We start from the raw sequence: 108,709 nt of genomic DNA, 5'->3' as shown, positions 1-108,709 counted from the left end.
CACGGCTGGACCAGGCCTGCGAACGGGTACGCGAGGGGCAATCGCTGTCGACGGCACTGGAGCTCAATCAACTGGTGACCCCGGTGTCCCTGCGCCTGCTGCGTGCCGGTGAACAGTCCGGCAACCTCGGGCAGATGATGGAGCGCAGCGCCGACTTCTACGACGAAGAAATCAGCCGCTGGATCGAATGGTTCGTGCGCTTGTTCGAACCCTTGCTGATGACCTTCATCGGCCTGTTGATCGGGGTGATCGTGATCCTGATGTACATCCCCATTTTCGAGCTGGCCTCCAGCATTCATTGAGCCCTGGCAGCGGGACTGGCAGCGCGATGAGCCCTGTATCGACGCTGCAAATGAATAAAGCCGGACGTTGAGGTGTTTATCGACGGTTCCTGCTGAATAAAGCAATGCGTTGCATTGTTTATCAACGTTCCACCTGAAGAAGACGGAGATCGATATGCACATGAACAAGCTCATGCTGGCGGTTGCTATTGGCGCAGTTCTGTCGGCGTCTACCGTACTGATTCCGGACAACCTGTCCGGGGTTTCGAGTGCTCACGCAAAAGAAGGGGGCAGTGGTGGAGGGGGTGGCGGCCATGGTGGTGGTGGCGGCGGTAGTGGCGGCGGCGGTGGCGGTGGCGGTGGCGGCCATGGTGGTGGCGGCGGTAGTGGCGGTGGCGGCGGTGGTGGAAATGGCGGAGGTGGCGGAGGTGGCCACGGTGGAAGTGGCAGCAACAGCGGCAGCGACCATGGCTCGGGCCACAGCGGCAGCACAGCCTCCTCCAACTCGGGACGCGACAGCACTCATGCAGAACCGGGTGATGACCACGGGGTTCATCGTAGCGGCGAGATAGGCGACGACCACGGGGTTCATCGTAGCGGCGAGATAGGCGACGACCACGGGGTCCATCGCGCTGGCGAAATCGGGGATGATCACGGCGTTCACGCCAATGGTGAAGTGGGTGACGATCGCGGCGTGCATGTGGGTGGCGAAGCAGGCGATGACAAACGGACCTGACATTTACTCATCAACACACGATCTGTATGAGCTGGCTTGCCGGGGCGCCGCATCGCAGCGAAAGCGGTGGGTCAGGCACCATCGATGCTGGATGTGCCGGCCCCATCGCGGGCAAGCCACGCTCCCACAGTTTTAGGGGCGGTCACACATTTGGTGTATGCCCCAAATCCCCTGCGGGAGCTGGCTTGTCGGCGAACGCGGCGTGTCAGGCGCCCTCCCTGTTGAAGGGGCTGTCCCCATTACTCTGATCCAGCCGCTCGCGCAAAAACTCGATCAACGCCTGCACCGGTCGCGATGACTGGCGGTGTTGCGGGTAGACCGCCGACAGCGTCAGCGGCTCGGGTCGAAACTCATCCAGCACCGGCACCAGCCGCCCGTCCTTCAATGCCGAACCGACAATGAACGTCGGCAGGTACGTAATGCCCATTCCCGCAATCGCTGCGTCCTTGAGCAACTCGCCGTTGTTGACCCGCATGCGCCCGGTGACGTTGACGGCCAGCGGCTTGCCCTGCCCTGCGAAACGCCATTGCACCTGGCGGCCGTGGCCGTAAGGCAGGCAGTCATGGTTGTGCAGGTCTTCGGGTTTGAGTGGCGTGCCGCGCTCGCTCAGGTAGGCCGGGCTGGCGCAATACACGCGCTGGATGGAAGCGATGCGCCGCGCGATCAGCGTCGAGTCTTCAAGAATGCCGATGCGCAGCGCCAGGTCGTAGCCTTCGCCCAGCAAGTCCACCGGCCGGTCGCTCAAATCCACTTCCACCGTGACCTCGCGGTAGCGCTGCAAAAAAACCGGCAACAAGCACCCCAGATGGGCCAACGCAAACGACAGCGGCGCGCTGACGCGAAGGGTGCCGCGCGGTTCGGTGGTCTGGCCGGCGATGCCCTGCTCCACTTGCTCGACCTCGCCCAGCAAGCGCAGGGCCGACTCGTAATAACTCTGCCCCAGGGGCGTGACGTCCAGTCGCCGGGTCGAACGATTGAGCAATCGCACGCCGAGGCGCTCTTCAAGTTGCATCAAGCGCCGACTGACAAATTGCTTGGACAGCCCCAGTTGATCGGCAGCGGCCGTAAAGCTGCCGGAGTCCATCACCTGGCAAAAAATACGCATATCTTCGAAGGGGTTCATTGTCACATCCCGGTTGACAGTTAAACGCTTTATAACGGCTTTTTCCCGTTTCGGCACCCTATTAATCTGTGCTCACGGTGTTGCCGAGGCCTGAATCACCCGGCCATCCGCAACCTGAAACCAGGTACATAACGTCCAAGCACTTAAAAGGATTTGCCATGAACATCGTCAAGAAAACCCTGACCGCCTCCCTCCTCGCCCTGTCCATCGGCAATGCATTCGCCGCGGGTAGCCCCGGTGTCGAACACAACACCCAGGCCTTCCTCGAAGCCCTTGCTGCCGGTGGTGGCAAACCGCTGGAGCAACTGAGTCCGAAAGACGCCCGTGCGGTGCTGACCGGCGCCCAGGCCTCGGTGAAAGTGGACCTGTCCGGTGTCGAGGTGAGCGACCGGGCGATCAAGGTCGATGGCCAGACCCTCAACCTCAAAGTCGTGCGTCCGGCCAATATAAAAGGCGAGTTGCCCGTGTTCATGTTCTTCCACGGTGGCGGTTGGGTATTGGGCGACTTCCCGACACACCAGCGGCTGATTCGCGATCTGGTGGTGGGTTCCGGTGCCGTTGCGGTGTATGTCGACTACACACCCTCGCCTGAAGCGCATTACCCGACCGCGATCAACCAGGCCTACGCCGCGACCCGTTGGGTGGCCGAGCACGGCAAGGAGATCGGCGTCGATGGCCAGCGCCTGGGCGTGGCCGGCAACAGCGTCGGCGGCAACATGGCCGCGGTCGTTGCCTTGATGGCCAAGGAGCAGAAAACCCCGGCACTGCGCTTCCAGTTGTTGATGTGGCCGGTGACCAATGCGCAGTTCGACACGGGCTCCTACCAGCAATTTGCCGAGGGCCACTTCCTGACCAAGGGCATGATGCAGTGGTTCTGGGACAACTACACCACCGACAAGGCCGAGCGTGCGCAGATCCACGCCTCGCCGCTCAAGGCCAGCGCCGAACAGCTTAAAGGCCTGCCCGCTGCCCTGGTGCAGACGGCCGAGTTCGACGTCTTGCGCGATGAAGGCGAAGCCTATGCCCGTCACCTCGACGCGGCGGGCGTGCCGGTCACGGCGGTGCGCTACAACGGCATGATCCATGACTTCGGCCTGTTGAATCCGCTGAGCCGGATTCCGGAAGTCCAGGCAGCGGTGCGCCAGGCAGCACTGGAGCTCAAGACACACTTGAACTGAGTCCTGTAGAAAGCCTGCCTTCGGGCAGGCTTTTTTCGGTCCGCCCTTTTTAAATGGAGTTTGCCCATGTCCTTTCTCCTGGCTCACCTGCTGTCCTGGAGCGCCCTGTTGCTGGTGATCGACGCGCTGCTCTGGCAGCTCGCACCGTTCAAGCACCGCGTCACCCGGATCGGCTGGCGCACCGGCCTGTTCCTGGCCTTCAGCACGCTCATCATCAATGCGGGGATCAGCCCGTTGCAGGCACCGGTGTTCGCCGATGATCGCGTGGCGCAACTGGGGGCCACGGCCCTGGGGATTCTCTGGTGGCTGTACGCGGCGCGGGTGCTCACCGAAGTCATTGGCCTGGTGCTGATGCGGCGCATCGGCCACAGCGGCCGGCTGTTACAGGACGTGATCGGCGCACTGGTGTTTCTGGCCGCGATCGTTGCGGCGGCAGGCTACGTGCTGGAGCTGCCGGTCAAGGGGCTGCTGGCGACTTCCGGGGTCGTCGCTATCGTGGTCGGCCTGGCGTTGCAGAGCACCTTGAGCGATGTGTTTTCCGGCATCGTGCTCAACACTACCAAGCCGTATCAGGTGGACGACTGGATCTCGATCGACGGCGTCGAGGGCAAGGTGCTGGACATCGACTGGCGCGCCACCCACCTGCTCACCAGCGCCGGCAGTACCGCCGTGGTGCCGAACTCGGTGGCGGCCAAGGCGAAGATCGTCAACCTCAGTCGCCCGAGCAACATGCACGGGGTGTCGATCAGCATTCAGGTACCCAACCACATTCGTCCGCGCCGAGTCCTCGATGCCCTGGACCGCACGCTTCAGGGCAGCAGCAGCCTGCTCTTGAACCCGGCGCCCAAAGCGGTGTTGAAAGAAGCTGGCGAAACCCTGTCCGAGTACGTGGCCAGCGGTTTCATCGCCGAGCTGGGCAAAAAAAGCGAAGTGCGTAATCAATTGTTCGACCTGGCCCATCGTCACCTGGAAGCGGCCGGCATTTCCCGGCAACTCGATGGGGTGATCGAGCCTTCGACGCGGGCGCGAGCCTTGCTCGACGAGGTGAAGATTTTCCGCTCGCTGAGTGAAGACGAACGCGATCAATTGGCGCAGTCCATGACCGCGCAACAGTACTCTGCGGGCCAGGTGGTATTGGGGCTGGGCGAAGTGCCCGACAGCCTGTTCGTGATTGCCACCGGCGTCGTCAGTGCTTCGGTGCCCGACGGCGCCGGTCAAACCGAAGCCGGCCGGATGGGGCCGAGTGAAGTCATGGGCGAACAAAGCATCCTCGCCGACACCCCCTCGCAAGCGACGTTCACCACCCTGACCTCGTGCATCATTTATCGCCTCGACAAATCCCTCACCCGCCACTGCATGGAGCAGCGCAGCGAAGTCGGCCAGGCCCTGAACAAGCTGCAAGCCGTGCGGGAGCAGAACAGCCGGCTGGCATTGATGAGCAAACCGGTACCGATCAAGAAAGGAGGGTTTCTCGCCTGGTTGCAAAAGCGCTGAGGCGAAAATGCCCGCCGTTGCGGGCAATGTTTTCCTGTAGGAGCGAGCCTGCTCGCGATGGACTTGAGAGCGCCGCGTTTAGTCAGTAAACACGCGTTATCGTTGACGACCATCGCAAGCAGGCTCGCTCCTACAGAACAACATCACGCCAACAAGCGAGCATTTCGCGGTGTCAGTGAGCCAGCTTATTTGGCAGTGAACTTGGTATAGCTGTTGATCAGGTTGCGGTAGTTCGGCAGGCGGTTCGACAGCAGATTCGCCAGGCCTTCCATGTCGTTACGCCAGTCGCCCTGCAGTTCGCAGGCCACGGCGAACCAGTTCAGCAGGTGCGCACCGGCAGCCGACATGCGCGCCCACGCCGCTTGTTGCACGGTGGTGTTGAAGGTACCGGACGAGTCGGTGACGACGAACACTTCATAGCCTTCGGCGATGGCCGACAGGGTCGGGAACGCCACGCAAACATCCGTCACTACACCGGCAATGATCAATTGCTTGCGACCGGTGGCCTTCACGGCTTTGACAAAATCCTCGTTGTCCCAGGCGTTGATCTGGCCAGGACGGGCAATGAAGGGCGCATCCGGGAATTGCTCTTTCAGTTCAGGCACGATCGGGCCATTGGGGCCGCTGTCGAAACTGGTGGTGAGGATGGTCGGCAGGTTGAAGAACTTGGCGATGTCACCCAGGGCCAGCACGTTGTTCTTGAACTCGTTGGGCGAGAAATCCTGCACCAGCGAGATCAGGCCGGTCTGGTGGTCGACCAGCAGTACGACAGCGTCATCTTTGTTCAGACGTTTGTACGGAACATTGCTCATAAGAAACTCCTTGGTGGATGGATATTGCAGATCGCGCCGGGTCGTCGGGCCGGCGCTTTTTTATATTCGTCAGAAGGCAAAGCACGAGCAGCCGAAGGCGCCCCAGAAACCGGCGAAATCACTGACCGGCGCGTTCGACAGTCGCGCACGCTCGTGGCTGTGGGAATGCACCGCGCACGGTCCGCTGCACTGGTGAACCTGCGCCTGCAGTGGCGAGTTCGGCCGCCAGTGCCCGGGCACTTTCACCACCGGCGACCAGTCCGGCAGCACCGGCACACTGGCCGGCCCGAGTTTTTCGAAATCGCCGGCGGCGTACACCACCTTGCCGCCGACCACGGTCAGCACCGACTCGATCCACTTGATCGCTTCTTCATCGACACTGAAAAAGTCCGCGCTCAATGCCGCCACGTCGGCCAATTGCCCGACCTTGATCTGGCCCTTCTTGCCCTGTTCGGACGAGAACCAGGCGCTGCCGTGGGTGAACAGTTCCAGGGCGGTCTGGCGCGACAGGCCTTCGGCATGCAGTTCCATGCCGCCGACGGTGCGGCCGCTGACCATCCAGTACAGCGAAGTCCAGGGGTTGTAGCTCGATACCCGCGTCGCATCGGTGCCGGCGCCCACCGGCACACCTTCGGCCAGCATGCGTTTGATCGGCGGCGTGGCTTCGGCGGCTTTGGCGCCGTAACGCTCGATAAAATATTCGCCCTGGAACGCCATGCGATCCTGAATCGCGATGCCGCCACCCAGCGCCCTCACCCGCTCGATGTTCTGCGGGGTGATGGTTTCGGCGTGATCGAAAAACCAGGGCAAACCATTGAACGGGATGTCGCGGTTGACCTTCTCGAACACGTCGAGCATGCGGCTGATGGATTCGTTGTAGGTGGCGTGCAGGCGGAACGGCCAGCGCTGCTCGACCAGATGGCGCACCACCGGCTCCAGTTCGTCTTCCATGGTTTGCGGCAGGTCCGGGCGCGGCTCAAGGAAGTCCTCGAAATCCGCCGCCGAGAACACCAGCATTTCCCCGGCGCCGTTGTGCCGCAGGTAATCGTCGCCCTGGTGCAGGGTCACGCTGCTGGTCCAGTTCTTGAAGTCGGTCAATTCTTCCTTGGGCTTCTGGGTGAACAGGTTGTAGGCGATGCGCACGGTCAGTTGCTCATCCTTGGCCAACTGCTCGATGACCTGGTAATCGTCCGGATAGTTCTGGAAACCACCCCCGGCATCGATGGCACTGGTCAGGCCCAGGCGATTGAGTTCACGCATGAACTGGCGGGTGGAGTTGACCTGATACTCCAGCGGCAGCTTCGGCCCCTTGGCCAGCGTCGAGTACAGAATCATCGCGTTGGGTCGCGCCACCAGCATGCCGGTCGGCTCGCCATTGGCATCCCGGACAATCTCGCCGCCTGGCGGGTTCGGTGTGTTGCGGGTATAACCGGCCACCCGCAGCGCCGCGCGGTTGAGCAAGGCGCGGTCATACAAATGCAGGACAAATACCGGGGTGTCGGGCGCGGCCTGGTTCAGTTCCTCGAGGGTCGGCATGCGCTTTTCGGCGAACTGGAATTCGTTCCAGCCCCCCACCACCCGCACCCACTGCGGCGTCGGCGTACGATCGGCCTGGTCCTTGAGCATGCGCAAGGCATCGGCCAGGGATGGCACGCCTTCCCAGCGCAGTTCGAGGTTGTAGTTCAGGCCGCCACGGATCAGGTGCAAGTGCGAGTCGTTGAGGCCCGGAATCACGCAGCGCCCCTTGAGGTCGATCACTTGCGTGGCCGAACCGCGCAGGGCCATGGCCTGGGCATCGCTGCCAACGGCGACGAAGCGGCCATCGCTGATGGCCACCGCGCTGGCAAGCGGCTTCTCACGGTCAACGGTATGAAATTGGCCATTGAACAGAATCAGATCGGCGTTCATCGCGTTTCCTTGGTCTGGGTGGATGAGGATAGCCAAGGCGCGAACAAACGCGTTGCCATTGGCATGAACAGGTACACCACCGACAGCACGATGGTCAGGGTGATCAGAAAGGTCGCGACCACGTAGTTGGAGAGCCAGGCATTGAGCTTCAACAGCGGCCCCCAGAGCAGCGGCACCAGCAAGGTGTGCGGCAGAATCACCAACAGCGTGACCACCGCCTGCTTCCAGCGCGGCGGTGGCGAGCCCGCCTCGGCCGGTGGGGCGAACCAGAATTCGTTCACCGGGTTGACTTCGGTCTGGTCGCCGTCGGCCAGCATCGGCGTGGCTTCGGCGATCAGTTCCTGACGCTGCGGCGAATCCAGCCAGCGCTGCATCGCCTCGGTGGAGCAGAACCGCAAGACGCAGGTGTAGGTGTCGAGGCCGGCGTTCTTGCCACGCACCACGTCCACCCCCAAGTGCCCGTCCCACTGCCCGGCCACTCGGACAATGTTGCGCAGCCAGGCTTCGTAAGGCACTTCAAACCCGGCCTTGACCCGGTGCTTGATGATCAGCGTCACGACCTCCTCGAAGCCGCGCACAGGTGTATCGAGCAAAGTGGATTCAGGCATAACGAAAGGCTCCGGAAAATCGATGGTTGAACGCCAGCGGCCCAGGCCCGGCGATGAGGATGCTGGTGAACAGAATCAACAGCAGCCAGCCGAACTGGCCTTCGGCCAAGCTCCATTGCGGATGCACGATCAGCAACGCCACCAGCAGCACAAATAGAACAGGCAGACAGGCCAGACGCACCAGCACCCCGGCGATGATCAGCAACGGACACAGCACTTCGGCAAAAATCGCCAGCATCAGCGTGAGATTCGCCCCCAGGTGAAACGGGTCTTCGATGCGCTGCAACTCGACAGCGTAGTCGAGCAACTTCGGCAAACCATGCACCCACAACAGGAACAACCCGGCGCTGACCCGCAAGAAAAGCAGCCCGACGTCCCGAGCCCGTTCATCCCAACGCGAAACAATCATGGCCGCCCCGCACAATTGAAAAACGACCGGCGTCGAAGCGCCGGAACTTGATGCGATAGTGACGGGGCCTGGGTGGGAAAAATTGGATGTACGTGCTCTTTTTGCGCGGGGCTCGTGGCCAGGGCGACATAGGCGCGTGTTGGAGTGGGGTTGATCGCGACAGGCCTGCGAGGCTTGCAACGATTTCGAGTCCGCCTTTGATGGCGAGCCAGCGCCATCAGGGGTTGGGGCAACCGTGGAAATTTTGGTCGGCTGTGAGGCCGCCATCGTCAACGATGACGCGGGTTGTCTGAATGCCCGCGTTGCCCGGACGTTCATCGCGAGCAGGCTCGCTCCTACGGTGGATTGAGTACAGCGCAAATGAATGGTCGGCTGTCAGGCCGCCTTCGCGCTATATCGAAGTGCGGCAGGCTTGGGGCATCGGCAACGACGATACCGGCAGTTAGCGCCCTGTAGGAGCGAGCCAGCTCCGGGCGGCGTTCCGACGATGGTCGTCAACGATGACGCGGGCTGTCTAAATGCCCGCGTTGCCCGGACGTTCATCGCGAGCAGGCTCGCTCCTACGGTGGATTGAGTACAGCGCAAATGAATGGTCGGCTGTCAGGCCGCCTTCGCGCTATATCGAAGTGCGGCAGGCTTGGGGCATCGGCAACGACGATACCGGCAGTTAGCGCCCTGTAGGAGCGAGCCAGCTCCGGGCGGCGTTCCGACGATGGTCGTCAACGATGACGCGGGCTGTCTGAATGCCCGCGTTGCCCGGACGTTCATCGCGAGCAGGCTCGCTCCTACAGAAAAGCAAGTCGGCGTACACCCATCCGCTCCTCACCACTCATCAGGCCGAGCGTTAGCTCGCCTGCAGCTTTTGATCTACCCGCCCCTTCGGGAGGCTGAGTGGAGGTGTTCATCCGGGGAGTGGCGCGCAGCGCCGTTCGACGCAGTCGAACACGCTGCATGTAGGTCGTCGCGAAGCAGACCGGAGGGCAGTGTCCCCGGATGGATACCGCAGCGAAGGAACGCCGAGCCTCAGCGAGGGGCCGGACGCCGGGGCGAGCCTTTTTTTGCTTATCTTTTTTTTGGCGTTTGAAAAAAAAGTAAGTCGCCGTAAGGGCGAAACCCTAAGCCGCCGTTACCGCAGCAACGGATATGTACGCGGTCAACAGCACACAGGTCGGCTGTCAGGCCGCCATCGCTGCGATGCGGCGCCCCGACAAGCCAGCGCCTACAGTGGATCAGACGCAACCACGATCAAGCCGGAACCGGCAACGGCACCGACATGAACTGACTGATCCGCGAACGCAACCAGCGCTCCGCCGGATCATTGTCATGCACCCCGCTCCAGGCCATCGACAGTTGCGCCGCGTCGATGGGAAACGGCGGATCTTCGGCCCGCAAGCCACACCCTTCCACCAATGCACAAGCCGCATAGTCCGGCACGGTGGCGATCATTTCGGTGCCGGCGAGCAACGCGCGCAAACCACTGAACTGCGGCACTCCCAACACTACCCGACGGGTACGTCCGAGCTTGGCCAGGTCCAGATCGATGTTGCCGCTCAGGTCCCCGGAAAACGACACCATGGCATGGGGCCGCTCGCAATATTCATCCAGGGTCAGGGTCCCCGGCCGCTTGTCGCCACGCAGCACTTTGCAGGGAATGTCGCGCAGTTTCTTGCGCTTGGCATTGGCCGGCAGGTCCGTGGTGTAGCTCACGCCCACGGAGATTTCCCCCGATGCCAGCAACGCCGGCATCAACAGGTAATTGGCCCGACGCACGACCACGACAATGCCGGGCGCCTCTTCCTGCAACTGGCGCAACAGCGGCGGGAACAAGCCGAACTCGGCATCGTCCGACAGGCCGATACGAAACACATCGCAACTGGTCGTGGGGTCAAATTCCTTGGCCCGGCTGACCGCCCCGGAGATGGTGTCCATCGCCGGTTGCAGCTCCTTGAGAATTGCCAGCGCCCGCGCGGTCGGCTCCATGCCACGGCCATTGCGCAACAACAGCGGATCATCGAACAGGTCGCGCAACCGTCCCAGGGCAGCACTCACCGCTGGCTGCCCCATGAACAGTTTTTCCGCCACGCGGGTGAGGTTTTTTTCGAACATCAAGGCTTCGAAAATCACCAGCAGATTCATGTCTACACGGCGCAGATCGTTGCGGTTCATGGGCACGGTTCCCTTGTGTGTGTGTTGAGCCAGGCGCGAAGGCAATGATTGTCTCTGACTTTACTCAAAACCGCCCGCTTCGCGCAGGAGGAATTAACAACGTTTAACTCGTCAGCCACAGGGCCGCGCCCAAGAATGAAAACCTCTGCGCAGAGCTGTTTTTCTTCCAGAGGGAAGGCACTGGCAAACAAACCGTTTGCCAGTGCCTTCCCACCGACACGGACATTGGACATGGCTCACTCACAGCAAACCCTCGCCCGCGCCCCGCTCAGCGAACCGTGCAACACCAGCAGTGGCGGCCTCAGCCCACAACGCGAACGGCTGGTGAAACAATTGATCCTCGATCGCCTCGGCGACAGCCTGGAAGTCAGCGAACTGGCCCGGGCCTGCGCCCTCTCGCGCAGTCATTTCTCCCGTGCGTTCAAATGCAGCACTGGACATTCGCCCCAGGAATGGATTCGCCAACAGCGCATCGCCCGGGCCAAGCTGTTGATTCAGCATACGGACCTGAGCCTCACGCAAATCAGCCTCGAATGCGGCTTTTGCGATCAGGCGCACTTCTGCCACATGTTCACCCGCAGCGAAGGCATCAATCCATTTGCCTGGCGTTGTCGGGTGGTACGCGCCGTTCACCACCTGTCCCTGTAGGAACCCGACTTGCCGGCGATGGCGATTTCATGATCGCCATCGCCGGCAAGCCGGGTTGCTGCAGGGTTGCTGTATTGCGTTGCAACCCTGCAGTGGTTGACCGGGACTCAGCCCTTCAGAAAGGCCAGCAAATCGGCGTTCAGTTGATCCTTGTGGGTGTCCGTCAAGCCATGGGGCGCGCCGGGGTAGATCTTCAGCGTGGAACCTTTCACCAGACCGGCCGATGCGATGCCCGCCGCTTCGATCGGCACCACCTGATCGGCGTCGCCATGCACCACCAGGGTCGGCACGTCGAACTTCTTCAAATCCTCGGTGAAGTCGGTTTCCGAAAACGCCTTGATGCAGTCGTAGGCGTTCTTGTGGCCGGCGGTCATGCCCTGCATCCAGAACCAGTCGATCATGCCTTGGGATGGCTTGGCATCCGGTTTGTTGAAGCCGAAGAACGGGCCGCTGGCGAGGTCCTTGTAGAGTTGCGAGCGGTCTGCCAGTGAGGCCTGACGAATACCGTCGAACACTTCAATCGGCAGCCCACCGGGGTTGGCCGCCGTCTTGAGCATCAGCGGCGGCACCGAGGAGATCAGACCGGCCTTGGCCACCCGGCCGGTGCCATGACGACCGATGTAGCGCGCCACTTCGCCGCCTCCGGTGGAGAAGCCGAACAGCACGGCGTCGCTCAAATCCAGGTGTTCGATCAGTTGCGCCAGGTCGTCAGCGTAGGTGTCCATGTCGTTGCCGAACCACGGCTGGCTGGAACGGCCATGCCCTCGGCGATCGTGGGCGATGACGCGGTAGCCCCTGGACGCCAGGAAGATCATTTGCGATTCCCAGCTGTCGGCATTCAGCGGCCAACCGTGGCTGAAGACTATCGGCTGACCGGAGCCCCAGTCCTTGTAGTAAATCTCGGTGCCGTCGCGGGTGGTGAACGTGCTCATAAGGCGTGCTCCTTTACGTGGGGGTTGAGGTGAATCAATGGGATGGACGTGCCATGCGCTCGGCCAACCGCGCCACTCGCTCACCCAGGTGGGCGGCGGTGCAGCGGTCTTCAGGGGGCGGCGCCAGGTCGGGGGACTGTTCGACATTCGACTGGGCCATGGCGCCCAGCGAGCTGCCCAGCCGGTTCAGTTGCCCGTCGAACACGCCCGTGCCGGAGCGAGCGGGCAACAGGTCGAGGCCGACCCAGATCATCGAATGCTGGGCGGCGAACACGGCCATCTGCAGCAAGGTGTTGAGTTTGTCGCCGCACAGGCAGCCGGAATTGGTGAAGCCGGCGGCCAGCTTGTCGCGCCACGGCTGCGCCAGGTAGAACGCGGCCGTGGCTTCCATGAAGCCCTTGAAGGCCGCGGAGGCGCTGCCCATGTAGGTCGGGGCGCCGAAAATGATCGCGTCGGCCTGGTGCAAGTGCTCCCAGTACTCGTCGACTTCTTCGACCGCAATCAGCCGGCAGGTGCTGCCCAGGTGCCGCTCCACCCCTTGAGCCACGGCTTCGGCCATGACCCGGGTGTGCCCGTAGCCGCTGTGATAGACCACGACCACCTTGCTCATTGCGGTGTCCTCCAGACAGGCAAAATCCATGTAGGCCTTACCGCAGGCTGCGCTAGATTTTTGCAGCTAAAATCTACGGTTCGCAGTCGACGACAACGCTCACAGGGTGAGAGTTTTGGGTGTAGAGCGGACCCAGGACGAGTTAAACGTTGTTAATTTTTCCTGGCGCGCCAAAAGCCTCGACCGCACCGTTGTCTGCCTCGCGCCCAATCAGCACGGGACCGGACGATGGGCTGGTGAAAACAGCGGTCGATACTGGCACCGTGCAATCACCCAAATCGTGCATTGCGTTCGGGAAATAACCTGATAAACATGTTCGAAAGCCGCGTACTAGACGGATGCAATCAGGAGTGAACGTTGACCCTTTCCCCCGAACAGGCGGTCCAATTCGGACCCTACAGGATCTACCCCGGACAACGCCTGGTGATGGAGGCCGACCGCCCCCTGCGCCTGGGCCGGCGGGCCATGGACATCCTGTTGATCCTGCTGGAGCACGCCGGGAATGTGGTCAGCAAGCAACACCTGATGACTGAGATCTGGCCCGACAGCGTGGTGGAAGAAATCAACCTGCGGGTGCACATGGCCGCCCTGCGCAAGGCGCTGGGCGACGGTCAGGCCGGTCAGCGCTATATCGTCACCGTGGCCCAGCGCGGCTACAGCTTTGTCGCGCCGTTTTCGCTGGAGCATATCGAGCCCGACCGGCCGGGCGAGCCGGTGGATTCGAGCAGCCATAACCTGCCGCTTCGCCGCACCCGCATGATCGGCCGGCAAGCCCTGGTCGACAGTCTGATGACACACCTGCCGCGCCAGCGTTTCATTACCCTGGTCGGCCCCGGCGGGATCGGCAAGACCACCGTGGCCCTGCGGGTCGCCGAACAGTTGATCGGTCGCTACCGGGACGGGATTCGCCTGCTGGACCTGGCGCCGATCAACGATCCGTCAATGATCACAGGTCACCTGGCAACGCTGCTTGAGCTGTCCCTGCATGATGCAGAACCCTTGAACAACCTCGCCACCTTCCTGCGCGAACGCCAGATGCTGCTGGTCATCGACAATTGCGAACACCTGATCGACAGCGTGGCACTGCTGTGTGAAAGCCTGCTGCGTGGCGCGCCGCAACTGCACATCCTGGCCACCAGCCGCGAGTGCCTGCGGGCCGAAGGCGAATTCGTTCAGCGCCTGGACTCCTTGGACTGCCCTCCTCCCATCGCCGTGCTGGACCGCACCCAGGCCCTGACCTTCTCGGCGCTGCAACTGTTCGTCGAACGGGCCATGGCCAGCCATGACAGCTTCGAACTGACCGATGCCGAACTGCCCGTGGTCATCGATATCTGCCGTCGCCTTGATGGCATCCCGCTGGCGCTGGAACTGGCGGCCGCGCAAGTCGCCAGCCTCGGTCTCGACGGGTTGCTCAGGCAACTGCAAGGCAGCTTTCGCTTGCTCACCTCGCACAACCAGAGTCCCCTGGGCCGGCATCAGACCCTGCGTGCCACCCTGGACTGGAGCTTCGACCTGCTCAGTGCCTGCGAACAGACCTGCCTGCGCCGTCTCGGGGTGTTCCGTGGCGGCTTTACCCTGGCGTCGGCCGCGGCGGTGATCGTCGGCGAACAGGTGGATTCGCGCGAGGTATTTGGCTCGATCACGCAACTGGTGGCCAAATCCCTGCTGAATGTGGACGTCGGTGACGAAGAGGTGTTCTACCGCCTGCTCGACACCACGCGCCGCTATGCCCTGGAGAAACTCGAACAAGCCGCCGAATTGACCGCCACCCGCGAACGCCATGCCGAACGCTGCCTGGCCTTGATGCATCAGGCGCAAAACGACTGGGAGCTGATCCCCACCGGCCTGTGGATCGAGCGCTATGCCCGAGGCCTGGAAGACATTCGCTCGGCGCTCGATTGGGGATTGTCGGCCCAGGGACCGCACGCCTTGGCAATCCGCCTGACCGCGACCTCGACGCCTCTGTGGCAGGAGCTGTCGCTGCTCAAGGAGCACGGCGGGTACGTGCGCCGGGCGCTGGCCTTGCTCGATGCCGCGCCCGAGCCCTGCCCGCGCTTGAAGATGTCCCTGAAACTGGCCTTGGGCAGCGCCTGTTATCACGCTCAGGGCGGCACGCCGGAAACCATCGAGGCCTTCGTCAGCGCCCGGGCCCTGGCCAGGCAGTGCAACGATGTGGCCGGGCAACTGCGTGCGGTATCCGGGTACCTGGCAGTCAATCTCAGTTGCGGCAACTATCAAATGGCCCTGGAACAGAGCCAGCAATTCGACCGCCTGGGGCTGAATGGCGATGCGCTGCTGGACCTCAGCACCCATCGCCTGCGAGTGCTGGCCCTGCACTTTGCCGGGGATCAGCAACGGGCACGGGTGAATGCCGAAGAAGTGATCCAGCGCATGGCCCACAGCGGCCATCTCAACCGCTTCACCCATGGTTTTGGCGTGCAATACGACCAGAGCGTTGCCGCCCTGACCATCCTCGCGCGCATCCTCTGGATCCAGGGCCAACCGGAGCAGGCCTGGCGCACCGCCCGACAGGCGCTGGACATTGCGCTGCAAATCAATCACGGCACGTCCATCTGCTACACCCTGGCGCTGTCGGGTTGCCTGATCGCCCACTACAACGGCGACAGCCGCACTGCCTGCGAGCTCCTGCACCTGTTGCTGGAACAGGCGCAAAAACACTCGGTGCATCTGTTCCATTCCTGGGCTCAGCACTATGCACGGGTCATCCATCGTGCCGATGCGCCGGCGTTGTCAGGCCCGGGTGCAGGGTTGATCAAGGAAATCATGGTCACGCTGGACAGCACGTTCATCGACGACGATTTGCTGCAACGCGCCGACACCGGCGCGGCGGGCTGGAGCACGGCGGAGATTCTGCGGGCCCGGGCCGACGCGCTGCTGGCAGCCGATGGTCCGGTGAGCAACGACGCGGCCGAGAGCGTGCTGATCAGGGCACTCAATGTCGCGAAGCACCAGGGGGCCCTGGCCTGGGAATTGCGCAGCGCCACTTCGCTGGCGCGGCTTTGGCAGCGCCAGGGACGCTACCGGCAAGCCCATGAGCTGCTGGCGCCGATCTACCAGCGCTTTACCGAAGGCCATGCCACGCCGGACCTGATCGCTGTTGAGCGTCTACTCGGCGAGTTGCAGGAACACTTGTCGGCCTGATGGCGGGTGTACCTGGGCGATGTAAGTGGCGTAACGCCTTTCGAAGGTGCGCAAGGCGCCACTGAGTTCGAGTTTCTCCAGTGCATAGCGGCGGGTGGTGTTGAGAAAGCGGTAGCGCGTCAGTCCGTTGACCTGTTCGCGCGACAGCAGCGATTTGAGCGCCAGGCCTTCCATCACGTGGCGCAGGTGGGCGGGCAACAAGGTTGCGCAACTGACCACGCCCATCGCCGCTTCCAGGGTGAACGCCGACTTGAACACCGCCAGACGCTGCAGCAAGAGTTGCTCCACGGGGCTGAGCCGCTCATAACTCCAGTCCAGGGCAGCCTTCAATGTCTGGTGACGCGGCACCGCAGTGCGCCGCCCTTGGGTCAGCAGTTGAAAACAGTTGTCCAGCTGGGCTTGCAGCCCCACCAACGCCAGCGCATCAATCTGCGCCGCCGCCAGCTCTATCGCCAGGGGCAAGCCGTCGAGGCGCCGACAGATTTCGCGTACCGCCTTGAGGTCCTGTTCGCGCAGGGCAAAGCCTTGTTGGCGGGCTCGGGCACAGCTGACGAACAGTTGGACCGCCGAATAGCCCATGACCTCGTCGACACTGCCCAGCGCCGATGCTTTCGGAACCAAGAGCGGTGGCAACAGCAAGATTGATTCGCCCGTGGCCAGCAGCGGCTCGCGGCTGGTGGCAAGAATCGACAATCGGGGTGCCGCGATCAGCATTGCTTCGACCAGTGTCCGGCAGCGCTCAAGCAGGTGCTCGCAGTTATCGAGGACCAGCAGTGCATGCCATTGCCCCAGTGCATCAAGGTCGGTGCCGGTCTCCAGCTCCAGGGTGCGCATCAGATGATCGACCACTTGCGCCGGGTCATCGATCAACGCCAGATCCACCCGCCACACCCCGTCACGGTAATGCTCCAGGAGCAATTCGGCGACCCGCACGGCGACGGTGGTCTTGCCGATGCCGCAGGGCCCGACCAGGGTCATAAAGCGTCGTACCGGCAACTGCCGTACCAGACTGCCGACCACTGCATCGCGACCGGTGACCGGTGTCAGGCGCGCAGGCAGATTGTGCTGGGGTTTATGCAGGTTTTCGAAGGCGACGGACACGGCCGCCGCGACCTGTTGCACCGGGGCGACAAAGCTGTAACCGCGCTGGGGAATGTTGACGATGTAGGAGTGACCGTTCTGCCCGTCACGAAAAGCCCGTCGCAGCGCGGCGATGTGCACGCGCAGGTTGATTTCCTCGACCACCGACCTTGGCCAGACCTGAGCGATCAGCTCGTCTTTGCTGACCACCGAGCCGGCGTGTTCGACCAGCACCTGCAATATATCCAGGGCCCGTCCGCCCAGGCGCAACGGCCGATCGCCTTCCACGACCAGGCGCTGATTCAGATGGAACGCGAAGGGGCCGAAGTGCAGCACCGAGTCGCCATTGATATCTCTGAGGCTATTCATACATCTTCACCTACTGGAAACCTGCTCGGCACGCGAGTCCATCCAGGCTCCGTACCTTCCTTGCAATGAGTTCAGAGGTATCTTGGCAGGCCTCGGTGACGGTACAACTGCCACGGGGGGAGCGTCGCGGCCATTACGGTGCGCGCGACGGACACGGGCTAGCTGAACTGCTCACGGTACTGGGTCGGGGTCAGGCCAAGCTTCTCGCTGAACAGAAAACGCATGTGCCGCACGCTGCCAAAGCCACTCTTGAACGCCACGGTCTTGAGCGGCAACTCGCTGGTTTCCAGGAGGTTGCGGGCACAGTCGATGCGGGCGCTTTGCAGAAACTCCATGGGCGTCATGTTGACTTCCCGGGCAAACACCCTGGCGAAATGCCGTGGACTCATGGTGGCCAGGCTGGCCATGCGCTCGATGCTGAAGGCTTCGTCGAGGTGTTCAAGGACATGGTTCTGCACCCGGGTGATGGCTGTTTCATGGGGGGCTACCGCCGCCATCAACGGGCTGAACTGCGCCTGACCGCCCTGGCGTTTCATCACCACCAGCAGCACTTTGGCCACGTCCTGGGCGACTTTCTTGCCATGGTCCTGGGCGACCACCGCCAGCGCCAGGTCGATGCCGGCGGTCACCCCGCCGGAGGTGATGAGGTTACGGTCCTGAACGTAGATCTGGTCAGTCTCGACAGTGGCCCTGGGGAAGCCCTTGATCAGGCGCTCGGTGTAGTGCCAGTGGGTGGTCACGCGATAGCCGTCGAGCAAACCGGCATGGCCCAGCACGAACGCCCCGGTGCAGATCGAGCCATAGGTTCGGGATCGACTGACGTTGCACTTGAGCCACTCGAGCAAGGGTGGATGTTTTTCGTTGTAGGCACCGGGGCCACCCGGCACCAGCAGCAAATCAAAGCCGTCGCAGGCCTGGTCGACAGGCATGTCGGCCTGCACCTTCACGCCGTTGGACGCCCGTAGCGCGCCGGGCTCGGTGCCAAGGGTCGTCAGCACGTAGTGGTCGGCGGGTTTGAGATAGCGATTGGCAATGGAAAACACCTCCATCGGCCCGGCCATGTCGAGCAGGAGAAAGTTGGGGAACAGCACCATTGCCACTGTTTTCATGGGTTCAATATCACTGAGATCAAAACGAAGATGGACCTGCACAACCCTTTGTGGGAGTGAGCTTGCTCGCGAAACGATTTCACATTCAATCGTGAAGGTGACGGTTATACCGCCATCGTCGCAACGCCGCCCGGAGCAAGCCCGCTCCATCCGGGTTCGCGCCCGACATTAAAAAGGTGTGCTGAACATTATGGCCAAATTCACGGCTGACGTCGGTGATAAACTTCGCAAAACTGTCAACCTGAGAGAGACAGTATTTCAATTTCCATCTACTTATTGCATCGATCAATAAACATTAACCTTCTCCTCACTCGGACGAATCAACGTCCCCACAGGAGATTTCATCATGCTGACCCTTCGCAAAGCCTCGGAACGCGGCGCCGCCAATCACGGTTGGTTGAAGTCGTTCCATACCTTCTCCTTCGCCAACTACCGCAACCCGCGGGAACAGGGTTTCTCCGACCTGTTGGTGATCAACGATGACCGCGTGGCGGCCGGCAAGGGCTTCGGCCAGCACCCGCACCGCGACATGGAGATTTTCTCCTATGTGCTCGAAGGCGCGCTGGAACACAAGGACACCCTGGGCACCGGCTCGGTGATCCGCCCCGGCGACGTGCAGTTGATGAGCGCCGGCAGCGGCGTGGCGCACAGTGAATACAATCACTCGGACAGCCGGCCCGTGCACTTTCTGCAAATCTGGATCGTGCCGGAAGTCAGCGGCGCCAAGCCACGCTACCAACAGGAGCACTTCAGCACGCAGAAAAAGCGTGGTCGCTTGCAGCTGATCATCTCCCCCGACGGCGCCAAGGGTTCGTTGAAAGTGCGTCAGGATGCGCGGGTGTACGCAGGACTGATCGATGGCAAGGAAAGTGCGACCCTGGAACTGGCCGCCAACCGCTATGCCTACGTGCACGTGGCTCGGGGCAGTGTCGAACTCAACGGCTTGTCGTTGCAGGAAGGCGATGGCGTGCGGGTTCGCGAGGAACAGCTGTTGACCCTGAGCAACGGCGTGGATGCCGAAGTCCTGGTGTTCGATCTGCGTCCGCAGGAATTGCCGGAAATGCCTTGAACATCACCGGTATGGCCAGGGAGCTTGCTCCCTGGCCACCGTTTATTCCCCCGTCCCTGCAAACCCCGCGACAATCTCATCAATCACCGCCCGTACCCGGGCGGTATGCCGCAAGTCCGCGTGGGTTACCAGCCAGACGTCATAGGGCAGCGGCCGCGTCCGCTCCGGCCAAAGCCGGACCAGCCCGTCCCGCTCCCCCACGTACACCGGAATTTCCCCCACCCCGATTCCCGCAGCGATGGAGCGGCGGACCAACAGACTGGAGCTCAGGCTGGCGACAATCCGCCCACGCCCCAGGGGTTCGCTGACCAGGCTCATGTCTTTGCCGCCCTGCAAGTACGGCTGATACACCACCAGATCATGCCCCTCGAAGGCCGTTCCCGGTTCCGGCACGCCGTGGGCGTCCACATATTCCCGTGAGGCGAACAGGCCCACTGGCCAGCGGGCGATTCGCCGGGCAATCAGGTCGGGGTTATCCGGCCGGATGTTGCGCACGGCGATGTCGGCTTCGCGTTTGGCCAGGCTGAGGAATTGAGTCGAAGCGTCCAGTTGCACCCGTACGTCAGGATGCTGTTGATGCAGACGGGCCACGGCCGGAATCAGAAAGTCGATGGCCAGGGAGTCGGTGGTGGTGACGCGTACCGTACCGGTGAGCCGATCATCGAGGCCCTGGATCCGACGCTCCAGTTCCAGTGCCGAAAGCTCCATTTTCTCCACCGCACGCATGGCCGCCTCACCCACCGCTGTCAGGGCATAGCCTTCTGAGGTGCGCAGGAACAGCGTCGCGCTCAAGGACTTCTCCAGCGCCGTGATCCGCCGCCCTACGGTGGCTTGATCCACCCCCAGCACCCGCGCGGCACCGCGCAGCGTCGATTCGCGGCAGACCGCAAGAAACACCCGTGCGTCATCCCAATTCATGAGGCCTCCAGAGCAATGCATTTATGCATCGTAGTAACGTGAAATCGCAGCATTATTGCATCAAAGAATCCCGTTATGCTGGCTCCAGAGTAAACCTGAAGGACAACCCCCATGACCCGCCTTTCACCTTCCGCCGATGCACCTCGCAGCGCGATCTGGCTGCCGATCTTCGCCGGACTCTGCGCCAGCCTGGTCAGCATCGGTCTGGCGCGTTTTGCCTACACGCCGTTGATCCCCTCGCTGATTCAGGCGCACTGGTTCAGCGCCACCGACGTGGTGTTCCTCGGCGCCGCCAACCTGGTGGGCTACCTGATCGGCGCGCTGATCGGCCACCCACTGGCTCGGCGTACCTCCAACAACACCGCGCTGCGGTTGATGATGCTGGCAGTGACCCTGGCGTTTTTCGCCTGTGCCTTTCCATTGTCGGTGAGCTGGTTTTTCGCCTGGCGCTTGCTGTCCGGCATTGCCGGCGGCGCGATCATGGTGCTGGTGGCGTCCACGGTGCTGCCACATGTACCGGCCTCGCGCAAAGGCCTGGCCAGCGGCGCGATCTTTCTCGGTATCGGCCTGGGTATCGCCGGCTCGGGGACGATCGTTCCGCCACTGCTGAGCCTTGGACTGCAACAAACCTGGCTCGGTCTCGGCTTGCTGGCGCTGATTCTGACCGCTGCCAGCTGGTTTGCCTGGCCGGCCGCCACCCCCCATGACGCAGCAACCGCGCCGCTCAAGACTGCGGCAACGGCGACAAACCCGAGCGTCTACCTGCTATTCGCCCAGTACGCCTTCATGGCCGCCGGGTTGGTGCCGGCCATGGTGTTCCTGGTCGATTACGTGGCCCGCGGGCTCGGTGCCGGGCAACACGTGGGCGCACTGATTTGGGTGATGTACGGCCTGGGGGCGATTGTCGGGCCGGTGAGCTACGGCTTTCTGGCCGACCAACTGGGGGCGAAGTCGGGCATTCGACTGGTGCTGGCGGTGCAAGCGATTGCCGTCGGTCTGCTGTCGATCTCCAGCGCCTTTTGGGCACTGGCCTTGCTGGCGGTGATACTCGGTTCGTTCCCGCCAGGCATCGTGCCACTGGCCCTGGCGCGGGTTCACGAACTGATTCCCGGGCATCACCAGCAGCAGGTCGCCTGGAGTCGCGCCACCGTGTCCTTCGCCACCTTCCAGGCCATCGCCGGTTTTGCCTACTCGGCACTGTTCAACGCCAGTGGCGGTCATCATGCACTGATGTTCGTGATCGCGGCCGGGGCTATTGTTGTTGCATTGCTGTTGGAGCTGGCGGTGCGTTTACTGGGTCAACCGAATGATGGCGGCTGCATCAAACCGAGCGCTGCATGAACAACGCAAAACCCATGTGGGAGCTGGCGAGCTTCACACTGACTCAACACGTCGAACCGAAATTTTTTTGTCATCACAACAGGTATTCATCATGACCCTCCCCCAAACCATGACCCAGATTGAAATCACCCAGCCTGGTGCTCCCGAAGTCCTGCAACCGCGACAGGTGCCCTTGCCTGCCGTGGGCGCTGGTGAAGTGCTGATCCGCGTGCACGCGGCCGGGGTCAATCGCCCCGATGTGATTCAGCGCGCCGGCAAGTACCCGATGAAACCCGGCATGAGCCCGATTCCGGGGTTGGAGGTGGCCGGTGAAGTGGTCGCCATCGGTTCAGGGGTCAATGACTTCATCGTCGGCGACAATGTCTGCGCGCTGACCAACGGTGGCGGGTATGCCCAATATTGCGCGGTCCCGGCCAGCCAGACGCTACCGATTCCCGAGGGCATGGACTGGGTGCAAGCGGCAGCGGTCCCGGAAACCTTCTTCACGGTGTGGGCCAATCTGTTCGACATGGGTGGCGCAAGCAAAGGCCAGCGAGCCCTGATTCACGGTGGCACCAGCGGCATCGGCACCACCGCGCTGATGCTGTGCCGCGAGTTCGGGGTCAAGGCATTCGCCACCGCGGGCAGTGAGGACAAGTGTGCGGCGATCCGTCAATTGGGGGCCGAAGCCATCAACTATCGTGATCAGGACTTCGTCCAGGTCATTCAGGAAAAAACCGCCGGCAAGGGGGTTAATGTCATTCTCGACATCATGGGCGGTTCGTACCTGAACCAGAACATCGCGGCATTGGGCATGGAGGGCCGACTGGTGATGCTCGGCTTTCTCGGTGGTGCTCACGCCAAGGACGTTGACCTGCTGGCGATCATGGGCAAGCGCGCGGTGATCACCGGCTCGCTGTTGCGCGCACGCACCCGGGAAGAAAAAGCCTCGATCGCCGAACAGCTGCGCGAGTACGTCTGGCCCGTGCTGGAAGCTGGTCGTTGCCTGCCGATGATCGACAAGGTTTATGCCCTCACCGAGGCGGCACAGGCCCACACCCGGATGGAAGCTGGCGATCACATCGGCAAGATTGTGTTGCGCGTGGATTGAAAGCAACGCAAATCCCTGTGGGCGCGTGCCTGCTCGCGAAAACGGCCGGCCGTTGACATGGATGTTGAATGTCACGGCCTCATCGCGAGCAAGCTCCCACAAGTCGAATTTCTCCCTGCTGCCGGCACACATCTGTTAAAACGCGGGCTCCATGTCTGTGCGGTAGATCACCCGATGCCCTCTGCCTTTCTCTCCCGCTTGCGCCCACGGTGGCTGTCGCTGCTGTGCATGGCCGCGTTGATCGTCGGCCTGCCGGTCAGTTGCGGGGCGCTCAGGTACAAAGAGCGCGAGCTGCTGTTTCGCATCGAACCGGGCATTGCCGGCTGGTATCGCGGCCTGCCAAAGGACGTCGAGGAATTTGATATCAAGCCCGCCAGCTTCAAGGCCGGGCAGAACCTGCATGCCTGGTGGTGGCCGGCGGCGCGCCGCGATGCGCCGGCGATCCTCTACCTGCACGGCGTGCGCTGGAACCTCACCGGCCAGGCGTTTCGCATCGAGCAATTGCGCGCCATGGGTTACTCGGTGTTGGCTATCGATTACCGGGGGTTCGGCCAGAGCCACGGTGACCTGCCGTCGGAGGCCAGCGTTTACGAAGACGCCCGAGCCGCCTGGGAGCGTTTCACCGCGATGCAACCGGACCCGGGCAAGCGTTTGATCTACGGTCATTCCCTGGGCGGCGCGGTGGCCATCGACCTCGCGGCAGATTTGACTGCGCAAGCGAAACAGCAGCACATTCCGGTACCGGTGCGCGGCCTGGTGATCGAGTCGACCTTCACCTCGCTGGGCGATGCCGTGGCAGAAGTCGCCGACAATAATTTGCCAGTCCACTGGCTGCCCGTGCGCTGGCTGCTGTCGCAAAAGTTCGACTCCATCGACAAGATCGTCGACATCGACATGCCGTTGCTGGTGGTCCATGGCCTGGCCGACCCGTTCATGCCGTCGCGATTCAGCCAGCAGCTGTTCAATGCCGCCAATCAACCCAAGCGTTTGTTGCTGATTCCTGGCGGTACGCACAACAACAGCATGAGCCTGGGGGGTAGCCAGTATCGCCAGGCACTCGACGGCTTGATGAAGGCCAGCTAGGCCGGTCACGCAGCCGGCAAAGCTTTATTCGAACTCGCTTTGCCGGGCTTGATCAACGAATCAGACCTGAATGTGCAGCCCCTGCTTCTTCTCGATCGGTTCCTCTTTGGCTTTTTTATATAGCTGATCCAGCCAGGAGTCCGTTGATCTCAGGTCCAGCGCGCCTTTGTTCAATAACAATCCATAGTCAATCAACCTGTGGAAGTTGGTCAGGTCCAGCGTCACCTTGCCCTCGAACTGTTTTTTATCCAGCTGGACCAGCTCGATCACCGCTTTGGCGTGATTGAAACTCAAGGACTGGAGGTCCTTTCTCTGGTTTAACAGGGTATTCAACGTGTCCTGTTCCCAGGCCGTCAGCATGTTTGGCGGCGCAGTGACTTGCAACTGCCCGTCTTCGGCCACCGTGTAGCCGAATGCTTTGTCCGCCAACTTGGGCCATAGGCTGTGCAGATTTGCTTTGAAGTCGGTGTATATACCGTCAATTGTTTTGAGCGCATCCGCTGCGCGGCATTCTTTTGCCCAAAGGATTGTAAATCTAAAGCTATCAATCCGAGTGTATAGGCCAACGTACCCGGCACCTAAAGGGGACTTTTCAATAAAGTCCTCTACCGCTTCCAAGTCATCCATGGTGAGGCCTGTAACAGCAGGAGCCTGGAGTTTTTCGATGGCCAACCTCACCCTCTCTTCAATCACCGGCTTTTCTACTGAGTCTGGTTGATTTTGCTCAGTGCTTGCCTTCACCCTTTTCGGGCAGGGCATTTGAAAAGATGCAGCGGTATTTATATTCATATCAACTACTCCTCATGGGGATTCCATGTTGCATAACGGCCAGAACGGGAAATGGGTGACCTGATAAACGCGTAGGAAAAATCCGAAAAAGGAGTAGGTATTTTCTATCAGCTCGTTGCTGATCAAGATAAAAGCCTGCTGTAACGCCAGCGATAAATATGTACCGCCTTTTACAAAGAGGAGAACGTTCAAATACAGATGCCTGCTTGGGCACAACTGCTTCAGAACTTTTACTTCTGGCATCTGATTAAATTACGAGAACGCCTTCATGTGGATTACTTGCTTTAAAAATATCGGGGTACGCTCGGTGTTGTTGTTTTGGGGAATGTCCCTGGCGGCCGGCATGGCACCGGCGATGTCTTTTTTGAGCGCCTCGGCTATTCCGGACATCGCCTCTAAAATTCCGGCGGCGACAACGGCACTGCCCGATAAATTGAACACCTTGGAAGACAGTCTGGCTGACGAAACAGATGTGAAGCATTACAGCTTCACGGCGGTTCGGGGGCAAAACGTGTGGATTCATGCAAAAGAGCGCAAAGGTTCACTACTCACTCTGGAATACAATCTCAATGGCACTTGGCTCACTTTTCCTTGGGGAGAACACTTGACGGTATCCGACTTACAACCGAATCAGGAGATTCAGGTTCGCATTTCGAAGACACCCTCCGCCCCTTTCGTGCTGGGCAGCACCTACAAAATTGAATTTGGTTCAGCACCCTATTACGCCGACAGTCGCGTCCGCGGCGACGCCGGTGAGCTGCCGCTCTACTGGGCAACCACCCAGGCCTATAAAATCTTGAACTGGTCGGTCCGATTGGCGGATTCGACAGGGCATTCGCTCGAAGGCGCTACGGCGACTTTGAAATTGAACAAGGGAGCGGGCGAGATCGACTTCCCTCTTATGACGGACAGCACAGGCAGTGCCACGCAAGACATTGAGTTGGGTAGCTGTCATGGCCGTCTTAAATCTGCCCCGTTCTGGACCCGCAGTGGCAAGTATTACTATCAGTGGGACGCTGAATACAACCTGGGGTATTGGCTGATCCAGATTCAAGGAAAAGAAGCTTCAGGGGTGGGAGGCCCTAACGTGCCGAACGTTTCATTCGCGCAGATCTGTTATCAAAGGATGTTGCGTAACCAGGCATGAGAACTCCGAACAATGAAGCAGGTATTTTTAGTTAGCTGTTACTGCAAAACAATGATGACTCAGCGATAACCCCGCGCCTGCAGGTCAAACAACTGCGCATAGCGCCCGCCACCGGCCAGCAGTTGCTCATGATCGCCACGCTCGAGAATCTTCCCCTGATCGAGGACGATGATGTGATCGGCGTTACGCACACTGGAAAAACGGTGGGAAATCAACAAGGTCATGCGGCCCTGGGTGTGCTGGCTGAAATGCTCGAACACCGCGGCTTCCGCCGCCGGATCGAGCGCCGAGGTCGGCTCGTCCAGAATCAGGATGTCGGCATCGCGGCGCATGTACGCGCGGGACAAGGCGATCTTCTGCCACTGCCCGCCGGACAACTCCTGGCCACCGGCAAACCAGCGCCCCAGTTGCGTGGCATAGCCGCGATCCAGGCGCTCGATAAAGGGCGCGGCCATGCCTTCGGCAGCGGCCTCCTGCCAGCGCTGTAGATCGTTGAACGCCAGGGTGTCGCCCACGCCGATGTTCTCGCCGACGGAGAACTGGTAGCGAATGTAATCCTGGAAAATCACGCCAATGCGCCGACGCAATGCGTCTTCCTCCCAGGTCTGCAAATCGCTGCCGTCGAGCAGAATGCGTCCCTGGTCGGGCCGGTATAAACGGGTCAGCAGTTTGATCAGCGTGGTCTTGCCCGAGCCGTTCTCCCCCACCAGCGCCAGGCTGTGGCCGGGGACAAGGTGCAGGTCAATGCCTTCCAGCGCAGCGCGACTGGCGCCCGGGTAACGAAATCCGACATTCTCGAAACGCAAGCCATCGCCGGGCACCGCGCCAACGGTGAGATGCCCTGTATCCGCCACCACCGGTTCGGCCAGGTACTCGTAGAGGCTGGAGAGATAGAGGCCATCTTCGTACAGCCCGCTGATGGCGCTCAGGCTGCTGCTCACCGCCGTCTGCCCCTGCTTGAACAACACCAGGTACATGGTCATCTGCCCGAGGCTGATACTGCCGTGCACCGTGTCGACCACCACCCAGGCATACGCCAGATAAAACGCCCCGGTGCCCAGTAAACCGAGGACGAATCCCCAACCGTCACGGCGCAGGGTCAGGCGCCGGTCTTCGGCGTAGAGACGGGCGAAGGTATCGCGGTAGCGCTGCAACAACAGCGGCGCGAAACCAAACAGTTTGACCTCCTTGATGTAGCCCTCGTGGGAGAGCAGCGTCTCGATGTAGTTCTGTTGCCGGCTCTCTGGCGCACGGCGGGTAAACAGGCGGAAGGCGTCTCCGGAAAAATGCGCCTCGGCAAAAAACACCGGCAATGCCCCCACCACCAACAGCACCAGCGCCCACGGCGAAAAATGCACCAGCAGCACGCCGAAGCTGATCAGCAGGATCAGGTTCTGGATCAACCCCAACGACTTCATCACCAGCGCCAGCGGCCGGGTCGAGGCTTCGCGGCGCACCCGCACCAACTTGTCGTAGAACTCGGAATTCTCGAACTGCACCAGCGACAATGTCTGGGCCTTTTCCAGAATCATCGTGTTGACCTTCTGCCCCAACTGCACACGCAACAGCGACTGCTGGACCGACAGCGCGCGCTGGGTCGCGGACAGCAATGCCAACACACCCGCCTCCATCAACACATAACGCACCACCGGCCACAGCGGCGCACTGCCCTGTTGCGCATGCAACTGCATGGCGAACACCACGGCGTCGACGATGCGCTGCCCCAGCCAGGCCGCCAGTGCCGGAAGAACGCCGGCAATCAGCGTCGCCAGCACCAGGCCGAGAAACAACCCGCGTGAGGTGCCCCAGACCAGCAGCAGGGCACGTTGGGCCTGGTCGAGCAGCGAGGTGAAGCGTTCAAGAACAGGACTCACGCCCCCAGCTCCGCCACCACGTCAGCTCGTTCTCCCTGATACCGCGCCCGATAGCGTCCCGGACTTTCTCCCGTCCATTTCTTGAACGCGCGGTGGAACGCACTGGGTTCCTGAAAGCCCAACTGCTCGGCGATGTCACTGATGCTCGCCCGGCTTTCACGCAATTGCTCGAATGCCACGGCACGCCGTACTTCGTCCTTGATCTCTTGATAGGAACAGCCTTCACGCTCGAGTTTCCGGCGGAAGGTGCTGGGGCTCAAATGCTGCTCGAGGGCGAAGGCCTGCAGGGTCGGCCAATCACTGTAGTGACTGGAGCGCAAGCGCTGATGCACCTGGGACGCCAGGCCATGTTGGTTGCGGAAGCGGATCACCAGCCACTGCGGCGCGGTACGCAGGAACACTTTGAGCGACGCCAGGTCCTGAACCACCGGCAGACGCAGGTAGTGACTGGCGAACTCGATCTCGGTGCGCTCGGCGCCAAAGGTCAGATTGGGTCCCCAGAGCAGGCGGTCGTCGCTCAGTGACAGGCGCGCGTGGCGAAAGTCGGCGCGGTCGATCGGAATGCGCCGGCCACCGAGCCAGCACAGCAGGCTGATCATCAGCACCAGAAAGGTCTCTTCGCCGAAGCGGCTGGCCTCTTCGTTGGCCGAATGGCTGTCGAGGCTGATGACGGCACGCTTGCCGCGCACCGTCAGGGTGCCGCGAAAGTCGCAGAGGAACAGCGCGAAATTGGCCAGGCACTGGCGCATGGCCTTGTGCAGATCGGGCTCCTGAATCAACGCCCGGCAAATCAGAGCGAATGCCCCTGGTGGCATGCCGTGGGCGTCGAGCCCGAAGAACTCATCGTTCAGTTCGCGGATCTGGATCAGCCACAACGCCGCAAATGCATTGGCCGGCACCCGCGCCGTGGGTTGCCCGATCACCGCCGGATCGATGCCCGCCTGTTCGAGCACGGCCTGCACTCGCTGCGCATCGTCGCCCATCCCGTGGAGCATTGCCTGCACGAAGTAGGCGGCCACCGAGTCCTTTTCCCGCATGTGAACGCTTCTCTCCCCATCACCCGAAATGGCAAAAAACACCAGCGCCGTTGAACAGTTTCGGCATAGGACAACCGCCCTGCCAGCTCTAGACTCGCTGCCAATAGTACGCCTTCGGCCGTGACCGCGGCCAAGGTATTGCAAGGTTTGACCGGAAGGACGGCAAGATGAATCTGCAAAACATTGGCGTGATCGGCGCAGGCACCATGGGCAACGGCATTGCGCAAGTCTGCGCCCTGGCCGGTTTCAGCGTGACCTTGATCGATATCTCCGAGAACGCGCTGCAAAAAGCCCTGACGACCGTTGGCAAAAATCTCGACCGGCAGATCGCCAAAGAGACCCTGACGCCCGAGCAAAAACTCGCCGCCCTCGACAAGATCCGCACCAGCACCGATTACGCCAGCCTGCAAGGCGCGCAACTGGTGATCGAAGCGGCTACCGAGAACCTCGACCTGAAACTGCGCGTGCTGCAACAAATCGCGGCCCAGGTCAGCACCGATTGTGTGATCGCTTCCAACACGTCGTCGCTGTCGATCACCCAGCTCGCCGCCAGCGTCAGCCAGCCTGAGCGTTTCATCGGCCTGCACTTCTTCAATCCGGTGCCGGTAATGGGGCTGATCGAAGTGATTCGCGGCCTGCAGACCAGCGACACCACCCACGCCCTGGCACTGGAGATGGCGACCAGGCTTGGCAAAACCGCGATCACCGCCGGCAACCGTCCGGGGTTTGTGGTTAACCGGATTTTGGTGCCGATGATCAACGAAGCCATCCTGGTGCTTCAGGAAGGCCTGGCCAGCGCCGAAGACATCGACGCCGGCATGCGCCTGGGTTGCAACCAGCCCATCGGCCCGTTGGCCCTGGCGGACCTGATCGGCCTGGACACCCTGCTGGCGATCATGGAGGCCTTCTATGATGGCTTCAACGACAGCAAGTACCGCCCGGCGCCACTGCTCAAGGAAATGGTCGCCGCCGGTTACCTGGGACGCAAGACGGGGCGTGGCTTCCATGCCTATGCCTGAGCGTTGCTCGCGTTTCGCCGAATACCGGGACAAGGTGCTGGAGCTGTTTGCCAGTAAAGGTTTCGGTCAGGTCGGCATGCGTGAGCTCGCCACGTGCCTGGGGTTGTCCCCGGGCTCGTTGTATCACCATTACCCGAGCAAACAGCACTTGCTGCTCGATCTGATCGAGGAGTTCTACGAAGAGCTGTTGGCCACCCTCGGGCGCATCGAGAAAAAGGCCCCGAACAAACGCGATCGACTGAACAACCTGATCCGCGCGCACCTGAATCTGCATCGCGACATGCCATGGCATTTCCGTCTGGTCGAGCGCGACAGCGGTTGCCTGAACGAGGAGCAACAGGTTCGGGTTCAGCAACTGCGCGAGCAGTACGAGCGCAGGTTACTGCTGATGCTCGGTGCCCGCTCGCGGTTCAGTGAGTCGGGCCAGTTGGCGGCCGGTCACGCCATTGCTGCGCTGCTCAACAGTGCTCCGACCTGGTTGACCGCTCACACCCTCGATGAGCATGAGCACCACGAGTTGCTCGAAAGCATGGTCAGCGGTGCCATTGAACGTCTGCTGGCGCCACGCCGCGCAAACGAGGCAATAAGCCTGGCCTCCTCTATCGAGAAAACATCTAAAAAAACCCAGGCTCCCACGCCGATTTAGCGCTTTGCTTGCCGGGACAATGCCATCGGAATTTTGCCGTCGAACCCAACGTCCAATCCGATGTGCACCTTCAATGACCGGGAGCCGAACCATGAAAATCAATCCCTACCTCATCTTCAATGGCGACTGCAAAGCCGCATTCACCTTCTACGCCCAAAGCCTGCAGGGCCGAATCGAAGCCATGACGACTTTCGGTGAAACCCCTGTCGGCGAGCAGATGCCCAAAGACCTGCACAACCTGATCATTCACACCCGCCTGCTGGTGGGCGATCAAGTGCTGATGGGCTCGGACACCACGCCCGACCGCCCGGTGGACGACATCAGCGGTTGCTCGATTTCCCTCAACGTCGACAGCATCGCCGAGGCCGAGCGGGTCTTCACTGCACTGTCGGAAGGCGGCAGCGTGCAAATGCCCTTGGACACCACGTTTTGGGCGGCACGTTTTGGCATGCTGGTAGACCGTTTTGGCGTGTCGTGGATGGTCAACTGCGAAAAGGATCAGTGAAAAAGTCCTGCTGATCGGCGATGTTCAAGGCATGAAAAAGCCCAACCTTGAGAGGTTGGGCTTGCTGGCAACTCTCGGGCCGTCTGCTACCGTCAAATAGTCACCCGCATAGCAGCGACCTTTCGGAGGATCCCCTATGCCAGCCCATGACCTGTCATGGTCCACCCGATTGAAACTGTCGCTTCTGGCTGGCGGGCTGACCGCCACCCTGCTGGTTCTCAGCGGGTGCGCAACCGTCGACGCCCAGACGACTGCTTATGTCGGAGTCGAGCATCCTGCGCCAACGCTGCCCAGTGAAGTGGTCGTACTGCGCACCGAGCCGCTGCGTCCGCATGTTCGATTGGGTGAAATATTGATCGACGCCAGCGTCGATCCCGCACCGCCCATCACCCAGGTAGAAGAAAAACTGCGGGATGAGGCAGCCAAGCTCGGTGGCGATGCGGTGGTGGTGGTCTATGACCATATTCAAGCGGTGGGGGCTTATGTCAACGGGCCGCTATGGGCCCGGGATGTAAAGACCATTGAGGGGCGCAAGCTTAAAGGGATCGTCATCAAGTACCGATAGCGTGGTCCTGCGTCGAATGCCCGGGACACAACCTTTCGTCGTAAATGAAAACGCAGCGACCCCCCAAGCCCCATGTCTGGCTTAGGGTTTGCACAGGCCCGACGTAGCGCCCCAGAACGACATAATTCTGACGCGGCTGCGCCTCAACTCAACGCTTAAGGACTCCAGCGATACGCTTGGTCAGTCACCGGAGATGTAACGTGTCTACTCTCAATGAAATCGCAGCGAACCACGCGAGAATGGCCAAGGCAAAGGAGGAAGAGACGACCGCGCTGAGTGAGCGAACGCTTCATGTGGTGGGCAGTATCGAAATCCCGTGCAAAGATGCGCAACAGCATGTCTCGCTGCACCTTATCGCAGGCGTACAGGAGAGCAACCTCGGTCAGGTGGTGGGTTACTCACTCTAACCGCACTTGACAGTGCGCCCCCTGTGGACCTGTCGCCCGCCTGACCGTGAACGTACTTCAACCTGCGCCATACTCAGGCGCTGGCCAAAGGCAGAACAGAGCTGATCGCCTCACCAACTCCCAAAAGCCCGGTCGACGCCGGGCTTTTCTTTTCCTTCACTTTCTCCGCCTGCGCCACCCTCGCCTGCTGCTACGCTCACATAGCGCCCCTGAAGCAGCTAACGTCACTGCCGGGCCGCCAGGAGCCCAAAATGAAAGGCGCATTTGTAACACTCATAGCCCTGCTCACTTGCTCATCGGCAATAGCCTCGACACCCGATGGAGAAATGCTTTTCCAGGAAAACTGCAGTGTCTGTCACGGCGCTCGAGGGATTGGAGGCTCAGCCCCCAGGCTGGCCGGAGATGCCAGTGAATGGAAATCAAAGGTCTTCGAGCGAGCGGTACTGAGCGGGATCGACGACCATGGAAAACCCTTGAAAGCGCCAATGCCGCATTGGGCTGGAACGAGTTTCAAATCTGACAACGGGGCAATGCCCAGCAAGCTTGAAGTTGATGCAATACAAAAGTACCTGCATAAGCAAAAGTAGTGCATCGGGTCAGGCGGGGTGCCATGGGTGCCAGTGCCCTCTCATGAGCAGAAAGTTGAGGAGAAGCCCGGCGCAGCGCCTGGCTTTTCGTTCCCTTGCGTCACACCGCACCAGAAGGATGCATCCAGCCCAATATCGGGCTTTTCCGTATCTGCGACATCCTTTTCACCAATCACTCACACTTCAAGGCGCAGATTATCCCTGCTCCTTAGAAGATTCCCATTTGGTCCGCCCGCATGCGGGCCATTTTTTTGTTCGTTATTTGGCGATGTAGCCTTTCGATAGACATCAAGAGGAGTTCGCCCCGGGCATCAAGGCAGGGACATACCGTTGCACCGCGCGTGTTTTTAAGTGTTATCGCCGAGATGCATCCCGGTCATTCCACAGATTCGTCGGAACACATACGGCTCCATCCAACAACAACCTTGCCGTTCGCATCAGCCCGCAACTGACCAACTGACCATTGTGCAGGCGCAGTTCCACGGTGAACTCGCCCATCGAGTGTTCAACCGAAACCTGCTTTACGTCCCCGTCTTTCACAATGGCCAGACGCATAGCCACACTGCCCTCGATCAAGCAGGCAGCGGCAACACTGACCGCACCGAATACCCCGATGCTGGTATGGCAACGATGAGGGATGAATGTACGGGTGCTGAGCGCCCCACCGGCTTGTGCCGGTGCAATCAGGCACATTTTTGGCACGTTGCGCTGTCTCACATCGCCGAGGTTCATGCGTGGGCCGGCCTGCAGGCGGATCGATTCAAGGCGGCCTTTCAACTCAGTATTGGCATCCAGTTGTGCCGGACTCTCATAGCCGCTCAGAGCGAGGTCTTCGGCCCGGATCAGCACCACTGGCATGCCATTGTCCACGCAAGTGACTTCAACGCCGTCGAACAGATCCACTGCGTTGCCAGTCGGCAACAAAGCACCGCAACTGGAGCCGGCGACATCCTCGAACTCCACGATCAATGACGCACCACCGCCGGGAACTCCGTCGATTCGCGCATCACCGGTATAGCAAACCGCATCATTGGGGGTAGGCACATGCGCAATCGCAATCTGCCCAGTGTTCTCCATGAAGATACGTACCGGGGTCACATCCCCCGTCACATCCACCAGTCCGCGTTCGATGGCGAACGGGCCGACACCGGCGAGGATGTTGCCGCAGTTCTGGCCGTAATCGACTCGCGGCTCCTCCACCAACACCTGGGCGAAGAGGTAATCAACATCAGCTTCGGCACGCGTGGACGGCTTGATGATTGCCACCTTACTGGTCAGCGAGTCGCCGCCACCGATGCCATCGATTTGACGCGCATCTGGCGAGCCCATGACCGCGAGCAAGACGCGATCTCGCAGTGCCGGCTCCTCTGGCAAGTCCTGAGCAAGGAAATAAGCCCCTTTCGACGTCCCACCGCGCATCAACAGGCAGGGAATGCGTGTCTGACTCATGCTCACTCTCCGAGATCGTCAAGGCTGTCGACGTAGCGCAAGCCTTTTTCGGCGAGGCGTGCGCGCATGTTGTAGATGTCCAGCCCCAATTCGCCCTTCGCCAGACGCAAGGCCTTTTGCTCTTCCAGATCGGCACGCGCTCGACTGGCTTCAACAACCTGGGGCACTTCGCCGCGACGCACGATAACCACACCATCGTCATCGGCGACCACCACGTCACCCGGGTTGACCAACTGACCGCCGCATACCAGTGGCAGGTTGACCGAACCAAGGGTCTCCTTGATCGTGCCCTGAGCGCTGATGGCGCGAGACCAAACCGGGAACCCCATCTCGCGCAGTGTGTGGGTATCACGCACGCCGGCATCGATCACCAGGGCGCGCACGCCGTGAGCCTTGAGCGAAGTGGCGAGCAGGTCGCCGAAGTAGCCGTCGGTGCATGGCGAACTGGGGGCGACCACCAGGATATCGCCGGGGCGGCACTGCTCCACCGCCACATGGAACATCCAGTTATCGCCCGGTGCCACCAGCACCGTGACCGCCGAGCCACTGATCACTGTGCCTCTTTGTATGGGTGCGATCGATGACGTCAGCAGGCCTTTTCGCCCCTGAGACTCGTGGACGGTCGCGACACCGAAGCGCCGCAATTCATCGACCAACACCTGCTCGGCCCTGGCGATGTTGCGCACGACAACACCGGTTTTCCCGATCAACTCGCTCATGCCAGATTCTCCGTCACGCGCGGGAAGATGCTCTGGTAGCCCTCGCCATAAATGATGTCGCGGCTGGAGGTGATCCCGACGTTGCGCTTGGCTTGCACACCACGCTGCAGGGCAACGCGCGTGTAGTACTCCCAGAGGTGTTCCTGACCGGCCATGCACTGGATGGCGGCGTACTTTTTGTCCCAGACCGAGGTGATGTCCAGCAACACGTCAGGGCGCCATTCGCATTGCTCGGGCTGGTGAGGTTCAAAGCTGTAGACCGGTGGTGCGCCGACGATTTTCTCGCCCGGTTTGTAGCCTTCGGCCTGGGCGATGATGCGTGCCTCTTGCGTCAGGTTCATGGCCAACGGGTGATCGTAGTTATAGGGATCTTTCAGCGAGTGGCTCAACACGAATTCGGGCTGAACCCGTCGGAACACATCGGCCAGGCGAAACAGGGTTTCCTTGTCGGCACGCATCGGGTAGTCGCCAATATCGAAAAATTCGACACTGGCACCCAGGATATCGGCGGCGGCCTGAGCCTCTTCGCGGCGAGCGCTTTTGACTTTGTCTTCGCTCATCTCGCCCTTACGCCACAGCTTGGCGGACTCACCGCGTTCGCCGAAGGACAGGCAGACGATGTGCACGTTGTAACCCTGTTGTGCATGCAGCGCGATGGCACCACCGGCACGCCAGACGAAATCGGCAGAGTGTGCGCTGACGACCAGCGCGTTTTTTGGTGATTCGATCATTGCGAATGCTCCTTGTGCGTTTCGAAAGAGCATCGCATCGGCCACTACCGACGGAGTAATGCGTTGCAGTGTTGGAGGTATGCGTTTTTTTTATTGCCGAACCTTCAAGGCGGCGGCATAGTCCGGTTCAAACAGAGCGTTGCCGAGCCAGAACCCTATGGAATCCAGTGAACTGCCCAGCCTGATGCACGTGCGCGCCTTCGTCCAGGTAGCTGATCACGGCAGCGTTTCGAAGGCTTCTGTAGCCCTGTTCCGGGCACAGTCTGTGGTCACCCGGTCTATTTCAGAACTGGAAACTCGACTGGGCGTACCGTTGTTCGAACGGCACGCCAACGGCATGCGACTGACAGATTTTGGTGCACGCCTGTTGCCTCGGGCACGTCGCACATTGGCCGAGCTGGAGACTGTGCCGGGTCTATTGGGTGGAGCGGACAAGCAAGCTGTCGAACCGCTTTATTTGTTCCAGGTAAGACGCCTGCAAGTGTTCGTCAAACTGTGCGAGACGCACCACATGCAGACTGTGGCCAGTCTGTTCGGCCTGAGCCAACCCGCCGTCAGCTCGACTCTGAAGGTATTGGAAAGTGGCTGTGGTCGGCCGCTGTTCGAGCGCACGCCTTGCGGATTGCAGCCGACACGTGTCAGCCATGAAATCCTCTTTCCGATCCGTCGGGCACTGAACGAGTTGCGTCACATCGAAACAGACATAACGGCCTTGCGCGGGGCATTGCAGGGCGTGGTGCATGTCGGTGCTCTGCCCTTGGGTCGCACCCGCATATTGCCCGAGGCCATTGTGCGCATGATGGCCGAACACCCGGCGATCCAGGTCATCACCAATGAAAGCCCGTTTGATCTGCTGGCGACTGAACTTCGCGCCGGCGATGTCGATTTCATTTTTGGCGCCCTGCGCCCGGAGGCCTACGCCAGTGATCTGGCCGGCGAGGCGTTGCTCAATGAAGATATGGTGGTTGTGGCGCGGCGCGATCACCCGCTCTATTCGAAACATGCGCTGCACGATGAGCTAAGCACTGCCCGCTGGGTACTGCCTCGCGCCGGATCACCCGCCCGGCAGATGCTCGACGAGTGTTTCACCCGGTTCGGTATTGCGCCGCCCCGGCCGGTGGTGGAAAGCGCCGACATGGCGATCATTCGCGGCCTGTTGTTACGCTCGGACATGCTCGCCGCAGTGTCTGCCCACCAATTGGAACAGGAGATTGCCTCCGGTGAGCTGTGCATTCTGCCACTGGAGCTGAAACAGACCACCCGTGCCATCGGTCTGACTTATCGCAACGGCTGCCTGCACTCCCCGGTGGCTCAAGCCCTGATGGACATGATTCGCCGGGTCATCCGCGAGCAGGCAGCCGAAACGTCGATATCTAGAACAAGCCAAGCGGATAGCTGACGATCAGCCTGTTCTCATCAAACTCATTGCTGCTGTAGTCCCGACGGATGCTGGAGTTGCGCAGGCGCAGGTTGAGGCTCTTGAAAGTGCCGCTCTGCACCGTATACGCCAACTCCGACTCACGCCCCCACTCCTTGCCATCGGTAATGCTGCCGGTGTGCACGTTGTCCCCGCTGATGTAGCGGTTCATCAAGGTCAGGCCCGGGATGCCGAGGGCAACGAAATTGTAGTCGTGGCGCAGTTGCCAGGATTTCTCCCGGGCGTTGTCATAACTGTTGTTGTAGCTGTCGTTGGCCAGGGTACCGCCGCTGGTGCCGTTGACCCGCATCCATGCATTGTCACCGGTAAGCTTTTGCAGGCCGACGTAGAAGGTGTTCCCGCCATACTTGGCCGAGAGCAGCGCTGAGGCGGTGCGGTTATTCAGGTCGCCGGCGCGGGCACTGCCGTCCTCTCGCCCCCAGAAGTAACCCAGGTTTGCACCCAGCGTCCAGGCGCCTAGCGGCTGACTGTGTACCAGTTGTAGACACTGTTGCTGATAGATGTCCTTGAGCTCGGCATTCCACAGGCCGATCACGGTGCGCTTGTCGTTGAAGCTGTATTCACCGCCGACGAAGTTGAAGCGATCGGACGTGAACGCGGTTTTGCCCTGCATGAACATGTCGTCCATGCTCGAATCGTTGCGCGGGCTGTTCTGCCGGAACTGACCGCCGTACAGGGTCAGGCCATCGATCTCCTGCGAGGTGACCTGGCCGCCGCGCAAGGTTTGCGGCAGCGAACGGCCATCGTCGGAACGCAGGATCGGCAATACCGGCATCCACTCACCGATCTTCAGTTCGGTTTTGCCCACTTTCATTTTCCCGGCGACCGCCAGGCGGCCGAAATCATCGGCAGGACGCCCATCGCTATCGAGTGGCAATAGCTGCGTACCACCAGTGCCCTGCCCGCCATCAAGCTTGACCGAATAGAGTCCCAACACATCCACGCCAAATCCCACCGTGCCCTGGGTGAAACCGGAACGAGCATCGAGGATAAAGCTCTGCGTCCACTCTTCGGCCTTGCCTTGCGGGTAAGCCGGATTGGTAAAGTTGCGGTTGATGTAGAAATTACGCAGGTTCAGGTTGACGCTGGCATCCTCGTCGAAACCGGCCGCCGATGCGAACTGAGGGAGTACGCACATGACAGCCAACGTGCTGACGATTCGATGACTTACGGTGTTTTTCATTGTTATTGTTTTCCGATTTTTGGGTAAAGAAATGCCCTGCGCCCGTCAGTGCCGGGCACAGTGAGGTCAATGAGAAATGGCTGAAGGCGACTGCGGGGAGTCGCCGCTAAATGAAGGAACGCCAGGCCTTGATCATCAGCGAGGCGCTTTACCCGCCACCGAGTACAGCACCTGCTGGTTTCGGGTTTTCATGAATTCGTCCAGGCTCTGCCCACGCATGGCCGCGTAGACCTGCAGATTTGGAATGCCGAGCACAGCAGCGAGCTTTTCCAGCACGAAGAAAATCGCCCCGTACTGGATCAGACCGCGCCAGTCACGACGTCGCAGCAGATCGCATTCCTCTTCGCTCAAGCCACCCTCCTCGTACAGCGCCTCCGGCGCCTCAAGAAATCGTTGGCGCCATTGCGGCTCGATCATCCGGTGCAGGAACTTGTTCAGGCGATAGCCCTTGGCGCTGCGCTCCAGGGTGAACGGATAGGTGCCTTGCAGTTTTTCGATACCAGCCAACTGATGCTGCATGTGCTGCAAGTGGCGCGCGTTAACGTCGGCGGGTACCGCACGGTCCTGATTTTCCAGCAACAGGGTAGCGATACCGGTCATGGACGGCAGGTAGTAGTCCTGATGCAGGTTCTTCACCGTGGCCGACAGTGCACCGCGCATGATCAACCAGGTGATGACTTCAGAACCTTCCATTCCGCCAAGGGTGGCGTATTCGGCGTGGGTCATCTCCGTCAGGCGCACCGGGTCGTTAACCAGCAGATCAATGAATTGCTCATCCCACTGCGGGTTGTTGAAACCACAGCGCTCGCCATGTACCTGATGGGACACGCCTCCGGTGGCGACGATGGCCACCTTTAAATCTTCGGGATAGCTTTCAATCGCACGGCGCAAGGCCTGGCCTAGCTTGTAGCAGCGCAGGGCACTGGGGATCGGGAACTGCAAAACGCCAACCTGCAGCGGCACGATTTCTACCGGCCAGTCAGGTTCGCACGGCAACAGTGCAGACATCGGTGAAAAGAAGCCATGATCCAGTGGCTTGTCACGGAAGAAACTCATGTCGAACTCATCGGCCATCAGACTTTGGCCGATGTGCCGCGACAGCGCCGCATGTCCGCCAACCGCGGGCAGCAAGCGCGGATTACCGCCCTCGTCCGCCACCTCGTAACGCTCATCGACCCCCAGAGAGAATGCACCGTAGTGATCGAAGAAAAACGACGTCACGTGGTCGTTGAAGATGTAGAACAACACATCCGGTTGTTGCTCCTTCAACCAGACCTTGATCGGTTCGAAGCCGTCGAAGATCGGCGCCCAGGCGGCCTCATTCTGTTTATCGTGATCGACGGCGAAGCCGATGGTGGGTGTGTGGGATACCGCGAGGCCACCGATGATGCGTGCCATGATGAGTTCCTTTGTCCGAAAAAGATTATTGCGCCAGCAGGGTCCGGTTGACCCGGCTCCGTGCATGACCGTTGGCCAGGATCGCCAACGCGGCGATGAAGGCAGGCACGCTCAACAGGGCGAACAGCAATGGCAGGCCCAAGCCGAGGCTGAGCACCGCACCACCGATGAGAGAACCAAAGATAGCGCCGAAACGTCCGATACCGAGCATCCAGCTCACGCCCGTGGCACGGAAATCAGTCGGGTAATAGCCAGGCGCAAAAGCATTTAGGCCAGTTTGCGCACCGCTCATGCAGAACCCTGCGGCAATGACACCAACCGCCAGCAGACTCGACTCGAGACTGAACGCCCCCAGCAGCAAGATAAAGACGCCGCCCAGCGCATAGGAAGTTGCAATGACGCCATTGGGATTACGTCGGTCCATGATCCAACCCACCACGATCGCCCCTACCGTACCGCCGATCTGGAACAAGCCTGTGATGGTGGCTGCACGCTCGATGGACAGGCCGCCTTCACGCAACAGCGTCGGCATCCAGCCCATGGTCAGGTAGATCACCAGCAGGCCCATGAAATAGGTCAACCAGAGTGCAAGCGTGCCGATGCGATAACGCTCGCTGAATAGCATGCGCACCGGCGCCTTATGCTGGGCCTGGGGTTCGGCGAGGGTGAAATTTGTGGTGGCCGAGAATTTGCCACCCAGCTTGTTCAGCACTTTGGCGATCTGGGCGGCAGGTGCATTGCGGGCCGCCAGGAAACGTGCGGATTCTGGCAGCAACAACCAGAGCAAAGGCAGCAACACCAGTGGCAGGATGCCGCCGACCAGCAACACCGATTGCCAACCGTGCAGAGGAATCAAGCAGGCGGCGAACAATCCGCCCAGCCCCGAGCCCATGTTGAAACCGGTGAACATGATGGTAATGAACAGCGAACGATTGCGTTCTGGCAGGTATTCGGCAAGCAACGTCGTGGTGTTGGGCATCGCGGCGCCCAGGGCCACACCGGTCAACAGCCGCAAGGTAGCCAGTTCGTATGGGTTGCGGGCAAACGCACACGCCAGGCTCAGCACGCTGAATCCGGACACGGCCAACAGCAGCACTTTCTTGCGCCCCAGGCGGTCAGCGTAAGGACCAGCCGTCAGGGCGCCGATGGCGAGCCCGACCATACCCGCACTCATCACGGGGCCGAAAGCGGCTTTGGAGAGCCCCCACGCCTGAATCAGTGAAGGTGCGATAAAGCCCATGACCGCCACATCGAGGCCATCGAATAGAACAATGAAGAAACACAGGCCCATGATGAGCCACTGATACCTGGTAACCGGACGGCTATCGATCCACGCTTTGATGTCGACCGTTTCATGACTCATGTTTTCACCTTTTTGTTTTTATAGAAGTTCCGACAGACCTGGTAATGACTGCGAGCCTGAAGGCTGAACGTTGGGCGTGACTGTAAAGCCGCAAGTGCCTGCCCCGCCTCTGGGAAATCCTTAAGCGGGTATCGGTTTTTCTTATGAGGTGATAAAGACAGGAAGGGTCAAGACCCAGCCAGGATGCGGGTCTTGATAGAGGTTTTATGTGATCGAGTGGGTGGCAGAAGTCATGAAGAACATGAGGGAGATTGGAGCACACCATGTGTCTATTCGCCCCGAATTGTGCAGTCGAATTATCAGCGAAGGGCAGATACGAAAAAGCCCGGCGCTGGGGCCGGGCCTTGGATGAGCGGAGATTTTGGCTATCACAGCGGATGAGATTTGTGCCGCTTGAAATATTCTTGCTTGCCCACGGTAGACTCAATGTTCCGATAGGTGCATCCATCAGTCACACACAGCATTGACCTGCCATCTCTGAGTGCCACAGAAAATGTTACCTCGTCCTCTTCGCCCGCCAACATAAAGCCTGCAACCGCACCCACCGGACCGAGTACCATCGCACCGGCCAAGCCCAGGCTGACGGAGCTTGATACATCTGAATATGAGCTTTCGCTGACTAATGTAACGTCACGGATCTCCTGAGTGGATATCTTTAGTCCAGGCCACGGGTACACAACTGTCTCTATTGTGATGAACCCGGGTTCATACACTGCATGCCCATCAAGAAAATCTCCTGCCAGGATTTTTATTTTTGCCATACCAAACCCTCCCTGCATTTTCCTGCAAGAAAATTCAACGCTCAGAGGTTTGTGTCGTCAACGAGGTATGGACGAGGGGCGTCAATTTCCGACTGTTGGAAGCACAAGAATGAGCAGATTGTTTGCGCGAAATTTGCTCATCCTCGCGCTGCACAATCCCCCTGCGCTCTTCAATGAAGAGTCTTGCGACTTTCACCAATCCTGATTCGGTCCAGCGCCCGGTTTAACGAATCCAAGGCATTGAGGAGGGCTTTCGCCTCGGCCTCTCGACCATCTCCCCACAGACGTTCAGCCATTTTATTCAGGGCCTGGATAGAGCGCTCGATATCAGCAGCCGTCACTGAGGCGGTGTCTTGAGGGTGTCTCTTTGGCATTTGTTAGAGTTCCCACAAAACGTTGTGTTGGTGTGCACATGCCAAACAGAAAATAAGGAGTGCAGGGGTCGCCGTTACCATTTGGTAACGATGCGAAATTTATCACCATTAAAACTCCACTACGAGCAGCAACCAATGGCTAAAGCACTCTCGCCGGTGCATCAAGGTGGCGGACGCTTGAAAAATGAACTGTCGGGACTGAATCGTGTCTACGATTCCAGGGATGACGCAGTATCCACATGGCTGGTGCTGGGCAGGACAACCGGCCAGCCTTAAAGCCCTCTCCTGGAATCAAATATGTCTAAAAAGCTTGCTGCTATTTTGTTGTCCGCATTGGTTGGCGCGGCTGCCAGCAACGTAATGGCTGCTCAAGGCCAATGGCAAAAAGATCACCCCCGTAGAGCCGAAGTCAATGGTCGACTGGCCAACCAGAACAAGCGAATCAGCAACGAAGTCAAAGAGGGTGAAATAACCAAGGGGCAGGCAGCCAATCTACATAAGGAAGACCATCAGATTCGTCAGGAAGAACGGAACATGGCTAGCCAAAATGGCGGACATATCACCAAGCAGGAGCAAAGGGCCCTTAACCAACAAGAGAATGCTGTAAGCCACCAGATTGGTGGCTAAGCCTTACCTCTGATTTTCGGTTCGTGTTCACCTTGGTGTGCTTTTTTTGTAAATGTTTTACCCATTAGCCTGCGAGGTCCCTCAAGGGCTAATGGTATTGATGGACCGATGACCGTGACGACTGTAAGCCTCGCTAACCACCTGACCCGCCCTCACCTGCCTCGCTGAAGGCTCTGCAGTCGGACAAGCGCCTTTCAGCAGGTAGCCTGCTTAATGAGTTGCCTCAAGCATTTGAAGCCTTCCTTGCTTGCCGCAAGTGATTGATATCACTTTACAATCTCATTTCGGTCTCCCATCAGGCTGAATTCGACATAGATGCGTAGACCAGTAGTTCACCTCACGCCAGACAGTGAGCGTCCCGAAGGCACGCGCGAAAAGGCGATCGGCAACAGCAAGGCCGTATGCCCTGCGTGAAGTGGGAGCGGCGTGGATGCATCTGTACAAGAAAGCCGGAAGGGGCAGGCAGGCCATGTGATCAAGGGCATGACAAAAACCTACCCACGTGACCACGAGGAATTCATATGGTCCGAGGCAATTCCGGGCCTGAATATCAGCGAAATCACCGGGTAATTTTGCGCGCTTTTTGCGCAGACACAAAAAAGCCGATCTAGTAGATATGGTCTGGACGGAGTGATTCGAACACTCGCCCCCCTAGCACCCCGTCGCGAGCATTCCAGTCGGACTGCCATTTTTCATTCGCGACCGTCACGCCGTGTTGGTAGGCGCCGAACAGCACCGCAGCCACCAGCAGGACCGCAGCTATATAAGGAAGGATTCGCAACAGAATCTTCATCCCAGCACCTCACCCGCATTTTTCCACAGCGCCAGTCGATCATCCTGACCATTAAGTCCTCCGTTGATGCGCCGGGTGATGCGTTCAAAATCGCCGGCATCGGCCAGTGTGTGTTCAGGCCCTTTGTCCCCCAGAACCAGGCGGCAGACAGGCAGGCGTATTGGGGCTGCTCCAGCAGCTCTGGCCGGTTTACTTGGTCTAGGCCCAGCGTCTCGCCGCATGCAGCATAGTTCGCCCGGTCAGTGATCCGGATCAGGCCACGGCTGCGGTACTTGGAGCAGTCACCCGCTACGGTGTTGCCCAGGTCTGCCCTGCCCTCGTATTTGACTTGGGCCAGTGTTGGTCCCCAAATCTCACGGACATAGCGCAACTGGCCGGACTAATGACCGATCTGGGCGACGAACGCGCGACCCGCTGGGCCCCGACAATCTGGTATCGCTGCATCACCGTATTCAGGACAGGTGCAAAAACGCCGGCTTTCGCGCCGGCGTTCGGGAGGATCTGCAGCTACTGCTGGGCGGGGATGGACATGCTTTTCTCCAGGCAAAAAATACCCACTCAAGGGCGAGCTCTGTCTCTGTGGTAGATCAGGTACAGCGGATGTAGAATCGATTTCTTTTTGACACCGACTACCAATGCTCAACTCAATCCAAACACTTAGAGCCTTAGCAGCATGGCTGGTTGTTGGCCACCATTACATGCAGCTGGCACACAACTTCCAACTTAGCGACCCAATATCCATTTCACTGCAAAGGTACGGCGCTATCGGTGTTGATTTATTTTTTATCATTAGTGGTTTCGTCATCTATATTTCAGCAACCGGCAAGATAATTACGCCATTCGAGTTTGCGACCCATAGATTGGCACGGATAGCGCCTGCCTATTGGCTCTTTACTCTCATAACAGTCGCCACTCTTATACTTCTACCAAACGCCATTCCTCTTACAGAATTTGAACCTGCATTCGCCCTCAAAAGTCTGCTGTTCGCTCCCGCGCAAAACCCGTCCGGCATTGGGCTCTATCCACTAATAACAGTAGGATGGACTCTAAACTATGAGATGGCATTCTATGGCGTTTTCTTGATCAGTTTATTCTTGCCTAGAAATTTCAGAATCTTGGCAATCACCCTCGGTGTCACACTGCTTTACAAGGCGATACCCTCCGCCGGCGGGGTTTTTGCCTTTTATAACAACCCCATAATTTTCGAATTTATATTTGGTATATTTATCGCGTTCGCCCACCAAAAAGGACTTGTTCAGCGCATAAATTTAACTGCGGCAATCCTAATGATCGCTGCATCCATAGGTGTTATTGTATATTTCGGCCAAGTCACCCACAGCCCAATAAAATCAGGGCTCCCATGCGCCATCGTCTTACTTTCCGCTTTATCACAAGAGCGCTTTTTTTCGGGAGCAACAGCAATCTACCGACTGGGCAATTGGTCATATTCGACCTATCTCTGTCACGTTCTGGTTATTAGCCTCATGATACAACTGCAGCAATTGATGAACCTGAATACATTCGTAACACTCGCCATGATTTTAGCCATTATTCTTTTTGTATCGTGGTTCAGCTTCCACTTTATCGAAACACCTATTTCCAGACTCGCCAAGAACGGTTTAAAAAAGACAGCAAACTCTGCGACCAAACCTATTTGACATCTTGCTTCTTCAGCAAACTTACGCATGACGAGTTTGTAAGTACCACCGCTCAACTTTTTGGCTCAGTAACGGCATTCTGGGCCCAGCGCCACGCCCTACGGCGTTAGGACGAGGAGGTCGCTGACTCTTTCAGTAATGGGCATGCTTTTCTCCAGGCAAAAAAAATACCACTCAAGGCGGCTTCTTCAGTTCGGGCGACTTAGGGTTGTGGTGGCCATATCGGATAAGGTTGCGTCAGGTCAATCCGATTGACCGCGACGCGGTACTGCTTCCATTTCTTCAACAAGGCCGTTTCCTCGGCAGTCGCATCGTCCAGGTCCACAGCATCCTGCAGCGGCGCGATTGCTAGCGTTGCCTGTGCAACCAGGTAGTTGTGGGTTGAGGTATTGACCAAGCTGATTTCATCAGGGGTCGGCAGATAGGGAACGGGATCAGCGAAGACCTCACCAACGTAGGTCTAGCGCTCTTGCGACATCTACTTAAGGTCCGTGACTTCGACCAGAGTAGAGACGAACTCAGGGGCGAACCGTTGATCAATTGGCACCTCTTCACCAGTTTCATCCGATCAGGGCAAATCTCTACCACAACGCCGCTATCGATCCGTGCGTAGGTTCTCATCATGCGTACTCCCAAATGATTACGATATCAGCTTTACCGGTGCCGCCAGACAAGTTAGCGCTGCCGGACCCGGCCGATACGCCCGATCCCCCTGCACCATAATTTGGGGATGCTGTGCTGTTTGAGTTGATGAGTGACGGAACGCCGCCACCACCGAATTTTCACGCGCCGCCAGCGCCGAACTTGCCGATACTGAAGTATAAATAGATGGGCATATGCCAATATTTTGCTCGATATTCGCCCCGGTGGGGGTGTCCGCGAATGACCCATTCCCAAGTCGGTGATCGAGAAGCAGCGCGGCAGTCATCCGCTTTACGTGTTCCCGTTTGGCAACCCACATGGCGAGAGGAATGAAACGACGGTTCACCGCATGAATGACTCGGCCTGGAGAAGGCGCGGATCAGGGCGGCGAAAAAGTGGCAGGAGAAATTCTTGCGGCCGGCACATGAAGTCTTTACCAGGATCCGCATTCACGACTTGAAGTACACCTTTGGGCGAAGGCTACGTGCTGCAAGTGTGACGGAGGAATATCGAAAAGCGCTGCTCGGCCACAAGAACGGAAGCATCACCAGTCACTACTCGGCAGCGGAACTGGATCAGCTCATTGCGGCGCCAAATAAAGTATCAGCAACCGACTCGCGCGCACCAGCGCTGACGATTCTGAAAAGGAGAGAAGCATGAAGGAAAAGGCCAGGGTCACTCGAAAAGTCACTATGGCAGAAACAACAAAGCCGCTCGAAAGCGGCTAAGTCATTGAATAATATGGTCGGGACGGAGTGATTCGAACACTCGACCCCTAGCACCCCATGCTAGTGCGCTACCGGACTGCGCTACGCCCCGACTAGGCGTGAAACCTGTTCTTCATCTCGAAGAATGCTCAAGAATATATCGCAAGCGTTTGAAAACTGGAAGTATTTAAACGCAGAAATTTATTTCTTGAGAACCACCAGTACATCTTCCAGCTCAGCGATCATTTGGCGAATCATTTGTTTGTACTGGGTTGTGTCATCTTTGGCCTCATCACCGGACAAACGCAGACGCGCACCGCCGATAGTGAAACCTTGATCGTAAAGAAGTGCGCGGATCTGCCGGATCATCAGCACGTCCTGGCGCTGATAATACCGGCGGTTTCCGCGGCGTTTGACGGGGTTGAGTTGAGGAAACTCCTGCTCCCAATAGCGCAGTACGTGCGGTTTTACCGCACACAACTCGCTAACTTCACCAATGGTGAAGTAGCGTTTGCCTGGGATGACGGGTAGCTCGTCGTTATGACTTGGTTCCAGCATAAGCCTCAACTCGGGCCTTCAATTTCTGCCCTGGACGAAAGGTGACCACACGGCGAGCCGTGATCGGGATTTCTTCTCCCGTTTTCGGATTGCGGCCAGGCCGCTGACGTTTGTCCCGAAGGTCGAAATTGCCGAAACCGGACAATTTGACTTGCTCGTTGTCTTCAAGAGCGTGCCTGATTTCCTCGAAAAACAGTTCAACCAATTCCTTGGCTTCCCGCTTGTTCAGGCCCAGCTCTTCATACAGACGTTCCGCCATCTCAGCTTTCGTCAAAGCCCCCATACGTCACTTCCTTAACGTGGCGTTCAACCTTTGTTCGAGCGAGGTGAGGATGTTTTGAGTCGCAGAATTCACCTCATCGTCATTAAGAGTGCGCGATGGATGCTGCCAGGTCAAGCCAACTGCGAGGCTTTTTCTATCAGGATCAATGCCTTTACCCTGATACACGTCAAATAGCCTGAGGTCTGTCAGCCATTCGCCTGCATTTTCACGGATTACGTCCAGCACAGCCGTGGCTGCAACCCCTTTGTCCGCAATCAATGCCAGGTCACGACGCACTTCAGGAAAGCGCGATAACTCCTGGAATTTAGGCATTTTGCCCGCCGCGACTTCTGCCAGAACCAGTTCGAAAACGAATACGGGACGGTCCAGCCCCAGCGTTTTCGACAATTCAGGGTGGATCGCGCCGACAAAACCGACCAGACGCCCCTCTCGCTCGACACGCGCGGTTTGACCCGGGTGCAATGCTGGATGCTTGCCCGGCACGAACGTGAAAGCATCCAGTGCACCGGCAAAGCCCAACACCGCCTCCACGTCAGCCTTGACGTCGAAGAAGTCCACGGTGTCGCGACCTTGCGCCCAGCCTTCAGGGAGACGGCTACCGCAAACCACGCCCGCCAGCATTGGTTCTTGCTTCAGCCCTTCCAGCTGACCGACGAAGCGCAGACCGCTTTCGAACAGACGCACACGGTCTTGCTGACGGTTCAGGTTGTGCTGCAGCGCCTTGACCAGACCAGGCCACAAGGACGAACGCATGGCGGCCATGTCGTTCGAAATCGGGTTAGCCAGCAACAGCGGTTCAACACCCGGATTAAACAACTCGAACTGTTTCGGATCGATGAAGCTGTAGGTGATCGCTTCCTGATAACCACGGGCTACCAGCAGGCGGCGCAGTTCAGGCAGATCGCTACGCGCTTCAGCCTTGGCTTGCGGCGCCAGACGCGCTTGCGGGTAACGAACCGGCAAGCGGTTGTAGCCGTACAAACGAGCCAGCTCTTCGATCAGGTCGACTTCCAGACTGATGTCGAAGCGGTGGCTCGGCACTTCCACGCGCCACTGCCCTGCTCCGTCGGCGGTAATGCCCAGGCCCAAAGCGCTGAGCAGACGCTCGACTTCGGCCGAATCCATTTCCATGCCCAGCATCTGGGTGATGCGCTGGGTACGCAGGGTCACCGGCGCGATCGATGGCAGGTGCTGCTCACTGACGGTTTCGATGATTGGACCCGCTTCGCCGCCGGTGATTTCCAGCAGCAGGCCAGTGGCGCGCTCCATGGCTTCACGGGCAAGTTGCCAGTCCACGCCACGCTCGTAGCGGTGCGATGCGTCGGTGTGCAGGCCATAGGAACGGGCCTTGCCAGCGACAGCGATTTGATCGAAGAAGGCGCTTTCCAGGAATATGTCGCGAGTGGTCGCGGTGTTGACGCCGCTGTGCTCACCGCCCATGACACCGGCAATTGCCAGTGCGCGAGTGTGGTCGGCAATCACCAGCGTATCGCTACGCAGGCTAACTTCCTGACCGTCAAGTAGAACCAGCTTTTCACCTTCTTCAGCCATCCGCACGCGGATGCCACCGTTGATCTCGGCAAGATCGAAGGCGTGCAGCGGTTGGCCCAGCTCCAGCATCACATAGTTGGTGATATCGACAGCGGCGTCGATGCTGCGCACTTCGGAACGACGCAGGCGCTCAACCATCCACAGCGGCGTCGGCTTGGACAGGTCGACGTTACGGATTACACGACCCAGGTAACGCGGGCAAGCAGCGGGAGCCAACACTTCAACCGAGCGCACTTCATCGTGCACGGCGGGAACGATGGCTACCACGGGACGAGTGACCGTAGTGGCGTACAGCGCGCCGACTTCACGAGCAAGGCCCGCCAGGGACAGGCAGTCGCCACGGTTCGGGGTCAGGTCAACCTCGATGCTGGCATCGTCCAGGTTCAGATACTCACGAATGTCCTGGCCTACAGGCGCATCGGCAGGCAATTCCATCAAGCCGTCGTTGCCTTCACCGACTTGCAGTTCGGCCTGGGAGCACAGCATGCCGTTGGATTCAACGCCACGCAGCTTGGCCTTCTTGATTTTGAAATCACCCGGGAGCTCGGCACCGATGGTGGCGAACGGGATCTTCAGGCCGGGGCGAACGTTTGGCGCACCGCAAACAACCTGGAAGGTCTCCGAACCATTGCTGACCTGGCAAACACGCAACTTGTCGGCGTCCGGGTGCTGTTCGGTGCTCAGCACCTCGCCCACGATGACACCGCTGAATACACCGGCGGCCGGCGTAACGCTATCGACCTCAAGACCGGCCATCGACAGACGAGCAACCAGCTCATCGCGACTTACCTGCGGGCTTACCCAGCCACGCAGCCATTGTTCACTGAATTTCATCCTGCTCTCCTAAGAATTCGTTACGACTAGCGAAATTGCGCGAGGAACCGCAAGTCGTTGTCGAAGAACAGACGCAAGTCGTTCACGCCGTAACGCAGCATGGCCAGACGCTCAACGCCCATGCCGAAGGCAAAGCCCGAGAACTCTTCCGGGTCGATCCCGGACATGCGCAGCACGTTCGGATGAACCATGCCGCAGCCCATCACTTCCAGCCAGCCAGTCTGCTTGCACACACGGCAGCCTTTACCGCTGCACATCACGCATTCCATGTCGACTTCTGCGGATGGCTCGGTGAAGGGGAAGTACGAAGGGCGGAAACGCACAGCCAGTTCTTTTTCGAAGAACACCCGCAGGAACTCTTCGATGGTGCCTTTGAGGTCGGCGAAATTGATGTCGCGATCGACCAGCAGGCCTTCGACCTGATGGAACATCGGCGAATGGGTGATATCCGAGTCGCTACGATACACACGGCCTGGGCAGACGATGCGGATTGGCGGCTGTTTCGACTCCATGGTACGGACCTGTACCGGCGAGGTATGGGTGCGCAGCAACATGTTGGCATTGAAATAGAAGGTGTCATGCATCGACCGGGCCGGGTGATGGCCCGGGATGTTGAGCGCTTCGAAGTTGTGGTAGTCGTCTTCGACCTCAGGACCTTCGGCAATGCCATAACCGATGTGAGTGAAGAACTGCTCGATGCGTTCAAGAGTACGGGTGACCGGATGCAGACCACCTGAGGTCTGACCACGGCCAGGCAGTGTGACGTCAATGGACTCGGCAGCGAGTTTGGCGGCCAGATCGGCCTCTTCAAACAATGCCTTGCGCGCATTGAGAACGTCTGTGACACGCTCCTTGGCAACGTTGATCAGCGCACCGACTTGCGGACGCTCTTCTGCCGGCAAATTCCCCAGGGTCTTCATCACCTGAGTCAATTCACCCTTTTTGCCAAGGTAGTGAACCCGGATTTGCTCCAGGGCATTGATATCTTCAGCGCTTTGCACAGCCTCTAGAGCTTGCGAGACGAGCGCATCCAGGTTTTCCATGTACAGACTCCAGATACAAAATAGGGGAAGAGCTTGAAGGCTCTTCCCCTATTTATGACGTTTAACACCTGGCCTCACAGAGGTGAGACCGGGTGACTGTCGGGGGTACTTAAGCCAAGGTGGCTTTAGCTTTCTCGACAATCGCAGCAAACGCCGCTTTTTCGTTCACTGCCAGATCAGCCAGAACCTTACGGTCGATCTCAATGGACGCTTTTTTCAGGCCAGCGATGAAACGGCTGTAGGACAGACCGTTGATACGTGCACCAGCGTTGATACGAGCGATCCACAGAGCGCGGAACTGACGTTTTTTCTGACGACGGTCACGGTAGGCGTATTGGCCTGCCTTGATTACCGCTTGCTTGGCAACACGGAATACGCGCGAGCGAGCACCGTAGTAGCCTTTAGCAAGTTTCAGAATTTTTTTGTGACGTTTACGGGCAATGACGCCACGCTTTACACGAGCCATGAGTTACTTCCTCTATTCTTGACTAAAATTAACGAAGGCGCAGCATGCGCTCGACTTTTGCCACGTCAGACGGATGCAGCAAGCTGCTACCGCGCAGTTGACGCTTACGCTTGGTCGACATTTTGGTCAGGATGTGGCTCTTGAAAGCGTGCTTGTGCTTGATACCGTTAGCAGTTTTCAGAAACCGCTTAGCAGCACCACTTTTGGTCTTCATTTTTGGCATGTTCGGATACTCCGCATTCAGTTGATAAACATAATCAGAAGGCCTGCCGTGCCCTGTTGATTACTTCTTCTTTTTCGGGGCGATGACCATGATCAGCTGGCGTCCTTCCATCTTAGGATGCTGTTCGACCGAACCGTACTCAAGCAAGTCACCTTCAACTCGCTTGAGGAGTTCCATCCCCAGCTCCTGGTGGGCCATCTCACGGCCGCGGAATCGCAAGGATACCTTGGCCCTGTCCCCGTCACTCAGGAAACGTACCAGGTTGCGCAGTTTTACCTGGTAATCCCCTTCCTCCGTCCCTGGACGAAACTTGATTTCTTTAACCTGAATCTGCTTCTGGTTTTTCTTGGCAGCAGCAATCTGCTTCTTCTTTTCGAAGATCGATTTGCCGTAGTCCATCAGTTTGCAAACAGGGGGTACTGCATCGGCGGAAATTTCCACCAGATCCAGTTTAGCCTCTTCAGCCTTAAGAAGCGCGTCTTCAATTGACACAATCCCAAGCTGCTCGCCTTCAGCCCCAATTAACCGAACCTCGCGTGCCGAGATATTCTCGTTGATCGGGGCCTTCGGTGCAGCTCGTTTATCTTGTCTCATTTCACGCTTAATAATAATTACTCCGAATCTTGGCGACCACGCCGGGAAACCGCTTGCGCGAGGAACTCAGCAAACTGGGCGACGGGCATTGAGCCCAGGTCAGCACCTTCGCGAGTACGCACAGCGACAGTCTGCATCTCGACTTCCCGATCTCCGATAACCAAGAGATAGGGAACCTTGAGCAAGGTATGCTCGCGGATTTTAAAGCCGATCTTTTCATTTCTCAAGTCAGACTTGGCACGAAACCCGCTTTCGTTGAGAGTTTTTTCGACCTGAGCAGCAAAATCTGCCTGTTTATCAGTGATATTCATGATCACTGCCTGGGTCGGGGCCAGCCACGCAGGGAATGCACCCTCGTAGTGCTCGATCAAAATCCCGACAAAACGCTCGAAGGAACCCAGGATCGCCCGATGCAACATCACCGGATGCTTGCGACTGTTGTCTTCGGAGACGAATTCGGCGCCCAAACGGACAGGCAGGTTAAAATCGAGCTGCAGAGTACCACACTGCCAGACACGGCCCAGGCAATCTTTCAGCGAGAACTCGATCTTCGGACCGTAGAACGCCCCTTCGCCTGGCTGCAGATCGTACGGCAGGCCCGCGCTATCAAGGGCTGCGGCCAATGCGGCTTCTGCGCGATCCCACAGTTCATCGGAGCCAACTCGTTTTTCCGGACGAGTGGACAGCTTCATCTCGACATCTTTGAAGCCGAAGTCAGCGTACACGTCCATGGTCAGCTTGATAAACGCTGCGGATTCGGCCTGCATCTGCTCTTCGGTGCAGAAGATGTGGGCATCGTCCTGAGTGAACGCACGAACGCGCATGATACCGTGCAAGGCACCCGATGGCTCATTACGGTGGCAGGCACCGAATTCGGCCAGGCGCATTGGCAATTCGCGGTAGCTCTTCAGGCCCTGGTTGAACACCTGCACGTGGCAAGGGCAATTCATCGGCTTGATGGCGTAGTCGCGGTTTTCCGACTGCGTGGTGAACATGTTGTCGGCGTAGTTGGCCCAGTGCCCGGACTTTTCCCACAGGCTACGGTCAACGACCTGGGGAGTCTTGATCTCCAGGTAACCGTTGTCACGCTGAACCTTGCGCATGTACTGCTCGAGCACCTGGTACAACGTCCAGCCATTCGGGTGCCAGAACACCATGCCCGGCGACTCTTCCTGGGTGTGGAACAGGCCCAGGCGCTTGCCGATCTTGCGGTGATCACGCTTTTCAGCTTCTTCGATGCGCTGGATGTAAGCCGCCAGCTGCTTCTTGTCAGCCCAGGCGGTGCCGTAGACGCGCTGCAATTGCTCGTTCTTGGCATCGCCACGCCAGTAGGCGCCGGACAACTTGGTCAACTTGAAGGATTTCAGGAAGCGGGTATTCGGCACATGCGGACCGCGGCACATGTCGACGTATTCTTCGTGATAGTACAGACCCATCGCCTGCTCGTTCGGCATGTCCTCGACCAGGCGCAGTTTGTAGTCTTCACCGCGAGCCTTGAACACTTCGATCACTTCGGCGCGCGGAGTGACTTTCTTGATGACGTCGTAATCTTTTTCGATCAGCTGTTGCATGCGCTGTTCGATGGCGGCCAGGTCGTCCGGAGTAAAAGGACGCTCGAAGGCGATGTCGTAATAGAAACCTTCGTCAATGACCGGGCCGATGACCATTTTGGCCGTCGGGTACAACTGCTTGACCGCATGGCCAACCAGGTGGGCGCAAGAGTGGCGAATGATCTCCAGCCCCTCTTCATCCTTTGGCGTAATGATTTGCAGCGTGGCGTCGCTGTCGATGATATCGCTGGCATCGGCCAGCTTGCCGTTGACCTTGCCAGCCACTGTAGCTTTGGCCAGGCCTGCACCAATGGAGGCGGCGACCTCGGCGATGGAGACCGGATGATCGAATGAACGTTGACTGCCGTCGGGAAGAGTAATAGTTGGCATGGCGCCTCCTCTCCTAGTGGTGACCCCTACCAAAGGTCACGTGGGTTGGGATGAGCCAGTACAAGATCCGATCCAGGCCATTCAATGACGAACGCCTGCCTTACAGCGGCAGGAGCCTTGCGGCCAACCGGGAAACCGAACCAGAGTGACTGGGATTCAAATCAGGGTTATTCGCGCATCTGCCGCGACCGGGACTGAAGGTCAACCGGAGCCTGCAAACGCCCGAGCGAGGCATGCTAGCACAGATGGACGGTCGTCGCGGTGCGGAGGTTTTCCGACAGGGTAAATCCAGCGTTTTTATGCCAGAGTGCTGAACTTGATCCCCGCTTTCCCCCTCAAATATCAAGACATCGACCCACAAAGGAGCATCTTCGGCATGCGTCTGAATTGTTTATTCGCTGTAGTCGCACCCATCGTCCTGCTGCTGCCACTAACCGCCCACGCTGAGTGGCCGAAAGGTGTGCGCGAGAAATACATGGCTCAGTGCGTTCCCGCCGCCGCACAACAGATCGGCGAGGCTGCGGCCAAGGCCCACTGCGCTTGCGGTGCTGATGCGATTAAATCGTACCCCGCCAAAGACCTTCAGGCGCTGATGGACAACAAGGCCAGCAATGAATTGAAGCAACAGGCCCTGACCCAGATCACCAAGTGCAAGGCCAGCAATCCGGCGCAAAAATAAGTCCGCTCCAGTCCCGGAAAAGCAATTTCAGTTGGCAAACAGCCCCTGAAAATCGCTTTTTCGGACAATTTATGCAGGTTTTACAGCTTTTTTTATCGCCTTTACTTTCGGCTGAAAGCCTTTTAAATCAGGGCTTTCAGCGATATCAGGCAGCAAAGAATGTGCGACTGTAGGGCAAACAGCACCTGCGGGGGGCTCCCAAAGCGAACATTTCGACTATGATACCCGGGTGTGCCCAGTTGGCCTGAGCAGCACAGCACTACTGAAAATATATGTTTCTTGGAGATACACCATGTCTAATCGCCAAACCGGCACCGTTAAATGGTTCAACGATGAAAAAGGCTTCGGCTTCATCACTCCTCAAGGTGGCGGTGACGACCTGTTCGTACACTTCAAAGCTATCGAAAGCGACGGTTTCAAAAGCCTGAAAGAAGGCCAAACCGTTTCCTTCGTGGCTGAGAAAGGCCAAAAGGGTATGCAAGCTGCTCAAGTTCGCCCAGAGTAATTTCCAGGCGCACTAAAAAAACCCCGTCCATGTGACGGGGTTTTTTATGGGTGATGCAAAAGTTGGCGATCAGCCGCAGTTAACGCGGGTTACGACTTTGTTGGCATCGGTGTTCAGGTTGAGACGGTCGGAGCGGTACTCCAGGGTCACCATGTCATTTGGCGACAGGAACCGCGCATTCTGTGCGCCTGCTCGCTTGCGAGCCTGCTCCAGCAGTTCAGGCGAAGCCGTTTTGCCAAGGGTGAATTCGGCAGCTTTTGCCTCACAACGGCTGTGACCTGTGTCAGTCGTCGTTACAGGGTCAGTTGCCGATTCGGTAGCGGCAGTGCTGCAACCGGCCAGCGTGGCAACGGCCAATAGGGCACCCAATGACGCGAGCTTCCAAGGCATGACGCCTCCTTTTTTCGATAGTTAAGCTGAATTTGTGCGACCGCCATTCTGGCGTTTGGTTTCATCGAGCGTTCTGGCAACAAGACCGACGTCGCAGACAAACAGCAAGTTTGCCTGAGCATTGCCCTCCCCTTCACGCCTCAATCGTGACTGAATATGAACGGCACTCAGTAGACGTCGATGTAATCAAAAGCCGGTTTGGGCCAATTCTGCTTCAGCGCATTGAAGATCTGCATGACCCAGACCTCGTCACTGGCTGCGACCCGTCCAACGTAGCCAGACCCCTTGGCCCACGTCTCCAGGCGAAACAGCAACCCGTCGATGTCGGTGCCGCCCACGACACCCGATGAAATATAGGCGATACCGCCCTTGGTCACCCGCAACTGGGTGTGTTCGTCATCACTGGCAGCGGCCAGCATCTGACGCACCGCCTCAAGGGTCAGGCCGCCAGGTGTGTTCAAATCGATCCGCACAGCGCGATCCTTGAAAAGTCATCAAAGACCAAGTGTCGCATAGCCCTCCAATGATGCCTAAGTCGGAGTGCCAAAAGTCCCGCAAAATGGTTAACTCGGCACTCAGACTCTCTCGACCCCACGAGCACCACCATGACCACCGTAAGCATCGATGCCGCCATTAACGCCAAGTGGCCAGAGGGCCATAGCTCTTACAGCCCAGGCAGCCCGGAAGAGCTCGCAATCATCGGTATCGATTTACTGGTCAAGGAGCTGGGGACCGAAGCCGCCCAGTCGTTCATCCAACAGATTTTCGAGAAATACCCGCCCCATCAGGGCAGCGGGCATTCGCAACGCTCGTAGATCACTTCAGTCGGGCCAGGCGTTCGGTCAGCAGATCGAAGAAGCCCTGGGCGTCGCCGCTGTCCACCCAGAACGCATTCTTCGGTGCCCCGAGGCCGTCATGCCAGTCGACAATGGTTTGACCGAAGGTCGGCCCTTCCCGACTGTCGACCACAACGTTGACCCGGCGACCGCTGAACAACTGCGGCTTGAGCAGGTAGGCGATGACCGTGGCGTCATGCACCGGACCACCCGGAATGCCGTAGTGCTCCATATCGCCCTTGATGTATTCATTGAGAATATCGCCGACCAGCTTACTGGCATTGTTGTTCAGCGCCGCAATCTGCCGCAGGCGCGCCTCGCTGGTGAGGATCTTGTGGGTCACATCCAGGGGCAGGTAAGTCAGCCTCACGCCACTCTTGAGTACGACCTCGGCAGCGTGTGGATCGGCGAACAGGTTGAACTCCGCGACGGGTGTGATGTTGCCGCCATTGAAATGCGCACCGCCCATGATCACGACTTCCTTGATGCCCTGCACGATTTCAGGCTCCTGGATCAGCGCGAGCGCCAGGTTGGTCTGTGGCCCCAGCATGGCGATGGTGATGCTGTGGGGCCTGGCCGCCGTCAGAGTGCCGATCAGGAACTCGACTGCACCGTCCTCGGCCAAACCCTTCTTCGGCTCGTACACGGCGACACCCGACAGCCCTTCCTTGCCATGGACACCTTCGGCATAGATCGGAGTACGCATCAGCGGTTTCGGCGCCCCGGCATAGACCGGCACGTCCTCGCGCCCCGCCCACTCCCGCGCCAATCGTGCATTGCGTGACGTCTTGTCCAGGCGAACGTTGCCCGCGACCGTGGTCAACCCATGGATATTGAGTTCGTCCGGCGATGCCAGTGCAAACAGCAAGGCGACCACATCATCGGCACCGGGGTCGGTATCGATGATCAAGTCGATCTTTTCCGCCGCTTGAACGCTGGTCAGGGTAATCAGGGACAAAAGCAGACTCCGAAGCAAAAGGTGCAGTTTCCGGGCATGGCAATACATGGCGCACTCCTTGTGCAGGGCAGAAACCGTCAGGCAGAGCGTTTCAGAATGTCACTCCGGCGACCAGTACGACATTGCAGTAAGGCTGGCATTCACCGGTACGAACAATTGCCCGGGCTTGTCGGCTGAGGACCTTGAACTGTTCATGACTCAGTAGCTCACGCCGGCCCAGCGCGCCCTCGGCATTCAACTTATCCAGCGCGGCTAATGCCGACGGCTTTTTTTCCAGGATTTCCTGCGCCAACACGTGGCTTTCAACCTGCATTTCGCTGAGCACAACGTTCAAGGTGCTGACGAAATCTGGCACACCGTGGGTCAGGGCCAGGTCGATCAGTTCGACACCCGGTGGCACCGGCAAACCCGCATCGCCGATCACCACCAAATCGCCGTGGCCGAGTGAAGCAATCAGCCGCGACAGTGCGACGTTGAGCAAAGGAGTCTTTTTCATGGTGTTTTAAACGCCTGAACATCGGACAAGGTGGGAATCGAAGGTTGTGCGCCGGCGCGGGTGACCGACAGCGCCGCTGCGACCTGCCCGAAACGAATCGCATCTGCCTCACTTTTGCCGGAGGCCAGTGCGGCGGCGAATCCGCCGACGAAGGTATCGCCGGCCGCCGTGGTGTCCACTGCCTTCACGCTGGGCGCGGGGAAATGCTCGACGCGCTTGCCATCGGCGAATAGTGCCCCGTCAGCGCCAAGGGTGATAATTACCTTCCCGGCACCCATTTCGACCAGATGGTTGGCGGCTGCTTGCGCCGATTGCCGAGAGTCCACCGGCAAGCCACTCAGTGCCGACGCTTCGCTTTCGTTGGGAATCAGGTAATCGATGTTTGCGTACCAGTCCACTGGTAACGGGCGACTGGCCGGGGCTGGATTGAGGATCACGGTCTTGCCCAATGCGCGACCGCGCGCGAGTGCATGGCCGACGGAGGCATCCGGAACCTCCAACTGGCAAATGATGACGTCGGCGGCTTGCAGGACCGGATCAAAGCATCCGATCACCGCTGGCGTCAGCGCACCGTTGGCACCGGCGACAATCACGATCGCGTTTTGGCTATTGTCGTCGACCACGATCAATGCGACACCACTGGAACCGTCCACCACGCTGACCGCCTGACAATCGATCTGTTCGGCCAGCAACGCCTCGCGCAGCTCCTTGCCATACGCATCGCTGCCCACACAGCCAACCATCGACACCTGCGCGCCCAATCGCGCGGCGGCCACGGCCTGATTCGCACCCTTGCCGCCGGAGACCGTGGCAAAGGATTCGCCGATCAGCGTTTCACCGCCTCGCGGCAGCCGAGGCGCCCGGGTGACCAGGTCCATGTTCAGGCTGCCTACTACCACTACTTTTGCTGGCATACATCCCTACTCGTCATTTCCGTTTCAGCGATATTCCGCAAACACACCCGCCAGCGGCGCGGTCGATTCACGCATCACGATGCTGGGTGTCACGATCCGTTGTTCTGTGCTCAGTTGCGGTGTGACGATCCTTCTTAGCAACACTTCGGCCGCCATCTCGCCAAGCTGCAGGATCGACTGGCCGACAGTGGTCAGTGCCGGATAGACATAGCGGCTCATCTGGATGTCGTCGAAGCCGATCACCGACAGCTGTGTCGGTACACGAATGTTGCGCTCGGCGGCGGCTCGCAGCACGCCGATGCCAATCATGTCGTTGGCGGCGAAGATCGCACTGGGTGGATTGCGCTCCAGCAGGATCGCGGCAGCGTTGTACCCGCCGGTGCTGGTGAAGTCGCTTTCCAGCATGCGCTGGCGTGGCACTTCGAGCCCGGCGTCTTTCAGCGCGCGGCAAAACCCCGCCAGGCGCATCTGCGCCACACTGGTGGTCGCCGGCCCGCTGATGGTGGCGATGTCCCGATGGCCCAATTCCAGCAAGTGCCGGGTCGCCAGGTAGGCACCGTATTCGTGATCGATGCGCACCAGGTCCGCATCGACGCCTTCCAGCCCGCGGTCGACGATCACCATCGGCGTGCGCACACCGGCCAGCCCTTGCGCCAGACTCCGATCACCGCCAGCCGAGGCGACGATCAGCCCGTCGATGCGTTTTTCCAGGAGTACACGCAGGTAGCTGCGCTGTTTGTCCGGGTTATCGTCGGAGTTGCACAGAATCACGCAGTAGCCATTGCGCTCACAGTAGTCCTCGATGCCCCGCGCCAGTTCCGCAAAGTACGGGTTGAGGCTGTTGGGCACCAGCAAGCCGATGGTCGCGGTGGTTTTGGCCTTGAGGGAGCGGGCCACCGCACTGGGTACGTAGTCGAGGGTCTTGATGGCAGCTTCGACTTTGACCCGAACTTCTTCACTAACCGGCCGGGTTTTGTTCACCACATGGGAAACCGTGGTGTAGGAAATTCCGGCGAGCGCTGCCACATCCTTGATCGTTGCCATGATTCAAGCCCGCCGACTTGCGCGCTGACTGCGGTAGGTATCGAGCACCACCGCCACCACGATCACCGCGCCGGTAATGATGCGTTTGGTCGGTTCGGTCGCGCCGATCTGCGCCAGGCCGGCCGCCAGTACGGAGATGATCAATACACCAAAAAACGTGCTGATCACCGAACCACGCCCCCCCATCAGGCTGGTGCCGCCGATGACCACGGCAGCGATCACCTGCAGCTCAAGACCGGAACCGGCATTCGGATCCGCCGCTTCCAGGCGCGAAATCTGGAACAACGCCGCGATACCGGCCAACAGTCCCATCAGACTGAATACCAGGATTTTGTAGGGTTTCGGATTGATCCCCGCCAGACGCACCGCCTCTTCGTTGGTGCCGATACCGATCAGGTAGCGACCGAATACCGTACGGGTCAACACGGCCTGGGCGATGAAAATAATCAGCAAGGCAATGATGAAGGACGGCGAAATACCGAAGGCGATCGGGTTCGACAACCAGGCGAATGCGTCACCGATATAGGCCGTGCGCGAACCGGTCATCTGGTACGCCACACCGCGCGCCATCTCCAGCACGCCGAGGGACACGATGAACGACGGAATCCGCCACGCCACGGTGATCGAACCGGTGATGGTGCCCGCCAGCGCCGCCGTCGCCATGCCGAGCAAGGCCGCAGGCATGACACTCCAGCCCCAGCCCAGAATCGCCACGCTGACGGTTGAAGCGGCCAGTGCCAGCACCGAGCCTACCGACAGGTCGATGCCACCAATAATCAACACAAACGTCATGCCGACCGCGAGGACCATCAAGTCCGGAATCTGATTGGCCAGCGTGCTGAACGTGTCGTAGGACAGGAAGTGGCTGCTCAAGAGCGAGAACAGAACCACCATCGCCAACAAGGCACCGGCCAGGCCCAGATAGGTGCCGAGGCCGTAAAAATTGCCACTGCGCTTGCCAGCGGAAGATGCGGTATTCATGGAAGATCCCTAGGCGCTGCTTCGTTGAGCAGCGCATCACGTTTTTGGTAGCCGGCGAAAGCGGCGGCAAGCAACTCATCCTGGGTCCAGCTATCGCGCTCGAACGTGTCGATCAGACGCCCAGCCGAGAGCACACCGATGCGATCACAGATGAGCATCAATTCGCGCAGGTCACTGGACACCACCACCAGCGCCTTGCCCTGGCGCGTCAACTCGCCGAGCAAGGCGTAGATGTCGAACTTGGCGCCGACATCGATACCACGGGTGGGCTCGTCGAACAGCAACACCGAGCATTCGCGCTCCAGCCAACGGCCAATCACGACTTTCTGCTGGTTGCCGCCGGACAGTTCGGACACCCGCTGTGCCGGGCCGGAACTGCGAATGCGCATGGCGTCGATTTGCCGCTGGGCCAGGGAAGCCTCATCGCCATTGTTGACGAAGCCGCCGCTGGAAATGCGCGGCATGTTGCCCAGCGCAATGTTGGCGCCGATCGATTGCGTCAACAGCAGACCCTCGCCCTTGCGATCCTCGGTGATCAGCGCGATGCCGTGACTGACTGCATCCACCGGCGAACGAATGCTCACCACCTGCGCTGGTGAACCCAACGCAACGGTGCCGCTGTCGGCGATATCGGCACCGAAGATCAACCGCAGCAATTCAGTGCGCCCAGCTCCGATCAGGCCGGAGATGCCGTAGATCTCACCGGCGCGCACTTCAAAGGACACGTCGCGAACCTTGTCGGAGCGGCTCAGCCCTTTGACCGTCAACGCTGGAGCACCAATGGTGCGCGGCCCCATGTCGATGTGCTCGCCGAGTTCACGACCGACCATCAGCGTGACCAACTGCTCGCTGTTGTAATTGGCCATCGGTTCGACGCACACCAGGTTGCCGTCGCGCAGTACCGCAATACGCTGCGCGACCCGGGCCAACTCTTCGAGGCGATGGGAGATGTAGATGATCGATACACCGCGAGCCTGCAGGCGGGTGATCTGCTCGAACAACATTTCGACTTCTCGCGCCGTGAGCATCGCGGTGGGTTCGTCGAGGATCAGAACATGGCAATCGCCGATCAGGTTGCGGGCGATTTCGACCATTTGTTGATGACCGATACCCAGCTCGCCGACCAGGGTATCCGGGTCGATCGCGTCGAGCCCGACCTGGGCCATGGCTTCGAGCGCCGCCTGGCGCAGCTGCTTGCGGCTGATCCAGCCGCCGTTGCTGGGCAAGTTGTCGAGAAACAGGTTTTCCGCCACCGACAGCGTCGGCAACAGATTGAGCTCCTGCATGACCATGCGGATGCCCAGCTCTTCAGCCTGGGTGCGGCTGCCGGGACGATATTCCTGCCCCTGAAATTGCATGTGGCCGGTGGTCGGCGCGACCAGACCGCCAATGATCTTCGACAGCGTACTTTTGCCAGCGCCATTCTCGCCGGTCAGTGCCAGCACTTCACCGCGCATGAGCGTCAGGTTGATGCCGGTCAGGACCGGTTGGGCGTAGGTCTTGCCGATGCCGCTGACCGAGAGGACAGCGTTCGGGTCGCGAACGGACATAAAAACTCTCCATGCGCTCGCCCGGACGGGCGAGCGCCAGTGTGTCGCCGAAGGACTACTTGGTAACCAGCTCTACCGGGGTCTCGATCACGCCGTTGGCGCCGCTGTCGACTTTTTCACCCTTGATGATTTTCAGCGCGGTCTCGATGCCGAACACGGCCTGCTTGGCCGCAAACTGGTCGGCGGTGGCCAGGACCCGGCCGTCCTTGAGCATCGGTTTGATCGCATTGATATTGTCGTAGCCGACCACTTGCACCTTGCCGGCCTTGCCTGCGGCGCGCACGGCAGACACCACGCCGACGGCCATGCTGTCGTTGCCCGCCAGCAGGGCTTTCACTTGCGGGTACTCGCTGAGAATCGAGGCGGCGACTTTATTGCCCTTGTCGATTTCCCAGTCACCGGACTGTACCGACACGACCTTGATCTGCGCCGCTTCCATCGCATCCTTGAAGCCTGCCGTACGGGCCTGGGCGTTGGTGGTGGTGGACACGCCTTCGATGATGCCGACCTCATCACCGGCCTTGAGCTGCCTGGCCAGGTATTCACCGACCAGACGCGCCCCTTTGCGGTTGTCCGGGCCTACGAATGGAACGTTGATATTCTTGCTTTTGACCACAGCGGGATCGAGCTGATTGTCGATGTTGACCACGGTGATGCCCGCGTCAACGGCCTTCTTGATCACGGGCACCATGGCTTTGGAGTCAGCTGGCGCGATGACCAGTGCATTGACCTTGGCCAGGATCATTTGCTCGACGATACGCGTCTGGCCCGCCGTATCCGTTTCATCCTTGATGCCATTGGAAATCAGCTCGAATTCGCCGGAGTGCTCTTTCTGATAGGCTTTGGCGCCGTCTTCCATGGTCAGGAAGAATTCGTTGGCCAGGGATTTCATGACCAGCGCGACTTTCGGTTTTGCAGGCGTCTCGGCGAAAGCCGAAGAAACAGGCAGCGCGGCGGATGCGGCAGCCAGCATGGCGACAGCGAGAAGGCGTCCAGCGAATGGCAGCTTCATGGGTTCACTCCGATCTTATGATTATTGTGTGAGCAACGCGTGCGCTGGCATTAATTCGGGGCATTCACGATGGAATTATCCCATCAGAAACGCCGCGCAAACGTTTGCGTAGATCGAACTATGCGAATCCTGCCGACATTTGTCAACGAGCAGAAAGCCGTTCCGACTGTAACAATGTGAAAGCCGGCGTTCACCTTACGCCGTCGTATTGACCACGGATCCCGTGCCGGATCCCTTGGTCATTTCCTTGATCAGACTGGCACTGGTTTTCAGGATGGCGCCGTTCGTGTCCGCGATCTGCCCCTGAATGGCCGACACAGCGGTGATCTTGGCTTCCGGCGTGGAATAGCTCGCAGCCTGAGCCGCAGCCAGTTGCTGTTGCTGCTCGCGCAATTGTTGCTGCAGCTCTTTGAGACGCTTGAGCAAGACTTTCACAGCGATACTGGTGTTGTCGCCGGCTTGCGATTCTTGAGCGTCGGCGCTTTTGTCCAAACCAACAGGACCGGTCTTGACTGACTTATCGTCCCCCTCCTTCGCGCCCAGCGCTTGAGCAGCGGCATCGGCCGTTGCATCGCTCAGTTCACGAATCGTCTTGGCTGACTTTCCACCAATGGTGATGCCCGCTGCGTTTGGAAGACCTACTGATAAAGACATGTGAACTCCTGAGAAAAAACATCCATTGAAGAAGCATCGACCTCAAAGCGAGTTTCTTTAGCAATGATTCACATCTGTACAACAGGAAGAATTCAACAGTACTTTTCGGAGAGCCGAACATGAAAACCGCAAAAAATCGGAAAACCGGACATGCAACGGCCATCGCGCGCCAAGAACCCGTTTAAATCAATAAACAAATCAGTCAGTTAAGCGTTTTTTCCCATTCAAAGTGTGACTGGTACAGATCCTGCTCTTACCCAGCACCCCAGGCGTTCAGATTCGCGTGGGGCGCATCTAGATGAACTTGCATCTGCACCGTCACCACTAGAGAGAAAAATAATGACATCTGCTTTCAAGACCTTTGTTCCGGGCGCCTTGGCCCTCCTTCTGCTTTTGCCGACCGCCCTTCAGGCAAAGGAAGCTGAAACTCAACAAAAACTGGCGAACGTGGTCATTCTGGCCACCGGCGGCACGATTGCCGGCGCGGGTGCCAGCGCCGCCAACAGTGCAACCTACCAAGCGGCAAAAGTCGGTATCGACAAACTGATCGCCGGCGTACCCGAACTGAGTCAAGTGGCCAACGTGCGCGGCGAGCAGGTCATGCAAATCGCCTCCGAGAGCATCACCAACGACAACCTGCTGCAACTGGGCCGCCGCGTGGCCGAACTGGCTGACAGCAACGACGTCGATGGCATCGTTATCACCCACGGCACCGATACCCTGGAAGAAACCGCCTACTTCCTGAACCTGGTGGAAAAAACCGATAAACCGATCATCGTCGTCGGTTCCATGCGCCCTGGTACCGCGATGTCCGCCGACGGCATGCTGAACCTGTACAACGCCGTGGCCGTGGCCAGCAGCAAAGAGGCACGGGGCAAAGGCGTGCTGGTGACCATGAACGATGAAATCCAGTCGGGTCGCGATGTCAGCAAAATGATCAACATCAAGACCGAGGCGTTCAAAAGCCCATGGGGCCCGCTCGGCATGGTGGTGGAAGGCAAATCCTATTGGTTCCGTCTGCCAGCCAAACGCCACACCATGGACTCGGAATTCGACATCAAGACCATCAAGAGCTTGCCTGATGTTGAAATCGCCTATTCCTACGGCAACGTCAGCGACACCGCCTACAAGGCACTGGCACAATCAGGCGCCAAAGCCATCATCCACGCCGGCACCGGCAATGGCTCGGTCTCTTCGCGTGTGGTTCCAGCCCTGCAGGCCCTGCGCAAGGACGGCGTACAGATCATTCGCTCGTCCCACGTCAACGCTGGTGGTTTCGTCTTGCGTAACGCCGAACAGCCTGACGACAAGTACGACTGGGTCGTGGCCCATGACCTGAACCCGCAAAAAGCCCGCATCCTGGCCATGGTCGCCCTGACCAAGACCAATGACAGCAAAGAGCTGCAACGGATGTTCTGGGAATATTGATTCGCCCCTCGCCCGACCGGTTCCGGTCGGGCACTGCTTCACCACTCGTCGATGGCTGGCGAGTGGCGCATACCCCGCCTGACAAAAAAACGCCCACTACCCTACGCCAAACGGAAAAAACTGCTGTCAGAGGATTTTCTTGAATTTTAAGCAGTTGCGAAAAAGTTTACAGTTAAATACTGTATGCACGTACAGCTTAATAAGGATAATTCTGTGGACACCACCTCCGCCTCACATGACGCCTATGTACGCATGGGTCTGCGCGTTCAGAAAATCATCAACTCCCCGACCGCTCAAAAAGCCAAGGCCGCCCTGATCTTCCGTCTTCCCGATGAGCCGGTGGATGAGTGGGAACGCTTGCTTGAAGAAATCGACGAGAACGACAACGTGACCCTCGCCTATCGCGACGATGGCGGCGTGCAGATTTTTTGGGTTGTGCCGAAGGAAGACTGAGTCAATGAGTGTCCGCTGTTTTGCTTTGTTGTTGCTGCTGTTCGCCATGGGAGTCCAGGCTGACGCGCCGCGAACCTTCAACGAAGCCAAGAAAGTTGCCTGGAAGCTATACGCCCCACAATCCACCGAGTTTTATTGCGGCTGCAAGTACACCGGTAACCGGGTGAATCTTTCGGCCTGCGGTTATGTGCCGCGCAAAAATGCCAAACGCGCGGCGCGCATCGAATGGGAACACATTGTTCCAGCCTGGCAAATCGGCCACCAGCGCCAATGCTGGCAAGAGGGAGGCCGCAAGAACTGCACGCGCTACGACCCAACCTATCAGAAAGCCGAAGCGGATCTGCACAACCTGGTGCCGAGTATCGGTGAGGTGAATGGCGATCGCAGCAACTTCAGCTTCGGCTGGTTGCCGGAACAGCCCGGACAATATGGTTCTTGCCTGACCCAAATCGACTTCAAGGCAAAGAAGGTCATGCCGCGCCCTTCCATTCGCGGCATGATCGCCCGGACTTATTTCTACATGAGCAAACAGTACGGCTTGCGCTTGTCGAAGCAGGATCGGCAACTGTTCGAAGCCTGGGACAAAACCTATCCGGTTCAGGCCTGGGAACGTCAGCGTAACCAGAGCGTGGCGTGCGTGATGGGGCGCGGCAATGAGTTTGTCGGCCCGGTAGACATGAAAGCCTGCGGTTAACCGTTTTCCAAAAAGCACAAAGGCCTCGGGTTGACCACCCGAGGCCTTTTTTGTTTGCCAACCGCTGGCCCTGTTGCAGCCTCAACAGCCAGTTACTGAGCGGTGGGACGCTCGATGACCAGCACGTCAACATTCTGTTGCTTCGCACGGACGATGGCCGCGACCACCTCAGCCCGCTTTGCCTCGGCTTCGGCTTGCGAACCATAAGGGCCCATCAAAATGCGAACCTTGCCGTTTTCCTTGACGACACTGGACATGAAATTGTGCTCGATCAGCCAGCCACTGAGGTCGCTGACGGCTTGGGGTGTTTCACCGCGAACCTCAAGATCCCATTGCGGGCCGGATGCTTGCGCAGGAGCTGCAACCGTTGCCGGCGCAGGCTTTGGCGCATCAACATTCTTGCCCTCACCGCATCCCGCCAGCGCCAGTACCGCCATAACCAAGACCATTTTGCGCACAGCGTTTCCCTCTGAAGGCTTAAAAGCCGGAATTTTAACATTCATGAATACTTCTCGAGTGCCGCAAAATGGCCTTAAAACAACGAGAATGATGGATGCGGCCTCTGTATAGTTACGTCTTGGGAATTAATGCTGCATCTGCACGTCAGAAAGAGGCACCCAAACTGTGAGACTTCGCACTAATCTATACATACCACCGACCTCTGCACTGTACGAATCAGGTGCCCCACGAAGCAATCAAGGAGAAGACCATGCTGATACTCACCCGCAAAGTCGGTGAAAGCATAAACATTGGTGATGACATTACGATCACCATCCTGGGCGTAAGCGGCCAGCAAGTCAGGATTGGCATCAACGCCCCGAAAGACGTTGCGGTGCACCGCGAAGAAATCTACCAGCGCATTCAGGCCGGCCTGACGGCTCCGGACAAACCGCAAACCCCCTGAATCCAGCGCAGTCAGTAGCCAGCCCGTTCGCCACGGAACGACGGCTGGCTAAAGATTCAGGCGTCACTCAAGCAAATGTCACTCCCCGCGCCATGCCCGTGGCCGCCACGACCATCAGCAATACCAGCAGCGCCTCGATGTGACTGACCCTCGCAAACAATTTTGCACGCCCGATTTCTATAGTGGCGCCGCGTGCGAGTGCGATCCGCCATTTGATCAGCGTGACCAGCGGCGCAATTTCCAGCAGCAGGATAATCACGAACAACGCCATCTTCAGATGGAACAACGGCTGGTGCAGATAGTAATCCGTGCCCTTCTCGTAGCCGCCGAAGGCCCGCATCCCGCCGGTCACCAGCAGAATCAACGCCGAAATCCCCCAGAGATTATCGGCAAGCAATACGCTGCGCGCCTCCCCTCCATCGGCCGTCAGGCGCCGAAACGCCGTGCCACGGGCCAGAACCGCCCAAAACGCCAGCACAACAGCCAGTAGGTGAACCGCTGCAAGGATCCAATGAATCAGCATTGAGTAACTCCTGTCACGACCAAGTGGAAACAACCTGACAGTAGTAGCCCATGTATCAATGAAGCGCACCGCCTCGCAAACCGTCGATATTCGAGTCAGCCCTTGGAGACGACAGAGCGTGGTGCCCCAGACCGACTAAACTCCAAGACGCTGGTCACTTGCAGGCTCCTGCAGCCACCACCCCCAACAGCAGTCATCCCCAACGTGTTCACCTGAGTACACAACATCATGTGTGAATCATGTGATTCAAACGCTGCTCCACCAATAAATGATCGTCGTCGGTTTCTTCGGCTTGCCGGACTGGGAGCAGGCGCGCTGCTGCTCGCCGGCGCGATGCCCACCAGAATCATCCAGGCAGCCGAAAAAACATCCACCTCTCCAAAACCACAAAATGCAATCAACCCTGACGAGGCGCTGCAAAGACTGATCGAAGGAAATGAACGGTACGTGAGTGGTCATTCAAAGACCCATAACTTCATGGACGAGCGCGAAGCACTGGTTTCCGGCCAGAATCCCTTCGTGGCAGTGCTGAGTTGCTCTGACTCGCGCATCGCACCCGAATACGCATTTGATACCGCGCGGGGCGATCTTTTCGCCATACGCGTTGCCGGCAACTTCGTTACCGACGAAGGGCTGGCGAGTATTGAATATGGCGTCGCTGTGCTTGGCGCGCCGCTGATACTCGTATTGGGACACGAAAGTTGCGGCGCCATTGAAGCAGGCATAAAAGCCGTCAAAGATCACACCGTATTTCCGGGGCATATTCCGAAATTGACTGACGCACTCAAGTCATCTGTCGAAACCGTCCTCAAACAACCTGGAGATCTGGTGGAAAATGCGACGGTGCAAAATGTCAAAAACTCGGTCGAACGCCTCAAGAAGGCCACGCCCCTGCTGACGGATGCGCTGAGCAAAGGCAACTTGAAAATAGTGGGCGGCATCTATCGCCTGGCGACCGGAAAAGTCGAGCTGATAGCCTGAAAGGCCATGGATGACAGGCCGCAGAAAACACAAGCCCAGCGCGATGGCTGGGCTGTGTTTACTTTCTGTTTTCCATCATTTTGTCGGCGAGCGCCTTGGCCCTTTCGATCAACATATTCTGCCTGTCTTCGTGAGTGGCGCCAGTGGTGCCGCCTACGACCGGTGCCGTCAGGTGACTTTCCGCAATCAGGGCAGCGCAGAAGTATTGATCCCAGACGAATTTGTCGTCGGATGCCTGTTTGTTTGCTGGATCGGAGATCATGGGAGACGCCTCGTGATGAGGTAGCACAGCTAATTCTACGCCTGAATCGCGGCGTTAGAGGATCCACCTCAGAAGAACGTGAGAGGCAATCCAAGAGGATGCCTGAACCACCGTCCATTGAAGCAAGAGGCAAATGGACACGTAGGCCGCAAAAAACCGGATCATCGCTCGCTGCCCCATCAACTTCCCCTCCCGCTTAATTTCGTGAAACAAACGTTTGGTGGCCTGTTCTGGTTGGATGCAATTCAACGATCACAGTTCAATGTGGCTGGAACTGATTTTCATTCGGCCTCACCCCCCTGCCCAACGCACGGAGACCAGCCTGCGGGAACTACTGACTTTAACTTGAAAAAACGGTCTTGTAAGGTATCGCCCTAGAGACAGAGGATGGCCGGAGGTTTACATTCGCTCACCGGCACGGACGCATATTCCAACAACTCACGTCCAGGGCAACCGAGTATGGTGCGCTATCTAGTCTTTATCGCCATCGCAATCATCATTGCGACCCTTGGTGTATCGCTGTATGGCTGGTATCGCCATTTACGCGACGACGATGACATCTACTAGCTTTTGCAGTATTTGTTAGCACGCTACTTACGCCCTAAAAAACTATGGATCCAACTTTCGTCGTACTGCGAAACTAAAAAGCAGTCTGTAAGAACCAATGACTTGGCGTTTTACATGATTAGTTCCCCCTACCGCTCAAACGAAATTTTGTTCTGCGCTAACTTTCTCCTGAGCCTAAGACGACGAAGCCCCGACAGATTGCTCTGGCGAGGCCTCCGCTTCAAGAATCTGCCCGGCAGGAACAAACGCGCTTCATTGATCAGGTCACTCCCAAAAGCAGCGCATTGTAGCCGTCAGGTCCCTGGAAAAGCAGAAGGTAGGTCAGCTCAGATCAGTCGTCCCTATCCTCACGATCGCGATAACGCTCATATCGCTGATCATCGTCACGCCGATCATACCGGCGGTCATGCCCTCGATCATCGTCATAGCCACGATTGTAACCCCGGTCGTATCCACGATCATGACCTCGATCACGATCCCGGCCGTACCTCTCTCCGTCATCCCAGTGAGGCCCGCAGCCTCCTAGCAGAAGAGAGCCCGAAATGGCCATGAACATCATTACTGCGCGCTTCATTTGAACGTCCTGGAAACAAAGGTCAGCGCTATGACCGTAAGGCGGCTGAATGATTCATTGGTGAGATACAGCAAGCCAAAAAACCTAATCTCCAGCCCTTCCCTCCAGGGAATTATGCAAATCGCAGACAACAAAAAAGGGCCCACCTTTCGGTGAGCCCTTCTAGACCGCCCAGCAGAGCGGATTTTGTTTGGTAGGCGCGATTGGACTCGAACCAACGACCCCCACCATGTCAAGGTGACCCCGAAACCGACGCAAGCAATTGATTCACAAAGGAAAACAGGTGTTTTTCAGGAGGTACAAAACCCTCACTTTACCCTATAAGAATCAATAACTTAGCGTTGTATATTCCTACAGTGGTCCCCCTCCCGCGTCCTGCCGATCAGTGCTCTACCTCCGCCCAGCTACCCCCTTCTGCTACGCTGAAAACTCCACGGAGGAATCGCGATGCCAAACTCAGACCTGCTCCCTTCCCTACTCTTCAAATTGAACGAAAACCAACTCGCCCTAGAAGCAGCCATCATGGAGCTTTCGAACTGGGTCGAGCAGCGTGGCGCGGCTGACATTGCCGACAACGTGCGTGGAGCCTTGGTCGCGATCGATCGAAATGAGGAATTCATCAAGATGACACTTGCGGTGCTGATGACGCCGGAGTGACTGCCCCTCTGATAATTTCAGAGGAGCGGTCTGCGATTCCGTTACTTTTTATACTGAACGTAGATTTTCTTGTTCAATGGACTTTTCCCGATTTCGTAGTCTGGAGACCATGTTGCGATGTTGTGAGCTGCGATCGCAGCACCTGCACCAGCAGCGATTAAAGTTCCCCACCCTGTCCAAGCGGCCGCGCCCATAGCAGCAACCCTGCCAATGGTATAGACCCTAACCTTCATGCCCTCGGTCTCTATCATTTTCTCCAGTGTTTCGTGGGTTCGCACAAATAGAGTGCCGGAATCTTCACAGTCAAGAATGAACGACTCCTTGTTTTTTACCTTCACTCGAATTTCTTCGTTCGAAATATCCTTGATTTTGTAAACACCAAGATCCATGCGGTCTCTCTCATAAAATGAAGTTGTTCAATATCCATCGGCGACAATGCTCATTACTTTAGGTGGTTGATTATCCGAAGATCAGTCAGACGCTCAGTCACCATTTTTGAGCACCACGCCAAAATCAGCGAGCTACCTCAAGCACATATGCCTGGCGCGCCTGCAGCGCAATTAGTCCTCGGTCGCCGGTGTCGGTGATTCCGATAATTCGTTGAGCATGTGCTGGGGCAAAGTCGCGAGTGTTGCTGACACTGATTTGCAACGGCTGCATTCGTGGCGTCGAAGCCTGGGATGCCGCATAGAAATCGCCAAAGGCCTTTATAATCAAGGCCTTGAGCTATTAATCAGACACGAAAACAAGCACTTTTTGCGACTCTTTAGAACCCAATAAACATTGGTCCAAACGGTTGCGTTTTGGGGAAGAATTCCCTCGTTGCAAATCCCGCCGCCGGTGTTCTGCCACCCGAAAACCACTCCCCGTCGCCCCACCCTCGCGGAAATGCCGCGCCTCGATTACTGTATATAAAAACAGTATTGATAAGGCCTTGCCGTGGACCGCTACGAAATCGAAGACACCAGCGAATGGCTTGGCAGCCCAACACGCCTTGAAACCGTCAAGCACTACGCGAGCATGCTCGAGGAAGACATCCAGGACCTGAAGCGTCAGTTGCATGCGGCCAAGGAAAGTATCGTCACCCTTGTTCAAATGAACGACCAGCTATCGGCCGAGCTACAGAAAAAGCGCACCTGGCTGGCAAATCTGGAAGCGGAAACGACCGAGCAATTGAGTGAGCTCAGTAGCCTGCGACTGGTCCAATCCCAAAATGAAACGCTGCGCCGACAGTTGCAGGCCGCGCTGGGCAATCGCGGCCCGGAAAAACCAGAAAGCTAGCGCCAGTCCATGCTGTCGCCTGCGATTTTTTCAGTTAGAATTCCGCCACCACACATCCTAGAAAGGCACTGAAAAACATCTTTCATGGGGTTGGTACGATTATCACTCCAGCCAAGGAGCTGGCTTCGATGGTTTACTGTGTTAATCAGGGCTACTTTGCACTTAACATTTGGTGCTTAGGCCAGCTCTAAATAGGCCTTCTGAAAAAATAGAATAATCAGAAGTTTATTTATAAAATGCCGGTGGCGTGATGATTTTTAGCTCTACTGTTTTTATTTTGCTTTATCTCCCCATAGTCTTTTTTGTTTACTTCGCACTCAACAAAAAACGCTTAATTACTGCCGGAAAATGCTGGCTGGTTGCAGCAAGCTTGTTTTTTTATGGTTATTGGAGCGTGGAGTATTTACCATTACTTTTAGGCTCTATCTTTTTCAACTTTATGGTCGGCGGAGCACTTTCCCCGCACACGAAGGGAATTAGGCTAAAGCACTCTAGAAAAGCACTTTTGGCGTTAAGCATTATCGCCAACCTCGGATTTCTGGGGTATTTCAAGTACGCAAACTTCTTCATTGAAAATATCAACACGGTTGCTGGCACCGCGCTCAGTCTTGGGCAGATAGTGCTACCACTCGGTATAAGCTTTTACACCTTTACGCAGATTGCTTTTTTGGTCGACAGCTACCGTGGCGAAGCAAAAGAGTATGACTTTATAAACTATGCGCTTTTCGTGACCTTTTTCCCGCACTTGATTGCCGGCCCGATCCTGCACCACAAAGAAATGATGACGCAATTCAAGTCTCGATGGACGCTTTCTATTCGATATAGAAACATCCTTATGGGACTGTTCATTTTCAGCATCGGCTTATTTAAAAAGGTCATGATTGCAGATACATTTGCGGTTTGGGCCAACGCCGGGTTCGCCAGTGGAGCTCCTCACGACTTTTTCAGCGCCTGGTCTACCAGCCTGTCATATACATTTCAGCTTTATTTCGACTTCAGTGGCTACTGCGACATGGCTATTGGGGCTGCCCTTCTATTCAACATATGGCTTCCAATAAATTTTAACTCCCCTTACAAGTCTTTGGACATTCAGGATTTCTGGCGGCGTTGGCACATGACGCTAAGCCGGTATCTTCGGGATTATTTATACATCCCGCTGGGCGGTAATCGATGCTCGTCGGCAAGAATCTATTTCAACCTGATGGCTACATTTGTGCTGGGCGGCCTTTGGCATGGGGCCAGTTGGATGTTCGTCATCTGGGGAGCGCTACATGGGGGCGCGCTCGTACTTCATCGTGCCTGGAAAAATTTTGGGATGGAGATGCCCAACGCAATCGCATGGTTAGTAACGTTTCTTTTTGTGAACGTGACATGGGTATTCTTTAGAGCAACATCACTAGATGATGCATTAAGGATACTGTTTGGCATGGTGAATATCGGCTCGATACATAATATTCCAGTAAGCGCCGTGCCAACATCAAGCCTGGCTTGGGCTGGAGTGCTTTCCGATTATTTACTAGCAATGCTGCCAGTTGAAGCTGCCACGAATATAGTTTGTTTCCTTATGATTGCCGTTGGGTTTGTGATAGTCAGTCAAAAAAACTCATTCGACCTCACGGTGCAAGGGCGCTTAGGTTGGTCGAAGGTTGCCTGGATGTCGGTCCTGTTTTGCATAGCAATGTATTCGACTGTCCAGACAACAAGCACTGTTTTTCTTTATTTTAATTTCTAATCGGCATCCATATGAAAAAGAAAATATATGCTTTTTTATTTTTTATGTTGCTTTCATTATTGGTAGCCCCGATTGTAAATTTAAGCTCTGACAAACTCTCTAGCAAACCACAAAATGTTGCATGGTGGGATTCTTCAGTTTTATATAATATGGATTTCGCGCTACCGTTGCTGGGTGAACTCTATTACTCACTAGGAATTTCTCTAAGTCCGGAAAAAGTGGTGATAGGCAGGGACGGGTGGCTTTTTCTTGGCGATGAGTTCGCCCATTCAATTTCCGCCAAACGAGTTGGTGCAACTTCCGCGAGTGAACCATTACTCAATAAGGTAACTGACTCCACGAACACATGGGATGCATGGTTTAAGAAAAACGGAGTAAAAGCATACCGCGTCATCATTGGACCGGATAAGGACACCATTTACCCCGAACTCATTCCAAAGTGGGCTGCTCATGCCTCACTCTCACTAACCGACGCTTTAATTAGAAAGGCTAGCCCAGATCTTTATATAAACCCAACAGAAGCTTTGCTTCGAGATAAAGAAAAATTTAGCACACCTCTTTACTACAAGGCAGACACCCATTGGAATAGCCTTGGAGCCTGGATTGCGTTTATGCAGCTTTCAGATAATCTAGCGCAAACACAGCCCGAAATTGTCTGGCCTGACAGAAATATTAATAACTCTTTGAGTGCGGCCGACAGACCGGGTGGAGATCTTGCTAACTTCCAAAGAATCGAAGACTACTTTACTGACCATGAAGTGATATTAAATGCCTTTTCAAAAAATCCCATCCCTATAGAGAAATATGACTTCGCGACTGGAAAACTTTTGTTCTCTGGTGGCAACTCCAACATCGGGGCGTCAAAGACACCAATTTTAGTTAAGTCGGAAAAAGCCTTGAACCACAAAAAGGTATTATGGTTGCGGGACTCTTTTGGCTCTGCGATGTCGCCATTTATGGCTGCAACATTTACTGAAACCCTCCAGCTTCATCATGCATCGGCCAATCCTGAGCTTTTGGCTAAGTTGATCAGAGATTACAAGCCAGATTATGTGTTCGTAACGACTGTAGAACGGGATTCTCTTGATACCTATTTCAATTCATTTCCGCCAATGTCAATATCTGACTCGAGAAGTAATTTTTTACCTGTCGCCCATTCCTCTGAATTCAGGTTAAATGACTTTTTAGTAAGTGATGAGCCTGATACATATCGGGTAACTGGCATAGATCCGTATGTAGTATTCAAGCTTTCCCGGCCTGTACAGCCAGCAGCGGCAGGTCAAATAGCATTTGACATTAGTTGCAATACCAATTCAGATAAAATCCCCGTCCAAATATTCTGGCGCACACAAAATACCGATTTTATCGAGAGCAACAGTGTTTATTTTTCAGCGAATAAAGGAATTACATCGTTGGATATTTCTGTTAACCCTGCCTGGGCCAAAAGCGCGGAGATTGTTGAGATTCGCTTTGACCTGGTATCACCAAGCGAGTGTCCAACGGCAAAAATCAAAAACCTTGATCTAGGCGTAACTCAGGCACCTTAAATCTGATACGGATCGCGGCTTGGGTAACCGACTACATCCGGCAAATATCTCTGACATAGGCCTGTAGCGTTTTCAAGGCTGCTTGGTCGGCGATGATTCCAGCGCGGATATCGAAAACAGTCGATCCAGCAGCTGAAGAGAGTTCGACGGTGCCTGCATCGCCCAGGCTGGCGGTGCTGGCGGTGTCGGGCACGTCCCCGCCACTGGCACGACAACTTCCCGCGGTGCGCAGCCGGCGAGCAGAGTCAGCAGCAGCTTTTCATTTTCAGCGAGGCCATCGGTCTTTTCCTTCTGAGCTTTCTGGTCGAGGGTGGCGAGCGCCTGTTCGGCGGCCTGCCGCTTTTCAACGGCTTGAAGAGCCTGTGCGGCACCGACGGCAGAGATGCGCGCCATATCAGCCTGACGCCCAGCCTCATTGGTGGCGATAATCTGGCCGTAGCTGTTGGCCTGCCATATCCAGGCGCCGACGGCACCGATCAGTAGTGCTGCTATATACGGAAGAATCCTGAGCCAGATCGTCATGCCAGCACCTTCATGGCGGTGCTGTAGATAGCCAGCCGCTCGGCAAGTCCATTCAAGCCGCCGTTGATCCGCCGTGTGATTCCGCTGATGTCAGCAACATCGGCCAAGGCATTCAGGTTGCGCGAATTCCAGAACCACGCCGCTGACTTCGCCGCCCACTCGGCCTGCTCGAGCAGTTCGGGCGCCCGAAGCAGTCGGTCATCACCGAACAGCGCCTTACTGCATGCCAGGTAGTTGGCGTGACCCGTCACCTGAATCAGGCCACGTCCCCGGTACTTCTGGCCATCGCCGTCGGCCTCTGGCGTATTGCCCAAGCGTTTGGCTAGCGGGCCGGTGTCGTACTTGCTCAGGTACTGGTCGCCGCCGAGCTCCTGCACATAGCGAAACTGGCCGCTCTCATGTCCGACCTGGGCAATAAAAGCCGCCATGCGCAGCCTGGTGTTGATCTGGAACCGGTCCATAGCCTGGTTCAGCGCAGACGCAAAAACGCCGGCTTGTTTGCCGGCGTTCGGGAGGATCTGCAGCAACTGTTGCGCGGTAATGGGCATAGCTTTCTCCAGGCACAAAAAACCCCCTCAAGGCGGATTCGTTTTTTCCTTCTACGGGGTTAGGCCGGAGCGACGGGCCACCCTGGGTTCAATACCGTCAGATCGATTCGATTCACGGCAACCCGGTACTGTTTCCACTTCTTGAGCCGAGCTGTCTCTTCTGTAGTGGCATCTTCGAGATCAACGGCGTCTTGAAGTGGTGCAATGGCCGCGGTCGCCATATCCAAAAGTGCGTCCTTTGTCGCGGTGTTGGCGCTGAGAATTTCGGCAGGTGACGGTATAGGTTTTGGCGGCGCCGAAAAAACTGTGCCGTCGTACAGATACCCGATGCTGACATCAGACCCATCTTCTACCACTACAGCTACTGAGCCTTCAGGCGGCTCCCAAGGTTCAACGCCATCCCACACAAACATGTTTACAACGATACCGCCTTTAATCTCTGCGTAGCTTCCCATCAAGCATCTCCTTACGCGTATTCGTAAATAGTGATCTGACCATCGGCGCCTGGGCCACCGATCTGGCCTGCGCTGGATGCGCCGTTCGCTGCGCCACCGCCGCCTGCTCCAGCTCCTCGAGCCGGGTTGCCCGCCGATGTGCTAACTGGAAGGCCGCGTCCACCGCCGCCGCCGAGGCAAGAGTTAGCTCCTGTTCCTGAAAAGAAACTGCTTGCAGCAAGTGCGACTGCTGCACCGCCCGGCTGGCCCGCCATGTTCAGGATGTTACCGAGAGTTGGTAAAGCGCCTCCGTCACCCCCGACTGAGCCTAGAGGCGCTGCTGATGAGGCCGGGCCAGCAACCCCTCCCAATCCACCAGCCGCCGAAAGAAGCGCTCCGAAACTTGTAGCGCCGCCATTCCCGCCATTACCGCCGATGGGGCCAGCAGTGCCACCCGAACCGATAGTCATCGATACGCCGGAGAATCCGGATGTAAACCGTGCCATGGCTCGGGCACCGGAGCCCCCGCCGCCAGCTACAGACAGCTGTCCAGCAGCAGTTGCAGGGACCCCGCCGCCGCCAGCACCAGCGCCTGTTAGGTCGACGATGATGCTTTTGGTGCCTGCAGTTTCGATGTAAGTGGCCGACGAGGTGATGCGTCGGACGTTTATCAACCGGCCAAGAGACAAAGCCTTGATCGAATCAAGCAGGTCGGCCGCTCGACCCTTGGTTGGAGCAACGCCGGCCGCGACCAGCACGGCCATAATGTTTTCCTGGACGTCGTTCATCCAGTCATCGGTGACGACGGTCGCGGGGACGCCTCCGACGGGGTCTCCCTCAGTAAAAAGGTTACCCGGAGCAGCGCCTGGGCCATCAATTCTATGCATGGTGTTTTCCTAAGAGAGAGTTAAGGCAATGAGGTCGGCGTCACTTACGCGGCGCGGGTAATAACGCAAGCTGCGCACCACACCGTTCAACTGACGTGTGTTGTCGGTGCCCTGGGTTCCGATTGAAAGAGTTGTCATCGCAGCGACGTTTAGAGTCGCTGGTACCGTGCGGACCGCTCCAGCAACTGCCGTAGTCAGGTTCGTTCCGTCAAAAGCAATGGCGATTTTCCCTGCGGTAATGTTCCCACCAAACACACCTTGCGTGACGATCCCGCCAGCAGTGGTCCGGGTGACAGTTCCTACCCCGCCTGTTTGCAGGTAGACGATAAGTTGTTCGTTGCCTGTCCGAAGCGTGAACAAATGCCGGCGAGTCGCCGCTACGTTTGAAAGTGGTGCATCCGTTCTGAAGTCAATGACAAACGTGCCGGCTGCTTGGCCAAGCCAAGGCAGCAACATTTCTGTAATTGGCACATCTGCATTACGAGTAACTGTCGTGGTGGTCGTCGGGATGTAGGTGCTCGGGTAGTCGCTCTCTTCACCTTGCGGCCCACCGATCAGGATCCCACCAATACCATCACCGGCAAATGTGACGCTGTTCGTGATATCCGCGATTTCAAGGTTTGCGCCCGCAGCCGTAACACCTGCGCCCATGGCGAACGTAACCGAGATGCGATACACACCATCACCGACAGGGATGATGCTGCTTTGAATGCCAACCGCGTTCTGGGTTATTTCTCCAGTAAGCACATCGAAAACTACTCGACCAAGTAGAACGCCGCCGGGCGCAACCCGAACAGACAGCCGTTGGTAAACTTCAGCCTTTGCATGCCAACTCAGGGTTACAGTCGACGCAGCAGTTAAGGCAAGTGCTCGAGTGATGGAGTGAACGGCGGAATTTGAAGAGAGCGTAAACTTGAAGAATGGGATCCCTTTGATAGTGCCTGCACTAGATATAGACCCTTCATTTTTTCCCCATACCGCATTCGAAAGATCCTGGCTTTGGGTGTATCCGTTGGTTGATGGCGTCTCAACCAGCAACCCCTCACGCGCGCCGCTGACCGGCGAAAAACTGATTCCAGCGGCACCGCTGGCCAGCTGTTCGATATCCTTCGCCGCGTTGTACCTGGTGCGAATGGTTGCCCTCGTAAAATTTATGATGCTGGCAAACGGTACGCTTTGCTGTTTCACCAAGTAGGTATCTAAGGCGAAGTTCAGATCGAGTGAGGAGTTTGCGTAGGAGAAAATCGGAATTGTGTGAGCAGGTGCAAGCTGTCTAATTTTGCACTCCAACGAACTGGTTCCCCAGGAACGCAACGGCTCGCCCACGGCAGATAGACCCACACGAAAAGCCAGGACTGTGGTTTCCGGGCCGTTAACTTGCCAGGTGAATTGCCAGTCGCCATTTGTCAGTGAATCCCCCACCTTAGACATGCCAACCCTGAAAGGCCTGAACTCTGTAATGGTGACGTCGTAGCCGAGCGCTGCGGCGATGCTGATGAAATACTGCAGCGATTGACCACCAGTGCTTGCCAGCTTGGCAAGCAATGCATTCCGGCGGCCTTGCAGGGTTTCCTCAAGGGCGCCAGAGCATTTATCGGGTAGTCCGGCCACTCGCTCCCAGTCGCTGAGCAACTCATTCGTGCTCGCCGGATTGGCCTCAAGCGGCAGCGCTTCGCCTCGGCCATCCACGCGGGCCAGTTCGATAGACATGCCTTCGAGCAATTTGTGCAACGTGGTCCCGGCTTCCCTGGGGAATGCCTGACCTGGCGGCAGCAGCGTTTTCAGCTGCTCCAGGTAGTCGGCAGCTGTCGGCATTACGCCTCCTAAAAGCTGGAGAAGGTTATGGTTCCCGGAATCGCCATATGCCCGGTGGCATGAGGCACATCAGCGGTCGGCGATGTGATGGCGTTATCAGACTCGCCGGCTGCCAGAGATACGGCCTCGCGCAGACGACTGATCAAGGTAGGTGCGCCAGGCTTCGAATCCCGTACGATTAAATCGTCGACCTCTGCCCGAACCGCTGCCTGCACCGCTGCGGTGTTCGGTGAGAGTTTCACAGCCATATTTAGCGGGTCGGCGACCGGGGCTACGACAAATACTTCTGCGGTGACCGGGCGACGTGCATCAATGTAGGCCTGAACCTCGGCCACCTTTGCAGGCGTTGGAATAATGTCGACTTCACCATCACAAACAAACAAGACGGTGACTGTGCCGGCGCCCATCTGGCGCGGATAAACCCAGGCTCGGGTGACGCCCGGAACTTCCAGCGCCCAAAGCTCGTAGTCGGATGACGCACCCCCGTGAGGCGGCTGGCGGATCCTTTTGAGCAAGCGACTCAAAAGCTGCTCATCTGTTTCAACATCGATCCCGCCGTCAATCGCCGTGGCTGTTGAGGCTGTCGACTGGACGCCAGCAACCGGTGACAGGAGAAACAATGGCGTGTTGATCGGTGCATCACCCGCTGCACCGGCCTCAACCGCTATCACTGTGACTTGAAGCGAAGTGCCGGTGAACACAGCATCCGATAACACCCGATATTGCACGCTGTCCTGTCTTTGCAGGATGGTGCCAGCCGAAACCGTGGCGCCGATCGCGCCAACCAGCGCCGCGAGTCCTGTCGAAAAATCTGCCGTCTTGCGGAAGACTTTCCAGATAGCCGCCCAGCGTTCGAGGTATTCCTTCTCGGCGGTGTCGATTATCGCTTGGCGTGCAGCCCATTCGAGAAAGCCGTACAGCATGTGCACGGCGCCAGCCTCGGATCGGCCCAGAATGCCAAGCAATGAGCGGCGCAGCACTGCGTTTTCAACGCCTGTGACTCGCCCGCTGATATCCGTGGTAACCCGTTCGATAAGCTCCGGTAGTGTGGGTCGAACAAATGGCATCAGGCAGCCCTCTTATCGGCCTGAGCCGACCATTCATAGTTGTACCGAAAGCGAACCGCTGACCCGGTTGGCCGGTAGATGTCGACGAGAAGTAGCATCACGCCACGGGCGTAGTAGGAAGCAGCCACCTCGATGCGCGAGGCCACCAGGTCGTCAACCATCCACGCCAACGCCTCACGGCAGTACTGTTCGGCGCGGCTGAGTGTTTGCGGCAGCTCCTTTTCTCGGGCCAGAAGCCAGAGCAGCGACCCGGTTTGATCGCTGGCCGAAGCATTGGTGATATCGCCCCAGTAGCCGCGCAGGTCATCCTGCGGAAACTCCGGCGGAATCTGTTCGGCGGTAGCGCGGCGGTCGGTGAACAGGCTGATAATCACGGCCGTTTCCAAGCCATCATCACGTTCAAGGTCGAACCCGAATAGCACAAGGTCGCCGCCGAACTCGGTCATTACCATCGCTGCATCGGCCATCAGATAGGTGCTCCCGAGTTACCGCTTCCGGCGGTCACACCGCCGTGCTGGTGAGTACTACCGATGTTTTTGCCGTTATTGGTGACGGTACCGGTGGTGGTGATGTTGCCGACCACTTCAAGGTCGCCAAGCAGCTTGATTGTTGGGGCCTGGACTTCGACGTGTTGCACAGCAGTGATCTTCACCATCGAGCGAAGCAACTCAATCTTGTTGCCCTGGTCGTCGTAGATGGCTACTTCGCCCGCCTCCAAAGGAATCCGGTATCGGCGATCATCAACCACCAGGACAATGCCCTGCTCCCGATTACCCGCAACGAACGCGACCGCCACGTCGCCACCGGTGGGATGGCTGGTGAAGCCGTAGTTCTGCATGTGCTCAACGCCATCGCGAAGCTCGTTCTTCAGCAACTCAACCTGCAGCTGCTGACGTCCCGTCGAATCGTTGACACCGCGCAGGACTCCACGGCCGAACATCATCATCACGCGGTTGCCGAGATCTCGTACTGGGTTACCCATCCTTTTTATCCTCTTCGCCGATGGCTTCCGCCCAGATGTTTCGCCCGCCCTTTTTGCCCTTCTTCCCTTTTTTGGAGTCAGGCGGCTCGGGCGAAAAGGCCTGCGGGCTCACGATGTCGAGTTTCGTTGTGGTCCCGCCCTCCCCGCGCTCGTACGTGGCCTGGCGGATGATCATCTGCCCGTCCATGCGCAACCACGGCGACTTGACCTGCACCAACATGCCTGGCTCCCACAACGAGCCGCCCGGGGTCTGGCGCCAGCCTTGCACGGTGATGGACGCTGAGGCGGACTTGCCCAAGCGGCTGTTGGCTTCCCATGTGGCGCGCTCCTGGGCGCTGCCGGATGAACTGCCGGACTCAGCAACGATCAGCATTGGCCGATAGCGCCTGATACCGCTGTCACTGGCACCGCCCTCGATGTGCGCCTCGGTCTCGCCTTCGCTGTACGGGTTGTATGCGGCCTGCCCCTTGACCAGGTAGTTACTGAACCGCTGACTGTGGTCAATGCTGCCTGAGGCACTGAGAATGTTTTCCCCCTGGACCAGGCTAACCGACGCCCGTTTATTGCCGGCCCGGGTGATCAGCAGACCGCCCGCGCCGTCAGGCATCAGCAGCAGGCGGCGTTGCCGCGCATATCGCTCGATCGCTTCGAATGCCGTTTCACCTTGTTGCAACTTGCACACCGAGAATGCTTCGCCCACCGGTACGTCTGCCGATACCCCAACGCCAAACGGCTTGGCCAGGATCTGCGCGAAACGCAGAAGGTCGATGTTTTTCCACTCGTCCGGCGCATGCACAGCGCTGCAATCGATCAGATCAGCAGTCCTGTCACGCCCCTGAATGTTGATGGTGTGGTCTGTTGCACTGAACGAGGGTTTAAAGATGTCGACGTAGCCGATCACCATCGGGATCCCCCCCAGCCTCACTTCGCAACGGTCACCCGGGAGAATCGGCCACGGTTCCGTCTGTGCGCCCGAGCCAATTTGCCCCTCCCAGCGCTCCGTCAGCGTTACGGTGAACGCTCCCGACGAAGCATCAACCGCCCGGGTGACGCCAATCTGGGTCCAGCCCGCATAGTTCATGCCGTTGACCAGCAGCTCAAGGTCATCCATTCGCGAGCACCTCGAGCGATTGGCCGCCAGTCAGGAACCCTGGCCGCCGTGGATCGTTGCGCGCCACGATGTCATCGGCGCGGCCGGCATCCCCATAAAGCTGATAGGCCACGACCAGAGAGGGCAGCGTCTGCCGGGGGGAGAATTTCGCCAGCCGCGGCAAATCCTGATCAGGGTCCGGTACCGCCTGGACAACTGCCGTCCGCAAATCGGTGAGAGCCACATAGACCAGGTCGCTGTTCGTGCTCTCGCTTTCCTCATCGAGGCTGTCGGCCAGTTCGGTCCGGACGGTGATCGCCGATTCGTAACTGTCATATTTCGTCGGTGAGGACGTTGTCTTGGTGCCGCCGTTCGACACACTCTCGGTGGTCTGAGTAACGACGGCTGCAACGGCCGCTTGAGAAATCGCAGACTGACGGACAAGCGACGACACAGCCGCGGTGTTTTTCACCACCTGCTGACGACTTGGCGTCGATGCCGGGGCGTCATCATCGTTGTCACTGGATGTGTACTGATCAAACAGGCTCATCAACATACTGAAGGCGCTGCTGCCAAACGCTGAACGGATGCTGCCCACCGCATCGACGACTTGGCTTGCGAACTGGAACGGCCGCTGAATCAGGTCGAACGCATCTGAACCGATGCTTTTGACCTTGTCGTAATAATCAGAGACCGCCTGGATATCACTGGAAACGATGAATTCGGGTGAACTCAGGAAGTCGCTGAGTTCCTTGATCTGCGAGGTGGCAGCATCGGCCACGAAGGACGGGTAGCCCTTGGTCAGGAAGTCGGACACGAAGCTGTCCTTGGCCATTTCCGTTACCTCGTTGCCCTTCTCGCTGATCGCATTGACGCTGTCGACCTTCGCCGACGGGTAGGACGCTTCGCCCGCCTCGAGGAATGTCATCGAGATGGTGCATTTCCCGCCTTCATCAGACGCCTCGCTCACCGTCAGCCCGCGGCAAACCACCGTCAGCTCGCCACGATACGGATGAACCAGCACACCAGGGCCTGCTTGTTCGCAGACCTTAATCAGTTCTTCCCGGGCGACATCGTATTCCTTGCCCAGCAGATAACCGGTGATGCTGAACTCGCGGGACTTACGCCCGAGATCTTCGGTGTAAGGCACATCGCGCTGGGCAGTCTCATGCACTGCCTGGCGTCGACCGTGAGTGCTGTCTGCCGTGGCCACAAAAAAGCCCACGCCGCGAAAAGTCGCGGCGCGGTAGTTGTCTCGCCAACCCATGGGGAACTCCGGTTATGGGGCCATCATCGAGTAGCCAATGTCGGTATCGAACGTGGCGCCCTGGCTGCCCTCGGTTTTCACCTTGGATCCCGCCGGCAGGTTGTTCAAATCAACTTTTACCCTGACCTCTTGTGGAGGCTGCTGCTGTTGAACTTGCGCCGCCGTCTGGCCAACCCGAGCGGCGCGCTGACCGAGATCGGTAACGGATCGACGCGGGCCAAGCGCTGAATTGGGATCAGCGAGGCGTGAGTTAGTACCAGTTGTAGGCGATGCATCCGTGCTCGGCGCACTGACGGAAGCGCCATCAATTCCAAGTAGTTCCTTGGCCCAGTCAGGCAAGCCGTTTTTAATGGCAGAAACCGCATCGGCGATTTTAGAGCCGAGAATCGCGCCAAGGTCCCAGCCGGTCAGGTATTTGAGCAACCCGTTGAAGCCTTCCATCATCAGCGTGATCGGGTTGTACTCAAGCCAGACTTTCACGATTCCGTTGATGATGCCGTCGGCAAACGCCGCTTTTACGCCCGCCCATTTCTCTTCGAAGAACTGAACGATCCCGTCCCAGTTTTTGTAAACGATGTAGGCAGCACCTGCGATCGCCACTACGGCAGCGAGGAACCAGCCGACGGGCGTCAGGGTGATTGCCGCGCCCAAGCCCTTCAGAGCTAGGGCAAGATTCAGTACCGCCATCAACAGGCCGCCACCGATATAGAGGCCCAGCGCCGTGAAAATAAGGTTGGCAGCGCCAAACGTTTCGGCCAGTGATTCGAAAATACTGATCACCGGTTGCACGCCGTCGTACAGATCACCGAGGAACCCGGTCACCTTCTCGATGTTACCGGGCAGGTTCTCCGCGAAGGATGTTGCAAAAGCTTCGATCTGCGGCCGGTATTTGACGATGGTATCGATCAGTTTGGTGCCGAGCTTGTTCAACTGCGGTACCAGGGCGCTACCGATGGTATTGCCAACACCGCTCAGCGCAGCATGCAGGGTGTCCAGCGTGTCACCGAACGCCTCGCCCTCACGGACAGCACCATCCGAAATAACTATGCCAAGCCGGCGGGCTTCGTCGGCCATTTCTTTTATGCCGGTGCCGCCGCCACGGATCAGCGGAAGCAACTCGGTTGCACTCTTGCCAAAGATCTTCACGGCCGCCTGGGCTTGAAGCGAGGGATCTTTGATTTTCGAGATGCGATCGACGAAGGTATCGAAGAGTGCATCGGAGCTTTTCAACTTGCCCGAAGCATCCTTGATGTTGATACCAAGGCCTTTGAACATGTCCTTGAGTTCTTTCGAACCCGCCGTTGCGGCGCCAATGTTGATCTGCATTTTTTGCAGGGCGCCCGCCAGGGTCTCAGCAGACGAACCCGACAGCTTCGCGGCGAAGCTCAGTTCCTGAAACCGCTCGCGACTGATGCCGGTTCGCTCGGCTGTATCGCCAATGGCACCGGTCGCATCGGCGAACCCTTGGAAGAACAGGTTCAATGCCGCGCCCGTAAGGCCGAGGGTCGCCCCCAATCCAAGCAGCCTTTGCGTGCTTGATGCGACGGCGCTGCCGATACCACCGATGGCGCCGCCAACGTTTTTCAGGCTATTGGTGAAGACCGGCAGACCAACCCGATCGAGCGCTCCGGTAATACCAGCGCTGGCTGCTTTGACCTTGCCGAAAATCCCACGCAAGGGCGCAGTGACCCGGTCGACGGCCTTGATGATTAAGCTTAGGGAGTATCCTTTGTCTGCCATCCTACCCATTCCTCGGTGCGCTCAAGCCACCAGTTCAGTTCCTCGAAATCCATGTCCATGACTTCCGAGGGCTGAACACTCATAACCTTGACGACGACAGTTACGCCTCCTTCCCACCCCCGAGGTGCTTCAGCAAAAAATCGCGAGCCTCCCCAATTACGGCAGCCTGGTCGTCCTCGCACAGCTCTTCGATCAACGCAGGAGGATGGCCAACCATCTTGGAGCCAAGGTCTATCAAGGTGGCGAAGTCCATGTCCGCGCCGCCGTTGCCCTTTCCATCGGAAGTGATACGCAGGGCATGACCACGTAGGTACTTCAATTTGCGGGTGACGGTCAGTTCGGTAAATGTGTCTTTACCGAAGTTGACCTGCTCAGCCAGTTGCAGAACTTTTTCCTTTGCCATTACGAAACTTCCTCCGCAGACATGCCTTCAAATCGGCAAGCGATGTTGCCTTCTTCGGTGTTACCGGTGCCCTCGCCGGCGTACCAGGCTTCACTCAGGGTGATGACCTTCCCGTTGGCGAGCTCCAGCGTGATGGTGGCGTCGTCGAGCGTGACCAGATCTTCGAGGCTGAGCTCGTTCCGGTCAGTGATCTCACCCTCAACGAAAGGTACTTGCGGCTTTTCGGTGTACCCATGAACGGTGTCGGCACCCACAACACCCTCGCGCTTGGGTTTGCCGAGGTTGTAGGTGAAGCTGCCCTTGGCGAAATAGATGTCGCCGTTGACCTTCAGGGCGATCATTCCGCCAATGCGGTTTTTACCTGCCATGTCTTTATCTCCTGGCGGTCGCCGTTATAGGCGGAACTGGATTTTGTTGGCGACCAGGCGCAGCTGATTGACCAGGTCAGGCGGCAGCAACACATCGAGGCGATTCGGATCGCTCTCACTGCGCTCGCTGATCAGGTTGGCCTTAAAGTCAGCCATGTTTTCGACGAGACCCAGGCGCTCCCACTCGCGGAACTTCGAGATTGCCTCGGCCTTCATCACCACAGGCGTGACGACCGGCTGGCCGACGCCGTAGCGCGTGCCGTCGTTCGCCAGCTTGTGCCGTGGGTACTTGCGCAGGATGTAGTCGCGCCAGTCGTGGCGGATGAACATCAGGGTGAACATCGTTTCGCTGTCCAGGTAACTGGTGTCGGAACCACCTGCGGAGTTGGTTTTGTAGGTGGTGATCAGGCGCTCGACATGCATGGTGCCGTCAGCCGCGACCTTACTGGTGGCGATGCCGTCGAAAAGCATAATGTTGCGCTCTTCGTTGGTGAGTCGGTTGCCGGCGGCGGGCGGCAGACACCAGGCGTAAGCCAAATTCTGGATAGGTCGCGCCGGATCGATGGCTGCGTAATACGCTGCAATCGCCATAGTTTCGGCGGCCTTCTCGTAAGCCGGCATCGGCTCATCGTTAGCCATCATGATCACGAGATGCTGGCTGTTGTGACTGTCGCCAATCGCGCTGATGGTGCCCTGCGTACCACGCACCGCGGTGAAAGCATGGGCCTCAATCTCACGCCCCCAGGCAAACCGGCTGCTCAGTTCGGTTTTGATCGCGGCCAAACTGGCAGCGTCGGAGTAAGGCACCGCCCAGGTGTGCAGCCATTCATCACCAATCGCGGCCAGAGCAGTGGTCAGGACTGGGTTACCCGCACCGTTCGTGAACGCGGTGAAAGTCACGCCGACACCCGCCGGAAGCACCTGGCCGGTGAAATAGTTCACGCGGGCGTTGAGGCTGTTACCTGCCTCGCCTTTGTGGCGGCAGGTCAGCGTTACCGTACCTGCCGCCGCTGTCGCAGTGACTGGCATATCCGTCGCAGCGGTAATCGCAGCGGCAACGGCGGTGCCGATGGCGGTGGCGGCATCTCCACTGAGGACGCCTACCGAAACACGGCGGCCGGCGATCATCAGCTCAAGAGTGCCGGAAGCGGTGGCCGGGCCGGTGATGACGATCGTACCGGTTGCCGCAACGCCTGCGACGTTGTCGATGATGGGCAGCACCAGCAACTCGGTGTACGTGTCGATGGCCATGGCCGCACGCACCATGCCGGAAAGCATAGAGCCGGCGCCAAAGAGCGTGTCGGCTTGCGTGGGGCTGGTCACGCGAACCAGCGTGTTTGCCAAGGCACTGCCGGCGGCCAGCTTCTGGCCAATCAGCAGGCGGCGATAGGTGACCGACTGCGGCCCACGAACGGCCTGACTGTTGTCGATTTCGCTGTAGACGCCCGGTTTGCGCAGTGTCCCAGGCCCAGGGATGGTGTTGAATCCGATAGTCATTGCTTCTCACCTTTTTGGGGTTGGGCCTGTTCTGCAGGCTGCTCAGTGGCGAACTCAACGTCGCCGGCCAACTGCTTGCGAATCCAGTAGCTGTTGATTTCCAGCTGCTGGCCGCCGGCGGGCAGCGCCTCGTAGGTGCCGGGGATTCGCACCAGGCGCCCCGCGACGGGTGTAACCAGCACTCGGGTGGTCATGGGTTCAGGTCCTCAATGATCGTTTTGGCACGATCCGCCGGATCGGGTTGGGCGTTGTCCAGGCTGTACTCGGTCGTGACCGTATTCAGGTCGGGCAAGCTCTGGTTGAAAAGGTCGTCAGGGTGACGATCGAAGTACTCGGCCTCGAAGATGAGCCGGCAGGCGCCGGTCACCTGCTCGGACTGATCGAGCAGCACCATGCGCGAGCGCAGGTACTGCAGGTCATTGGCAGTGCTGCCGAGGGTGTCGTCCATGAGTAGAAGGCGCTCGACTTGCCGGGCCAGCGTATCGAGCGTGTCGTCCAGCGCATCGTTGCCTTCGGCGTGGATCTCGACCACCAACTCCACCCGGCGCCGGTATTCGCGCGGCGCCTGATTGAAGATCTCGCCGGCCTCGTCCATCGTGTAAACGATGATCGCGGGGAGCTCGCTCTGCCAGCCGTTGGAAATCAGCGGTCTCACGCGGCTGGCATAAACGCTGGCACCTGCATTGGTCGCGCCCATCAACACCGCCACGGCCTGCTTGCGGATCAGTTCGCGTGGGTGAGCCATGGTTACGCCTTCCGAAGGATGATGGTGACGCCGGCCACACCATCGGGCTGAACGTCACCGATCACGAACAACTCGCCACGAGCACGGACACGATCGCGGTTTGTTGGCTTGTTCGGCAGATCGATCAGGCGGACGCCGAGTATTGGGTTTTGGCTCGACACCGGGGCTCCCGTCGAGGGATCAACGGAAACGTGAGCGGTATCGAACACCGCCTGGTCCAGTGGCACGCCCGGCTCGATTCCGTCTGTCAGCCAGTAGACCGCGCCCTCGGGATCGAGGGCCGCGGTGGGCTCGCTGAAAGTACGGATCGACACGCCGAGCATGCGCTGGGCCATTGAGGCCCAGCCCACTTATGGCACCGCGACAGGCGCGGACACGCCATTGAGTCGGCAGGCACCGGTTGCGCTGGGGTTGACTGCGACGTCGGTGGACACACCCACCAACACCAGGCCTGTGGCCGACACGTTGGTCAGCGCACGGGTGGACGTGTTCATGTACAGCAGGTCACCCACAGCCCACGCCTGAGCACTGGTTTTGGTAAGGCCGAACACACCATCGAGCTTGAGAACCACGGGATCACCGGCGGCTTCAGTGGTTGCGGCTACACCGATGATCGCGCCGACTTTGTACAGTTGGCCCGATACGGTACCGCCCGCCGGAGCGGGAACGGTGATGCAGTCACCGTTCTGGATGAAAGTCTTCATGCAAGGTCCCCTTTAGAGACTGGAACTGGAAAACAAAAAGGGCGCCACGCGGCGCCCTTCGGGGTTCAGGTCGAACTGGAGAGTTACGCGCCCGGGTTTTTGTAAGCGCCGCGGTAGTCGATCCAGCCAGCACCGAACACCAGACGGGCCTTGATTTCCATACCGTCGACTTCGAAGCCTTCGCGAGTTTCGGTGAACACGCCCTGCTCGCCTTCCAGGTACGCATATTCGAAGGTGTCGACAGCACCGGGAGCGGCGTACAGGTACCATTGGCTACCGGTGATTCGAGCATCCACGATCACCGTCAGCGACGCGTTGCGGACATCGTTGATGTCTGAGTTCTTCGCCGGCACGTAGTTAGAGCTGGTGAACTGGTATGCCTCGAGCTCTTTGTCAGGACCGACAACCAGGAACTCAGGTGCCAGGTTGAGGAACTCGCCCGCCTTGCTCTTCTGCTTGCGCATGGCAGCGCGAGCCGCAGCCAGGGTGGTGGTGTTGATGGCACCGCCGCTGCCTGCAACGTTGCCGTGGGACGCGTCGAAGAACGGGTTGCCGTCAGTGAAGTTAGGGTTGCCGAGCAGAAGTGCCCAAACCACATTGGACTCGGTCGCAGCCGCCGCATTACCCAGTGCTGCCGGGATGCGAGTCAATGCCCCCAGGTCATCGTTCACGATGGTTTCCCAGGTGATGGCGATGATTTTACCGAACTTGGCGACCTTGATCGGGGCCCCGTCTTCGGACAGCGTGCCGTACTTGTACTCGCCGTGCTCCTTGACCTGTTCCAGCGCGGCGATGTCGCCCAGCGCGGCGCGAGTCACGGCGCGGAAGTCCGGCACAGTGGTCTGGCGGCCCAGCGGACGCCAGGTCTGCGGTGCATTGGTGTAGGCATCGCGCAGAGTGCGATTGACGGTGCTGCCCAGCAGCAGCGGGAAATCGCTGGTGGAGTGCATGCCGGCCGCGCGCACCGCTTGACGGTCACAGCCCAGGGCGGCCCGGGCCAGTTCTTGCGGAGTCATGCCGCGAGCATTACCACCGGCCATCTCGACGAACTCGCGGGCCATGTCGACCAGGCGCATTCCGCGGAACTCTCGGCCGGTTTCTTCCAGCTTGACGTTGGAGTCGCAACGATGCAGCAGGGCGTTCTGCATGGCAGAGCGCTTGGCGTTGAGTACCGACACATCCAGACCGCCGGTGACAACAGTTGGCTGACTGTTGCGGGTTTCCGGCTGATCCTTGTTTTGACGCTCGGCCAGCTTGTCGATCAGAGCTGCGCTCGCATCCGCTACCGGAACGCCGCGAGCAATCAGGTCTTCCACGAAAACCTCGTCATCGAGTTGCACCTTGCGCGCCATGGTGCGGATGGTGAGGCTGCGCAGGCGTTCGGCTTCAGCGGCTTCACGGCGAAGCTTGTCCTCGGCCGCGCGCTTCTCTTCTTCGGTCATTGCATCTTCCTCTTGGATAGTAGGCACGGCGGCCAGTTCTACGGTCGGCTCAACAGCTGACCGAACTTCAAAAATGGTGTTGAATCGCTGGCCTTCGTATTCGGCCGGGGTTTTGGCGCTGCGAACCTTTGCGCCATCGTCGAAGCCGATCGGGACCAGGGATAGTTCCAGTGGTTCCCAATCGACAGCGCGGTACGTGGGGAGCTTGTCGTCTTCCTCCTCGACAACTTCGTAACGGTGAACGGCGTAGCCGACACTGATGTTCCGAAGGATGCCGTCGACAACATCCTTGAAGACCACGTCTGCATCTTCACGCTTGCTGAACCTGACAAGAGCGTGACCCTCGCCACCCTCCAGCCAGGCCCGCTCTACAACAGCCAGCACTGCACTCAGCTGGTACTGATTGTGGGTATCGAGCAGCGGCGCCCCGTTGTTGAGCCGATCAAGACGGACTGCGCCGTCGCTGACGTCCAGCTCTTCCATGTAACTGCCGACGTCCCAAGACCAACGCCGACCTTTAGCCCCGGTCGTCCAGGTCAGTTCGACAGTTCGCGCGTCGATATCTACCGAGCCAGGCCGTACAGCTGCACGAAGGCTGAACGCCGGCGTCTCATGTGTCTTTCGCGTCATCACCTGATTCGGAGTCGGCATCGTCTGGTTTCTCTTCTGTGGTTTGTGGCTGGCTCGGGGAACCGGCGGCCGCAACTCGGCGCGGGTCGCAATCCAGCACCAACCCGAACTCGTCGATCATTTCGTTTGCTTTTTTGATTTGCTCGGCATGCCGTTTCGGGTCTGTGATGCCGAGCTCGCGCAAGGCATCCGGCCAAGTGGTGAGGCCGTTGCGTACGCGGGTGATGACGTTTTCTGTTTCTGCTTTCGGGTCGACCATGTCGCGTCGAGGCGGAACCCAATAGGCCTTGACGTCATCGGTCACGCCGCCAGGCAGCAGGACCTGTGCCTCCATGAACCACCGCCAAACCTGATCGCACAGCTGGGGGATCAGCATCCGCCATTGCCACACGTCCACACGCCGAGCGAAGTTCAGCCAGCCCATTCGCCCGCTGGAAAAGTTGACGCCCTTTAGGTCACCCGTGAGCAGTTCATAAGGAACGCCCAGGCCAACAGCCATGGCATGCAGTTGCTGCCATGAATATGCGGTGTAGCCATTGAAAGTAGGAGGAGTGCCGAAGGTGACGCTTTCACCAAATCCAAGCTCCTGCACCATCGCGGGCTCGACGCGGTCAATCAGCGGCGGTTTTTTGCCGGCACCCGACCCGCTGTTTTCATCCTTCGTGACGAACGCGGCGAAGCAGGAGGCAATCTTCGCCTGCTCCATCACGGCGTCTTCCATCTCGTCGAAGTTGCGCATGCGCTGGATGACCGGGGCCAGCCAGCTGTAACCGCGCGCTTGGCCCGGTCGTTTTCGCAAGAAGACGTGAATCACATCCTCGGCCGGCACCCGGCGCGATTGCAGGGAGCCCCAAACTGCGTTCGCACCAGGGTGCTCATCGAACAGCCAGTACGCGACCCGTCGGCCAAGAGCATCAAACTCGACACCCTGGATGATGCGGTTCAAGCCGACGATGTCCGCTTTCGACTCGTCGAGGAAGTCGGCCTCCAAGACTTGAAGCTGTACAGGGACTGGCAGTCCGTCAGAGCTGAAGCGGCGGCGCCGGCGAACCAAGCACTCTCCGCTCTCAGCGACAGCCTCCATGATCATGTGCTGCAGGCCATAGAAATTATCCAGGCCGTCAGCATCACAATCGGTTGTCTCAGCCCAAGCCTTCCACAGGTCCATCAACCGCAAGCCGTCGCGATCGCGCTTCGTCAGTGGCAGCGGAACAATCCCGGCCCCAACAGCGTTATCGGCAATACCGGTAATTCCGCGTTCGCCGAAAGGATTGTTGCGGCGCTGGTCGCGTGCCCGGTTACGAAGCTTGGCCAGAGCCGGAGCATTCTCAACGTTGGCATCGGCACCCGTTGCGCGCCACCCGTCATTACGGCGACCACCAGCAGCGCCCTCAAACCGGCGCTCAATCATCTTGAGCGCCAGGTCCGTCCGGGCTTTCTTCAACCGACTTTCCGAACGTTTGGCCGCAAACCCGGGGAACAGATCATCAATCATCCCCATGTCAGTACCCCTTGGAGAACGAGGCGAAACGGCGGCCGCCGTCATTGCAGGCATTCAGTCCCAGTTCGGTGGACATCAGCTTGAGGATCCGCATCATCTCGTCGAGTGATCGGTAGGTGACGCTCTTGTCGGCGTAGCGGACCGACAACGCCCCTTCAGCGATGGCCGCCTGTAGGGCGTTGTATTGCTCGATCGTGTAGGCCATCAGTTTCTATTCCAGTGAGAGGATTTCTTCCGCGGCCGTTCTTCAGCGTCCGGTTCGTTGCCACCAGGTACAGCAGCGTCCAACAGATCGAGATCGAGCCCGAACCGTTGCTGGCAGATGCGCAGTGCGGCGAGCGCGTACACGAAGCAGTCGAGCGCCTCGTTTCGGCGCCCGCCGCTGTCCCAACGCAACACGCGCTTGCCTTTGGATATGGCTGCTTTTTTCTTTTCTGAGGTGAGTTGCTTCACCTCCGATTCGTCGCAGATCGCGTCGTTGGCCGGAAGGTGAACCACCCCGGGCTGAGAGACGCCCGCCTGGGAGGCAGCCGTATCGACGGGGAGCCCCATCCGGCTGTAGAGCAGCTCTTTGGCGTTGTCGGTACCGACCTCGGTGAGGAAGACCTTGTGCACCTTGTTCTTCGTGCGCGGGAAATTCGCAATCGGCTTGCCGTATACGGTCGCGCCGCGGATTGGAACAACCCAGTGAACGCCGTGCTTTCGGCTCTCTGCATACACCTCGTCGGCATAGTGGCCGCCGGCGTCCCATGTCCAGCGCTCCACCTTCATGATGGTGCCGTCCACGCGGGTGAACTGCCGATGCAGCTCGAGGCCAACCTTGCGGCGCAATTCCTCGCTAGCCGGGTCGCCCATCAGGATGAAGCGATGAACCAGCCAAGCTTCCTCGCCTGGACCGAAAGCCCAGACGCGCCCCTCGAACCGGTCGTCCTGTGTATCGATGCCGCCGACCAGGACCAGGCCAAGGGCCGGGACCTGCGGATAAACTTCGCGGCGACCGTACAGAACTTCCGAGTCGAGCTTCTCGCCCTGGTCGTCGTCCCACGTTTCGCCGCGGGTGGTGTTGATGAAGGTGATCAACTTCGATACATCGCCTTTCACCTTCAGCCATTCTTCGGCCAGGCTGAGCCACGTACTCCAGGTGCTGTAGATCGCCCAGATGCTGAAGCTGACTGAGCGCGGGGTGCGGATGATTTCGTCATCAACCCCAAACCAGTCCATGCCGTCGCGGGTCCAGATGCCGGTGTGTTCGCAGATCCAGCGGCCTGACTTTGAAGCCTCGACCATCTCGTTGTGCCAGATGATGCAGGCAGCATGCTCGCACACGTACCAGGCTTTCTCGGCTTCACCGAGTGCGTTCTTTTCCCACTTCAGGCCGAACTCACAATCCTTGCCGCCCCACTTCAGCGTCTGCTCCTGCCGGCAGTGTGGGCAGTTGATGTGAAACTTGAGCAGGTAGGGCGACTCTTCGACGGCCTTGGTGATCTGGCAGGAGCCCACTCGTTTCGGCGTAGAGCCGCGAATTGACTTCGGGTAGATCGCACCGTTGAGTCGCTTGTCGCCCAGGGTGATCGGAGCGCCCTCGCCTTCGACGCTTTCGTCAAAGTTAGAGAGCTCGTCGTAGATGACCTCGTCGGCAGATTTCTCACGGTAGTTACGCGAAGCTTTGCCGCCCCGGATCCAGAGCGTCCGCCGGTTGGCGAAGATCTTCTGGTCGAGGGTGTTATCGCTGTGCTTGCGTCCGAACCATGGGGCCAGGTCACCCAGTACCGGAACGTCGCGGATCATGCCGTTGACGTGGCTCTTGCTGATGTCCTCGGCGTCCGGATCCGTCGGGCTCCACATCATGACGTTGCGGCGCTTGTGCTGGATCTTGTAGCCGATGTTCGCCATCAACAGCTTGGTGTAACCGATCCGCGCCGACTTGATGAAGTTGACGACGTTGATCAGGTCGTTGCCCATGCTGTTCAGGATCGCAACCTGGAACGGCTCGGTCGTCCACTTGCCCTCGTTGTATGAGGACTCGGCGGACATGTAGAAATTTGCATCCGCCCATTCAACGGCGGTTTGCGGTGGTTCTTTGTAGAGCGCCTGGAGTCCTAGCTTGATCGACTTGCGCAGATCATTCAGCCATGGACTCAACGTACTCATCTAATAATTCCGGAAGTTGCTCACCAAAGCTGGCGGCAATATTTCGAGCAAGCGCGATCTCCCGCTCCACCGACTCGATGATTCGAGGGTCAACCTCTGGATGACGCCGAGTAACGGTCTTGCCGACGGTGTCCAGTTTCGAGCCGATCTGTGCGGCGATTTTGGCAAGGGCAAATGTGGCGAATGGGACCGGGACCAGTTGCTTGTCCAACACCAGGTTCTTTTTCTCCTGGGCGATTCGTTGGGCGGCGGTTAGACCGCGACGCTCTTCGAGCAGCTTGTACTCGATCAGCGGATCGAGACCTTCGGTTCCCTCACCCGCCGGTTGTTGTTTCCGTTGCGAGTGTTCGACGCGGTTTTCGACCACGTGCTGCACGGTGTAGAACGCCTCGCGACCGATGCGAGCGACGGGCGTAACTCCCCATTTGTCAAAGGCTTGCGGCGAAATCCCCAGGCTCGAAGCCATCTCGGATTTGTTCAACCAGCCGCGCTGTTTGGTTGTTTCGTTTTTGGCCATGATTAAACAACAACCAACCTCTGAAAAAAGGTCATACATATTTGATGGGCGGGGCCCGAATTACCCGCATGGGGTCGGGGCCCGGGGAAGGACCCAAAGGGGGGGTACCCCTGCCCTGCCCGTCAGCCCCGGGCTGTCGACAGTGCCTGATCCATCGCGCTGGCGAACTCATTCGCTCGGTTCGCCTTCACGATGTTGTCTGCGATCTTGTAGAACGGAACGATCACCCGATAGCCAGGCTCGCTCTCACTGAAGATGAAGACCGGGCGAACAGCATCACCGAACGCGGTCTTCCTCTTCTCCCAAATACCCTGCGTGCCATCAACATCACCGGCGAAGTACTTGTCGGCGTTGCCCTTGCGCTTGCTGCGCTTGCTGCCTGTGGCATTGGCCTGCACACCACTGACCGTCTCGGCCGCACCAAGGCCCGACAGAATCTTCATGATCGTGCCGCGTGGTACGTTGCCGAATTGGTTGAGCGCTGATGGTGCCGGGATTGCGTACTGCCCTGGCTTCATGAGGCCTTTGGCAATCAGCGCTTTCTCGAATCGTTTGTGCGGGCGGCGTCCACCCTTCACAGCCTGTTGCAGGTAGGTGTCAGCAGGTACGCCAGAGGTCCATGCGTCCTTGAAAAAGGTTCTAGCCTCTGGATTTTCCTTCTTGGCCGCTTTGACATAGAGGCTGTTCATGGTGGTGGCAGTCGGTTGATCCAGGCGTTGCCGCATAACCGAAAGCTCGCCTTTCTTCACCAGCAATGCTAACCGGGTGGCCATCAAGGCAAAGGCGAACGGTAGCTGTTTGCTGCCCAACGTGCGCAAGGCCTTCGACAGCTCTTCCACATTGGTACTGGCATCAATCTTGACCATGCCTCACCTCAAAACAAGCGCTTTCAGCGACCTATTCAGCACGCCGAGGAAGCTTGAAGTCGGCGAACCGATCAGCCAAGTCAGCAATCTTCTTCACTCCAAGAAAGCCGATGAATACACCGGCCGCAGTGGCGAAGTTTTGCGGCAGACCGAAGTACTCGAGTAGCGGGATCAAACCAATGGTAATGAGCGTGCAGAGCGAGGCCTCCAGCAGCGCCTGTCGCCGAGTGCCGCCACCGTAGATGATGCGCAAGGCACCCACCACGAAAGACAGTCCGCCGGCATAGATCGTTGGTGAGTGCTGGCTGAGCCACGCGAGAACGAGCAGCCAGGTGTCTGGTTTGTCTGGCATGTTTGGCATCTCGGCGTCCTCCCTCTCGGGGAGTAAATAGATCCGGCTCCAGCAGCACTCCCAGCTCGGAGCAATGGGTGTGGTGGAGCCGAAAACGAAAAAGCCCCGGCGAATGCCGAGGCTCTGTGAACTGTAGAAAGCAAAAAGCCCAACTCAGGGTCGGGCTTTGCTCGCGGAAAAACCGCAAAGTAACTGAAATCTATATACCCGCCCCGGTCCTGTCAAGCAGCCTCTCGACGAATATCTAAAGCACCATCAATCCAGGCGATCCCGGCCTTCCAAAGCTGCCGGGTCTTCTCTTCGCCGAAACCTAGCTTCTTGCCGACGTCGACCAGCGCCTTGTCCCTGGCGGTGTAGTACTTCATCAGCACGTTTCCGCATTCGGGGTATCGTTTCAACAAACGACCCATCAAACCGTCAATCATCAAGGCGTCGTCGTCGGTGATCATCGGTGTGTGAAGGGTGTTCTCGCGGGATGCGCAGCAGGACACGCCGGAACCCAAAACCACCCAGCGCCCCCAATGCTCCAGCAGGTCTTCCGATGTGCGCTCGGTGAAGCTCTTTGTTCTGGCCATGATCACTCTCCCCCGCTTTCATTGATTGCTCTGCGTCCACCGCGAGCAAGTATCTTGTCCTGACATCCGTGAATGGCGGTGCAAAACTCCTGGTGAGCCATTGGATGCTCGATAGGCAGTTTCAGAAATTCATTCCAGGCTTCCGCAAGAAGCCCAACCACTTTCGCCTCCTGCTCCGTCACTCTGGCCGTTCTCATTATGAATTTGGCTGCCATCGATCAATCCCCCTTGAAAGACGAGCGGCCGGCACCGCGACTATTGCTTTGCTGGTATTGCGCGACAATTCCAGTCGCAGCTGCTTTTACCTTCGTCATAAAACGTTCCCGGCGCAGCAACATACCCAACTGCACAACCAAGTCTTCCAACAGTAACGGCTCCAGCGTCTCCGCGTGCACCAGACCCGAAGCGTGGCAGCCGATGCAATCAAGCTGATGAAACACGCCTTGAATGATCCCCTTCCCGGCACACGACGGGCAGTCGGTGAGCGGGATCAGGCAACGCACAAAGGCGGGGCCGTGGGTCTTTTTGTCCATTTTTAAACCTCGCCTATGGTTGATTCTTGATTGGCCTCGCAGGCCTTGTGTTCTGCGGCTTCCAGCGCATTACCGGAATCTCCGAATCTAACGCCGGTCAATCCGTGAATGAGGGTAAAACCACGCTGGTCTAGATGCGCGTGCCACTTCTCCAGGGCATCACGCTTGCGCCCCATCACGTCCGACTGGATGTACACCTTCACGTTGTGACCCATCGCATGGTTGATCAGCAGCTCACCGATCAGGTGGTCGATGCCGATGTCGGCCCAGCCGGTACGGGCAACCTTGCGCAAGTCGTGACTGGTCCACTCGCCGTGACCCAGCCGGGTGAACACGGCACTGGCCTGACCTTCACTGAGGGCCTTGCCATTGCGCGCCGGGAACACGTACTGCCCGTCGTAGCCATGGGCGTACTGCCAGTCGCGGTACCGCTTCAGGATCTCGCACATCTGCTCAGTCAGCGGCAGGTAATGCTCGACTCCAGTCTTGGTGTGATCGCCGGGGATGAACCACTCGCGCTCGGCCAGGCTGATGTGTGGCCACTGGGTTAGCCGGCTTTCGCCAATGCGCGTGCCATGGCAAAGCATCAGCAGCGCCAGCATCGCGTCACGCGGGGCAGCGACGAACACCTCGGCCAGTTGCTCGAGCAGCTCAGACAGTTGCACGCCGCGCAGCCGGGACGGCTTGATCCCGACCTTGGCCTTGGAGAAGTCGCTGAACTTGATGCCGGCCATGGGGTTGGAGGCGATCAGTTCCAGCTTGAAGGCTTGGCGGAAGGCCAGGGCCAGCAACTGGAACACCAGGCGCACGTAGTCGATGGACAGAGTCTCTTGCAGCGGCCACATCAACAGGCTGTCGAGGGCGGCCTTGTCCACGCTGGTCAGCGGCAGCTCACCCAGGCGCGGAATCAGGTGGCACTTGATCGCCGAAGCGCCGGTCTTTTTGCGCTTGCTCGACAGATTGCGATCACGGGCCATGCGTTCGGCGAACCACTCCAGCAGCTCGCCAGTGGTAACCCACTTCGAAAGGGTCGAGCCGGCACCGGCTTCCAGGCGCAGGCGTATCGCCGGCAGGGCCGAGATCACCTGCTTGGTGTTGAGGTCGGGGAAGTGGCCGATGCGGTTCCACTCCCCTTTCACCACCAAGTACCACGATGCCCGGGCACGATTCTGATTGAACCGCAGATAGAGGCCGCGATTCTCGATGTCGCGCAGATTACGGACGCCGCTGGCGGCCTGGCGTTTGATCTCGGCGTCGGTGATCTTCACCGCGGCGCTGCTCATGCCGCCACCACAGTCTGCGCCATGCGCAGATAAGCGCGGATCTGCTCCATCGTGTCGAAGTGTCCACGGCACACCACCGCCAAATAACCCTGGGCATTGAGCTTGCGAATACGTTCGTGCTGGCTCTCAGAGATCGCGGCGTCGTTCGGCGGCGTGGCTTTGAATTCGATGTACAGGCCGAAGAACCCGCCGCGAGCCATCGGCAGGACCAGGTCGGGGATGCCAGCTTTCACGCCTTGGGCCTTCAACTTCGCGGCGACCGCCTTCACACGATGCCCGCCGTTCGGGACGTGAAAGATGAGGTCAGCGACTTCGGGCATCCGGGCGCGAAGCTCAGCAATCAACGCCGTCTGCTCCAGGCCCTCGCGGTCTACCGGCTTGGCGCGCGCGGTCGAGGTCTTGAACAACTTCATGGCTGCCGGCTTCATTTACGGTCGCCCCGCACTTTACGGTACCGGTCGCTGAGGCGACGGCACACCTCGTAGAGCGCGCAATTGGCGAGGATTAACAGAACGAGCAAAGTCATTGGGTCGATCATGCAGCCCCCTTCACGGTAAGTATTCCGGCCCGGATCAGGGCCTCATGTGTTTCAGCGATGGCGCGCGGCATGTCGTACCAATCAACGTCGCCGGCGGCGCGACCGTCGATGACGTCATGGCAGGCGCTGCAGGCGTATACCGCCACGGTGTCGAAGCCCTTCATGCCCATGCCCTTCTGCCCACACGGCAAATGCGCGAGCACGGTGGTGGCTGGGTTGTAGTTGCAGATGCCTGGCAGGCGGACGGTGCAGTCCTGGCCGTTGGCCGAAGCGCGGAGTTTCTTCGAGGTCACGCGCATACCCGCTCCCCCGTGGTGATATCGATGACTTCGCAGGTGGACGGCCACATCGACTGGCCGAATCGCAGAGCTGCTGCCGAGTCAGCAAACAAAGCCACAGCGCGGTCTGGCTGGTAGCCCAGGTCCCATTTGTAGCCGCAGCTGTGCACGGCAAAACGGTACTCTGCTGGGTCAGTGGGAGCGAGATACGGGTTAAGCATGATGATCACCTCCCACGGCACGCGGCGAAGGCGTTAAACCAAAGCGGCGCAGCAGCTGCTCCCGGGCGGACTGTCCATCAGTTGGAATGCCCATCCGCGAAACCTGGACCTGCGCAACTCGCTCGGTAAGCTCAGAAGCCCACTCGACAGGTGATTTCTGTCCGTCGTGACCAATCCCTACCGCGATTTCTTCCAGCGGAAGGCCCTGCACCAGCCTGCGGATCGTAATGTCGTATGCCCGGTCGAAGACTTTGGTGGCCTTCTCAGGGATCTGGTCGTGCAGGTTGTGAATCTCGCACTGAAGCGCAGCGTGCCTAACTGCCGGGTGCGACCAAGTGCGATCGCCAAATCGGCTCGGGTGCGAGTTCTCCAGCGCTTCACGGAACGCTCGGTCGTGAGACGGAATACCAAGCATCTCGGGCGTCGGCTGACAGAGTTTGATGAACTTACCGACGCTCGGCATGAAGTCCGTGCCCAGGGATCTGCAACGCTCAATGCCGAACCGGATTTGCTCAAGCTGGTTAATTCCCTCGACGATGAAGGCCTTGGTCCAACTGCGCTTGGCGGTATTCAACGCGGCATCGGTCGGCCAGGCTTGCTTCCATGCCGGGAAGATCGCCTGAAGCTCCCTGAAAAGAGCGTTGACGACATCGATCGTTCCTGGTGGCAGCGTCTTCGGGATGACGGGCATCGCCGGCGGTTGATAACCGCCTACCGCGGCGCGCAGGTCTGTGGTGGCGCCAGCGGCTTTCATGAGCTGGGCCGCGCTTCTCATCGGTGCTGGCTTGCTCACAGGTCACCGTCCAGGTTGTCCGCCCAGTCCCGGCTATCGAAATCAGGGCCATTGGCTTGCCGGGCACGAAGTGGAACTACCCGGGCTGCTTTGACGCTGTCGCGCTTCACCCAGCCAACCAATGCAGCAACCCACTGCTTTTCAGTCTGAGCTAGCCCTTTTGCTTCGTGGTGCAGGACAAAGCCCGATATCGCGTCAGGAGTAAACACTGAAGCACTGAGGCCGGCACGGAGGGAATAAGCGTTGAGCAGTTGAGAGTCGGGCGCCCACTCCAAACTCATCGCAAATGGACCACGCGGTGAGTGTGTAAATTCTCCATTCCCCTCCCCTTCCACTCCGGGGGTGAGGCCTCCGCCACTATTCGACGAGCCCTCGTCGACACTAGACAGATTGCTCGTCGAGCGATCATCTAGAGGCTGGACGAAAGACGGGTGTTTGATGGTCGGCTTATCAATCTTTTGGTGATGCCAGCCGTTCACATGAAGGTACAGCTTCGCCGAGTGGGAGTAGACCGATAGAAGACCGTTAGACTCCAGCTCGGCGAGCAAATCGGCAACCTGGTTCGCAGTGATGTCGTCACCTGGGAACACAAGCGCCTTCAGGGTCTTGGGCGAGAGAGGATGATTGCCCGCGTCATCGCAGAAATTCCAAATCCCGATAAACAGTAATCGGGCGAGTGCGCTGCACTCCATTACCTGCTCACTGGTCCAAAACTCAGGTTTAACAGTACGTATGCGTGCCATTACGCGGCCTCCTGCAGAAGTTCAGCGAGGCGGGTCAGGCCTTTCGGGGTGACCATGGGATCGAAGGCTGCGCGCTCGATGCCGGTTTCAGGATCTGGCTTGAGTGCCGTGACCTTGTGAGTCATATGGCCGGAGGTGATGCGAGGTTGATAGGCAACCCAACGCTTGCAGCCGTGCCGACGGAAGATCCATCGGTGCTGTTCCAACCACGCGAACAGCCTCGCCGGCGGTAAACCAAGTTGCTTGGCTGCGTCGGTAATGCAGATGGCACCGCCGGCAGCGGCGAGACGATTGATGGCGGCGACTTTAGGTGCTTGCTTCGAGATGACACGCTGCAACTCGCCGTTCTGGTCTGCCAGATCGGCAGCAAAGCGAAGTGCTTCTGGAAGAGTCTGCGGAACCGTGACGACCTGTCGCGACACGTTTTCCAGTTCGCTCAAACGTGTCACGACACGATAACGAAGCGGGATGCTGTACCCGGTCAGGAGCGTTTCAGTCAGAATCCGGTCGAGGCGAAATTCAGCGGTGTAGCCCCGCCCGTCCTTGATCTCTTCGAGATGGCGCAGATCTGCGCCATCTTCGGCCAGGGCTTTACACATCACCCGAACGTCACGAATGACGTCCTTGTGTTGTTTGCCGGTGAGCTCGGCAATCTCCCGACTCGACATGGTGATCGTATTGCTTGGAGCGACGATCGTGTTCATAATGGCCCCTCAAGTGTTTTGTGTTTTGCTGTTGAAGAAGCCGGGTTGCAGCCCGGCTTTTTTGTGCCTGCGATTCAGGCGACCTTTACCGACTGTTCCATCACGTTGAGTTCGTGCCGCACGTGATCGATTTCTTTACGGATGGCTTGTTTCTCGATCTGAGTTACGCGGCCGTCATCCAGTGCGCAGTGCACAGCCAGAGTCAGGTCAGCGATTTCTTTGCCCACGTGCATCATCGAAGCCGTTAGCGCCACCGGCGCCGGAGCTTCCTTTTTCACCAGATCGAAACCGAACTGATCAGCCAGGGCGGCGAGCGGGCGCATATCACCGGTGTGTAGCAAGATCCCGAAGAGGTGCTCGATAGTCAGGTGATGGGCATCGTTGTCGGGATTAGCGCGTTGCAGCAGGCTCACATGAGGAACGCCCATCTGGCCGGCCAGTACCTTCGCTTCGTTGTCCAGTACCGCGCTTTGGCAAGCCCGCAGAAATTCGTCCATTCGTAAAACCTCAAATTCGTTTCCGTGGCGCCCTTGCTATGTCTGGGCGAATATTTGCTCAGTGGCTTAGGCGACAGTTTTTTTGGGATGCGCTTCTGCAAGCAGCCAATCGACTTCGAACGGTTTGCCATTCGCGGACGCCAACTCAGCGATCTTTTTTGCGTACTGGGTTTCCCCGGTGTATTCGGTGCGCGGTAGTGCATCTGCCACAAGCCACTTGTAAATCGCTCTCGGAGTTTTCCCGCAGGCCAAGGCCACGGCAGGGACGCCGCCAGCATCATCAATCGATTTCTTGAGCGGCCGCATGAGGCCCTCCGAGTCAAATATGAACTTGCGGTACATATTATGTCGGAACTGAAAGTACATGCAAGGACATGCGATGCTGAACCAATGGTTCACATAGAAGATATTCGTGCGGCGTTTGTCGCCCGCCTTAAAAAGTCCCTTTCCGCCCACGGTATTGACCAATGGGGGGCTGGCGCGCGTTTAGCAGAAATCGCTAAGGTCACTCCCAAAGCTTCGAGCAAATGGCTCAATGGTGAGTCCTTACCAGGCCCAGCCAAGATGAGTGCAATCGCGGAAGCCCTTGGTGTAAAAATCGAGTGGCTTCAGCATGGCGCAGGGGAGGAACCCGGATTCTCGAAGCTTACGAAAGCAGAAAGCTCTGATACTGATGATCACAGCCAATCGGCAGCGGATATCGTCAAAAGCATGCTCGCGAAGCAAGGGAAAGGACTGTCTGCAGATGCACGCAGGCGGCTACTTGCTGTCGCAGAGGCCGACGATAGCGGCGCCATTGAGGTTGACTACTACCGCCCTGGCGTTGTGGGCGACGAGGTATGGATTGCGCACTACGATGTCCGCGCAGCGATGGGCGGCGGACAGATACCTCATGACTATCCAGAGATGCTGCAGGATGTCCGGGTTAGCCCCCAGCACCTGCGCGAGATGGGAGTTGAGTTCAAAGAGCACTTCCATCTCAAGATGGTGACCGGCTGGGGTCAGTCGATGGCGCCAACCATCAAGCACCGCGACCCTCTTCTCGTCGACATCAGCATCCGTGAATTCACCGGCGACGGGATCTACATGTTCTCTTGGGAAGGTCACCTTTATATCAAGCGCCTTCAGTGGCTAGGTGACGAGCAGATCAACATGCTCTCTGACAACCCTCGGCATCCGCCTCAAACAATTAGGGCAGAAGACACCTACATCCAGGCGCGCGTGCTGCTGGTCTGGAACGCGAACCTGGTGTGACGATATGACTTTGAAGAAGCCAGACCAAGACCTAAAGCGCGACCTCCAGGGCATCGCTTCTGATCTGAAGTGGTCAGCAGTAGAGTTATTGCGCGTAGCCGAGCGGCTGAGCTTGGCCGGCAATGAGGCAGACGCCCAGGCCGTGCTGAGGATGTGCACCGTGTTCCATACTGATGAAGATCGGCTGACTGCTTATGCTGAAGAGGTGAAGACAGGGCAAATAACGCGAGCCTAGCCTGAGTAGGCGTGGCAGTGTTTTGTAAAACACGGAGTTCCATTGGTTCCAAGGACGGGTATGACAAACAGGATGACATTTTTTGCGCTGGCCTTGCTTGCTGGCTGCAGCGCTCACAAGCCAGAACTCCCTCTCCTCCCGCAGGGCAACTTGCCGATGACGGAGCAAGAGTATCAAGAAGCCGAGCTATTGCTCCTCAAGAAACAAGAGTTTCCGCCTGACAAGAATGCTAAGTAGGTGAAGGCGGGAAGGATTGTGCGAGAAAAGGCTGGATAGACGCGATGATATTTTTACGGCACATAAGTAGGTAAAGGCCGCAATGAAGGCTAGATCCCTGTCACGCCTTCGTCACACCTGCCAGGCACAATGCACTCAGCCAAAGGGATTTGGCCACGTGCATCAAAAGCCCGGCCAAGTGCCGGGCTTTTCGTTTCCGACTTGCATTCCAGAAGGCGCCATCTACGCTGACATTAGCTGAAGGATCAGCGCCCCGTGTGAGAAAAAACAGCCCGCTCCGTGCGGGCTTTTTCTCGCCTTCAGAACGGCGCAACCTCCTCCACCTCAAGCGAGTCACCCACTTCTACAGGTCGATCCTCGTCGGGGCTCGCCTCCCACTTTAACGTCACCGATTCATCGTCGTTGAACGTCATGTCGATGCCGTCCGTCTCGGATAACAAGTCCATCACCTCTTCCCACTCCCTCTCACCGTCCGTGTCCAGGCGATGGATTGTCACCCAGCGCTGAATCTGCGCTACGGGGTGATTGATCATTTCAGAAACGCGCAGCCCAAGTCGCTCCATCCCGCTTCGTTCTTGTCGTTGTGCCGGTTTCGACTGTTTGTTCGTCTTGGACATTCCACCCTCCGATTGCTGTACATATATCCAGTATTAACAAACTATATCGAAGCGTTTCAAACCGGTAAATCCCTAATGCACACAATCGGCTTCTTTCCACAACTGTGAACTTTTCAAAAATTTATGTACTTTTGGTACTTGACCAAATGTGAACTCATGGTTCATATTTAATCCATCGCAGCGATGCAACGCTACTGCGAAGGGACTCAACAGACCCGCCGCTCTTTAACAGTCAGCGCAACAAACAACAGACCACATTGCCTCTACCGGCGACCGGCGAGCAGACAGGCCCGAAAGCCTGCCAACGACAGGAACAACCTGGACGGCTGCTCGATGGTGAAACGCCTTAACCGTGTGAATGACCCGGCAAGCAATGCGCCCCGCCATCCCGGCGGCAATGGGAAAGATTTCACTGGCTGGCCTTGGCGACAGGGCCAGACGGGAAATCAACCGGAGAAGCGCAATGGAAGTCGTATTCCTCGCTGAAAGCGTTTCGGCTGAAACGTGGCAACAAAACAAGATGAGGGTGGTGGTCGAAGTCGAGCCGGAAGAGTTGCTGGACTCCCTCGATGTTGAAGACCGCATCAAGGGTTTGGACGTGCATGAAGTAATCACCGCAATGGGCATCAACAAGACGCTCAACCTGCTCGACGAGAAAGAGCTGACGGATTGGATCAAAAGCAGCGATTGCGATCCGATCGATCTGCTGAACGCCATTGGCGAAGAGTCCATTTACGAGTGGATCAACTCGCAAGAGTGACAACCAGCGCCACGTCAGCCTGACGTTAACTGCACGAGGCCCTGGTACTCCCCAACACCAGGTCGCATCGGAGAGTGATCGAAACGTGCCCAAGCGGGCTGCAGCGCTAGGATCGCAAAGCCCCGTAAATCTCCTGAGCCGGTATGAGCGAGACGGCCAATACCAAAAACGCGGCGGGAACCAAGCAGGGGTAGCGCCCTGGTGTTTCGATCACTCTCCGATGCGGATGTTTCTGCACCGCGCAATGCGGCCCCCTGCGTCCAGCCTATCCGGAAACAAATTGCACCTAACCGGAATAGTTTTTCCAGCCCACTACAACCGAGGATGACCGCCATGAAATAGACCAAAGCCAAAAAATCGCTGCATCTGTGAAAGGCCCGAACGTCCAACGGGCCTTTCTTTTTGCCTGCCTTTATCCGCCAGCACTCTCCCCTGCGCCCAACGGCAACCGGCAGGAGGCCCGAGTGCTGACGAATACACGCAACCCACACCGAGGGATCAGCCATGCAATCACTCATGCAGCAGCGCATCGACGGGCTTCAGGCCTTGCACCTTCGCGCAGTTATCGCCACCTCCGAGTTCTACTCCTTGATCGGCAAGGATGCGCCCGTACAGAAGGTGCGCTTTCAGGTGAAGACGGTCGGGCCGAAGGCATACCACATCGTCGACCTGGTCACGGGCAAGACCCGGGGCTTTCGCTTCGAGCACGCCGCCGCCGTCGACTTCGCCATCCAGCTCGAGGAAAAGGCAAACCGCCTCCCCGGAGGTGCGCAGTGATCGGCGTACCTATGCCCAACCCGCGTGACTCGATCATCGCAAACCTGAACCAGCAGTTGGATCAGTTCTTCGGCGCCGGCCGCACCGTGCAGGAAGTCGAAGCTGGAGTCAGCGGCGAGGTCAGCCTTTCCGGCGCCAGCGGCCATAGCGAACGCCTGCGTAAAGAGCGCGACAAGCTCGCTCCTATGCTCAAGGCCTTGGCAGAGATAGGCATTACCTCCAGCGCAGCGGCAACGCAAACTCGTATTCGGCAGAAGCGTATCGAGCTGATCGCCAGAGAGAACGGCTTCAAGTTCGCCTCGCCCAAATGAAACGAATTATCAACCGGGCGCACCAGCGCCGACGACAGACATGGCTGGATCTACCGGCCAGCGGAATTGAAGAGGTAGGTCATGGCCAAGGAACAAGAGCCGACGAAGGAAGCCTTGAAGCAGCGCCGCAAGCGCGAGAAGGAAGCCGAGAAGAATGCAGCGCTGGGCATCGAGAAGTTCACGATTGAGGTCGCCGGGGTGTTCAGGCCCGATCTGCAGAAGGTCATGAAGGCCCACGGGATCAATAATCAGCAGGACATTCACCAGCGACTACTAAAGAACCTGATCGGATCTGACTTCGAGACGCAGGCCTGGATGTTGCGGAATGTCACGACACCTTATGAGATTCCAGAAAAGGTGTCGCGAGCGTTTTACGAAAAGAGCATGGCCGAACTGGCTGCCGATCCGGGCGATGAAGTAATCAGCCCTGAAGCCTATCGAAGTACTTGACCGTCCAATCTTGTGCGGCTGACAAAGCCTGCTCCTTGGAATGCCACTCACCTCTCAGAGTGTAGATATGCTCATCGCCATGCTGAGACTTGGCATCGATATCGACACCACCAACGATGCCGGTTTTCATGTCAACGTGGTAGGTGTACCGGACGAGCCGGTCGCGAAACCTGAAAGCGTTTGCAGGGAATTCTGATCCGTCTAGCGGCACAAACATATTCATCTCCTTCCGGCTCCATGCCGGGCCGAACACAAATACCCCACTTCAACGAATCACGCCAGCCGGCGAGGATCCCCCACGCCTATCCATCGTTTACGAGCATTTACCCACCGTTGGCCTTTTTTCGTTTCAGCAACCACGACATTTTTGGGAATATCAATCTTCGGCCGAAACCAAGGTCATTTTTAGTATCCACCCAAGCCTGTTCGAGTTCCGCCCTTAGCAAATCGCGGTATTCTTTTATTTTTAGAAGCGGTTTACCTGTGGGACTTTCATACTCGATTCTGATCGCCAGAATGTTAGCATCACCACCCAACTTTATTAGTTTTCTAGAACGCTCATCATTTCGACTCAGAAGAAGATTAACTCTAGCGCGCAGTTGCGACATCCTAGCGCATGCTTTGTAGTAGTCATCAGAGCCTTTGAACCCCTCTTGCTTTGAGTTCATATTTACAACATATGTCATAAGAGAAATCAACTCTGCGGCCGCCTCTCT

Annotated in this window: 122 protein-coding genes, 1 tRNA gene and 4 pseudogenes (2 of these 127 running past the window's edge); 40 read left to right on the top strand and 87 right to left on the bottom strand. The window is 58.2% G+C overall.

Features of this window, described 5'->3' with window-relative positions; translation table 11 throughout:
- Both ACGJAX_RS16355 and ACGJAX_RS16350 read left to right on the top strand, forming a co-directional pair.
- Window positions 1–302: the 3' portion of a type II secretion system F family protein gene (locus tag ACGJAX_RS16355; RefSeq protein WP_390955384.1), read on the top strand. 886 nt of this gene lie to the left of the window's left edge; 302 of the gene's 1,188 nt are visible here — the last part of the coding sequence; its start codon lies beyond the left edge, outside the window; the stop codon is at window positions 300–302.
- A 154-nt stretch (window positions 303–456) separates the two neighbouring features.
- Complete coding sequence (locus tag ACGJAX_RS16350; protein WP_390955383.1) at window positions 457–1,017, top strand: hypothetical protein; 561 nt, start codon at window positions 457–459, stop codon at window positions 1,015–1,017.
- A 205-nt stretch (window positions 1,018–1,222) separates the two neighbouring features.
- On the opposite strand, the gene ACGJAX_RS16345 is transcribed toward ACGJAX_RS16350, so the two are convergent.
- Window positions 1,223–2,140, bottom strand: coding sequence for a LysR family transcriptional regulator (locus ACGJAX_RS16345; protein WP_090319205.1), 918 nt, complete (start codon window positions 2,138–2,140; stop codon window positions 1,223–1,225).
- Between the two features lie 158 nt (window positions 2,141–2,298).
- Here ACGJAX_RS16345 and ACGJAX_RS16340 point away from each other — a divergent pair, with 158 nt between their 5' ends.
- Entirely contained in the window at window positions 2,299–3,318 is a 1,020-nt protein-coding gene (locus ACGJAX_RS16340) for an alpha/beta hydrolase fold domain-containing protein (RefSeq protein WP_390955382.1), read from the top strand.
- A 66-nt stretch (window positions 3,319–3,384) separates the two neighbouring features.
- A complete protein-coding gene (locus ACGJAX_RS16335; protein ID WP_390955381.1) occupies window positions 3,385–4,812 on the top strand; it encodes a mechanosensitive ion channel domain-containing protein in 1,428 nt (475 codons plus the stop codon).
- 185 nt (window positions 4,813–4,997) lie between these two features.
- On the opposite strand, the gene ycaC is transcribed toward ACGJAX_RS16335, so the two are convergent.
- The 5 genes from ycaC to ACGJAX_RS16310 form a co-directional block, all read right to left on the bottom strand.
- Window positions 4,998–5,624, bottom strand: a complete 627-nt coding sequence (ycaC, locus tag ACGJAX_RS16330) for an isochorismate family cysteine hydrolase YcaC (RefSeq protein WP_047530725.1) — start codon at window positions 5,622–5,624, stop codon at window positions 4,998–5,000.
- A 69-nt stretch (window positions 5,625–5,693) separates the two neighbouring features.
- Window positions 5,694–7,532 carry an amidohydrolase family protein gene (locus ACGJAX_RS16325; RefSeq protein ID WP_390955380.1) on the bottom strand — a complete coding sequence of 613 codons (1,839 nt, stop codon included), beginning with the start codon at window positions 7,530–7,532 and terminating at the stop codon, window positions 5,694–5,696.
- The gene (locus tag ACGJAX_RS16320; RefSeq protein ID WP_090319194.1) at window positions 7,529–8,140 is read right to left on the bottom strand and encodes an antibiotic biosynthesis monooxygenase; all 612 of its coding nucleotides are present in this window, start codon (window positions 8,138–8,140) and stop codon (window positions 7,529–7,531) included. Before ACGJAX_RS16320 ends, ACGJAX_RS16325 begins: the two co-directional genes overlap by 4 nt.
- Complete coding sequence (locus ACGJAX_RS16315; RefSeq protein ID WP_390955379.1) at window positions 8,133–8,549, bottom strand: DoxX family membrane protein; 417 nt, start codon at window positions 8,547–8,549, stop codon at window positions 8,133–8,135. The genes ACGJAX_RS16320 and ACGJAX_RS16315 overlap by 8 nt, the downstream gene beginning before the upstream one ends.
- A 1,245-nt stretch (window positions 8,550–9,794) precedes the next feature.
- Window positions 9,795–10,715, bottom strand: a complete 921-nt coding sequence (locus ACGJAX_RS16310) for a LysR family transcriptional regulator (RefSeq protein WP_390955378.1) — start codon at window positions 10,713–10,715, stop codon at window positions 9,795–9,797.
- A 231-nt stretch (window positions 10,716–10,946) separates the two neighbouring features.
- On the opposite strand from ACGJAX_RS16310, the gene ACGJAX_RS16305 reads away from it, so the two are divergent.
- Window positions 10,947–11,363: a helix-turn-helix domain-containing protein gene (locus ACGJAX_RS16305; protein WP_090319185.1), complete on the top strand. Its 417-nt coding sequence runs from the start codon at window positions 10,947–10,949 to the stop codon at window positions 11,361–11,363.
- A gap of 107 nt (window positions 11,364–11,470) precedes the next feature.
- Here the strand turns inward: ACGJAX_RS16305 and ACGJAX_RS16300 are convergent, their stop codons facing one another.
- Complete coding sequence (locus tag ACGJAX_RS16300) at window positions 11,471–12,295, bottom strand: alpha/beta fold hydrolase (protein ID WP_390955377.1); 825 nt, start codon at window positions 12,293–12,295, stop codon at window positions 11,471–11,473.
- Between the two features lie 34 nt (window positions 12,296–12,329).
- Window positions 12,330–12,905 carry a flavodoxin family protein gene (locus ACGJAX_RS16295; RefSeq protein ID WP_090319179.1) on the bottom strand — a complete coding sequence of 192 codons (576 nt, stop codon included), beginning with the start codon at window positions 12,903–12,905 and terminating at the stop codon, window positions 12,330–12,332.
- A gap of 357 nt (window positions 12,906–13,262) precedes the next feature.
- Here ACGJAX_RS16295 and ACGJAX_RS16290 point away from each other — a divergent pair, with 357 nt between their 5' ends.
- Complete coding sequence (locus tag ACGJAX_RS16290; RefSeq protein ID WP_390955376.1) at window positions 13,263–16,067, top strand: winged helix-turn-helix domain-containing protein; 2,805 nt, start codon at window positions 13,263–13,265, stop codon at window positions 16,065–16,067.
- On the opposite strand, the gene ACGJAX_RS16285 is transcribed toward ACGJAX_RS16290, so the two are convergent.
- Both ACGJAX_RS16285 and ACGJAX_RS16280 read right to left on the bottom strand, forming a co-directional pair.
- On the bottom strand, window positions 16,032–17,516 hold the full coding sequence (locus ACGJAX_RS16285) for a winged helix-turn-helix domain-containing protein (RefSeq protein ID WP_390955375.1): 1,485 nt from the start codon (window positions 17,514–17,516) through the stop codon (window positions 16,032–16,034). The two genes, ACGJAX_RS16290 and ACGJAX_RS16285, sit on opposite strands and share 36 nt — an antisense overlap.
- Before the next feature lie 158 nt (window positions 17,517–17,674).
- Window positions 17,675–18,625, bottom strand: a complete 951-nt coding sequence (locus tag ACGJAX_RS16280; RefSeq protein ID WP_247254247.1) for a GlxA family transcriptional regulator — start codon at window positions 18,623–18,625, stop codon at window positions 17,675–17,677.
- Between the two features lie 346 nt (window positions 18,626–18,971).
- Here ACGJAX_RS16280 and ACGJAX_RS16275 point away from each other — a divergent pair, with 346 nt between their 5' ends.
- On the top strand, window positions 18,972–19,694 hold the full coding sequence (locus ACGJAX_RS16275) for a pirin family protein (RefSeq protein WP_247254246.1): 723 nt from the start codon (window positions 18,972–18,974) through the stop codon (window positions 19,692–19,694).
- Window positions 19,695–19,736: 42 nt separating this feature from the next.
- Here ACGJAX_RS16275 and ACGJAX_RS16270 read toward each other — a convergent pair whose 3' ends face one another.
- Window positions 19,737–20,612 (bottom strand): LysR family transcriptional regulator, encoded by an 876-nt coding sequence (locus ACGJAX_RS16270; RefSeq protein WP_090319164.1) that lies wholly within the window; start codon window positions 20,610–20,612, stop codon window positions 19,737–19,739.
- Between the two features lie 111 nt (window positions 20,613–20,723).
- Between ACGJAX_RS16270 and ACGJAX_RS16265 the strand changes: the two genes are divergently transcribed.
- From ACGJAX_RS16265 to ACGJAX_RS16255, 3 genes are all read left to right on the top strand, one after another.
- Window positions 20,724–21,953, top strand: coding sequence for a YbfB/YjiJ family MFS transporter (locus tag ACGJAX_RS16265; protein WP_390955374.1), 1,230 nt, complete (start codon window positions 20,724–20,726; stop codon window positions 21,951–21,953).
- Between the two features lie 91 nt (window positions 21,954–22,044).
- A complete protein-coding gene (locus ACGJAX_RS16260; RefSeq protein ID WP_390955373.1) occupies window positions 22,045–23,043 on the top strand; it encodes a zinc-binding dehydrogenase in 999 nt (332 codons plus the stop codon).
- A 174-nt stretch (window positions 23,044–23,217) separates the two neighbouring features.
- Entirely contained in the window at window positions 23,218–24,126 is a 909-nt protein-coding gene (locus ACGJAX_RS16255; protein ID WP_390955372.1) for an alpha/beta fold hydrolase, read from the top strand.
- Window positions 24,127–24,186: 60 nt separating this feature from the next.
- On the opposite strand, the gene ACGJAX_RS16250 is transcribed toward ACGJAX_RS16255, so the two are convergent.
- On the bottom strand, window positions 24,187–24,915 hold the full coding sequence (locus tag ACGJAX_RS16250) for a hypothetical protein (RefSeq protein ID WP_247254243.1): 729 nt from the start codon (window positions 24,913–24,915) through the stop codon (window positions 24,187–24,189).
- A gap of 268 nt (window positions 24,916–25,183) precedes the next feature.
- On the opposite strand from ACGJAX_RS16250, the gene ACGJAX_RS16245 reads away from it, so the two are divergent.
- Window positions 25,184–26,062 carry a hypothetical protein gene (locus tag ACGJAX_RS16245; protein ID WP_390955371.1) on the top strand — a complete coding sequence of 293 codons (879 nt, stop codon included), beginning with the start codon at window positions 25,184–25,186 and terminating at the stop codon, window positions 26,060–26,062.
- 59 nt (window positions 26,063–26,121) lie between these two features.
- Here the strand turns inward: ACGJAX_RS16245 and ACGJAX_RS16240 are convergent, their stop codons facing one another.
- Together ACGJAX_RS16240 and ACGJAX_RS16235 are read right to left on the bottom strand one after the other, a co-directional pair.
- Entirely contained in the window at window positions 26,122–27,936 is a 1,815-nt protein-coding gene (locus tag ACGJAX_RS16240) for an ATP-binding cassette domain-containing protein (RefSeq protein ID WP_390955370.1), read from the bottom strand.
- Window positions 27,933–28,973: an AraC family transcriptional regulator gene (locus ACGJAX_RS16235; RefSeq protein ID WP_090319142.1), complete on the bottom strand. Its 1,041-nt coding sequence runs from the start codon at window positions 28,971–28,973 to the stop codon at window positions 27,933–27,935. Before ACGJAX_RS16235 ends, ACGJAX_RS16240 begins: the two co-directional genes overlap by 4 nt.
- A gap of 167 nt (window positions 28,974–29,140) precedes the next feature.
- On the opposite strand from ACGJAX_RS16235, the gene ACGJAX_RS16230 reads away from it, so the two are divergent.
- The 6 genes from ACGJAX_RS16230 to ACGJAX_RS16205 all read left to right on the top strand — a co-directional run bounded on the left by ACGJAX_RS16230 (window position 29,141) and on the right by ACGJAX_RS16205 (window position 32,702).
- Complete coding sequence (locus tag ACGJAX_RS16230; protein WP_390955369.1) at window positions 29,141–29,992, top strand: 3-hydroxybutyryl-CoA dehydrogenase; 852 nt, start codon at window positions 29,141–29,143, stop codon at window positions 29,990–29,992.
- Window positions 29,979–30,638: a TetR/AcrR family transcriptional regulator gene (locus ACGJAX_RS16225; protein ID WP_390955368.1), complete on the top strand. Its 660-nt coding sequence runs from the start codon at window positions 29,979–29,981 to the stop codon at window positions 30,636–30,638. The genes ACGJAX_RS16230 and ACGJAX_RS16225 overlap by 14 nt, the downstream gene beginning before the upstream one ends.
- Window positions 30,639–30,729: 91 nt before the next feature.
- Window positions 30,730–31,143, top strand: a complete 414-nt coding sequence (locus tag ACGJAX_RS16220; protein ID WP_390955366.1) for a VOC family protein — start codon at window positions 30,730–30,732, stop codon at window positions 31,141–31,143.
- Between the two features lie 136 nt (window positions 31,144–31,279).
- Window positions 31,280–31,708, top strand: a complete 429-nt coding sequence (locus ACGJAX_RS16215; RefSeq protein WP_247254237.1) for a hypothetical protein — start codon at window positions 31,280–31,282, stop codon at window positions 31,706–31,708.
- Window positions 31,709–31,908: 200 nt separating this feature from the next.
- Complete coding sequence (locus tag ACGJAX_RS16210; protein WP_090319127.1) at window positions 31,909–32,115, top strand: hypothetical protein; 207 nt, start codon at window positions 31,909–31,911, stop codon at window positions 32,113–32,115.
- A 251-nt stretch (window positions 32,116–32,366) separates the two neighbouring features.
- Window positions 32,367–32,702, top strand: a complete 336-nt coding sequence (locus tag ACGJAX_RS16205; RefSeq protein WP_390955365.1) for a cytochrome c — start codon at window positions 32,367–32,369, stop codon at window positions 32,700–32,702.
- A 354-nt stretch (window positions 32,703–33,056) separates the two neighbouring features.
- Here the strand turns inward: ACGJAX_RS16205 and ACGJAX_RS16200 are convergent, their stop codons facing one another.
- From ACGJAX_RS16200 to galB, 3 genes are read right to left on the bottom strand one after another with little or no spacing between them, the layout of a single operon-like run.
- The gene (locus tag ACGJAX_RS16200) at window positions 33,057–34,151 is read right to left on the bottom strand and encodes a 4-oxalomesaconate tautomerase (protein ID WP_390955364.1); all 1,095 of its coding nucleotides are present in this window, start codon (window positions 34,149–34,151) and stop codon (window positions 33,057–33,059) included.
- A 2-nt stretch (window positions 34,152–34,153) separates the two neighbouring features.
- Entirely contained in the window at window positions 34,154–34,870 is a 717-nt protein-coding gene (locus tag ACGJAX_RS16195) for a 4-carboxy-4-hydroxy-2-oxoadipate aldolase/oxaloacetate decarboxylase (protein WP_390955363.1), read from the bottom strand.
- Complete coding sequence (gene galB / locus ACGJAX_RS16190; RefSeq protein ID WP_090319116.1) at window positions 34,867–35,601, bottom strand: 4-oxalmesaconate hydratase; 735 nt, start codon at window positions 35,599–35,601, stop codon at window positions 34,867–34,869. Before galB ends, ACGJAX_RS16195 begins: the two co-directional genes overlap by 4 nt.
- A 157-nt stretch (window positions 35,602–35,758) precedes the next feature.
- On the opposite strand from galB, the gene ACGJAX_RS16185 reads away from it, so the two are divergent.
- Complete coding sequence (locus ACGJAX_RS16185) at window positions 35,759–37,000, top strand: LysR substrate-binding domain-containing protein (RefSeq protein ID WP_390955362.1); 1,242 nt, start codon at window positions 35,759–35,761, stop codon at window positions 36,998–37,000.
- On the opposite strand, the gene ACGJAX_RS16180 is transcribed toward ACGJAX_RS16185, so the two are convergent.
- The 5 genes from ACGJAX_RS16180 to ACGJAX_RS16160 all read right to left on the bottom strand — a co-directional run bounded on the left by ACGJAX_RS16180 (window position 36,975) and on the right by ACGJAX_RS16160 (window position 42,118).
- The gene (locus ACGJAX_RS16180; protein ID WP_390955361.1) at window positions 36,975–38,222 is read right to left on the bottom strand and encodes an OprD family outer membrane porin; all 1,248 of its coding nucleotides are present in this window, start codon (window positions 38,220–38,222) and stop codon (window positions 36,975–36,977) included. The two genes, ACGJAX_RS16185 and ACGJAX_RS16180, sit on opposite strands and share 26 nt — an antisense overlap.
- Before the next feature lie 135 nt (window positions 38,223–38,357).
- A complete protein-coding gene (locus tag ACGJAX_RS16175) occupies window positions 38,358–39,620 on the bottom strand; it encodes a gallate dioxygenase (protein ID WP_390955360.1) in 1,263 nt (420 codons plus the stop codon).
- Between the two features lie 25 nt (window positions 39,621–39,645).
- A complete protein-coding gene (locus ACGJAX_RS16170) occupies window positions 39,646–40,983 on the bottom strand; it encodes an MFS transporter (protein WP_390955359.1) in 1,338 nt (445 codons plus the stop codon).
- 368 nt (window positions 40,984–41,351) lie between these two features.
- Window positions 41,352–41,744: a hypothetical protein gene (locus ACGJAX_RS16165; RefSeq protein WP_390955358.1), complete on the bottom strand. Its 393-nt coding sequence runs from the start codon at window positions 41,742–41,744 to the stop codon at window positions 41,352–41,354.
- 170 nt (window positions 41,745–41,914) lie between these two features.
- Window positions 41,915–42,118: a hypothetical protein gene (locus ACGJAX_RS16160; protein ID WP_247254234.1), complete on the bottom strand. Its 204-nt coding sequence runs from the start codon at window positions 42,116–42,118 to the stop codon at window positions 41,915–41,917.
- A 297-nt stretch (window positions 42,119–42,415) separates the two neighbouring features.
- Here ACGJAX_RS16160 and ACGJAX_RS16155 point away from each other — a divergent pair, with 297 nt between their 5' ends.
- The gene (locus tag ACGJAX_RS16155) at window positions 42,416–42,745 is read left to right on the top strand and encodes a hypothetical protein (RefSeq protein WP_390955357.1); all 330 of its coding nucleotides are present in this window, start codon (window positions 42,416–42,418) and stop codon (window positions 42,743–42,745) included.
- A gap of 607 nt (window positions 42,746–43,352) precedes the next feature.
- Here ACGJAX_RS16155 and ACGJAX_RS16150 read toward each other — a convergent pair.
- On the bottom strand, window positions 43,353–43,538 hold the full coding sequence (locus ACGJAX_RS16150) for a hypothetical protein (protein ID WP_390955356.1): 186 nt from the start codon (window positions 43,536–43,538) through the stop codon (window positions 43,353–43,355).
- Window positions 43,535–44,045, bottom strand: a pseudogene (locus tag ACGJAX_RS16145) (glycoside hydrolase family 19 protein). Before ACGJAX_RS16145 ends, ACGJAX_RS16150 begins: the two are co-directional and overlap by 4 nt.
- A 128-nt stretch (window positions 44,046–44,173) precedes the next feature.
- Here ACGJAX_RS16145 and ACGJAX_RS16140 point away from each other — a divergent pair.
- A complete protein-coding gene (locus ACGJAX_RS16140) occupies window positions 44,174–45,196 on the top strand; it encodes an acyltransferase family protein (RefSeq protein ID WP_390955355.1) in 1,023 nt (340 codons plus the stop codon).
- 202 nt (window positions 45,197–45,398) lie between these two features.
- Here ACGJAX_RS16140 and ACGJAX_RS16135 read toward each other — a convergent pair whose 3' ends face one another.
- Complete coding sequence (locus ACGJAX_RS16135) at window positions 45,399–45,593, bottom strand: tail fiber assembly protein (protein WP_390955354.1); 195 nt, start codon at window positions 45,591–45,593, stop codon at window positions 45,399–45,401.
- A gap of 492 nt (window positions 45,594–46,085) precedes the next feature.
- Between ACGJAX_RS16135 and ACGJAX_RS16130 the strand changes: the two are divergent.
- Window positions 46,086–46,498: pseudogene (locus tag ACGJAX_RS16130) on the top strand (site-specific integrase); the annotation flags it as partial.
- Between the two features lie 82 nt (window positions 46,499–46,580).
- Here the strand turns inward: ACGJAX_RS16130 and ACGJAX_RS16125 are convergent.
- From ACGJAX_RS16125 to thrS, 9 genes are all read right to left on the bottom strand, one after another.
- Window positions 46,581–46,657: transfer RNA gene (locus ACGJAX_RS16125), tRNA-Pro, on the bottom strand.
- 89 nt (window positions 46,658–46,746) lie between these two features.
- Window positions 46,747–47,103, bottom strand: a complete 357-nt coding sequence (locus ACGJAX_RS16120) for a MerR family transcriptional regulator (RefSeq protein WP_003179985.1) — start codon at window positions 47,101–47,103, stop codon at window positions 46,747–46,749.
- Window positions 47,084–47,386, bottom strand: a complete 303-nt coding sequence (ihfA, locus tag ACGJAX_RS16115) for an integration host factor subunit alpha (protein ID WP_002553164.1) — start codon at window positions 47,384–47,386, stop codon at window positions 47,084–47,086. Before ihfA ends, ACGJAX_RS16120 begins: the two co-directional genes overlap by 20 nt.
- A gap of 3 nt (window positions 47,387–47,389) precedes the next feature.
- Window positions 47,390–49,771 carry a phenylalanine--tRNA ligase subunit beta gene (gene pheT, locus ACGJAX_RS16110; RefSeq protein WP_390955353.1) on the bottom strand — a complete coding sequence of 794 codons (2,382 nt, stop codon included), beginning with the start codon at window positions 49,769–49,771 and terminating at the stop codon, window positions 47,390–47,392.
- Between the two features lie 26 nt (window positions 49,772–49,797).
- Window positions 49,798–50,814, bottom strand: coding sequence for a phenylalanine--tRNA ligase subunit alpha (gene pheS, locus ACGJAX_RS16105; protein WP_090318844.1), 1,017 nt, complete (start codon window positions 50,812–50,814; stop codon window positions 49,798–49,800).
- A gap of 109 nt (window positions 50,815–50,923) precedes the next feature.
- Complete coding sequence (gene rplT / locus ACGJAX_RS16100; RefSeq protein WP_007905879.1) at window positions 50,924–51,280, bottom strand: 50S ribosomal protein L20; 357 nt, start codon at window positions 51,278–51,280, stop codon at window positions 50,924–50,926.
- 28 nt (window positions 51,281–51,308) lie between these two features.
- A complete protein-coding gene (gene rpmI / locus ACGJAX_RS16095; RefSeq protein WP_002553160.1) occupies window positions 51,309–51,503 on the bottom strand; it encodes a 50S ribosomal protein L35 in 195 nt (64 codons plus the stop codon).
- Between the two features lie 60 nt (window positions 51,504–51,563).
- Complete coding sequence (infC, locus tag ACGJAX_RS16090) at window positions 51,564–52,115, bottom strand: translation initiation factor IF-3 (protein ID WP_172435341.1); 552 nt, start codon at window positions 52,113–52,115, stop codon at window positions 51,564–51,566.
- Window positions 52,115–54,037 (bottom strand): threonine--tRNA ligase, encoded by a 1,923-nt coding sequence (gene thrS / locus ACGJAX_RS16085; RefSeq protein WP_090318841.1) that lies wholly within the window; start codon window positions 54,035–54,037, stop codon window positions 52,115–52,117. The genes infC and thrS overlap by 1 nt, the downstream gene beginning before the upstream one ends.
- 376 nt (window positions 54,038–54,413) lie before the next feature.
- Here thrS and ACGJAX_RS16080 point away from each other — a divergent pair, with 376 nt between their 5' ends.
- On the top strand, window positions 54,414–54,716 hold the full coding sequence (locus tag ACGJAX_RS16080) for a hypothetical protein (RefSeq protein ID WP_390959891.1): 303 nt from the start codon (window positions 54,414–54,416) through the stop codon (window positions 54,714–54,716).
- 292 nt (window positions 54,717–55,008) lie between these two features.
- Window positions 55,009–55,221 (top strand): cold-shock protein, encoded by a 213-nt coding sequence (locus tag ACGJAX_RS16075; RefSeq protein ID WP_003179963.1) that lies wholly within the window; start codon window positions 55,009–55,011, stop codon window positions 55,219–55,221.
- A gap of 69 nt (window positions 55,222–55,290) precedes the next feature.
- Here ACGJAX_RS16075 and ACGJAX_RS16070 read toward each other — a convergent pair whose 3' ends face one another.
- On the bottom strand, window positions 55,291–55,611 hold the full coding sequence (locus ACGJAX_RS16070) for an I78 family peptidase inhibitor (RefSeq protein WP_090318835.1): 321 nt from the start codon (window positions 55,609–55,611) through the stop codon (window positions 55,291–55,293).
- Window positions 55,612–55,778: 167 nt separating this feature from the next.
- Window positions 55,779–56,084 carry a hypothetical protein gene (locus tag ACGJAX_RS16065; RefSeq protein WP_390955352.1) on the bottom strand — a complete coding sequence of 102 codons (306 nt, stop codon included), beginning with the start codon at window positions 56,082–56,084 and terminating at the stop codon, window positions 55,779–55,781.
- A 132-nt stretch (window positions 56,085–56,216) separates the two neighbouring features.
- On the opposite strand from ACGJAX_RS16065, the gene ACGJAX_RS16060 reads away from it, so the two are divergent.
- On the top strand, window positions 56,217–56,426 hold the full coding sequence (locus ACGJAX_RS16060; RefSeq protein WP_090318829.1) for a hypothetical protein: 210 nt from the start codon (window positions 56,217–56,219) through the stop codon (window positions 56,424–56,426).
- 1 nt (window position 56,427) lies between these two features.
- Here the strand turns inward: ACGJAX_RS16060 and ACGJAX_RS16055 are convergent, their stop codons facing one another.
- The 8 genes from ACGJAX_RS16055 to ACGJAX_RS16020 all read right to left on the bottom strand — a co-directional run bounded on the left by ACGJAX_RS16055 (window position 56,428) and on the right by ACGJAX_RS16020 (window position 64,056).
- Window positions 56,428–57,453: a nucleoside hydrolase gene (locus ACGJAX_RS16055; RefSeq protein WP_390955351.1), complete on the bottom strand. Its 1,026-nt coding sequence runs from the start codon at window positions 57,451–57,453 to the stop codon at window positions 56,428–56,430.
- A 43-nt stretch (window positions 57,454–57,496) separates the two neighbouring features.
- Entirely contained in the window at window positions 57,497–57,901 is a 405-nt protein-coding gene (gene rbsD, locus ACGJAX_RS16050) for a D-ribose pyranase (RefSeq protein ID WP_090318822.1), read from the bottom strand.
- Window positions 57,898–58,815, bottom strand: a complete 918-nt coding sequence (rbsK, locus tag ACGJAX_RS16045) for a ribokinase (protein ID WP_390955350.1) — start codon at window positions 58,813–58,815, stop codon at window positions 57,898–57,900. Before rbsK ends, rbsD begins: the two co-directional genes overlap by 4 nt.
- A 24-nt stretch (window positions 58,816–58,839) precedes the next feature.
- Window positions 58,840–59,859, bottom strand: coding sequence for a substrate-binding domain-containing protein (locus ACGJAX_RS16040; protein WP_390955349.1), 1,020 nt, complete (start codon window positions 59,857–59,859; stop codon window positions 58,840–58,842).
- 3 nt (window positions 59,860–59,862) lie between these two features.
- Complete coding sequence (locus ACGJAX_RS16035; RefSeq protein WP_090318813.1) at window positions 59,863–60,840, bottom strand: ABC transporter permease; 978 nt, start codon at window positions 60,838–60,840, stop codon at window positions 59,863–59,865.
- Window positions 60,837–62,390, bottom strand: coding sequence for an ATP-binding cassette domain-containing protein (locus tag ACGJAX_RS16030; RefSeq protein WP_390955348.1), 1,554 nt, complete (start codon window positions 62,388–62,390; stop codon window positions 60,837–60,839). Before ACGJAX_RS16030 ends, ACGJAX_RS16035 begins: the two co-directional genes overlap by 4 nt.
- Window positions 62,391–62,445: 55 nt before the next feature.
- On the bottom strand, window positions 62,446–63,402 hold the full coding sequence (locus ACGJAX_RS16025) for a sugar ABC transporter substrate-binding protein (RefSeq protein WP_247254218.1): 957 nt from the start codon (window positions 63,400–63,402) through the stop codon (window positions 62,446–62,448).
- Window positions 63,403–63,597: 195 nt separating this feature from the next.
- On the bottom strand, window positions 63,598–64,056 hold the full coding sequence (locus ACGJAX_RS16020) for a hypothetical protein (RefSeq protein ID WP_390955347.1): 459 nt from the start codon (window positions 64,054–64,056) through the stop codon (window positions 63,598–63,600).
- Window positions 64,057–64,395: 339 nt separating this feature from the next.
- Between ACGJAX_RS16020 and ACGJAX_RS16015 the strand changes: the two genes are divergently transcribed.
- The 3 genes from ACGJAX_RS16015 to ACGJAX_RS16005 all read left to right on the top strand — a co-directional run bounded on the left by ACGJAX_RS16015 (window position 64,396) and on the right by ACGJAX_RS16005 (window position 66,631).
- Window positions 64,396–65,484, top strand: a complete 1,089-nt coding sequence (locus ACGJAX_RS16015; RefSeq protein WP_090318801.1) for an asparaginase — start codon at window positions 64,396–64,398, stop codon at window positions 65,482–65,484.
- Window positions 65,485–65,667: 183 nt separating this feature from the next.
- Window positions 65,668–65,937: a DUF1654 domain-containing protein gene (locus ACGJAX_RS16010; RefSeq protein WP_052193599.1), complete on the top strand. Its 270-nt coding sequence runs from the start codon at window positions 65,668–65,670 to the stop codon at window positions 65,935–65,937.
- Window positions 65,938–65,941: 4 nt separating this feature from the next.
- Window positions 65,942–66,631, top strand: coding sequence for an endonuclease (locus ACGJAX_RS16005; RefSeq protein ID WP_247254185.1), 690 nt, complete (start codon window positions 65,942–65,944; stop codon window positions 66,629–66,631).
- Window positions 66,632–66,723: 92 nt separating this feature from the next.
- Here ACGJAX_RS16005 and ACGJAX_RS16000 read toward each other — a convergent pair whose 3' ends face one another.
- Entirely contained in the window at window positions 66,724–67,089 is a 366-nt protein-coding gene (locus ACGJAX_RS16000) for an SPOR domain-containing protein (protein ID WP_390959889.1), read from the bottom strand.
- A 251-nt stretch (window positions 67,090–67,340) separates the two neighbouring features.
- On the opposite strand from ACGJAX_RS16000, the gene csrA reads away from it, so the two are divergent.
- The gene (csrA, locus tag ACGJAX_RS15995) at window positions 67,341–67,535 is read left to right on the top strand and encodes a carbon storage regulator CsrA (RefSeq protein ID WP_007938114.1); all 195 of its coding nucleotides are present in this window, start codon (window positions 67,341–67,343) and stop codon (window positions 67,533–67,535) included.
- Between the two features lie 67 nt (window positions 67,536–67,602).
- Here csrA and ACGJAX_RS15990 read toward each other — a convergent pair whose 3' ends face one another.
- Entirely contained in the window at window positions 67,603–68,058 is a 456-nt protein-coding gene (locus tag ACGJAX_RS15990; protein ID WP_248914070.1) for a DUF2214 family protein, read from the bottom strand.
- 228 nt (window positions 68,059–68,286) lie between these two features.
- Between ACGJAX_RS15990 and ACGJAX_RS15985 the strand changes: the two genes are divergently transcribed.
- Window positions 68,287–69,039, top strand: a complete 753-nt coding sequence (locus ACGJAX_RS15985) for a carbonic anhydrase (RefSeq protein WP_390955346.1) — start codon at window positions 68,287–68,289, stop codon at window positions 69,037–69,039.
- Between the two features lie 58 nt (window positions 69,040–69,097).
- On the opposite strand, the gene ACGJAX_RS15980 is transcribed toward ACGJAX_RS15985, so the two are convergent.
- Both ACGJAX_RS15980 and ACGJAX_RS15975 read right to left on the bottom strand, forming a co-directional pair.
- A complete protein-coding gene (locus ACGJAX_RS15980; RefSeq protein ID WP_090318785.1) occupies window positions 69,098–69,301 on the bottom strand; it encodes a hypothetical protein in 204 nt (67 codons plus the stop codon).
- Window positions 69,302–70,199: 898 nt separating this feature from the next.
- The gene (locus tag ACGJAX_RS15975) at window positions 70,200–70,442 is read right to left on the bottom strand and encodes a hypothetical protein (RefSeq protein WP_090318779.1); all 243 of its coding nucleotides are present in this window, start codon (window positions 70,440–70,442) and stop codon (window positions 70,200–70,202) included.
- 447 nt (window positions 70,443–70,889) lie between these two features.
- Here ACGJAX_RS15975 and ACGJAX_RS15970 point away from each other — a divergent pair, with 447 nt between their 5' ends.
- Window positions 70,890–71,099 carry a hypothetical protein gene (locus ACGJAX_RS15970; RefSeq protein ID WP_390955345.1) on the top strand — a complete coding sequence of 70 codons (210 nt, stop codon included), beginning with the start codon at window positions 70,890–70,892 and terminating at the stop codon, window positions 71,097–71,099.
- A 41-nt stretch (window positions 71,100–71,140) separates the two neighbouring features.
- Here the strand turns inward: ACGJAX_RS15970 and ACGJAX_RS15965 are convergent, their stop codons facing one another.
- Window positions 71,141–71,488, bottom strand: a complete 348-nt coding sequence (locus ACGJAX_RS15965) for a hypothetical protein (protein ID WP_390955344.1) — start codon at window positions 71,486–71,488, stop codon at window positions 71,141–71,143.
- A gap of 124 nt (window positions 71,489–71,612) precedes the next feature.
- Window positions 71,613–71,714: pseudogene (locus ACGJAX_RS15960) on the bottom strand (lysis protein); the annotation flags it as partial.
- A gap of 324 nt (window positions 71,715–72,038) precedes the next feature.
- On the opposite strand from ACGJAX_RS15960, the gene ACGJAX_RS15955 reads away from it, so the two are divergent.
- From ACGJAX_RS15955 to ACGJAX_RS15945, 3 genes are all read left to right on the top strand, one after another.
- Entirely contained in the window at window positions 72,039–72,380 is a 342-nt protein-coding gene (locus ACGJAX_RS15955; protein ID WP_390955343.1) for a hypothetical protein, read from the top strand.
- Window positions 72,381–72,630: 250 nt separating this feature from the next.
- Window positions 72,631–74,112, top strand: coding sequence for an MBOAT family O-acyltransferase (locus ACGJAX_RS15950; protein ID WP_390955342.1), 1,482 nt, complete (start codon window positions 72,631–72,633; stop codon window positions 74,110–74,112).
- An 11-nt stretch (window positions 74,113–74,123) separates the two neighbouring features.
- On the top strand, window positions 74,124–75,659 hold the full coding sequence (locus ACGJAX_RS15945; protein ID WP_390955341.1) for an alginate O-acetyltransferase AlgX-related protein: 1,536 nt from the start codon (window positions 74,124–74,126) through the stop codon (window positions 75,657–75,659).
- Between the two features lie 31 nt (window positions 75,660–75,690).
- On the opposite strand, the gene ACGJAX_RS15940 is transcribed toward ACGJAX_RS15945, so the two are convergent.
- The 35 genes and pseudogenes from ACGJAX_RS15940 to ACGJAX_RS15770 all read right to left on the bottom strand — a co-directional run bounded on the left by ACGJAX_RS15940 (window position 75,691) and on the right by ACGJAX_RS15770 (window position 103,658).
- Window positions 75,691–75,852, bottom strand: coding sequence for a lysis system i-spanin subunit Rz (locus tag ACGJAX_RS15940; protein WP_390955340.1), 162 nt, complete (start codon window positions 75,850–75,852; stop codon window positions 75,691–75,693).
- Window positions 75,810–76,052: pseudogene (locus ACGJAX_RS15935) on the bottom strand (hypothetical protein); the annotation flags it as partial. The pseudogene ACGJAX_RS15935 and the gene ACGJAX_RS15940, both read right to left, overlap by 43 nt.
- A 125-nt stretch (window positions 76,053–76,177) precedes the next feature.
- Window positions 76,178–76,729: a glycoside hydrolase family 19 protein gene (locus ACGJAX_RS15930; protein ID WP_390955339.1), complete on the bottom strand. Its 552-nt coding sequence runs from the start codon at window positions 76,727–76,729 to the stop codon at window positions 76,178–76,180.
- Between the two features lie 59 nt (window positions 76,730–76,788).
- Window positions 76,789–77,184 carry a tail fiber assembly protein gene (locus ACGJAX_RS15925; protein WP_390955338.1) on the bottom strand — a complete coding sequence of 132 codons (396 nt, stop codon included), beginning with the start codon at window positions 77,182–77,184 and terminating at the stop codon, window positions 76,789–76,791.
- Between the two features lie 875 nt (window positions 77,185–78,059).
- Window positions 78,060–79,865: a putative phage tail protein gene (locus ACGJAX_RS15920; protein ID WP_390955337.1), complete on the bottom strand. Its 1,806-nt coding sequence runs from the start codon at window positions 79,863–79,865 to the stop codon at window positions 78,060–78,062.
- A gap of 8 nt (window positions 79,866–79,873) precedes the next feature.
- Window positions 79,874–80,932, bottom strand: coding sequence for a baseplate J/gp47 family protein (locus tag ACGJAX_RS15915; protein ID WP_390955336.1), 1,059 nt, complete (start codon window positions 80,930–80,932; stop codon window positions 79,874–79,876).
- The gene (locus tag ACGJAX_RS15910; protein ID WP_390955335.1) at window positions 80,932–81,399 is read right to left on the bottom strand and encodes a phage GP46 family protein; all 468 of its coding nucleotides are present in this window, start codon (window positions 81,397–81,399) and stop codon (window positions 80,932–80,934) included. The genes ACGJAX_RS15915 and ACGJAX_RS15910 overlap by 1 nt, the downstream gene beginning before the upstream one ends.
- Window positions 81,399–81,914: a phage baseplate assembly protein V gene (locus ACGJAX_RS15905; RefSeq protein ID WP_390955334.1), complete on the bottom strand. Its 516-nt coding sequence runs from the start codon at window positions 81,912–81,914 to the stop codon at window positions 81,399–81,401. Before ACGJAX_RS15905 ends, ACGJAX_RS15910 begins: the two co-directional genes overlap by 1 nt.
- Complete coding sequence (locus ACGJAX_RS15900) at window positions 81,907–83,025, bottom strand: phage baseplate assembly protein (protein ID WP_390955333.1); 1,119 nt, start codon at window positions 83,023–83,025, stop codon at window positions 81,907–81,909. Before ACGJAX_RS15900 ends, ACGJAX_RS15905 begins: the two co-directional genes overlap by 8 nt.
- A complete protein-coding gene (locus tag ACGJAX_RS15895; RefSeq protein ID WP_390955332.1) occupies window positions 83,018–84,271 on the bottom strand; it encodes a DNA circularization N-terminal domain-containing protein in 1,254 nt (417 codons plus the stop codon). The genes ACGJAX_RS15900 and ACGJAX_RS15895 overlap by 8 nt, the downstream gene beginning before the upstream one ends.
- A gap of 12 nt (window positions 84,272–84,283) precedes the next feature.
- Window positions 84,284–86,011: a hypothetical protein gene (locus tag ACGJAX_RS15890; protein WP_390955331.1), complete on the bottom strand. Its 1,728-nt coding sequence runs from the start codon at window positions 86,009–86,011 to the stop codon at window positions 84,284–84,286.
- A gap of 100 nt (window positions 86,012–86,111) precedes the next feature.
- Complete coding sequence (locus tag ACGJAX_RS15885) at window positions 86,112–86,414, bottom strand: hypothetical protein (protein ID WP_390955330.1); 303 nt, start codon at window positions 86,412–86,414, stop codon at window positions 86,112–86,114.
- On the bottom strand, window positions 86,414–86,782 hold the full coding sequence (locus ACGJAX_RS15880) for a phage tail tube protein (protein ID WP_390955329.1): 369 nt from the start codon (window positions 86,780–86,782) through the stop codon (window positions 86,414–86,416). The genes ACGJAX_RS15885 and ACGJAX_RS15880 overlap by 1 nt, the downstream gene beginning before the upstream one ends.
- A 24-nt stretch (window positions 86,783–86,806) precedes the next feature.
- Complete coding sequence (locus ACGJAX_RS15875; protein WP_390955328.1) at window positions 86,807–88,279, bottom strand: phage tail sheath subtilisin-like domain-containing protein; 1,473 nt, start codon at window positions 88,277–88,279, stop codon at window positions 86,807–86,809.
- A complete protein-coding gene (locus ACGJAX_RS15870; RefSeq protein ID WP_390955327.1) occupies window positions 88,276–88,473 on the bottom strand; it encodes a DUF2635 domain-containing protein in 198 nt (65 codons plus the stop codon). Before ACGJAX_RS15870 ends, ACGJAX_RS15875 begins: the two co-directional genes overlap by 4 nt.
- Window positions 88,470–89,024 carry a hypothetical protein gene (locus ACGJAX_RS15865; protein WP_390955326.1) on the bottom strand — a complete coding sequence of 185 codons (555 nt, stop codon included), beginning with the start codon at window positions 89,022–89,024 and terminating at the stop codon, window positions 88,470–88,472. Before ACGJAX_RS15865 ends, ACGJAX_RS15870 begins: the two co-directional genes overlap by 4 nt.
- A gap of 2 nt (window positions 89,025–89,026) precedes the next feature.
- Window positions 89,027–89,359 (bottom strand): hypothetical protein, encoded by a 333-nt coding sequence (locus ACGJAX_RS15860; protein ID WP_390955325.1) that lies wholly within the window; start codon window positions 89,357–89,359, stop codon window positions 89,027–89,029.
- 15 nt (window positions 89,360–89,374) lie between these two features.
- A complete protein-coding gene (locus tag ACGJAX_RS15855) occupies window positions 89,375–89,728 on the bottom strand; it encodes a capsid cement protein (RefSeq protein ID WP_390955324.1) in 354 nt (117 codons plus the stop codon).
- Window positions 89,729–89,811: 83 nt separating this feature from the next.
- On the bottom strand, window positions 89,812–91,800 hold the full coding sequence (locus ACGJAX_RS15850; protein WP_390955323.1) for a prohead protease/major capsid protein fusion protein: 1,989 nt from the start codon (window positions 91,798–91,800) through the stop codon (window positions 89,812–89,814).
- Window positions 91,781–93,301 carry a phage portal protein gene (locus ACGJAX_RS15845; RefSeq protein WP_390955322.1) on the bottom strand — a complete coding sequence of 507 codons (1,521 nt, stop codon included), beginning with the start codon at window positions 93,299–93,301 and terminating at the stop codon, window positions 91,781–91,783. Before ACGJAX_RS15845 ends, ACGJAX_RS15850 begins: the two co-directional genes overlap by 20 nt.
- A gap of 1 nt (window position 93,302) precedes the next feature.
- A complete protein-coding gene (locus tag ACGJAX_RS15840; RefSeq protein ID WP_390955321.1) occupies window positions 93,303–93,506 on the bottom strand; it encodes a phage head-tail joining protein in 204 nt (67 codons plus the stop codon).
- Window positions 93,506–95,452: a terminase gpA endonuclease subunit gene (locus tag ACGJAX_RS15835; protein ID WP_390955320.1), complete on the bottom strand. Its 1,947-nt coding sequence runs from the start codon at window positions 95,450–95,452 to the stop codon at window positions 93,506–93,508. Before ACGJAX_RS15835 ends, ACGJAX_RS15840 begins: the two co-directional genes overlap by 1 nt.
- The gene (locus ACGJAX_RS15830) at window positions 95,424–95,969 is read right to left on the bottom strand and encodes a terminase small subunit (protein ID WP_390955319.1); all 546 of its coding nucleotides are present in this window, start codon (window positions 95,967–95,969) and stop codon (window positions 95,424–95,426) included. The genes ACGJAX_RS15835 and ACGJAX_RS15830 overlap by 29 nt, the downstream gene beginning before the upstream one ends.
- 122 nt (window positions 95,970–96,091) lie before the next feature.
- A complete protein-coding gene (locus tag ACGJAX_RS15825) occupies window positions 96,092–96,835 on the bottom strand; it encodes a hypothetical protein (protein ID WP_390955318.1) in 744 nt (247 codons plus the stop codon).
- 31 nt (window positions 96,836–96,866) lie between these two features.
- Window positions 96,867–97,196, bottom strand: a complete 330-nt coding sequence (locus tag ACGJAX_RS15820) for a phage holin, lambda family (protein ID WP_150705387.1) — start codon at window positions 97,194–97,196, stop codon at window positions 96,867–96,869.
- Between the two features lie 212 nt (window positions 97,197–97,408).
- Window positions 97,409–97,762: an antiterminator Q family protein gene (locus tag ACGJAX_RS15815; RefSeq protein ID WP_150704043.1), complete on the bottom strand. Its 354-nt coding sequence runs from the start codon at window positions 97,760–97,762 to the stop codon at window positions 97,409–97,411.
- A gap of 218 nt (window positions 97,763–97,980) precedes the next feature.
- Window positions 97,981–98,295 (bottom strand): hypothetical protein, encoded by a 315-nt coding sequence (locus ACGJAX_RS15810; RefSeq protein ID WP_390955317.1) that lies wholly within the window; start codon window positions 98,293–98,295, stop codon window positions 97,981–97,983.
- A 2-nt stretch (window positions 98,296–98,297) separates the two neighbouring features.
- On the bottom strand, window positions 98,298–99,578 hold the full coding sequence (locus ACGJAX_RS15805) for a tyrosine-type recombinase/integrase (protein WP_390955316.1): 1,281 nt from the start codon (window positions 99,576–99,578) through the stop codon (window positions 98,298–98,300).
- Window positions 99,575–100,006 (bottom strand): VRR-NUC domain-containing protein, encoded by a 432-nt coding sequence (locus ACGJAX_RS15800; RefSeq protein ID WP_390955315.1) that lies wholly within the window; start codon window positions 100,004–100,006, stop codon window positions 99,575–99,577. Before ACGJAX_RS15800 ends, ACGJAX_RS15805 begins: the two co-directional genes overlap by 4 nt.
- Before the next feature lie 106 nt (window positions 100,007–100,112).
- Entirely contained in the window at window positions 100,113–100,415 is a 303-nt protein-coding gene (locus tag ACGJAX_RS15795) for a nuclease domain-containing protein (RefSeq protein WP_390955314.1), read from the bottom strand.
- A gap of 192 nt (window positions 100,416–100,607) precedes the next feature.
- Entirely contained in the window at window positions 100,608–101,408 is an 801-nt protein-coding gene (locus ACGJAX_RS15790; RefSeq protein ID WP_390955313.1) for a replication protein P, read from the bottom strand.
- On the bottom strand, window positions 101,405–102,151 hold the full coding sequence (locus ACGJAX_RS15785) for a DnaT-like ssDNA-binding domain-containing protein (protein WP_390955312.1): 747 nt from the start codon (window positions 102,149–102,151) through the stop codon (window positions 101,405–101,407). The genes ACGJAX_RS15790 and ACGJAX_RS15785 overlap by 4 nt, the downstream gene beginning before the upstream one ends.
- Window positions 102,151–102,855: a phage antirepressor KilAC domain-containing protein gene (locus ACGJAX_RS15780; protein WP_390955310.1), complete on the bottom strand. Its 705-nt coding sequence runs from the start codon at window positions 102,853–102,855 to the stop codon at window positions 102,151–102,153. Before ACGJAX_RS15780 ends, ACGJAX_RS15785 begins: the two co-directional genes overlap by 1 nt.
- 74 nt (window positions 102,856–102,929) lie before the next feature.
- A complete protein-coding gene (locus ACGJAX_RS15775) occupies window positions 102,930–103,352 on the bottom strand; it encodes a phage regulatory CII family protein (protein WP_390955309.1) in 423 nt (140 codons plus the stop codon).
- 66 nt (window positions 103,353–103,418) lie between these two features.
- A complete protein-coding gene (locus tag ACGJAX_RS15770; protein ID WP_390955308.1) occupies window positions 103,419–103,658 on the bottom strand; it encodes a hypothetical protein in 240 nt (79 codons plus the stop codon).
- A gap of 84 nt (window positions 103,659–103,742) precedes the next feature.
- On the opposite strand from ACGJAX_RS15770, the gene ACGJAX_RS15765 reads away from it, so the two are divergent.
- The gene (locus tag ACGJAX_RS15765) at window positions 103,743–104,606 is read left to right on the top strand and encodes a S24 family peptidase (protein ID WP_390959888.1); all 864 of its coding nucleotides are present in this window, start codon (window positions 103,743–103,745) and stop codon (window positions 104,604–104,606) included.
- Window positions 104,607–104,610: 4 nt separating this feature from the next.
- Window positions 104,611–104,841, top strand: a complete 231-nt coding sequence (locus tag ACGJAX_RS15760; protein WP_390955307.1) for a hypothetical protein — start codon at window positions 104,611–104,613, stop codon at window positions 104,839–104,841.
- A gap of 536 nt (window positions 104,842–105,377) precedes the next feature.
- On the opposite strand, the gene ACGJAX_RS15755 is transcribed toward ACGJAX_RS15760, so the two are convergent.
- Window positions 105,378–105,695 carry a DUF1654 domain-containing protein gene (locus ACGJAX_RS15755; RefSeq protein WP_390955306.1) on the bottom strand — a complete coding sequence of 106 codons (318 nt, stop codon included), beginning with the start codon at window positions 105,693–105,695 and terminating at the stop codon, window positions 105,378–105,380.
- A gap of 373 nt (window positions 105,696–106,068) precedes the next feature.
- Between ACGJAX_RS15755 and ACGJAX_RS15750 the strand changes: the two genes are divergently transcribed.
- The 5 genes from ACGJAX_RS15750 (at window position 106,069) to ACGJAX_RS15730 (ending at window position 108,189) form a co-directional block, all read left to right on the top strand.
- Complete coding sequence (locus tag ACGJAX_RS15750) at window positions 106,069–106,455, top strand: hypothetical protein (RefSeq protein WP_390955305.1); 387 nt, start codon at window positions 106,069–106,071, stop codon at window positions 106,453–106,455.
- Window positions 106,456–106,959: 504 nt separating this feature from the next.
- Window positions 106,960–107,232: a hypothetical protein gene (locus ACGJAX_RS15745; protein WP_390955304.1), complete on the top strand. Its 273-nt coding sequence runs from the start codon at window positions 106,960–106,962 to the stop codon at window positions 107,230–107,232.
- The gene (locus tag ACGJAX_RS15740) at window positions 107,229–107,543 is read left to right on the top strand and encodes a hypothetical protein (protein ID WP_390955303.1); all 315 of its coding nucleotides are present in this window, start codon (window positions 107,229–107,231) and stop codon (window positions 107,541–107,543) included. The genes ACGJAX_RS15745 and ACGJAX_RS15740 overlap by 4 nt, the downstream gene beginning before the upstream one ends.
- 81 nt (window positions 107,544–107,624) lie before the next feature.
- A complete protein-coding gene (locus tag ACGJAX_RS15735; protein ID WP_390955302.1) occupies window positions 107,625–107,993 on the top strand; it encodes a hypothetical protein in 369 nt (122 codons plus the stop codon).
- Window positions 107,994–108,060: 67 nt separating this feature from the next.
- Window positions 108,061–108,189, top strand: coding sequence for a hypothetical protein (locus ACGJAX_RS15730; protein ID WP_390955301.1), 129 nt, complete (start codon window positions 108,061–108,063; stop codon window positions 108,187–108,189).
- A 127-nt stretch (window positions 108,190–108,316) separates the two neighbouring features.
- Here ACGJAX_RS15730 and ACGJAX_RS15725 read toward each other — a convergent pair whose 3' ends face one another.
- Window positions 108,317–108,709, bottom strand: partial view of a hypothetical protein gene (locus ACGJAX_RS15725; protein ID WP_390955300.1) — the 3' portion only. Its footprint extends 207 nt past the window's final position; only the last 393 of its 600 coding nucleotides appear in the window; its start codon lies beyond the right edge, outside the window — the gene reads right to left on this strand; its stop codon occupies window positions 108,317–108,319.

It is taken from the genome of Pseudomonas moorei (genome assembly GCF_042846945.1).
In the GTDB taxonomy this organism is placed as follows: Bacteria; Pseudomonadota; Gammaproteobacteria; order Pseudomonadales; family Pseudomonadaceae; genus Aquipseudomonas; species Aquipseudomonas moorei.
Note: the sequence above shows the minus strand (reverse complement) of the source record. Positions and strands in the feature narration are given on the sequence as shown.

Bases quoted from the DNA above. Each gene is read 5' to 3' on its own strand.
- ACGJAX_RS16350 (WP_390955383.1), top strand. From the start codon at position 457: ATGCACATGAACAAGCTCATGCTGGCGGTTGCTATTGGCGCAGTTCTG.
- ACGJAX_RS16345 (WP_090319205.1), bottom strand. From the start codon at position 2,140: ATGAACCCCTTCGAAGATATGCGTATTTTTTGCCAGGTGATGGACTCC.
- ACGJAX_RS16340 (WP_390955382.1), top strand. From the start codon at position 2,299: ATGAACATCGTCAAGAAAACCCTGACCGCCTCCCTCCTCGCCCTGTCC.
- ACGJAX_RS16335 (WP_390955381.1), top strand. From the start codon at position 3,385: ATGTCCTTTCTCCTGGCTCACCTGCTGTCCTGGAGCGCCCTGTTGCTG.
- ycaC (WP_047530725.1), bottom strand. From the start codon at position 5,624: ATGAGCAATGTTCCGTACAAACGTCTGAACAAAGATGACGCTGTCGTA.
- ACGJAX_RS16325 (WP_390955380.1), bottom strand. From the start codon at position 7,532: ATGAACGCCGATCTGATTCTGTTCAATGGCCAATTTCATACCGTTGAC.
- ACGJAX_RS16320 (WP_090319194.1), bottom strand. From the start codon at position 8,140: ATGCCTGAATCCACTTTGCTCGATACACCTGTGCGCGGCTTCGAGGAG.
- ACGJAX_RS16315 (WP_390955379.1), bottom strand. From the start codon at position 8,549: ATGATTGTTTCGCGTTGGGATGAACGGGCTCGGGACGTCGGGCTGCTT.
- ACGJAX_RS16310 (WP_390955378.1), bottom strand. From the start codon at position 10,715: ATGAACCGCAACGATCTGCGCCGTGTAGACATGAATCTGCTGGTGATT.
- ACGJAX_RS16305 (WP_090319185.1), top strand. From the start codon at position 10,947: ATGGCTCACTCACAGCAAACCCTCGCCCGCGCCCCGCTCAGCGAACCG.
- ACGJAX_RS16300 (WP_390955377.1), bottom strand. From the start codon at position 12,295: ATGAGCACGTTCACCACCCGCGACGGCACCGAGATTTACTACAAGGAC.
- ACGJAX_RS16295 (WP_090319179.1), bottom strand. From the start codon at position 12,905: ATGAGCAAGGTGGTCGTGGTCTATCACAGCGGCTACGGGCACACCCGG.
- ACGJAX_RS16285 (WP_390955375.1), bottom strand. From the start codon at position 17,516: ATGAATAGCCTCAGAGATATCAATGGCGACTCGGTGCTGCACTTCGGC.
- ACGJAX_RS16280 (WP_247254247.1), bottom strand. From the start codon at position 18,625: ATGAAAACAGTGGCAATGGTGCTGTTCCCCAACTTTCTCCTGCTCGAC.
- ACGJAX_RS16275 (WP_247254246.1), top strand. From the start codon at position 18,972: ATGCTGACCCTTCGCAAAGCCTCGGAACGCGGCGCCGCCAATCACGGT.
- ACGJAX_RS16270 (WP_090319164.1), bottom strand. From the start codon at position 20,612: ATGAATTGGGATGACGCACGGGTGTTTCTTGCGGTCTGCCGCGAATCG.
- ACGJAX_RS16265 (WP_390955374.1), top strand. From the start codon at position 20,724: ATGACCCGCCTTTCACCTTCCGCCGATGCACCTCGCAGCGCGATCTGG.
- ACGJAX_RS16260 (WP_390955373.1), top strand. From the start codon at position 22,045: ATGACCCTCCCCCAAACCATGACCCAGATTGAAATCACCCAGCCTGGT.
- ACGJAX_RS16255 (WP_390955372.1), top strand. From the start codon at position 23,218: ATGCCCTCTGCCTTTCTCTCCCGCTTGCGCCCACGGTGGCTGTCGCTG.
- ACGJAX_RS16250 (WP_247254243.1), bottom strand. From the start codon at position 24,915: ATGAATATAAATACCGCTGCATCTTTTCAAATGCCCTGCCCGAAAAGG.
- ACGJAX_RS16245 (WP_390955371.1), top strand. From the start codon at position 25,184: ATGTGGATTACTTGCTTTAAAAATATCGGGGTACGCTCGGTGTTGTTG.
- ACGJAX_RS16235 (WP_090319142.1), bottom strand. From the start codon at position 28,973: ATGCGGGAAAAGGACTCGGTGGCCGCCTACTTCGTGCAGGCAATGCTC.
- ACGJAX_RS16230 (WP_390955369.1), top strand. From the start codon at position 29,141: ATGAATCTGCAAAACATTGGCGTGATCGGCGCAGGCACCATGGGCAAC.
- ACGJAX_RS16225 (WP_390955368.1), top strand. From the start codon at position 29,979: ATGCCTATGCCTGAGCGTTGCTCGCGTTTCGCCGAATACCGGGACAAG.
- ACGJAX_RS16220 (WP_390955366.1), top strand. From the start codon at position 30,730: ATGAAAATCAATCCCTACCTCATCTTCAATGGCGACTGCAAAGCCGCA.
- ACGJAX_RS16215 (WP_247254237.1), top strand. From the start codon at position 31,280: ATGCCAGCCCATGACCTGTCATGGTCCACCCGATTGAAACTGTCGCTT.
- ACGJAX_RS16205 (WP_390955365.1), top strand. From the start codon at position 32,367: ATGAAAGGCGCATTTGTAACACTCATAGCCCTGCTCACTTGCTCATCG.
- ACGJAX_RS16200 (WP_390955364.1), bottom strand. From the start codon at position 34,151: ATGAGTCAGACACGCATTCCCTGCCTGTTGATGCGCGGTGGGACGTCG.
- ACGJAX_RS16195 (WP_390955363.1), bottom strand. From the start codon at position 34,870: ATGAGCGAGTTGATCGGGAAAACCGGTGTTGTCGTGCGCAACATCGCC.
- galB (WP_090319116.1), bottom strand. From the start codon at position 35,601: ATGATCGAATCACCAAAAAACGCGCTGGTCGTCAGCGCACACTCTGCC.
- ACGJAX_RS16185 (WP_390955362.1), top strand. From the start codon at position 35,759: ATGGAATCCAGTGAACTGCCCAGCCTGATGCACGTGCGCGCCTTCGTC.
- ACGJAX_RS16180 (WP_390955361.1), bottom strand. From the start codon at position 38,222: ATGAAAAACACCGTAAGTCATCGAATCGTCAGCACGTTGGCTGTCATG.
- ACGJAX_RS16175 (WP_390955360.1), bottom strand. From the start codon at position 39,620: ATGGCACGCATCATCGGTGGCCTCGCGGTATCCCACACACCCACCATC.
- ACGJAX_RS16170 (WP_390955359.1), bottom strand. From the start codon at position 40,983: ATGAGTCATGAAACGGTCGACATCAAAGCGTGGATCGATAGCCGTCCG.
- ACGJAX_RS16165 (WP_390955358.1), bottom strand. From the start codon at position 41,744: ATGGCAAAAATAAAAATCCTGGCAGGAGATTTTCTTGATGGGCATGCA.
- ACGJAX_RS16160 (WP_247254234.1), bottom strand. From the start codon at position 42,118: ATGCCAAAGAGACACCCTCAAGACACCGCCTCAGTGACGGCTGCTGAT.
- ACGJAX_RS16155 (WP_390955357.1), top strand. From the start codon at position 42,416: ATGTCTAAAAAGCTTGCTGCTATTTTGTTGTCCGCATTGGTTGGCGCG.
- ACGJAX_RS16150 (WP_390955356.1), bottom strand. From the start codon at position 43,538: ATGAAGATTCTGTTGCGAATCCTTCCTTATATAGCTGCGGTCCTGCTG.
- ACGJAX_RS16140 (WP_390955355.1), top strand. From the start codon at position 44,174: ATGCTCAACTCAATCCAAACACTTAGAGCCTTAGCAGCATGGCTGGTT.
- ACGJAX_RS16120 (WP_003179985.1), bottom strand. From the start codon at position 47,103: ATGCTGGAACCAAGTCATAACGACGAGCTACCCGTCATCCCAGGCAAA.
- ihfA (WP_002553164.1), bottom strand. From the start codon at position 47,386: ATGGGGGCTTTGACGAAAGCTGAGATGGCGGAACGTCTGTATGAAGAG.
- pheT (WP_390955353.1), bottom strand. From the start codon at position 49,771: ATGAAATTCAGTGAACAATGGCTGCGTGGCTGGGTAAGCCCGCAGGTA.
- pheS (WP_090318844.1), bottom strand. From the start codon at position 50,814: ATGGAAAACCTGGATGCGCTCGTCTCGCAAGCTCTAGAGGCTGTGCAA.
- rplT (WP_007905879.1), bottom strand. From the start codon at position 51,280: ATGGCTCGTGTAAAGCGTGGCGTCATTGCCCGTAAACGTCACAAAAAA.
- rpmI (WP_002553160.1), bottom strand. From the start codon at position 51,503: ATGCCAAAAATGAAGACCAAAAGTGGTGCTGCTAAGCGGTTTCTGAAA.
- thrS (WP_090318841.1), bottom strand. From the start codon at position 54,037: ATGCCAACTATTACTCTTCCCGACGGCAGTCAACGTTCATTCGATCAT.
- ACGJAX_RS16080 (WP_390959891.1), top strand. From the start codon at position 54,414: ATGCGTCTGAATTGTTTATTCGCTGTAGTCGCACCCATCGTCCTGCTG.
- ACGJAX_RS16075 (WP_003179963.1), top strand. From the start codon at position 55,009: ATGTCTAATCGCCAAACCGGCACCGTTAAATGGTTCAACGATGAAAAA.
- ACGJAX_RS16070 (WP_090318835.1), bottom strand. From the start codon at position 55,611: ATGCCTTGGAAGCTCGCGTCATTGGGTGCCCTATTGGCCGTTGCCACG.
- ACGJAX_RS16060 (WP_090318829.1), top strand. From the start codon at position 56,217: ATGACCACCGTAAGCATCGATGCCGCCATTAACGCCAAGTGGCCAGAG.
- ACGJAX_RS16055 (WP_390955351.1), bottom strand. From the start codon at position 57,453: ATGTATTGCCATGCCCGGAAACTGCACCTTTTGCTTCGGAGTCTGCTT.
- rbsD (WP_090318822.1), bottom strand. From the start codon at position 57,901: ATGAAAAAGACTCCTTTGCTCAACGTCGCACTGTCGCGGCTGATTGCT.
- rbsK (WP_390955350.1), bottom strand. From the start codon at position 58,815: ATGCCAGCAAAAGTAGTGGTAGTAGGCAGCCTGAACATGGACCTGGTC.
- ACGJAX_RS16040 (WP_390955349.1), bottom strand. From the start codon at position 59,859: ATGGCAACGATCAAGGATGTGGCAGCGCTCGCCGGAATTTCCTACACC.
- ACGJAX_RS16035 (WP_090318813.1), bottom strand. From the start codon at position 60,840: ATGAATACCGCATCTTCCGCTGGCAAGCGCAGTGGCAATTTTTACGGC.
- ACGJAX_RS16030 (WP_390955348.1), bottom strand. From the start codon at position 62,390: ATGTCCGTTCGCGACCCGAACGCTGTCCTCTCGGTCAGCGGCATCGGC.
- ACGJAX_RS16025 (WP_247254218.1), bottom strand. From the start codon at position 63,402: ATGAAGCTGCCATTCGCTGGACGCCTTCTCGCTGTCGCCATGCTGGCT.
- ACGJAX_RS16020 (WP_390955347.1), bottom strand. From the start codon at position 64,056: ATGTCTTTATCAGTAGGTCTTCCAAACGCAGCGGGCATCACCATTGGT.
- ACGJAX_RS16015 (WP_090318801.1), top strand. From the start codon at position 64,396: ATGACATCTGCTTTCAAGACCTTTGTTCCGGGCGCCTTGGCCCTCCTT.
- ACGJAX_RS16010 (WP_052193599.1), top strand. From the start codon at position 65,668: ATGCACGTACAGCTTAATAAGGATAATTCTGTGGACACCACCTCCGCC.
- ACGJAX_RS16005 (WP_247254185.1), top strand. From the start codon at position 65,942: ATGAGTGTCCGCTGTTTTGCTTTGTTGTTGCTGCTGTTCGCCATGGGA.
- csrA (WP_007938114.1), top strand. From the start codon at position 67,341: ATGCTGATACTCACCCGCAAAGTCGGTGAAAGCATAAACATTGGTGAT.
- ACGJAX_RS15990 (WP_248914070.1), bottom strand. From the start codon at position 68,058: ATGCTGATTCATTGGATCCTTGCAGCGGTTCACCTACTGGCTGTTGTG.
- ACGJAX_RS15985 (WP_390955346.1), top strand. From the start codon at position 68,287: ATGTGTGAATCATGTGATTCAAACGCTGCTCCACCAATAAATGATCGT.
- ACGJAX_RS15980 (WP_090318785.1), bottom strand. From the start codon at position 69,301: ATGATCTCCGATCCAGCAAACAAACAGGCATCCGACGACAAATTCGTC.
- ACGJAX_RS15975 (WP_090318779.1), bottom strand. From the start codon at position 70,442: ATGAAGCGCGCAGTAATGATGTTCATGGCCATTTCGGGCTCTCTTCTG.
- ACGJAX_RS15970 (WP_390955345.1), top strand. From the start codon at position 70,890: ATGCCAAACTCAGACCTGCTCCCTTCCCTACTCTTCAAATTGAACGAA.
- ACGJAX_RS15965 (WP_390955344.1), bottom strand. From the start codon at position 71,488: ATGGATCTTGGTGTTTACAAAATCAAGGATATTTCGAACGAAGAAATT.
- ACGJAX_RS15950 (WP_390955342.1), top strand. From the start codon at position 72,631: ATGATTTTTAGCTCTACTGTTTTTATTTTGCTTTATCTCCCCATAGTC.
- ACGJAX_RS15945 (WP_390955341.1), top strand. From the start codon at position 74,124: ATGAAAAAGAAAATATATGCTTTTTTATTTTTTATGTTGCTTTCATTA.
- ACGJAX_RS15930 (WP_390955339.1), bottom strand. From the start codon at position 76,729: ATGCCCATTACCGCGCAACAGTTGCTGCAGATCCTCCCGAACGCCGGC.
- ACGJAX_RS15925 (WP_390955338.1), bottom strand. From the start codon at position 77,184: ATGGGAAGCTACGCAGAGATTAAAGGCGGTATCGTTGTAAACATGTTT.
- ACGJAX_RS15920 (WP_390955337.1), bottom strand. From the start codon at position 79,865: ATGCCGACAGCTGCCGACTACCTGGAGCAGCTGAAAACGCTGCTGCCG.
- ACGJAX_RS15915 (WP_390955336.1), bottom strand. From the start codon at position 80,932: ATGCCATTTGTTCGACCCACACTACCGGAGCTTATCGAACGGGTTACC.
- ACGJAX_RS15910 (WP_390955335.1), bottom strand. From the start codon at position 81,399: ATGGCCGATGCAGCGATGGTAATGACCGAGTTCGGCGGCGACCTTGTG.
- ACGJAX_RS15905 (WP_390955334.1), bottom strand. From the start codon at position 81,914: ATGGGTAACCCAGTACGAGATCTCGGCAACCGCGTGATGATGATGTTC.
- ACGJAX_RS15900 (WP_390955333.1), bottom strand. From the start codon at position 83,025: ATGGATGACCTTGAGCTGCTGGTCAACGGCATGAACTATGCGGGCTGG.
- ACGJAX_RS15895 (WP_390955332.1), bottom strand. From the start codon at position 84,271: ATGGGTTGGCGAGACAACTACCGCGCCGCGACTTTTCGCGGCGTGGGC.
- ACGJAX_RS15890 (WP_390955331.1), bottom strand. From the start codon at position 86,011: ATGGCAGACAAAGGATACTCCCTAAGCTTAATCATCAAGGCCGTCGAC.
- ACGJAX_RS15885 (WP_390955330.1), bottom strand. From the start codon at position 86,414: ATGGCAAAGGAAAAAGTTCTGCAACTGGCTGAGCAGGTCAACTTCGGT.
- ACGJAX_RS15880 (WP_390955329.1), bottom strand. From the start codon at position 86,782: ATGGCAGGTAAAAACCGCATTGGCGGAATGATCGCCCTGAAGGTCAAC.
- ACGJAX_RS15875 (WP_390955328.1), bottom strand. From the start codon at position 88,279: ATGACTATCGGATTCAACACCATCCCTGGGCCTGGGACACTGCGCAAA.
- ACGJAX_RS15870 (WP_390955327.1), bottom strand. From the start codon at position 88,473: ATGACCACCCGAGTGCTGGTTACACCCGTCGCGGGGCGCCTGGTGCGA.
- ACGJAX_RS15865 (WP_390955326.1), bottom strand. From the start codon at position 89,024: ATGGCTCACCCACGCGAACTGATCCGCAAGCAGGCCGTGGCGGTGTTG.
- ACGJAX_RS15860 (WP_390955325.1), bottom strand. From the start codon at position 89,359: ATGGCCCAGCGCATGCTCGGCGTGTCGATCCGTACTTTCAGCGAGCCC.
- ACGJAX_RS15855 (WP_390955324.1), bottom strand. From the start codon at position 89,728: ATGAAGACTTTCATCCAGAACGGTGACTGCATCACCGTTCCCGCTCCG.
- ACGJAX_RS15850 (WP_390955323.1), bottom strand. From the start codon at position 91,800: ATGACGCGAAAGACACATGAGACGCCGGCGTTCAGCCTTCGTGCAGCT.
- ACGJAX_RS15845 (WP_390955322.1), bottom strand. From the start codon at position 93,301: ATGGGGATGATTGATGATCTGTTCCCCGGGTTTGCGGCCAAACGTTCG.
- ACGJAX_RS15840 (WP_390955321.1), bottom strand. From the start codon at position 93,506: ATGGCCTACACGATCGAGCAATACAACGCCCTACAGGCGGCCATCGCT.
- ACGJAX_RS15835 (WP_390955320.1), bottom strand. From the start codon at position 95,452: ATGAGTACGTTGAGTCCATGGCTGAATGATCTGCGCAAGTCGATCAAG.
- ACGJAX_RS15830 (WP_390955319.1), bottom strand. From the start codon at position 95,969: ATGGCCAAAAACGAAACAACCAAACAGCGCGGCTGGTTGAACAAATCC.
- ACGJAX_RS15825 (WP_390955318.1), bottom strand. From the start codon at position 96,835: ATGGTCAAGATTGATGCCAGTACCAATGTGGAAGAGCTGTCGAAGGCC.
- ACGJAX_RS15820 (WP_150705387.1), bottom strand. From the start codon at position 97,196: ATGCCAAACATGCCAGACAAACCAGACACCTGGCTGCTCGTTCTCGCG.
- ACGJAX_RS15815 (WP_150704043.1), bottom strand. From the start codon at position 97,762: ATGGCCAGAACAAAGAGCTTCACCGAGCGCACATCGGAAGACCTGCTG.
- ACGJAX_RS15810 (WP_390955317.1), bottom strand. From the start codon at position 98,295: ATGGACAAAAAGACCCACGGCCCCGCCTTTGTGCGTTGCCTGATCCCG.
- ACGJAX_RS15805 (WP_390955316.1), bottom strand. From the start codon at position 99,578: ATGAGCAGCGCCGCGGTGAAGATCACCGACGCCGAGATCAAACGCCAG.
- ACGJAX_RS15800 (WP_390955315.1), bottom strand. From the start codon at position 100,006: ATGAAGCCGGCAGCCATGAAGTTGTTCAAGACCTCGACCGCGCGCGCC.
- ACGJAX_RS15795 (WP_390955314.1), bottom strand. From the start codon at position 100,415: ATGCGCGTGACCTCGAAGAAACTCCGCGCTTCGGCCAACGGCCAGGAC.
- ACGJAX_RS15785 (WP_390955312.1), bottom strand. From the start codon at position 102,151: ATGGCACGCATACGTACTGTTAAACCTGAGTTTTGGACCAGTGAGCAG.
- ACGJAX_RS15780 (WP_390955310.1), bottom strand. From the start codon at position 102,855: ATGAACACGATCGTCGCTCCAAGCAATACGATCACCATGTCGAGTCGG.
- ACGJAX_RS15775 (WP_390955309.1), bottom strand. From the start codon at position 103,352: ATGGACGAATTTCTGCGGGCTTGCCAAAGCGCGGTACTGGACAACGAA.
- ACGJAX_RS15770 (WP_390955308.1), bottom strand. From the start codon at position 103,658: ATGCGGCCGCTCAAGAAATCGATTGATGATGCTGGCGGCGTCCCTGCC.
- ACGJAX_RS15765 (WP_390959888.1), top strand. From the start codon at position 103,743: ATGGTTCACATAGAAGATATTCGTGCGGCGTTTGTCGCCCGCCTTAAA.
- ACGJAX_RS15760 (WP_390955307.1), top strand. From the start codon at position 104,611: ATGACTTTGAAGAAGCCAGACCAAGACCTAAAGCGCGACCTCCAGGGC.
- ACGJAX_RS15755 (WP_390955306.1), bottom strand. From the start codon at position 105,695: ATGTCCAAGACGAACAAACAGTCGAAACCGGCACAACGACAAGAACGA.
- ACGJAX_RS15750 (WP_390955305.1), top strand. From the start codon at position 106,069: ATGCGCCCCGCCATCCCGGCGGCAATGGGAAAGATTTCACTGGCTGGC.
- ACGJAX_RS15745 (WP_390955304.1), top strand. From the start codon at position 106,960: ATGCAATCACTCATGCAGCAGCGCATCGACGGGCTTCAGGCCTTGCAC.
- ACGJAX_RS15735 (WP_390955302.1), top strand. From the start codon at position 107,625: ATGGCCAAGGAACAAGAGCCGACGAAGGAAGCCTTGAAGCAGCGCCGC.
- ACGJAX_RS15730 (WP_390955301.1), top strand. From the start codon at position 108,061: ATGCTCATCGCCATGCTGAGACTTGGCATCGATATCGACACCACCAAC.